We start from the raw sequence: 115343 nt of genomic DNA, 5'->3' as shown, positions 1-115343 counted from the left end.
TCGAGTCGGCGAGCAGGAGCTGGTCGGCCGTGTCGTAGTAGACGGCGTCCAGATCGACGACGCCTTTGTCGACGACGTTCGCGATCCCGGCGACGCCGGTCAGGTCGGGCAGCGCCGGGTGCGGCGCCGCGACGTCGTACTTCCGCTCGATCTCCCGCTTCGTCTGCCCCATAAACCGAATCTAGACGCGAAACGGAACCCTGGGCAGCCCCACGGCAGCGCTAGGCCGACAACGGTCGCTGCACCTTGATCGACTGGAGCAGCCCGACGGCCACCCAGACCGCGAACATCGATGACCCTCCGTACGAGACAAAGGGCAGGGGCAGACCGGCCACCGGCATGATGCCGAGCGTCATCCCGATGTTCTCGAAGGACTGGAAGGCGAACCAGGCGATGATCCCGGCGGCGACGATCGTGCCGTACAGCTCGGTCGTTTCGCGGGCGATGCGGCAGGCCCGCCAGAGCAGGACGCCGAGCAGGGCCAGGATGAGACCCGCGCCCGCGAAGCCGAGCTCCTCGCCCGCGACGGTGAAGACGAAGTCCGTCTGCTGTTCGGGGACGAACTGGCCGGTGGTCTGCGAGCCCTTGAACAGGCCGGTGCCGGTCAGGCCGCCGGAGCCGATCGCGATGCGTGCCTGGTTGGTGTTGTAGCCGACGCCCGCCGGGTCGAGCGCGGGGTTGGCGAAGGCCGCGAAGCGGGCGATCTGGTAGTCGTCGAGGACGCCGAGCTGCCAGACGGCGATCGCGCCCGCCGCGCCCGTGCCGAGGAGCCCGAAGACCCAGCGGTTGGAGGCACCGGAGGCGAGCAGCACGCCGAGCACGATCATCGCCATCACCATGACCGACCCGAGGTCGGGCATGAGGAGCACGATCAGTATCGGTACGGCGGCCAGACCGAGGGCCTGGACGACCGTGCGGTGGTCGGGGTGCAGCCGGTCGCCCGCGTCGACCCGCGCCGCGAGCAGCATCGCCATGCCCAGGATGATCGTGACCTTCACGAACTCGGATGGCTGCAGCGAGAAGCCGCCGCCGATCACGATCCACGCGTGCGCGCCGTTGATGGTCGCGCCGAGCGGGGTCAGCACGAGCAGCACCAGGAAGACGGAGATGCCGTAGAGGATCGGCACGGCCGTGCGCAGGGTGCGGTGGCCGAGCCAGATCGTGCCGGCCATCAGGACGAGCCCTATGCCGATGTTCATGAGGTGCTTGAGCACGAAGGCGTACGGGTCGTCGCCGACCAGCTCGGTGCGGTTGCGGGTGGCCGAGTAGACGAGCGCGGAGCCGATCGCGGAGAGCGCGAGCGCCGACAGCAGTATCGGCCAGTCGAGCCTGCGCACCAGCGAGTCGCGGGCGAACAGTCGGGAGATCGACATCTTCGAGCGCTCGGGCCCGTAACCGGGGACGGAGAAGCCACTGTTGCCGGCCACTAGTCACGCCTCCAGTTCGCGGGCGGGCCCGCCAGTTCCTGCTGTTCCTTCGGCTCCTTGGGGGCCTCCGGCTTGTACGGCTTGATCTTCGGAGGGTCGATCGAACCGTCCTTCTCGATCTTCGGCAGCTTCTTCTGCGGCTGCGGAAGCAGGGCCTTCTTGAGGTCCTGCTTGCCGTCCTCGTCCAGGCCGTAGATGCCGTCGTAGATCTTGCGGACGGCGGGTCCCGAGGCTCCGGAACCCGTACCGCCCTGGGAGATCGTCATCACGATCGTGTAGTCCTTGGTGTACGTCGCGAACCACGAGGTGGTCTGCTTGCCGTAGACCTCCGCCGTACCCGTCTTGGCGTGCATCGGGATCTTGTCCTGCGGCCAGCCGCCGAACCGCCAGGCGGCGGTGCCCTTGGTGGCGACGTCGGCGAGGGCACCGTCTATGTCGACGCGCGTCTTCTCGTCCATGGGCAGCTTGCCGTGCGACTTCGGCCTGATCTCCTCGACCTGCTTGCCGTCGGCGCTGATGATCGCCTTGCCGACGGTGGGGTCGTAGAGGGTGCCGCCGTTGGCGATGGCGGAGTAGATCGTCGCCATCTGTATCGGCGTGACGAGGGTGTCGCCCTGTCCGATGGCGTAGTTGACCGAGTCACCGGCGCGCATCTTCATGCCTTCGAGGCAGTTCTCGTACGCGATCTTCTGGACGTAGTCGCCGTCCTTCTTGCCCTGCTTGCACCAGCCGTCCTTGTTGTCCCTCCAGTAGTCCTTCTTCCACTGGCGGTCCGGGACACGGCCTGTGACCTCGTTCGGCAGGTCGATGCCGGTCTCCTTGCCGAGGCCGAACTGGTGGGCGGTCTTGTAGAACCAGTCCTTGGCGTCCTTCTTCGGCTTGATGCCGCCGTCCTTGATCCACTGGTCGTGCCCGAGCTTGTAGAAGACGGTGTCGCAGGAGACCTCCAGGGCCTGGCCGAGCGTGATGCTGCCGTGGCCCTTGGACTCGAAGTTCTTGAAGACCTGGCCCCCGACGGAGTACGAGCTGGGGCAGGGGTAGCTCCCGTTGAAGTCGTAGCCCGCGTTGACCGCGGCGGTGGTCGGGATGACCTTGAAGATCGAGCCGGGGGCCGCCTGGCCCTGGATGGCGCGGTTCAGGAGCGGGTAGTTGGACTGCTTGCCCGTCATGCGCGTGTAGTCCTTGCCGGAGATGCCGCCGACCCAGGCGTTCGGGTCGTAGTCCGGGTTGGACGCCATGGAGACGATGCGTCCGGTCTTGTTCTCCATGACGACGACGGCGCCCGCGTCGGCCTTGTAGTTTTCGTTGGTGTTCCTGTCGATCTCCTTGCGGGCCTTCTTCATCGCGTCGTTGAGCCAGTACTCGGACAGCGCCTGGACGCGGGCGTCGATGCTGGTGACGACGTTCGCTCCGGGCTCGGTCGGGTCGTCCTTGGCCTTGCCGAGGACGCGGCCGAGCTTGTCGACCTCGTAGCGGGTGACGCCCGCCTTGCCGCGCAGCTGCGCGTCGTACGTCCGCTCGAGGCCGGAGCGGCCGACCTGGTCGGAGCGGAGGAACGGCGAGTCGGTGTTCTCGGCCTTCTTGATCTCCTCGTCGGTGACGGGCGAGAGGTAGCCGAGCACCTGCGCGGTGTTGGACTTGCCGGGGGCGGCGTAGCGGCGGACGGCCGTGGGCTCTGCGGTGATGCCGGGGAAGTCCTCGGAGCGCTCGCGGATCTGCATGGCCTGCTTGGGCGTCGCCTCGTCGGTGATCGGGATCGGCTGGTAGGGCGAGCCGTTCCAGCAGGGCTGCGGGGTCTTGGAGTCGCAGAGGCGGACCTTCTCGCCGACGTCCTTCGCGCTCATGCCGAGGACGTCCGCGAGCTTGGCGAGGACCGCCTTGCCGTCGTCCTTCATCTTCATCAGGTCGGTGCGGGACGCGGAGACGACCAGACGGGTCTCGTTGTCGGCGATCGGGACGCCGCGGGCGTCGAGGATCGAGCCGCGTACGGCGGGCTGGACGACCTGCTGAACGTGGTTGCCGGAGGCTTCCTTGGCGTACTCCTCGCCGTTGCGGATCTGGATGTACCAGAGGCGGCCGCCGAGGGTGAGCAGAAGGGAGAGTACGAGGATCTGGATGACGACGAGGCGGATCTGGACCCGTGGGGTCCGTCCGGTCTCCGGGATGTTGGTCACTTCTCCCCTCCCCTGAGGCTGAAGCCGGGCGTGAAGTTCCGTGCGCTCACAGGCGCTTGACCCCCTTGATCCGTCCGGCGCGAGCAACGCGGGCCTTGGCCGCCTTCATCCGCAGGCCGCCGCCGCGCTGCTTGCCGATGCGCAGACCGGTGCCGGAGGAGAGCCAGCCGGCGGATACGTCGGTGGCCTTGGTGCCGGAGGAGGTCTCCCCCAGCGGATCGTTATCGGCGCGCCGGGCGAGCGCGATGATCAGCGGCACCGTGAACGGCGCGATCAGCAGGTCGTACAGGGCGGCCGTGAAGAGCAGCCCGCCCAGGCCCACATGGCGGGCGGCGGTGTCCCCGACGAGGGCGCCAACGCCCGCGTAAAGGAGGGTCGATCCAATAGCCGCTCCCACGACCACGACCAGCGGCCCGGAGGCGGACCTGAGCCGTCCGGTCTCCGGCTTGGCCAGACCCGCGAGATAGCCGACGACGCAGAGCACCAGGGCGTACCGCCCTGCGGCGTGGTCGGCGGGCGGCGCGAGGTCGCAGAGCAGTCCGGCGCCGAAGCCGATGAGGGCGCCGCCCACATGGCCGTAGACCAGGGCGAGGCCGAGCACCGTGAGCAGCACCAGGTCCGGGACCGCGCCCGGCAGTTGGAGCCGGGCGAGGACGCTGACCTGGATGACCAGGGCGACGACGACCAGGGCGGTGGAGAGCAGGATTCGGTTGAAGCGCATGGGTCCGGTGCTCCTACTGCTCGTTGCCGTTGTCGACGCCGTCTGCCGGGGGCTGTCCTGACGGGGTGGCCGTCACGGTCACCGTCGGGGTCGGCTTCGGCTTGGCGGGCTTCTTCGGCAGAACCGTGTCGCGCGGGTCCTCGCGGGGCGCTTCGACGACGACGCCGACGATGTCCAGCTTGGTGAAGCCGACGTACGGCTTGATGAAGATGTTGCGCGTCAGGTCGCCGCCCGACGGGTCGACACGGACGACCTCGCCGACCGGGACGCCCGGCACGAACGGCTTGTCGCCCTGCGAGCCGAAGGTGACAAGACGGTCGCCCTTCTTCACCTTGGCCTTGCCGTTGAGCATCTGCACCGAGAGCGGGCGGTCGCCCTGTCCGGTGGCGAAGCCGAGCTCGTCGGTCTTCTCCATACGGGTGCCGACGGTGAAGTCGGGGTCGTTGGCGAGCAGCACGGTGGCGGTGCTCGGGCCGACGGTGGTGACGCGGCCGACCAGGCCGTCGCCGTTCAGGACGGTCATGTCCCGCTTGACCCCGTCGTTGGCGCCCGCGTCGATCGTCACGGTCCAGGAGAAGCCCTGGGCCGCTCCTATGCCGATGACCTCGGCGCCCTTGATGCCGTACTGGCCCGCGCCGGCCTTCTTCAGCATGCTGTCCAGCTGTCTGACCCTGCTGCGGTTGCGGTCGTCGCTGCCGAGCTTCGCCTTCAACGCGGCGTTCTGACGCTCGAGTTCGGCGATCCGGTCATGCCGGTCGCCGGAGTCCCGGACCGCGCCGATGGCGTTGCCGATCGGGTCGACGGCGTAGGAGACCCCGTCCTCGACCGGGCCGAAGACCGTGGCGGCGGCCTGGCGGGCACCGCCGACCGGCGAGTCCTCGCCACCGCGGATGTCCACCGTGATCAAAGCGAACGCGATGGCGATCAGCAGCACCAGGAGCAGCCGGCTCTCTCGTGTGTCCCTCACGTGCGGCGGCCGTGCCTTCCTCAGTTGGAAATCCTTGGCATTCTGAGCAACTGTGCGTAACTCTGCACAAATCTAAGCAATCGGAATCCGCGGCGTCTGCGGACGCCGCGGAATTGTTATGCCTTGCCTCTATATCAACGATCCGCCGCACGAGATGGCAGGCACTCGTACGGCGGACCTTTTCGCGTCACATCATCTGCGCGGCTGGGCGTCCAGAACCTGCTGGAGCGCCTCGAACTCCTCGACGCACTTGCCGGAGCCGAGCGCCACGCTGTCCAGCGGGTCCTCGGCGATGTGGATCGGCATGCCCGTCTCGCGACGGAGCCGCTCGTCGAGGCCGCGCAGCAGGGCGCCGCCACCGGTGAGAACGATGCCTCGGTCCATGACGTCACCGGAGAGCTCCGGCGGGCACTTGTCGAGGGTCGTCTTGACCGCGTCGACGATCGCGTTGACCGGCTCCTCGATGGCCTTGCGGACCTCGGCGGCGGAGATGACGACGGTCTTGGGCAGCCCGGAGACCAGGTCCCGGCCGCGGATCTCGGTGTGCTCGTCGGCGTCCATGTCGTACGCCGAACCGATGGTGATCTTGATCTGCTCGGCCGTGCGCTCGCCGAGGAGGAGGGAGTACTCCTTCTTGATGTGCTGGATGATCGCGTTGTCCAGCTCGTCGCCCGCGACACGGATGGACTGTGCCGTGACGATTCCGCCGAGCGAGATGACGGCGACCTCGGTGGTGCCGCCGCCGATGTCCACCACCATGTTGCCGGTGGCCTCGTGGACCGGCAGACCGGAACCGATGGCCGCGGCCATGGGCTCCTCGATGATGTGCACCTGGCGCGCGCCTGCCTGCGAGGAGGCCTCGATGACGGCGCGGCGCTCGACTCCGGTGATGCCGGAGGGCACACAGACGACGACCCGCGGGCGGGCGAGGTAACGCCGCTTGTGGATCTTCAGGATGAAGTAGCGGAGCATCCGCTCGGTGATCTCGAAGTCGGCGATGACGCCGTCCTTCAGTGGCCGCACGGCGACGATGTTGCCGGGCGTGCGACCGATCATCTTCTTGGCTTCGGCGCCGACAGCGAGGATGCCACCGGTGTTGGTGTTGATCGCGACGACGGACGGCTCGTTGAGTACGATCCCCCGACCCCTGACGTACACCAGCGTGTTGGCGGTCCCGAGGTCGACAGCCATGTCACGGCCGATGAACGACATGTTGTTCCCCATGAGGATGCGTCTGGCCTTCCCAAGTGGAGCGTGTGATGGCTTTTTAGGTAGGCGAGGTGGGTGCTGTGTGGCGTGGAGGCTTACATCGTAGTCTCGCCTGCACGAACACGGCGCTAAGGTCTTCGCCATTGTCAGCAGATGATGAGCCGTCCCGCTTCTGGAGACGTGCCATCGGAGGCACGGGTTCCCCCAATGGGGGTGCATATGCCAAGGGGCGGCCGATTTTTCCTCGGCCACCCCTGGTCAGGGCGGGCACCCTGCTGACGATGCGTCAGAAGTATTTACGCGATTCTTTACGCAACGCGGGCTAGGCGACACCCGGGAAGAAGATCTTCAGCTCGCGCTCGGCGGAGTCCTCGGAGTCCGACGCGTGGATCAGGTTCTCCCGGACGATGGTGCCGAAGTCACCGCGGATGGAGCCGGGGGCCGCGGCGATCGGGTCGGTCGGACCCGCCAGGGCACGCACACCCTCGATGACGCGCTCACCCTCGACGACGAGCGCGACGACCGGTCCCGATGACATGAAGTCGACCAGCGGCTCGTAGAACGGCTTGCCCTTGTGCTCGCCGTAGTGCTGCTCCAGCGTCTCCTGGTCGAGCGAGCGCAGCTCGAGCGCGGAGATCGTCCAGCCCGCCTTGCGCTCGATACGGCCGATGATCTCGCCGATCAGTCCGCGCCGGACGGCGTCGGGCTTGAGCAGGACGAGAGTGCGCTGGGTCATGTGCGGCTCCAAGCAGTTAACTACGACGTGGGATGCCCGGCACGATACCGGGACCCACTACGCCGCGTTACCTCAGGCCCCGGCCTCGGCCCCGGCTTCCGCCTCGGCCTGCGCGGCGAACCTGGCCTTCGCCTCGTCGATCTTCTTGCCGAAGTGGATCGACGCCCACCACAGCACGGCGAACACCGCGCCCATGAAGAACATCGTCGGCACGACGAACCCGCTCGCGATGAGCGCGATCTGCAGGGCCCAGCCGAGCTGCAGCCCGCCGGGCCGGGTGATCATTCCGCACAGCAGCACGCACAGCAGCATCGCGATGCCGCTGACCGTCCAGACCGTGCCCATGGACAGATCCGGGTCCTTCATCGCGACCAGACCGGCGAAACCGATGACGAAGAACTCGCCGATCAGCGTCGAAGCACAGAGCGTACGCACAGGAGTCAGCCCCTCCCCAGGAGCAGTCGGGCCTCGCCGACCGTGATGACGGAGCCGGTGACCAGGACGCCACCGCCCGCGTACTCGCCCTCTTCCTCGGCGAGGGTGATCGCGGCTTCCAGCGCGTCCGGCAGACGCGGCTCGACCTGGACGCGGTCGTCGCCGAAGACCTCGACGGCGATACCGGCCAACTCGTCCGCGTCCATCGCGCGTTGGCTTGAGTTCTGCGTGACGACGACCTCCGCGAAGATCGGCTCGAAGGCTTCGAGCAGCTCCCGCACGTTCTTGTCGCCGCTCGCGCCGACCACACCGATCAGGCGGCTGAAGTCGAACACCTCGCTGATCGCCTCGGTGGTGGCGCGGGCGCCCGCCGGGTTGTGCGCGGCGTCCAGGACGATGGTCGGCGAGGTGCGCACGACCTCCAGGCGGCCCGGTGACGAGACCGAGGCGAAGGCCTTGCGGATGGTGTCGTTGTCGAGCGGGCGCGCGTGCTGCGAGCCGATGCCGAAGAACGCCTCCACCGCGGCGAGCGCGACGGCGGCGTTGTGCGCTTGATACGCGCCGTGCAGGGGCAGGAAGACCTCTTCGTACTCCCCGCCGAGCCCACGCAGCGTCAGGAGCTGGCCGCCGACCGCCACCTGACGGGAGACCACGCCGAACTCCAGGCCCTCGCGGGCGACCGTCGCGTCGACCTCGACGGCCTTCTTCAGGAGCACCTGCGCCGCGTCCACCGGCTGCTGGGCCAGGATCACCGTCGCGTCCGGCTTGATGATGCCGGCCTTCTCCTTGGCGATCTCGCCCGGCGTGGTGCCCAGGCGGTCCGTGTGGTCCAGGTCGATGGGCGTGACGACGGCGACCGAGCCGTCGATCACGTTCGTCGCGTCCCAGCTGCCGCCCATGCCGACCTCGACGACGGCCACGTCCACCGGGGCGTCCGCGAAGGCCGCGTACGCCATGCCGGTGAGGACCTCGAAGAACGAGAGGCGGTACTCCTGCTGGGCGTCGACCATCTCGACGTACGGCTTGATGTCGTTGTACGTCTCCACGAAGCGCTCGGCCTCGATGGGGGCGCCGTCCAGGCTGATCCGCTCGGTGATCGACTGGACGTGGGGCGAGGTGTAACGCCCGGTGCGCAGCTCGAAGGCTGAGAACAGGGCCTCGATCATGCGGGCCGTGGACGTCTTGCCGTTCGTGCCGGTGATGTGGATCGAGGGGTACGCGCGCTGGGGCTCGCCCAGGACGTCCATCAGGGCGGAGATGCGGCTGACGGAGGGCTCGAGCTTCGTCTCTCCCCAGCGGCTCGCGAGCTCCGTCTCGACCTCGCGCAGCGCCTTGTCCACCTCCGGGTCGGTGGGGCGGGCCGGGATGTCGCTCTGCGGCGGGCCCGACTGGGCGCGCAGGGTGCGGCTGCCGGCCTCGATCACCGCGAGGTCGGGGTCGCGGTCGGTCTCGGCGGCGACGATCTCATCAAAACCGTCGTTGTCGTCGTTGTCTTGCGGGCCGTCGTGCTGGGGGAGGTCACTCACGTACCTCAGTCTACGGAGCGCCACCGACAGCCGCCGTCGGGACCTGCCCGGGCGCCGCACGGGACCTGTCGGGACTTTGGTCCCGGTCGATTCAGGACCAAGGCCCCGCCCATCCCGCCGATCGCCGGGCAAACTTGGCGATCATGGACATAGGCATCGACCTCGGCACAGCGAACACCCTCCTCTACGTCCGCGGGCAGGGCATCGTGCTCAACGAACCGTCCGTGGTCGCCGTCAAGGAGGGGGCGCGGACGGCCCTCGCGGTCGGCACGGAGGCCAAGGAGACGATCGGCCGTACGCCGGGGTCCATCACCGCGATCCGCCCCCTGCGGGACGGCGTGATCAGCGACTACGAAGCCGCCGAGGAGATGATCAGGCACTTCGTGCGCAAGGCGGTGCCGGGGCGCCGTCCCCGTACGCGGATGGTGGTGTGCGTGCCGAGCGGGGTCACTCCTGTCGAGCGGCGGGCGATCGTGCACGCGGCGCAGCGGGCGGGGGCCCGGGCCGTACATCTGGTGGAGGAGCCGATGGCGGCGGCGATCGGGGCGGGTCTTCCGGTCGCGGAGCCGCGGGGCTCGATGGTGGTCGACATCGGGGGCGGGACCACGGAGGTGGCCGTCATCTCCCTGGGCGGGATCGTCACGGCGCAGTCGCTGCGGGTCGGGGGCGACCGGCTCGACGCGGCCATCACGGACTACGTCCGCAAGGAGCATGTCCTGCTCATCGGCGAACGGACCGCGGAGGACATCAAGGTCGCGATCGGCTCGGCGTGGCCCGTGCCGGGCGAGGACGCCTTCGAATCGCGGACCTTCACGGTACGAGGGCGCGAGAAGGTGGGCGGGCTGCCGAAGACGGTGGAGCTGACGGTGCGGGAGGTGCGGGCGGCCCTCGACGAGCCGGTGGAGGCGATCATCTCCGCGGTTCGGGCGACCCTTGAGGAGTGCCCGCCGGAGCTGTCCGGCGACGTCATGGAACACGGCATCGTCCTGACCGGCGGCGGCGCCCTCCTCCCCGGCCTCGACCTCCGCATGGCCTCGGCCACCGGAATCCCGGTGTTCACCGCGGACGACCCCCTGGACAGCGTGGCACTGGGCTGCGGAAAGTGCGTGGAGGACTTCGACGGGTTGGAGCGGGTGATGACGGCGGCGTAGTCCCCACCCACCGGGCCGCCCTCGCTGCGGGCAGGCGCTCCGCACCCCCACCCCACCCGACCGTCCTTGCTACGGGCAGGCGTCCCACACCCTCACCCCACCCGGCCGCCCTTGCTGCGGGCAGGCGCCCCACACCCCCACCCACCCGACCGTCCTTGCTGTGGGCAGGCGTTCCGCAAGGCGGAACGGGTGGGCACAGCCCCAGCTGCCGGGGAGCGGTGAAGCAGGGCGGCGGGGCTAGGCGCCGGCCGGGAGGGCGGCCAGGACCTCGTACATCGCGCCGCTCGGCCCCGCCGAGAAACTGCCGCCCACCGTATGCACCCGCTCAGCCATCCCCGCCGTCCCCGTCCCGGAGGACACCGGCGCGACCGGCACGGCGACGGGCAGGGCGTTGCGTACGCGGACCTGCAACTCGCCCTCCGCGAGCCGCACGCGGACATCCACCCGCTCCCCGGGAGCATGCTTCGCGGCATTGGTCAGACACTCCTGCACCACCCGGTGCACAGCCGCCTGCCGGATCGGAGAGAGCCGGTACGCCGCGGCATCGACCAGCAGGTCGACCGGACTCCCGGCCCGCTCACTCGCCGCGACCAACGCCGGCAGCGCGTCGAGCCCGGGCGTGGGCGCACCGTCCACACCCCGCTGGACGATGATCTCGTTCAGCATCCGATGCGCCGACCGGGCCGTGTCGGAGAGCTCCTCGAAGCCGTCCTCGAAGTCCCCGCCCGCGGCCCGCCGCGCAAGCACCTGCGAGCGCACGCTCAGCAGCGTCAGCTCACGCCCCACGAAGTCGTGCACATCCCGTGCGATACGGGACCGCTCCCGCTGCACGGCCTGCAGCACGTCCGTCTCCGCGCGCTGCGCCTGCAGCGCCCTGACGAGGTCCTGCCGGTTGGCCGCGACACCGACACCCGCCGCGAGGACGCCGATCGGGACGACGAGGCTCAGGAAGGAGCTCAGGCTGTCGCCCCGGTGCACCGGCCAGCCGGGGAGGCTGAACATGACGTACGCGAACGCCACATAGCCGAGCACACCGACCGCACCGGCGAGCCGCCCCCGGTACCGGCCCAGGGAGTACAGCGCGAACTGCGCAAGGGTCAGCTCGTGCAGCCAGGAGAGCAGGACGAACGCGACCGCGTACGTCACCCACGGCGCCGACCGGCGCACCATCAGGGAAGCGGCGCCGAGCGCGAGGACCAGCGCGGCGAGCGGGCCGTTGAGCGAGTTGTCCGCCTCGGCGAGGCCGGGGATGTCCAGGCTCATCAGGGCCAGGCAGCTCAGCGCGGTGAGCGCGTCCTGGGCCCGGGGGGCCTGCGCCCAGCGCGCCGTGAGACGGCGGCCCGTGGCCGTCGCCTGGCGGATCGCCTGGGCGGCGGACAGGTCGTGCATGCTCTCCATCATCCAAGGTCCTTGGGCCCGATCCGTCAGCCGTATGTCATGAATTCAGTGATTTCGCGCACGTTGCGACGATATTTGCTTCATCGCTCACATGGCAGACCGAGACGGTCGAGGGGGGCCGCACTCGACCGTCTCGGCGACGCCGACCCCCCAACCCGGCGCGGCTACCCGCGTGTTCCGCGCGCCAAGGGTCGAATCGGACCATGTGGTATGCCCAGAATTACGGCCTCCGGGCCCGCCAGATCGCCGGCGACGGCGCGATCCTGCTCTGGATCGCGTTCTGGTCCACCGCCGCTGTCGTCGCGTACCGGCTGGCCTGCAAGATCGCCTTCCCAGCGGCCGGATCGGCCGCCTCCCCGCCCGTCTCCGGCTTCCCCGGCTCCCCCGGCTCCCCCGCCGCCCGGCTGCCCCTGGTCGGCCACCGCGTCGACTCCGCGCTGCGGGGCGTCGCGGACGCCGCCGACACCGGCGACCCGGTGATCGTCCGCACCGCGGTGACCGCGGGCGCCGTCGCCGTCTTCCTCGTACCCGTCGGCCTCGTCCTCGGCAGCTGGCTCCCCCGCCGGCTGCGCTGGACCCGGCAGGCGGGAGCCGCCCACGAGCTGGCCGCGAGCGACGACGGCCGCGAACTCCTCGCCCTGCGCTCGCTGCTCCGCCCCCTGGACGAGGTGGCCGCCACCGCCGACGCCATCCCCGACGCGACTCCGGGCAGCCTCGCCGAGGGCTGGCGCAACGCCGACCCGGCAACCTTGGACGCCCTCGCGGAGGCGGAGCTGGAACGGCTCGGGCTGCGTACGGCGTAACGGGCAAAGGGAGGCCCCGGACCGTACGTATGGTCCGGGGCCTCCCTTTCGCATGACTCCTCGTACGACTACGCCTGCGGCAGACCGTCCAGCTGGGCCTGCAGACGGGCGATGTCGGCGTCCGCCTTGGTGAGGCGGCCGCGGATCTTGTCGACCACGTTGTCCGGCGCCTTCGCCAGGAACGCCTCATTGCCGAGCTTCGCCGTGGCCTGCGCCTTCTCCTTCTCCGCGGACGCGAGGTCCTTGGCGAGGCGCTTGCGCTCCGCCGCCACGTCGATCGTGCCGGACAGGTCGAGCGCGACCGTGGCGCCCGAGACCGGCAGGGTCGCCGTCGCCGTGAAGGCGTCGCCCTCCGGCTGGAGGCGAAGCAGCTGACGGATGGCCGCCTCGTGCGGGGCGAGCGCGGTGCCGTCCAGAGTGAGGCGGGCCGGGACCTTCTGGCCCGGCTGCAGGCCCTGGTCGGCGCGGAAGCGGCGGACCTCCGTGATGACCTGCTGGAGCGTCTCGATCTCCCGCTCGGCGGTGGCGTCGCGGAAGCCGCTGTCGACCGGCCAGTCGGCGATGACGATCGACTCGCGGCCGGTCAGCGCCGTCCAGAGGGTCTCCGTGACGAACGGGACGATCGGGTGGAGCAGGCGCAGGGTGACGTCGAGGACCTCACCCAGGACACGGCCGGAGACCTTCGCCGCCTCGCCGCCGCCCATGAACGTGGTCTTGGACAGCTCGACGTACCAGTCGAAGACCTCGTCCCACGCGAAGTGGAAGAGGGCGTCCGACAGCTTGGCGAACTGGTAGTCGTCGTAGAACGCGTCGACCTCGGCGACCGTCGCGTTCAGCCGCGAGAGCACCCAGCGGTCGGTGGCCGACAGCTGTTCCGCGGGCGGGAGTTCGCCCTCGGTGGTGGCGCCGTTCATCAGCGCGAAGCGCGTGGCGTTCCAGATCTTGTTGGCGAAGTTGCGCGAGCCCTGGACCCAGTCCTCGCCGATCGGCACGTCCGTGCCGGGGTTGGCGCCGCGGGCCAGCGTGAAGCGCAGGGCGTCCGAGCCGTACTTGTCCATCCAGTCGAGCGGGTTGACCGCGTTGCCGAAGGACTTCGACATCTTCTTGCCGAACTGGTCGCGGACCATGCCGTGCAGCACGATCGTGTGGAACGGCGGGGTGCCGTCCATCGCGTAGAGGCCGAACATCATCATCCGGGCGACCCAGAAGAAGAGGATGTCGTAGCCGGTGACCAGGACCGAGTTCGGATAGAACTTCTCGAGGCTCTCGGTCTGCTCGGGCCAGCCGAGCGTGGAGAACGGCCACAGGCCGGAGGAGAACCAGGTGTCCAGGACGTCCGTGTCCTGCGTCCAGCCCTCGCCGGTGGGCGCCTCGTCGTCAGGTCCGACGCAGACGACTTCACCATTCGGCCCGTACCAGACCGGAATCCGGTGGCCCCACCACAGCTGGCGCGAGATGCACCAGTCGTGGAGGTTGTCGACCCAGTCGAAGTAGCGCTTCTCCATCTCCTGCGGGTGGATCTTGACCTGGCCGTCGCGGACCGCGTCACCGGCGGCCTTCGCGAGCGGGCCGACCTTGACCCACCACTGCATCGACAGGCGCGGCTCGATGGTGGTCTTGCAGCGCGAGCAGTGGCCGACCGAGTGCGCGTACGGACGCTTCTCGGCGACGATCCGCCCTTCGGCGCGCAGGGCACCGACGATGGCGCTGCGCGCCTCCAGCCTGTCGAGCCCCTGGAAGGGACCAGGGACCGTGATGACCGCGTGCTCGTCCATGACCGCGATGTTCGGCAGGTTGTGACGCTGGCCGATCTCGAAGTCGTTCGGGTCGTGCGCCGGCGTCACCTTGACGCAGCCGGTGCCGAACTCGGGGTCGACGTGCTCGTCCGCGACAACCGGGATGGAGCGGTCGGTCAGCGGCAGCTTGATGAGCTTGCCGACGAGGTGCTTGTACCGCTCGTCGTCCGGGTGGACGGCGATGGCGGTGTCACCGAGCATGGTCTCGGCGCGGGTGGTGGCGACGACGACGGTCTCGTCCCCGTCCCCGTACTTGAGGGAGACCAGCTCGCCGTCGTCGTCCTGATACTCGACCTCGATGTCCGAGATGGCCGTCAGACAGCGCGGGCACCAGTTGATGATGCGCTCGGCGCGGTAGATCAGCTCGTCGTCGTACAGCTTCTTGAAGATGGTCTGGACGGCCTGCGAGAGGCCCTCGTCCATGGTGAAGCGCTCACGCGACCAGTCGACGCCCTCACCGAGGCGCCGCTGCTGACCGCTGATCTGGCCGCCGGACTCGCCCTTCCACTGCCAGACGCGCTCGATGAACGCCTCGCGGCCCAGGTCGTGGCGGGACTTGCCCTCCTTGGCGAGCTCGCGCTCGACCACGTTCTGGGTGGCGATGCCGGCGTGGTCCATGCCCGGCTGCCACAGCGTCTCGAAGCCCTGCATCCGCTTGCGGCGGGTGAGGGCGTCGATGAGCGTGTGCTCGAAGGCGTGGCCCAGGTGCAGGGAGCCGGTGACGTTCGGCGGCGGGATGACGACGGTGTACGGCGGCTTCTCGCTCTTCTCGTCGGCGGCGAAGTAGCCCCGGTCTACCCAGCGCTCGTACAGCGTCCCCTCTACCTCGGCCGGCGCGTACTGGGTCGGCAGTTCGGTGGTGGGCGCTGGATTCTGCTGCTGAGTGTTCTCGGTCACGGGCTCAGTTTAGAGGTGTCACAGGCCCGTCCCGAAACCGGATTCTTCAGTAACGGTTGCCGCCCCGCGCCCCATGGCGCGTCTCCTTCGTACAGGATGTCGGGAACACATAAGCGTTCGGAGGGGAACCCACGCAATGAGCTACAACCAGCCGGGCCCGTACGGCGGGCAGCCGCAGCAGCCCGGACCGTACGGTCAGCAGCCGGGCCAGCCTGGCCCCTACGGCCAGCAGCCCCAGGCCCCGCAGCCCGGCTATGGCTACCCCCAGCAGGCGCCGCAGGGTGTTCCTCCGCAGCAGGGCGGATACAGCCAGCCTCAGCAGCCGGGCCCCTACGGTCAACAGCAGCAGGCTCCTTACGGGCAGGTTCCGCCTCCGCCGCCGCCCGCCGGTGGCGGCGGCAAGAAGACCGGCCTCATCATCGGCGCGATCGTCGCCCTCGTCGCGATCGGCGGCGGCGTGTGGTGGTTCACCGCCGGCAAGGACGACAGTTCCGGGGGCAATTCGGCGGTGGCGGACGACGGGGCGCACAAGCTCGTCACGCCCGAGACGGTGCTCTCCGAGTACAAGAAGCAGCCCTCGACCGGTGAGGGCTTCAACGACGAGGACATGGAGAAGGCCGAGAAGGACGGCGTCAAGAACGGGAAGCCCGTGGACGCCCAGTACCAGTCGGGCGACAAGAGCAACCCGCTGTCGCAGAAGATGATCAAGTTCATGGGCGTCTACGGCGAGATCGACAACCCGTCCAAGGTGGTCGACGGCATGTTCGCCAAGATGAAGGAGAACGCCGCGGAGGACGAGTCCGACACGGGTGCACCGGTCGGCAGTCCCAAGAGCTTCGACGCGGACGGCGCGGTCCTCAAGTGCCAGGAGATGAAGGTCGAGGGCGGTGGTGGCTCCGGCCCCAAGGAGCTCCGCATGCCGGTCTGCATCTGGGGCGACAAGAGCACCGTCGGTGTCGTGATCCCCGTCGACATGGCGAGCGCCATGACGGGCAAGAGCCCCTCGCTCGGTGACGCCGCCGACACAACGACGAAGTTCCGCAAGGAAGTCCGAGTCAAGGCCTGACGCCTCACGACATCGCGCGTCTCGCTCAGCAGCCCCGGTCGCATCGGCCGGGGCTGCTTCCGTCAGGATGTCTGATACGCATAAGCACGGAGGGAACCCAAGTAATGAGCTACAACCAGCCGGGCCCGTACGGTGGCCAGCAGCCCCAGCAGCCCGGACCGTACGGCGGTGGGCAGCCTCAGCAGCCCGGCCCCTACGGTCAGCAGCCCCAGGCCCCCCAGCCCGGCTACGGCTACCCGCAGCAGGCCCCGCAGCAGGGCAACTACAGCCAGCCCCAGCAGCCCGGCCCCTACGGGCAGCAGCCGCAGGCCCCCTACGGTCAGGTCCCGCCGCCTCCGCCCCCGCAGGGCGGCGGCAAGAAGGTCGGCCTGATCATCGCCGCGGCCGCCGTGGTCGTCGCTGCCGCTGTCGGCGGCTACTTCGTCTTCGCGGGCGGTGACGACGACAAGGGCAACGGCAAGGGCGGCTCATCGGACGTGGCGGACGGCGGTGGGTCCGGGGTCAAGGACGACGGCCCGCACAAGCTGATAACGCCGGCGACGGTCCTCACCGAGTACAAGAAGAACGATGAGGCCGGCAGCGAGGGCGGAGGCATGACCTCCGGCGATGCCGCGGAAGCCGAGAAGCACGGCGTGAAGAACGCCAAGGACGTCGCGGCCCAGTACCAGTCCGGAGACGAGAGCAACCCGCTGTCGCAGAAGATCCTGCAATTCAACGGCGTCTACGGCGACATCGCGGACCCCGAGAAGCTCGTCGACGCGATGTTCGACGAGGCGGACAAGAACGCCAAGGAGGGTGACAGCAGCGGCGAGTCGATGACGCTGGTCGGCACCCCCAAGTCGTACAGCCCCGCCGGGCTCGACGGCGCGGTGATGAAGTGCCAGGAGATGAAGTTCAACCTGGGCGGCGGCTCGGCAGGGACCGGCAGCACCGCGGGCCCGAGCGAGATGTCGATGGCGACCTGCATCTGGGGCGACAACAGCACGCTCGGCATTGTGATCACCACGGACATGGCGAGCGCGATGGCCGGCAAGGCCGCCGACCTCGACGAGGGCGCAGAGAACACGGCCAAGTTCCGCAAGGAAGTCCGCGTCAAGCTCTGATCGGCACCATCGAATTGCGCGGAGGAGAACCCACGTAATGAGCTACAACCAGCCGGGTCCGTACGGCGGTCAGCAGCCGCAGCAGCCAGGGCCGTACGGCCAGCAGCCGCAGGCCCCGCAGCCCGGCTACGGCTACCCCCAGCAGCCCCAGGCCCCGTACGGGCAGCAGCCCCAGGCTCCGTACGGGCAGCCGCCTCAGGCCCCGTACGGGCAGCACCCTCAGGGGCCGCCCGCCGGCGGTGGTGGGAAGAAGACCGGGCTCATCATCGGTGCCGTCGTCGCGCTCATCGCGATCGGCGGTGGCGTGTGGTGGTTCACCGCGGGCGGGGGCAGCGGCGATGTCGCCGACGACGGCAAGACGTACAAGCTGACGGCGCCTGCGACGGTCCTGAGCGAGTACAAGAAGCAGGAGGGCGCCGGCGGCGGCATGGAGGACGACGACCTCAAGGAACTGGAGAAGGCCGGCGTCAGCAACCCCAAGAACGTCAACGCCAACTACCAGGCCGGCTCCGACGCCTCCATGAAGGCCATCAACTTCGGCGGCGCCTACGGCGACATCGAGGACCCGGAGAAGGTCGTCGACGCCATGTTCGCCCAGATGAAGAAGAACGCCGAGACCGGGGACGAGGAGGGCATGCAACTCAAGGGCGAGCCCGAGGAGTTCACCCCCGACGGCTTCGAGAACGGCGTCATGAAGTGCCAGGAAGCCGAATTCCGCATGGGCGGTGCCGACTCCGCCGAGACCGAGGACGGCATCCCCAACAGCTTCCAGGTGCCGATGTGCGTGTGGGGCGACCACAGCACCGTCGCGTTCGTCGGCCGCAGTGACGCCGCCGCCACCGCGACCGGCCAGAAGCTGACCCTGGACGACACCGCCTCCATGGCCGCCAAGCTGCGCGACGAGGTCCGCGTCGAGGTCAAGTAGGCGAGCAGTTACGTGAAGAGGGGCGCCCGGCGATTCGATCGCCGGGCGCCCCTCTCAGGTACTCACGTACGTAACAGCTACGCGGACTTCTGCTCCCCCGCACCCGGACCCCGCGCATCGCGCGGCACCAGTGTCGGGTTCACGTTCGAGTGGACGACGTCCGCCGTGATGACCACGCGGGCCACGTCCTTGCGGGACGGGACCTCGTACATCACCGACTGGAGGACCTCCTCCATGATGGCGCGCAGGCCTCGCGCGCCGGTCTGGCGCAGGATCGCCTGGTCGGCGATCGCCTCGAGCGCCTCGCGCTCGAAGTCCAGCTCCACGCCGTCGAGTTCGAACAGGCGCTGGTACTGCTTGACGAGTGCGTTGCGCGGCTCCACCAGGATCTGGAGCAGGGCCTCGCGGTCCAGGTTGTGCACGGACGTGATGACCGGGAGGCGGCCGATGAACTCGGGGATCATCCCGAACTTCACCAGGTCCTCCGGCATGATGTCCTCGAACCGGTCCTTCTCCTGAAGCTCCCGCTTGGAGTGGATCGTGGCGCCGAAGCCGATGCCCTTCGCGCCCGCGCGGGATTCAATGATCTTCTCCAGGCCCGCGAAGGCACCGCCCACGATGAACAGGACGTTCGTCGTGTCGATCTGGATGAACTCCTGGTGCGGGTGCTTGCGACCGCCCTGGGGCGGCACAGAGGCTGTCGTGCCTTCCAGGATCTTCAGGAGAGCCTGCTGGACGCCTTCACCCGACACATCGCGCGTGATCGACGGGTTCTCGCTCTTGCGAGCCACCTTGTCGATCTCGTCGATGTAGATGATGCCGGTCTCGGCCTTCTTGACGTCGTAGTCAGCGGCCTGGATCAGCTTCAGGAGGATGTTCTCCACGTCCTCGCCGACATAGCCCGCCTCCGTCAGCGCCGTCGCGTCGGCGATGGCGAACGGGACGTTCAGCATGCGCGCGAGCGTCTGCGCGAGGAGGGTCTTGCCGGAGCCGGTCGGACCGAGCAACAGGATGTTGGACTTGGCGAGTTCGATCGCGTCGTCACGTCCCTGCGCCCCGCCGGTCTCGCCGGCCTGAACCCGCTTGTAGTGGTTGTACACCGCTACCGAGAGGGCCTTCTTCGCGGGCTCCTGGCCCACGACGTATCCCTCGAGGAATTCGTAGATCTCGCGAGGCTTGGGGAGTTCCTCCCACCGCACCTCGCTCGTCTCCGCGAGCTCTTCCTCGATGATCTCGTTACAGAGATCGATGCACTCATCGCAGATGTACACACCGGGGCCTGCGATGAGCTTCTTGACCTGCTTCTGACTCTTCCCGCAGAACGAGCACTTGAGCAGATCGCCGCCGTCACCGATGCGTGCCACGAGGTGCTTCCCCTTCGCCTGGGAGACGCCACGTTCAGCGGCTCCTGGTGCCTCATATCCGACGGTACCTTGCCGGGCCCCCCGTTCGGGCCCCCCTTGGCACGGTTCGCTTTGACGTGAACCGATCGCGATCGGTTCACGAACCATGCCAAGGAGCGGCAGATGCTACAGCGCTGCGTCAGACGACCGAGGAGTTGTTCATCTTCCGGGTGGAGATGATCTGGTCGATCAGGCCGTACGACAGCGCGTCCTCGGCAGTGAGGATCTTGTCGCGCTCGATGTCGTCGCGGATCTTCTCGATCGGCGTCGTGGAGTGCTTGGCCAGCATCTCCTCCAGCTGCGCACGCATCCGGAGGATCTCGTTGGCGGCGATCTCCAGGTCGGAGACCTGACCGCGGCCGGTCTCGCTGTACGGCTGGTGGATCAGGACGCGCGCGTTCGGCAGCGCCATGCGCTTGCCCGGCGTACCGGCCGCGAGGAGCACGGCGGCCGCGGAGGCGGCCTGGCCCATGCAGACCGTCTGCACGTCGGGCTTCACGAACTGCATCGTGTCGTAGATGGCCGTGAGCGCCGTGAAGGAGCCGCCGGGGCTGTTGATGTAGACCGAGATGTCGCGGTCCGGGTCCATCGACTCCAGGCACAGGAGCTGCGCCATGACGTCGTTGGCGGACGCGTCGTCGATCTGCACGCCGAGGAAGATCACGCGCTCCTCGAAGAGCTTCGCGTACGGGTCGTACTCACGCACGCCCTGCGAGGTGCGCTCGACGAAGCGCGGGATGACGTAGCGGGACTCGGCGCTCGGGCCCGTGTACTCGGCCTTGGTGCGCTCGTAGAGGCCGCTGCCGGGGAAATTGTTCATCTCTGTGGGTCTCCTGAGGAGCGTGGTCTTGGGGTCGGCTAGCGGGGCGCTGAGCGATGAGGCTCAGGCTCCGGTGCCGCCGCCGCCCGGCATGCTGGCCGCGTTGGGCATGATGTCGTCGATGAGGCCGTACGCCTTGGCCTCTTCCGGGTCGAACCAGCGGTCACGGTCCGAGTCGTGCGTGACCTGCTCGACGGTCTGACCGGTGTGGAACGCGGTGAGCTCAGCCATCTTCTTCTTGGTGAGAAGGAGCCGCTCGGCGTGGATCTTGATGTCCGACGCGGAGCCCGCGAGTCCGGCGGAGGGCTGGTGGATCAGGATCTCGGCGTTCGGCAGCGCGAAGCGCTTGCCGGGCGTGCCGGCGCTGAGCAGGAACTGGCCCATCGAGGCGGCCATGCCCATCGCGATCGTCACCACGTCGTTCTGGATGTACTGCATGGTGTCGTAGATCGCCATGCCGGCCGTGATGGATCCACCAGGGCTGTTGATGTAGAGGAAAATGTCCTTGTCCGGCTCTGCGGCGAGAAGCAGCAGCTGCGCGGTGATCTTGTTGGCGATGTCGTCGTCCACGGCCTGGCCGAGGAAGATGATCCGCTCGCCGAGCAGCCGGTTGTAGACCTGGTCGCCGAGGCCACCACCGATGGAGGGGTCGCCGGCGGCGGAGGGCATCAGATTCGTCACGTATCCACCTGCTCGTCTTACGACGGCGCCGGGCCGTCTCACGTCTTCTTCTGAGGCTAGGGACCCCGCGTGCGGGCCGCTCCGGGGCGGCTTCGGGGACTCCCCTGCCCTCGTATTCATGGACCCTAACGCGCGGGCCCCTCCGGGGAATCCCGCATCCGTAGCTGTTCGCTGTGAGCGCAGGTCCGACACCGCCCCGTAAGGGGCGCGGGGAACTGCGCGCTCAGCCCCCGCAGGGCCGCAGACGCGTCTGCCGCAGCAGGCTCTACGGCGAGTGCGGCTTGTACCTGGTTGCTCGCGCAGTTCCCCGCGCCCCTTACGGGGCACGACACGGGCCCCCGGGATGAATCCCGGGGGCCCGTGTCACAAGCGGTTCAGAGCGAGGCTGCTCAGGCCTCGGGCTTCTCCTCGGCGGCGTCAGCCGACTCGGTGACCTCGGCGACGACCTCCGCGGCCGTCTCCGTCTCGTCCTCGTCCTCGAGGTCGACGACCTCACCGTTGGTGTCCTTGACCGTGGCGGCCTCGACGACGACCGCAAGGGCCTTGCCGCGGGCGACCTCGCCGACCAGCATCGGGACCTGGCCACCCTCGACGACGGCCTGGGCGAACTGGTCGGGGGACATGCCGGAGGACTGCGCGCGACGCATGAGGTGCTCGGTGAGCTCCTCCTGGTTCACGTTCAGCTTCTCCTTGTTGACGAGCTCGTCGAGGACGAACTGCGTCTTGATGCCCTTCTCGGCCTGCTCCTTGGTCTCGGCGTCGAACTCTTCCTCGGTCTTGCCCTGGATCTCCAGGTACTTCGCGAGGTCGAGGCCCATCTGGCCGAGCTGGTGGTTCACCAGGTTGTGCTTGCGGGTCTCGATCTCGTCCGCGAGGAGCTTCTCGGGGACCGGGACCTCGACCAGCTCGAGCAGCTTCTCCAGGACACGCTCCTGGGCCTGCGTCGCCTGGTCGTACTGCTTCATGTTCTCGAGGCGCTTGCGGCTGTCGGCCTTGAGCTCGTCCAGGGTGTCGAACTCCGACGCGAGCTGCGCGAAGTCGTCGTCCAGGGAGGGCAGTTCACGGGCGGCGACCTGGGTGACCTTGACGGTGACCTCGGACTCCTTGCCCGCTGCCGAGCCGCCCTTGAGCTCGGAGGTGAAGGTGGCATCGCCACCGGCCTCCAGGCCCTTCACGGCGTCGTCGATGCCCTCGAGGAGCTCGCCGGAGCCGATCGTGTAGGAGACGCCGGACGCGACGCCGTCCTCCAGGACCTCTCCGTCGACCTTGGCCTCCAGGTCGATCGTCACGACGTCGCCGTCCTCGGCGGCACGCTCGACCGGCGAGGTGGACGCGAAGCGCTCACGGAGCTCCTCGACGGCCTTCTCGACGTCCTCGTCGCTGACCTCGACCGCGTCGACCTCGACCTCGATGCCGGAGTAGTCCGGGATCTCGATCGCGGGACGGATGTCGACCTCAGCGGTGAAGTTGAGGGTCTCGTTGTCCTTCAGCTCGGTGATGTCCACCTCGGGCTGGCCCAGGACGTTGAGCTCGGCCTCGTTGACCGCTTCGGTGTAGAACTTCGGGAGCGCGTCGTTGACGGCCTCTTCGAGGACGGCGCCGCGACCGAACCGCTGGTCGATGACGCGGGCCGGGATCTTGCCCTTGCGGAAGCCCTTCACCGTGACCTGCTGGTTGATCTTCTTGTACGCCGCGTCGAGGCTGTCCTTGAGCTCCTCGAAGGGCACCTCAACAGTGAGCCGAACCCGAGTCGGGTTCAGGGTCTCCACGGCGCTCTTCACGGTTCGGTCTCCTTGGGGCTGACTTCTTGGGATTCTGCCCGGCTCAGAGACACACGGGCACACAGCTTGCATAGTAACGGCAAGCGGGAGCCGACCCACAATGCGATCTTGAGAGGGCCTTCGAGCGGCTGATCAGCGGAGTGGCCCTGATCGACTTGATCGATCAGCCTGGTGGTCGGGGTGGCGGGATTTGAACCCACGGCCTTCCGCTCCCAAAGCGGACGCGCTACCAAGCTGCGCCACACCCCGTCGGTGCGACACGTAGGGTACATGCCCGCAGGCAGTGCGACCCCCGCTTAATCGGGAGTACGTACGGGGTGTGCGGGGAGTGCGTCCGACCCGCTACGATGCTTGCCGTGCCGCGGTCGCTGACCAGCGATTCCTGTGGCGCGATCTGTGCGGGCGTAGCTCAATGGTAGAGCCCTAGTCTTCCAAACTAGCTACGCGGGTTCGATTCCCGTCGCCCGCTCTGAAGACCTCAGGCCCGGTTCCTCGGAACCGGGCCTGAGGCGTTTCCGCAGCCTGAGGCGTTTCCGCAGGGGGTGCCGGGCCTGGCCGGCTCAGAAGCTGATCGAGTTGATGGTCTCCGCCACTTCGTTGAGGAAGCGGTTTATGGAGGGCGCCATTCCGGTTGAGGCGAGGAAGAACCCGAAGAGCACCGCGACGATCGCGGGCCCCGCCTTGATCGATCCCCCGCGGATCAGCACCACAAGGATGATCGCCAACAGCAACACCACTGACAGCGAAATGGCCACACTGATCACACCCTAGGTCGGTCTCTCCCCGGCCCGGGGGGTACGACCCCGCACACCCCCGCCAGAACCATCGTGCCACCAACGCGCCTTCCGTATGCGGCAGGTGACACATCGTCGGCCAACGCCGCACGTGCCGGGCGCGACCCCGGCGGTCGGGGGCGCCCATGGGGCGTATGAACACGGCGCCCCCACACGGCAATTCGAGCCCCGCGCACGTCCGCTAATTCGGCTTGATCGTTTCCATCGCCACACAAGTCGTTCGCGAGAAATTCGAATTGTCGCCGGGCCCACATCCCCGGCCCACATCAAGGGCTCCACAAAGAACCAATCAATCGGACATTTCACCAGAGTCGCCTGCGGGCGTTATGCGCCGTTTAAGCGGGATGAGTTGTGACGTTCTGGACATCTGAACGGCCTGTGGGCGGCCCGTAAGGAGGTGAATCACCATGTCGACTTTGATGATTCCTCGGGTACTCGCACCGTATTAGCCAGGTTCCGTCTGTGATTGAGATGACAGCTGTGTTGAGGGTTTTACGAAAACACTCGGGCGACGCTAGGGTGCCTCAGATGTTCCACGCTGCCACCATCCCCGCAAGCGCAGTGCGGTCCCAGATCGTCTCACCGATCTCATGGTGGGAGGGCCTGTGACGAACTCGGTTCAACCGCACGGCCGCCACCGGGCGCCGCTCCCCCCGGCCCAAGAGCCGGCGGCAGGAGTGCCTACTCCCCGCGCCCCCCATTCCCCCACGGCCGCGACCCCTTCCCCCGCTGCGGCCGGCAACACCGCCCGACCAGGCAAACCAGCTTCCACGGGCCAACCCGCCAAGCAGCGCGACGCGTTCTTCGACAACGCCAAGTATCTGGCGATCGTCCTGGTGGCCATGGCTCATTCCTGGGAGCCGCTGACGGATCACAGCCGCGCCGCAGAGGCGCTGTACATGACCGTCTACACCTTCCACATGCCGGCGTTCATCCTGATCTCCGGCTACTTCTCGCGCAGCTTCGACATGCGGGCCGACCGGCTCAAGCGTCTGGTGACCGGTGTCGCCGTGCCGTACGTCATCTTCGAAGTCGCGTACACCTTCTTCAAGCGTTACGCGGACGACGATCCGACCCAGCCGATCAGCCTGCTCGACCCCTGGTACCTCACGTGGTTCCTGGTCGCGCTCTTCGTCTGGCGTCTGACGACCCCGCTGTGGAAGATCGTGCGCTGGCCGGTGCCGCTCGCCATCGCCATCGCCGTACTCGCCACGATCTCGCCGGACATCGGTGACGATCTCGATCTGCAGCGGGTGCTGCAGTTCATGCCGTTCTTCGTGCTCGGCCTCTTCATGAAGCCCGAGTACTTCCAGCTGGTGCGGCGGCGCGAGGTGCGGCTGCTGTCCATCCCCATCTTCGCGAGCGCCGTGCTCATGGCGTACTGGGCCGCTCCCCGGATGAGTTCCGCGTGGTTCTACCGCCGGGACAGCGCACAGGAGTTGGGCGCGCCGTGGTGGGCCGGTGTCGTGATGACGCTGGCGCTGTTCGGCTGCTCCGCCGTTCTCACCGCGTGCTTCTTCGCGTGGGTGCCGCGCCGGAAGATGTGGTTCACGATTCTCGGCGCGGGCACGCTGTACGGCTACCTGCTGCACGGCTTCCTCGCCAAGGGCTCGCGCTTCTGGGGCTGGTTCGAGGACTACGAGTGGATGCACAAGCCGGCCGGTGAGGTCGTCGTGACGCTGGTGGCCGCTGCGGTGGTGACGCTGCTCTGTACGCCTCCGGTGCAGCGGATGTTCCGCTTCGCCATGGAGCCGAAGATGGAGTGGGCGTTCAAGCGGGACGCGGCGGCGTTGGCGCGGGAGCGGGCCAAGTCATCTTCCTAGCCTGGTGATTCCACGCCCAGCAGGGCGCGCATGTTGGCGTACTTCGCTGAGAGGCGGGTGCGGGTCGGCCCGTCTAGCTCCGCTAGGCGGGCCGGGTTCGCGTTGTGGGCCAGGTCCGCTTCCTTCACCAGGCGGGCGCCGGGGGTGGCGAGGATGCGGGTCGCGTAGGCCTCGGGGGTTTCTCCCTCACGCTTCGTGAGGGCTCGCACGATGTCCTTCGTACGTTGTGTGAGGGCCGCGTCCTGCAGCCACTGCTCGCTGAGCGCGTCGTCTTCCACGGCGTCGTGGAGCCAGGCGGCGGCGATCTGGTCCGGGGTGCCGCCGCGGGCACGGGTTCCCTCGGCCACGGCCTGCAGGTGCTCGGCGTAGGGCCGCCCCGCCTTGTCCTTCTGGTCGGCGTGGGCCGCTCGGGCTATGGCTTCTACCTCGGGGAGGGTGAGGTGGGGGCTGGGGTTCATACGGGGATTCTTTCCCCAACCCCGCCCCTTCCCGAAACCGGGGCTCCGCCCCGGACCCCGGCTCGTGGCTCGGTCTGTCACCGGCTCCGCCGAGTTCGTCCTCAAACTCCCCCAAGCTCTTAAAGAGCAGGGGGGACCCCCTCGACGGGCTGAAATGCCTGGCCGATCGGGGGTGGGTGGGCAGCTGCGGGGCAATCGGACGGGCGGGCAGGAATGCCCCGCCGCCAAGCGGCGCACTGAAGCTCACCAGACGGGCCGAAGAACCACGCCGAACGGGATGGGTGGGCAATCACGGGGCGATCGGGTGGGTGGGCGGGAAAGATCTGCCGCGAAGCGGCGGCCTGGTTCGGGGGCGTGGCCGACGACGGTGACGGGGCCGGACGGGATGCGTTGCGGGGTAATCGGTGCGGGAGATCCGTCGCGAAGCGGCGGGCTTGGGTGGGGGGGGGCGGGGCGGAGCCCCGGAATCAGTCCCGTAGGGCGAACCTCGCCGGGAGCAAGGTCGATGCCAGGCCCATGGCCAGTACCGCCGCTGCGAACGAGGAGTACACGACCGGGGGGATGTATGGGGACTCGCCGGTCAGGCCGTTGGTCATGGGGATCAGCGTTGCCAGGGCTATCGCCGAGCCGATCACTATGCCCGCGCAGGCGACCAGGAGCGCCTCCCAGCGGACCATCCGCATCACCTGGCGGCGCGTGGAGCCGATCAGCCGCAGCGTGGCCAGCTCGCGGCGGCGGTCAAGGACCGTCATCGCGAGGGTGTTCACCGCGGCCACCGCCGCGAAGCCGCCGAGGACCGCCGCCATCGTCGTGTTCGCCCAGGCGTTGAGCTCACGGTCCAGGGACTGGGCGGTGGCGTAGCCGTCGCGGTCCCGGAGCTCGCCGAGGGTCGTGAGGGCCTCGGGGGCCTTGCCCGTGGTCCAGATCTCGGTGTCGAAGGGCGACGTCACATGGCGCTTCACGTCCGTGGAGGGGAGCGTGACCTGGGAGAGGCCGAGGCCCCTGCCGTACGTCGCCACCACCCTCGGCGAGGCCTCCGTACCGTCCGGCATGCGGAGTTTCAGCCTGTCCCCCGTCTTCACGTGCGCGGTGTCGGCCAGCATCGCGTCGATGGCGACCTCCCCCTTGCCGAGGGAGGAAAGGGAACCGGTCTTCACGGCCAGGTCCTGCACCTTGGCCAGATTGCGCGGCGAACCCGTCACGCCCTGCGCCGACGCCGACTCCAGCCAGCGGTCGCCGCCGGAGCCCGCAGGGACGAGGACGGACGTCTTGAGCAGGCCCACCGCCGATGTGACCCCGGGCGCCCGCGCGGCCCGCGACACCGCGTCGGGGGCGAGGCCCGCGCCCGACGCCGTCACGATGTGGTCCGCCGTGATGCCGTCGCGCTGCTGGTCGTGGGCGACCCGGTCCTCGCTGGTGTGCATGAAGACGAGGGTGGAAGAGAACGCCATCGCGAGGACTATGGGGGTGATCGCCGACGCCAACCGCCTGGCGTTCGTGCGGGAGTTGGCGGCCGCGAGCGATGCGGAGGGGCCCGCGCCGCGCAGCGGGAGGCCGAACAGGGCGGCGCACGCGCGGGCGACCAGCGGGCCGAGCAGGGCCACGGCCAGCATGAACAGCATGACGACGCCGAGCGCCGCGTTCGCCGCGTCCGCACCGCTCGTCGACGATGCGACGCCCGCGAGCACACACCCGCCGACCGCTGCCGCGATCCCCAGCGGCGTACGGATCCAGCCGGGCCGCAGCCGTTCCACGGAGGACTCGCTCAGCGCCTGTCCCGGCTTGATGCGGGAGGGGCGGCGGGCCGCCATGTAACCGGCGAACAGCGCGGTGAGCAGGGCGATGCCGGCGGCGGAGACGAGCGGGATGAAGGAGATGGAGAGGTCGACCGCCTCGGGTATGGCGCCCTTCTCCTGCAGTTGGCCGAACCACCAGCTCGCCAGTGCGATGCCGGGCAGACAGCCGAGCGCGCCCGCGAGCGGAGCCACCAGGAGGGCCTCCGTGGCGATGGTGCGGCGGATCTGCCGCGGGGTCGTGCCGATCGCCCGCAGCAGCGCGTACTCACGCGCCCGCTGCCCGACGGAGAGCGCCACGGTGCCCGCGGCGGTGAAGACGGCGACCATGGTGGCGACGCCGCCGAAGGAGCCGCCGAGTCCGGCCAGGAGTTCCTTCGCGTTGTCGAGCGTGGCGTCGCCTGCGCTGCCGCGGTCGTCGCCCGTATACACCTTGGCCTTGCCGCCGACAGCGTGCGCCACCTGGGACTTGAGGGCGGCGTCCGTGACGCCCGCCTTCGGCAGTACGGCGATGGCGTCGACGCGGCCGGGGTGCCCTGAGATGCGTACGGCGTCGGAGTCGGCGAACCAGGCCGTGGGGGCGCCCTGTTGAGCCGTCAGGCCGGCCACGCGGAACTCCCGGGGGCCGTCCGCCGTGGTGAGCGTGACGCGGTCCCCCACGGACGCCTTGGCGCCGGAAACGCCGGAAAGGACCACTTCGCCGCTCCGGGGCGCCTTGCCCGCCGTGAGCTTCTCGCCGGTGAAGGCGGTGGAGCCCCAGCCGTGCGCCGTGACGTCCGCGCCGCGCGACTGCACCGGGAAGGTCACGTCGGCGACGGCCTTACGTGCTCCGGGGGCCGAACCCGCCTTGGCGACAAGGGAGTTGTCGAGCCGCGCACGGTCGGGCACCACCGAGGTCGAGTCGCTGTCGCCCACCTTGAAGTGGGCCATCTGGTCGGCGGCGGCCACCACGGAGGCGCCTGCGTACCGGGTGGGCGGCACCGACGCGCGCAGGCCCGTCTCCAGGAGGATGCCGCACGCGGACACGATCGTCGCGGCCATCATCAGCGCGACGAACGTACCGACGAAGGCGGCGGGCTTGAACCGGACCGCGGCACGCGCGAGCCCGTTCGGCATGAACTTCACGGCTGGTCTCCGGAGTCGAGGGGAACGAGCGCCCCGAAGGGGCGCGAGGAACTGCGCGACCAGCCACATCCGGCCCGCAGAAAGGACTCAGGCTGCGGCAGCCGCAAACGCCGGAGCAGCCAAGTCGGCCATGCGCGAGGCGATCTCCCCGGCGGAGCCCCGCTCCAACCGATCCACAATCACGCCATCGGCGAGAAACAGCACCCGGTCCGCATAGGCCGCAGCCGCCGGATCATGCGTGACCATGACGACGGTGGCGCCCATGCCGTCGACCGCCGAGCGGAGCAAGCCGAGGATCTCCGCGGCCGTCGTCGTATCCAGCGCGCCCGTCGGCTCATCGGCGAAAACCACATCCGGAGCGGTGACCAAGGCGCGGGCGATCGCCACGCGCTGCTGCTGACCGCCGGAGAGCTCACCGGGGCGGCGGCGCCGCTTGTCGCCGCCGAGCCCCACGCGGGCCAGCATGTCCGCGGCCGCCCGGCGGTCAGGGCGGCGTCCCGCCAGACGCATGGGCAGCACCACGTTCTGCTCGACGGTCAGCGAGGGCAGCAGGTTGAAGGCCTGGAAGACGAAGCCGAGGCGGGCCCGGCGCAGTTCGGTGAGCTTGTTCTCGCTCATGCCGGTGATCTCCGTGCCGCCCAGGCGCACCGTGCCGGCGCTCGGCCGGTCGAGCCCGGCGGCGCACTGCAGGAAGGTCGACTTGCCGGATCCGGAGGGGCCCATGACCGCGGTGAAGCTGCCGCGTTCGAGGGCGAGGTCGATGCCGCCGAGGGCGTGCACGGCAGAGGAGCCGCGGCCGTACCGGCGGCGCACGCCGCGCAGTTCGACGGCCCAGTCGCCGCCGGGAGCCGTGGCCGGCATCGGCGGCACCTCGGAACTGCCCTCGCCGGTCCGCTTCTTGCGCCGCAGCCCCATGATCCCGTCCGCCTTCCGTCCGTACGTCCTGATCGCCTGGTCGATACCTCGAACGTACGGATTCGGGGGTGCTGTGGACCATGAGGGCGCCCGGCGGATCGGGGGTGGGGGTAGCCCCAGGAAGGGTCGGATGTACGCCCTACATAGTTGCCACCTAAATCGTTTGGTAAGCTAACTATTGACGTGTTCTTGACGCTCTCTTTGCCATTGGTGCGCCGACTCGCACGGCTCGGGGGCGTCGCCGACTACCAGGAGGAACGGGCCCATCGGACACGCAGACACCCTGATAGCCATGGGCGGCGCCTTTCTCGCCGCCGCCGTGCTCGCCCGCGTGGGCGGCCGCATCGGACTCCCCACCATCCCCCTCTTCATCCTGGCCGGGATCCTCCTCGGCCCGCACACCCCCGGCGTGGTCCTGGTCTCCGACCCCCACGACCTGGAGATGCTCTCGGCGCTCGGCCTGGTCCTGCTGCTCTTCTATCTGGGCCTCGAGTTCCACATGGACGACCTCAAGACCGGCGGCCGCAAGATGGCCCTCGCCGGCGGGACGTATCTCGCGCTGAACGTCGGCGCGGGCCTGGGCTTCGGATTCGCGCTCGGCTGGGGCACCTCCGAAGCGCTGGTCCTCGCCGGAGTGCTCGGCATCTCCTCGTCGGCGATCGTCACCAAGGTGCTCGTCGACACCGGGCGGCTCGGCAACCCCGAGACCAAGCCGATCCTCGGCATCATCGTCGTCGAGGACATCTTCCTCGCCCTCTATCTGGCCGCCCTGCAGCCCATCCTGTCCGGCGCCGACAGCCTCGCGGCGGCCGTCATGGACGGCGGCAAGGCCTTCGGCTTCCTGCTGCTCCTCGCGCTCGCGGCCCGCTTCGGCACGAAGGTCGTCGGGCGGCTCATGGACACCGAGGACGACGAGCTGCTCGTCATCTCCTTCCTCGGGGCCGCCGTCTTCGTCGCCGGGGTCTCCGAGTGGTTCGGGGTCGCGGACGCGATCGGCGCGTTCATGGTCGGCCTGATGCTCGGCAGCACCGCGTCGGGCGAGCGCATCCGCAAGCTGGTGCATCCGCTGCGGGATGCGTTCGGGGCGATCTTCTTCTTCGCGTTCGGGCTCTCCATCGACCCGGGCGACCTGCCCGTGGTGATCTGGCCGGTGCTCGCCGCCGTGGCCCTGACGCTGCTCATGAACGTCCTCGCGGGCCTCGGTGCGGCGCGGGTGTACGGCTTCGGGGCGGGCCCCGCGGCGAACATCTCCACGACGCTCCTTGCCCGCGGCGAGTTCGCCCTGATCCTCGCGACGATGGCGGCCACCGCAGGACTCGACGAACGCCTCTCCCCCTTCATCGCGGGGTATGTGCTCGTCCTCGCGGTGCTCGGACCGCTGGCCGCGGGCCGGTCGAAGTGGCTGGCCAGGATCCTGCCGGGCAACGGCGAACGCCAGGACGCCCCCGATCTTTCAGGCGCCCGCTGACGCCTCCCGGCAGATCAGCAGCAGCGCACGGTCGTCGTTCACGTCCTTCGCGACCGCCTCGATCAGATGCCACGCGGCGCCGTGGAAGCCCCCTGCCACATACCGGTCGGCTTCCCCGGTGAGGCGGTCGATGCCCTCGCTGATGTCGCGGTCGGAGGCCTCGACGATGCCGTCGGTGAACAGCATCAGTACGTCACCGGGGCGCAGTGAGCCCTTCACCGGGTCGAACTGCGCCCCGTCGTAGACCCCGAGGAGCGGGCCGTCGGCGACCTTCTCCTCCCAGCGGCCGCTGCCCGCGCTGAGCTGGAGGCCCGGCGGGTGGCCCGCCGAGAAGAGTTCGTAGTCGCCCGTCTCAAGATCGAGGACCAAGTGGATAGACGTAGCGAAGCCCTCGTCCCAGTCCTGGCGCAGCAGATAGCCGTTGGCGGCGGGCAGGAACGCGTGCGGCGGCAGCGAGCCGAGCAGCCCGCCGAAGGCTCCCGAAAGGAGCAGGGCGCGCGAGCCCGCGTCCATGCCCTTGCCCGACACGTCGGTGAGGACGGCCTCCAGGGTGCGCCCGCCGTTCGTACGCGCCGCGACGACGAAGTCGCCGGAGAAGGACTGGCCGCCGGCCGGACGCAGCGCCATCTCGCGGTGCCAGCCGCGGGGCAGCTTCGGCAGTTTGCTCTGTACGCGGATACGTTCACGCAGATCGAAGAGCATCGTGCCGCCGCCGCGCCAGGGCACCCCGACGCGGGTGCGGAACTGCGCGATGAGCAGCCCGAAGAAGCCGCAGGCCGCGACGACAAGGACCACACCGGGCGTGACCCGTGACGGCCCTTCCGCGTACGGGCCGAGCTGGACGGACTCCACGATCAGGGCGGCAGCCGACGCCGCGTACAGGCCGAGCAGGCTGGAAGGGCGCAGGAGCAGGCCGCCGGCCACGATGGGCAGGACCAGGGCGGCGGGCGAGCACCAGACGTTGTTGATGATCGTGCAGAAGGTGATCACGGGGATGGTGAGCAGCAGTCCCGCCAGGGCGATCCAGTCCGAGCCGTCGCCTCTGAAGTAGTCGACCCCGGATTTGCGCAGCCCTATCCGAGCCCGGTGGATCCGCTTCTTCATCCGGGCTGTAAACGTCTCGGCTTCCGCTCGCCTGCCTGCCATTGCTCCCGGACCTTATCTACCGGGCAAGACACTTCGCACGGGAGGTGCCGGTTGTCCCCCGTCAGGGGCACGCCGTCAGCGCGCGTAAATCCTGTCGCTTCGCCCGCTTCCCCCTGGTAGGCATGGCATATGACGACGGAATTGCGGGAGTTGCGGCCTGAGGACTGGGACAAGTACTACGGAACGCTGGAGCTCGCCTTCGGCGGAGTCGCCGAGGCACCCGAGGAGCATGAGCTCTGGAACGCGCTGACCGAGTTCGACCGCTTCTTCGGGACGTGGGACGGCGACACCTGCGTCGGCACGACGGGAGCGTTCAGCTTCCGCCTGTCCGTGCCGGGCGGCGCCCTGGTGGACGCGGCGGGCGTGACGATGGTGAGCGTCGCGGCGACGCACCGCAGGCGCGGCATCCTGACGTCGATGATGCGCCGCCAGCTGGACGACGTACGCGCGAAGGGCGAGGCACTCGCCGTGCTCACCGCGTCCGAGCCCGTCATCTACGGCCGGTTCGGGTACGGCGCGGCGACGCAGGCGCTGAAGGCCGAGATCGACACGACGCGGGTACGGCTCTCGGTGCCGCCCGGCACCGATGACGTACGGCTTCGGTACGCCAAGCCCGCCGACGTCCACGCGGCGTGCGAGGAGCTCTACGCGCGCCGGGTGGGCGAGCGTCCGGGCATGCTGGCCCGGCAGCCCGGCTGGGAGCGGCTCGGTCTGCTCGACGTCGAGAGCGAGCGGCACGGCGCGTCACCGCTGCAGTGCGTGCTCGCCGAGCGGGACGGGGAACTCGTCGGGTACGCGCGGTTCCGCACGAAGCCGGACTGGGACGCGGCGGGCCCCAAGGGCACGGTCAAGCTGAGCGATCTGGAGGCCGACGACCCGGCGGCGTACGCGGCGCTGTGGCGGTTCCTCTTCGACATCGACCTGATGTCGAAGGTCGAGGCGCACAGCCGCCCCGTGGACGACGCGGTGCTCCAGCTCGTCACGGACCCGCGGCGCTGCAACATCCGGGTGCGGGACTCGCTCCACGTCCGGCTCGTGGAGGTCGGAGCCGCTCTTGAGGCGCGCACCTACCGGGCGCCCGTGAACCTGGTGTTCGACGTCGAGGACGCCTTCTGCCCCTGGAACCAAGGGCGTTGGCGGCTCACCGGCGATGTGAAGGGCGCGACCTGCGAGCGCACCGACGACGACGCCGATCTCGCCCTGTCCGTACGGGAGTTGGGCGCGGCCTATCTCGGCGGTCACTCCCTGACGTCACTCGCGGCGGCCGGGCGGGTGCGCGAGCTGCGTCCCGGCGCGCTCGCGGAGGCGGCGCTGGCCTTCGGGTCGGATGTCGCGCCGTGGCTGCCGCACGGGTTCTAGCCGGGGGCTTCAGAGGGGCTGGGGCATCGGGGTGGTCTTCGGCGTGCGGGTCGCCAGGTAGAGGGCGACCAGCCAGCCGATGATCGAGGCGCCGAAGGCGATGTTGATGATGAGGATCACCCAACGGAGCTCGGCGTCCCGGTTGAAGGCGATGAGGGACGGCAGCAGGTAGACGGCGACGAACAGCACGGCGAGCGCGATGGCGATCGGCCCGTCCATCCAGCTGACTTCGAACGTGAACATGGGACCCCCGTTGAACTGGTGTTTCGGTTGAGCTGGCGTTTCGGTCGAGTGATGATCTTATGCGAGCCGCCCGTGGGGGTTCAGGACGCCGTCCGCTGGCACTTCGGGCACCAGAACAGATTGCGGGCGGCGAGATCGGCGGTGCGGATCTCGCCGCCACAGATGTGGCAGGGCATGGTGGCCCTGCGGTACACGTACACCTCGCCGCCGTGGTCGTCCACGCGCGGCGGGCGGCCCATCGCCTCCGGCGTGTGCTCGGGCCTGACGGTGTCGATGCGGTTGAGGCGTACGCCCTCGCGCATGAGGCCGGCCAGATCGTCCCAGATCGCCTGCCACTGGGCGGCGGTGACGTCCTTGCCGGGTGTGTACGGGTCGATGCCGTGCCGGAAGAGGACCTCGGCGCGGTAGACGTTGCCGACGCCCGCGATGACCTTCTGGTCCATGAGGAGGGCGGCGATGGTCGTGCGGCTGCGCGAGATGCGGTGGTAGGCACGCTCGGGGTCGTCCGCGTCCCGGAGCGGGTCCGGGCCGAGGCGGTCGTGTATCGCCGCCTTCTCCCCGTCCGTGATGAGGGCGCAGGTGGTTGGTCCCCGGAGGTCCATGTGCGCGTCGTCGGTGGCCAGGCGGAGGCGGACGGTGTCCGTGGGCGGGTTCGCGGTGGCCGTCCCGCCGAAGTTGACCTTGCCGAACAGGCCGAGGTGGATGTGGATCCAGCCGTTTTCGGCGAAGCCGAGGAAGAGGTGCTTGCCGTGGGCCTCGGCGGTGTCCATCTCCTGCCCGTTGAGCAGGGCGGCACTGTCGGAGAACTTGCCCTGGGGGCTGGTGACGCGGAGGGGGCCGCGCCCTTCGAAGCGGGCGCGGTGATCCTCCGCGAGCCGGTGGATGGTGTGCCCCTCCGGCACGGGGTCCTCCCATGGAGATACGGAGGGCTGGAGAATCCAGCCCCTCGAGGGGGTCCCCCCTGCTCTTTAAGAGCTTGGGGGAGTTTGAGGAGCGGGGTCCGGGGCGGAGCCCCGTGGGCCTCGCTACTGCTGCGGGTGGTGTGCCGGGATGGCGGGCAGCTCGCCCGTCGTCTCGTATGTGGAGAGCATCTCGATGCGGCGCGTGTGGCGCTCCTCGCCCGAGTACGGGGTCGCGAGGAAGATCTCGACGAACTTCGTCGCCTCCTCCTGCGTGTGCATCCGGCCGCCGATCGAGACCACGTTCGCGTCGTTGTGCTCGCGGCCGAGCGCAGCGGTCTGCTCGCTCCAGGCAAGCGCCGCACGGACGCCCTTCACCTTGTTCGCCGCGATCTGCTCACCGTTGCCGGAGCCGCCGATCACGATGCCGAGGGACTCCGGGTCCGCCGCCGTCTTCTCCGCGGCGCGGAGGCAGAAGGGGGGGTAGTCGTCCTGGGCGTCATAGATGTGGGGCCCGCAGTCGACGGGCTCGTGGCCGTGGCTCTTGAGCCATTCGACCAGGTGGTTCTTGAGTTCGTAGCCGGCATGATCCGAGCCGAGGTACACGCGCATGGGTCCGAGTGTGGCACGTCGCGGGGCGGGTGGCCGTGACCGGGGCGGGACCTTGGTCACCAAGGTCTGGGCCATTGGGCCGGAATATCACGATCCGGAGTCAGGACTTCCGTCCCGGACACCCCTGCGTTTGAATGCGTGGGCTCGTGACCCGAGAACTTAAGGATTCGTCCATGACCTCGCAACCCTCCCTTGCGAAGGCAGACCGCAGCCCCATCGATCCTGGGGATCCGCAGTCTGGTGACACCGGTGACGGCCTCAAGGCCGGGCTGAAAAATCGCCATCTGTCCATGATCGCCATCGGTGGCGTCATCGGCGCCGGCCTCTTCGTCGGCTCCAGCTCCGGCATCGCCGCCGCCGGGCCCGCCATCCTCGTCTCGTACGCCCTCGTCGGCACGATGGTCGTTCTCGTGATGCGGATGCTCGGAGAGATGGCCGCCGCACGGCCGACCTCCGGCTCCTTCTCCACCTACGCGGACCAAGCCCTCGGCCGCTGGGCCGGCTTCTCCATCGGCTGGCTCTACTGGTTCTTCTGGGTCGTCGTGCTCGCGGTGGAAGCCACCGCCGGTGCCGTCATCCTCAACGGCTGGATACCCGCCGTACCGCAGTGGGGATGGGCGCTCATCGTCATGGTCGTGCTCACCGCGACGAACCTCGTCTCGGTCGGCTCCTACGGCGAGTTCGAGTTCTGGTTCGCCGGGATCAAGGTCGTCGCCATCGGCGGCTTCGTGATCATCGGCCTGCTCGCCGTCTTCGGCGTGCTGCCCGGCTCCGACAACCCCGGCGCGGGATTCGCGCACCTCACGGACGCGGGCGGATTCATGCCCAACGGCGCGGGCGCCATCCTCACGGGTGTGCTCATGGTCGTCTTCTCGTTCATGGGCTCCGAGATCGTCACGCTGGCCGCCGGCGAGTCCGAGGACCCGCAGCGCGCCGTCACCAAGGCGACGAACAGCGTCATCTGGCGTATCGGCGTCTTCTACCTGGGCTCGATCTTCGTCGTCGTCACGCTCCTGCCGTGGGACGACAAGTCGATCGTCGAGCACGGTTCGTACGTCGCCGCGCTCAACTCGATCGGCATCCCGCACGCCGGTCAGGTCATGAACGTGATCGTCCTGACGGCCGTACTCTCCTGCCTCAACTCCGGGCTCTACACCGCTTCCCGCATGGCCTTCTCGCTCGGCCAGCGCGGTGACGCGCCCAAGGCCTTCGCGCGCACCAACTCCCGCGGTGTGCCGCAGGCCGCGATCCTCGGCTCGGTCGTCTTCGGCTTCGTCGCCGTCTGGTTCAACTACCAGTGGAAGGACACCGTCTTCGACTTCCTGCTGAACTCGTCGGGCGCGGTGGCCCTCTTCGTCTGGCTGATGATCTGCTTCACGCAGCTGCGGATGCGCGGCATCATCCTGCGCGAGGAGCCGGAGAAGCTCGTCGTGAAGATGTGGCTCTTCCCGTATCTGACGTGGATCACCATCGCGATGATCTCGTTCGTCCTCGTCTACATGCTGACCGACGAGGCGGGCCGCAAGCAGGTGCTGCTCTCGCTGCTCGCCGCGGCGTTCGTGGTCGTCTTCTCGGTCGTACGGGAGAAGGTGCGGCCCCGTGTCGACACCCCCACCGACACCCCCACCGACACCGCAACCGACGCCGTGACCGACGCCGACCCGGTCGACGCCGGCGTCGACGCCTAGCCGGAGCCGCCGGACGGTGGCGTGGTCGATGTACCCGCCACCGTCGGTGGCCGTGAGCCCGGTCCGGGCGGTGGATCGCCACCGCCCGGATCGCGCGCGGTGAAGAACATGACGGCCGCCACCGCGGCCGTGACCAGCAGGACCAGGGCGGTCAGGACGCGCGGACGCCAGTCGGTGCCCGATGCCTCCTCCCCCGATGGTGGCCGCACCTGCGGCGCCGTGAGCGCCGCCCGCAGGGCCGCCTCCGTCTCGTCGAGGCCCGGCCGCGCCTCCGGCCCCTTGGCCAGGAGCGCCGCGAGCAGGGGACGTAACCCGCTTGATTCCGGCGGCAGTTCAGGGTCCTCGTGGAGGACCGCCACCAAGGTCGTCAGCGCCGATTCACGGGCGAAGGGCGAGCTGCCGCGCAGAGCCGCGCAGAGCGTCGCGCCGAGGGACCAGAGGTCGGACGGCGGGCCCTGCGGCGCCCCGGAGACCCGCTCGGGCGCCATGTACTCGGGCGAACCCACCAGCAGGCCCACCTGTGTCAGACGGCCCGCGTCCTGGATCGCGGCGATGCCGAAATCGGTGAGGACGACCCGGTCGCCGGGGCCGATGAGCACGTTCTCCGGCTTGATGTCACGGTGCAGCACGCCCGCCGCGTGCACCCGGCGCAGCGCCGCCACCAGGGCGAGACCGACGCGGGCCACCTCCCGCTCGGCCAGCGGCCCCTCATCGGCGACGTACCGGGCGAGCGAGCGGGCGTCGACCAGCTCCATGACGATCCACAGGCGGCCGTCCTCCTCGGCGACGTCATAGACGCGTACGACACCGGGGTGGTCGATCCGCGCACTGGCCCGCGCCTCGCGCAGTGCGCGCTCCCTGCGTACGCGGGTGTCCTCCGGGTCGGGGCCGCCGTCGGCCGCGTCGATCCGCATCTCCTTCACGGCGACAGCGCGGTCGAGCAGCTCGTCGGCCGCGCGCCACACACGGCCCATGCCGCCGCGGCCGATGACTTCGAGAAGGCGGTAGCGGCCCGCCACCCGACGCTCCGGCATGGGCGTCACCCCCAACTCTCCTTTCATGACAGCACAGTTCACGAAGATCGGAAAAGACCGGAAAACTTGACGGCGGGTGTCAGGTTTTCCGTGGAGGCTCTGTCTCGTCAGACAGCGCTTCTTGGAGGATCACCGTGGACTTCACCGCACAGCGACTCGTGTTCCGGGCCGGGGACGAGGGGTACGAGGAGGAGATCGCCGGGTTCCAGACCGGCTTCGCCCAGCGGCCGGAGATCGTGTTCGGGGCGTCGAGCGCCGATGACGTCGTCGCCGCCGTCTCGTACGCCGCCGACGCGGGGCTGCCCGTGGGCGTGCAGGCCACCGGGCACGGGCTTCCGGGGGCCTCGGAGGGCGGTGTGCTGATCAGCACCCGGCGGATGGACTCCGTCAGCGTCGACGCCGCCGCGCGCACCGTCACCGTGGGCGCGGGCGTCCGCTGGGGCCAGGTCATCGAGGCCGCGGCGGAGCACGGGCTCGCCCCGCTGAACGGTTCGGCGCCGAGCGTGGGCGCCGTGTCGTACACGCTGGGCGGCGGACTCGGCGTCCTGGCAAGGGAGTTCGGGTACGCGGCCGACCACGTCCGGTGGCTCGATGTCGTCACGGCGGACGGCGCGCTGCGGCACGTCACGGCGGAGAGCGAGCCCGAGCTCTTCTGGGGGCTGCTCGGCGGCGGCGCGAACCTCGGGGTCGTGACGGCCCTGGAGATCGGATTGGTGCCGGTGGCGCGGGTGTACGGCGGGGCGATCGAGTTCGACGGGCGCGAGGTGGACCCGGCGGCCGTGCTGCGGGCGTACGAGGCGTGGACGCGGACGGTGCCGGACGAGGTGACTTCATCGGTGGCGGCCCTTGTCTACCCGGACCTGCCGCAGCTGCCCCCGCAGCTGCGGGGGCGCTATCTCGTGACGGTCCGGGTCGCCTACACCGGCTCCGAGGCGGCGGGCGAGCGTCTGGTGGCACCGCTGCGGGAGATCGGGCCCACGGTGTCGGACTCGCTGCGGGAGATGCCGTACATCGAAAGCCACACGATCCACAGCGACCCCGACTTCCCGCATTCCTACTACGGGGACAGCGTGGTGGTGGGCGAGCTGGATGTCGCGGCGGCGTGCGAGCTGTTCGCGATGACCGGTCCTGCCGCCGAGAAGATGCACGTCGTCCAGATCAACCAGCTGGGCGGGGCGCTGGCGAAGCCCGCGGGGCCCGCAGAGAACGCTGTGCCGTACCGGGACGCGGGGTGGCTGGTGCGGGTCCTTTCGCCGTTGGACGGCACGGACCTCGATGCGGTGCGGGCCGTGCAGGCGCGGGCGTTCGGTCTTTTCGCGGCTGAGGGGCGGCTGCTCAACTTCGCCTTCGCCGCCGGGGATCGGCCCGACGGCCTGTACGACCCGGAAACGCGGAAGAGGCTCGCCGAGCTGAAGGCCACGTACGACCCGGCGAACCTCTTCAGGCGGAACTACGGCGTGACCGCTACCGGTTGAGGAACTTCCACGCCGTGGGCAGCGCGCCCATCGCGAGCGCGGCCTTGAGGGCGTCGCCGATCAGGAAGGGCGTGAGCCCGGCGGCGACGGCCTGGGTCAGCGACATGCCGGTGGCGGCGGCCAGGTACGGGACGCCGACCGCGTAGATGATCGCGGAGCCGAGCAGCATCGTGCCCGCGGTGCGCCACACGGAGCGATCGGCGCCGCGGCGGGCGAGGGCGCCCACCACGGTGGCGGCGAGCAGCATGCCGAGGACGTAGCCGAGGGACGGCGCGGCGACGCCGGAGCCCGCCTCGGCGAACCACGGCATGCCGGCCATGCCGACCAGGGCGTACACCGCGAGGGAGAGGAAGCCGCGGCGGGCGCCGAGGGCGGTACCGACGAGGAGCGCCGCGAAGGTCTGTCCAGTCACCGGCACGGGGGAGCCCGGGACGGGCACGGCGATCTGGGCCGCGATGCCGGTGAGGGCGGCGCCGCCGATGACGAGGGCCGCGTCCTTCGCGCGGGACGCGGGGAGCAGGTCCGCGAGGACCTGGCCGGGACGGGAAGAGACGGCGGCGATGCTCATCGGGACTCCGCGGGTTCTGGGACGGGCAGGTGGGACCCCGCGACGCTATCTCAGGCGTGGGCGCCTCTCACCGGCGGTGGGCGACAAGGTGCCGGGTCCTCTGGTGGTGGGCTCTGTACAAAAGCTGGGGTCCACCCCTGCGGGGAGCGTGATGCTTGTCACTGAGGTGGGCGGCTTGTAGGGACCGTTTTGCGTACGGGGGCGCGCTCCAGGGAGACTGTAGGTTCCCGCCAAGTCTTTGTTAGCCCGAGAGAGCACCATGCACGACGCACCCCCCGATCAATCGGCACCCGGCACTGGGGGTTGTGCCCACCCGTCCCGCCGTGCGGGACGCCTGCCCACAACGGGAACCGAACCTGAGCCGCTCGGTGGCGGATTGAAGCAGCGGCACCTCACCATGCTCGGGCTCGGCGGTGTCATCGGGGCCGGGCTCTTCGTCGGGTCCGGGGCCGGGATCGCTGTTGCCGGGCCCGGGATCGTCGTCTCGTATCTGATCGCGGGGGCGCTCGCGATGTGTGTGATGCGGATGCTCGGCGAGATGTCGGCCGCGATGCCCGCATCGGGGTCCTTCTCCGTGCACGCCGAGCGTGCCCTCGGGCGCTGGGCGGGATTCAGCGTCGGGTGGCTCTACTGGTTCCTGCTCGTCGTCGTGCTCGCCGTGGAGGCGACCGGTGCCGCGCAGATCGCCAACAGTTGGGCGCCGGGCGTACCGCAGTGGGCCTGGGTGCTCATCTTCATGCTGGTGTTCACGGGGGCCAATCTCGCCGCCGTGAAGAACTTCGGCGAGTTCGAGTTCTGGTTCGCCGCCCTGAAGGTCTTCGCGATCGTCGCGTTCCTGGTGCTGGGGCTGCTCGCGATCTTCGGGGTGCTGCCGGACACCGATCCGGTGGGCCTCACGAACCTCACCGGGCACGGCGGGTTTCTGCCCAACGGCTGGGACGGCGTGATCTCCGGGGTGCTCGCTGTCGTCTTCGCCTTCGGCGGGCTCGAGGTCGTGACGATCGCGGCGGCCGAGTCCGACGACCCGGTGCGCTCGGTGGCCCGGGCCGTGCGCAGCGCCGTCTACCGCATCCTCTTCTTCTACGTCGGTTCGATGCTGGTCATCGTGACGGTGCTGCCGTGGACGGCGGAAAAGGCGGGCGTCAGTCCGTATGTGACGGTCCTCGACTCGATCGGGGTGCCGTCCGCGGGCACGATCATGAACATCGTGGTGTTCGTGGCGCTGCTCTCCGCGCTGAACGCCAACCTCTATGGCTCGTCCCGGATGATCTTCTCGCTTGCCGAGCGGGGCGAGGCTCCGAAGGCGTTGTTGAAGGTGTCCGGCGGCGGTGTCCCGCGCCGCGCGGTGCTCGCGTCCGTCGCCTTCGGCTTCGTATCCGTCGTACTCAATCTGAAGTGGCCGGACTCGGTCTTCCTCTACATGCTCAACTCGGTCGGCGCGGTGCTGCTGTTCGTGTGGGCGCTGATCGCCGTGTCGCAGCTGCGCCTTCGCCGGCGCATCGAGCGCGAGGCGCCGGAGCGTCTTGTGCTGCGGATGTGGGCCTTCCCCTATCTGACGTGGGCGGCGCTCGCGGCGATGGCCGCCGTGCTCGGGCTGATGCTGACGGACGACGCGGCGCGGCCGCAGTTGCTGTGGTCGGCGGGAGCGACGGGCGTGGTCCTTGCCGTGGCGGGGCTGCGGGAGTGGCGCGAGGCACGCACGAGGCGCAGGTGAAGCAGACGTGAACTTTTCGTGGCCATTCCTTCACAACGTGTGAGCGTCGTGTCCGTATAGCGGTCAGGTGTTCCCTGTCAGCGGTACCGGACTTCAGACTGTGGGCCGCTCGCTCCCCCGTCTCAGCTACTGAACAGGGCACGCCCATGTCACGGACGTCCACCCCCCAGGACACAGCACCCGACGCGGCCCCCAAGGTCGATTCACCGCTCGTCCATGGCCTCAAGCAGCGGCATCTCTCCATGATCGCCCTCGGCGGCGTGATCGGCGCCGGCCTCTTCGTGGGCTCCGGAGCCGGTATCGCCGCGGCCGGGCCCTCGATCGTGCTCGCCTATGCGATATCCGGCGCGCTGGTCATGCTCGTGATGCGCATGCTCGGCGAGATGTCGGCCGCGAACCCGGCCTCCGGCTCCTTCTCGGTCCACGCCGAGCGCGCGATCGGCCCCTGGGCGGGCTTCACCGCGGGCTGGGGCTTCTGGTTCCTGCTCTGCGTCGCCGTCGGCCTCGAAGGGATCGGCGCCGCGAAGATCATGGTGGGCTGGTTCCCCGACAGCCCCGAGTGGGCCTGGGTCGCCCTCTTCATGCTGGTGTTCTGCGGGGCCAACCTGACGGCCGTGAAGAACTTCGGCGAGTTCGAGTTCTGGTTCGCCGCCCTGAAGGTCGGCGCGATCACGCTCTTCCTCGGCATCGGCGTCCTGGCGATCCTCGGCATCCTGCCCGGCTCGGACGCGCCCGCGCCCGGCACCGCGAACCTCACCGGCGAGGGCGGGTTCATGCCGAACGGCACGGACGGCCTGATCATCGGCCTCCTCGCATCCGTCTTCGCGTACGGCGGCCTGGAAACGGTCACGATCGCGGCAGCGGAGTCCGAGAACCCGGTCCAGTCCGTCGCCAAGGCCGTGCGCACGGCGATGTGGCGCATCGCCCTCTTCTACGTCGGCTCGATGATGATCGTCGTCACGCTGCTCCCCTGGGACAACAAGGACGTCGTGGCGAAGGGCCCGTACGTCGCCACGCTCGACCACCTGGGCATCCCCGGCGCCGGCCAGATCATGAACGTCATCGTCCTGGTCGCCCTGCTCTCCGCGATGAACGCCAACATCTACGGCGCCTCGCGCATGTCGTACTCCCTGATCGCGCGCGGCCAGGGTCCCAAGGTGCTCGGCCGTGTCTACAGCGGCGTCCCGCGCCTCGCGGTCCTCGCATCCTCGGTCTTCGGCTTCGTCTGCGTCCTGCTCAGCTACTGGCGTCCCGACGACGTCTTCCCCTGGCTGCTCAACATGATCGGCGCGATGATCCTGGTCGTCTGGATCTTCATCGCCGTCTCGCAGCTGATCCTGCGCCGCAGGACGGAGCGCGACGAACCGGCGAAGCTGGTCGTGAAGATGTGGGCCTACCCGTTCCTGACGTGGGTCGCGCTGGCCGCGATGGCGTACATCTTCTACCTGATGACGGAGCAGCCGGACACCCGCAAGCAGCTCCTGGCCACGGGCACGCTGACGCTGGTCCTTGCGGCGATCGGGTTCGCGCGGCAGAAGGCGGCGGAGAAGCGGGCGGCGGCGGTGGCCGCCGAGTAACCGTCACACGTTCCAGAGGGCCCCGAGTCTTTCGACTCGGGGCCCTCTGGCGTGTTCGGACCTAGGACGAAGGGCTGATCGACTCCGACTCAACTCCACCCCACTCCTGCTGCTAGCCTGCACTTGCACATTGATTGCAATAAGCCTTGCACCACAGCAGAGCACAGCAGAGCAGCAGTCGGAGGGCTCGGACCATGGCCATTTACACGCTTCCAGAACTTCCGTACGACTACGCGGCGCTCGAACCGGTCATCAACCCGCAGATCATCGAGCTGCACCACGACAAGCACCACGCGGCGTACGTGAAGGGCGCGAACGACACCCTCGAGCAGCTGGAGGAGGCGCGCGACAAAGAGACGTGGGGTGCCATCAACGGCCTGGAGAAGAACCTGGCCTTCCACCTCTCCGGCCACATCCTGCACAGCATCTACTGGCACAACATGAACAGCCCGAAGGACGGTGGCGGCGGCGAGCCGCTGGCCGTGGACGGCGTCGGCGAGCTCGCGGACGCGATCGCCGAGTCCTTCGGCTCCTTCGCCAAGTTCAAGGCCCAGCTGACCAAGGCCTCGGCGACCACGCAGGGTTCGGGCTGGGGCGTGCTCGCCTACGAGCCGCTCAGCAACCGCCTCATCGTCGAGCAGGTCTACGACCACCAGGGCAATGTCGGCCAGGGCTCGACGCCGATCCTGGTCTTCGACGCCTGGGAGCACGCCTTCTACCTGCAGTACAAGAACCAGAAGGTCGACTTCATCGAGGCCATGTGGCAGGTCGTCAACTGGCAGGACGTGGCGAAGCGTTACGAGGCCGCGAAGCAGCGCGTGAACAGCCTGCTGCTGGCCCCGTAACGCCCTGAAGCGCCCCGCCTCGTGATCGTCTTCTCAACCTTCGCGCGGGCGGGCGGAAAGAGGAAAGGCCCCCGTGAGGACGTGACTCACGGGGGCCTTTCTGTATGCGGGGTCGGTCGATATGCGGGCTCAGTCGAAGATCGGTCCCTGCGTCCGCGTCCGCTTGATCTCGTAGAAGCCGGGGACCGAGGCCACCATGAGCGTGCCGTCCCAGAGCTTGGCCGCCTCCTCGCCCTTGGGGGCGGGGGTCACCACGGGGCCGAAGAAGGCGATCTGTTCGCCGTCGGCGCCGGGGACGGCGATGACCGGGGTGCCCACGTCCTGGCCGACCTTGTCTATGCCCTCCTTGTGGGAGGCGCGCAGTTCGGTGTCGTACGTGTCCTTCGTGGCATACGCGATGAGGTCGGCCGGCAGGCCCGCGTCGGCGAGGGCTCCGGCGATGCTCTCGTCGGTAACGCCCTGGCCCTTGTTGTGAATGCGCGTGCCGAGCGCGGTGTACAGCTTCCCGAGCACCTCGTCACCGTGCAGCTGCTGTGCGGCGATCGCGACGCGGACCGGGCCCCAGGACTTGCCGCCGGGGCGCATGTTCTCGCGGTACTCCTCCGGGATCTCGTCGAGCTTGTCCTCGTTCAGGACGGCGAGGCTCATCACGTGCCAGCGGACCTCGATGTCCCGGACCTTCTCGACTTCGAGGACCCAGCGGGACGTCATCCAGGCCCAGGGGCACAGCGGGTCGAACCAGAAGTCGACGGGGGTCTTGGTGCCGTTCTCGGACATGTCTCTCCCTAAGGAATCCGTTCGCATCTGGCCGGGGAAACGTCGGTGACGCACCAGGGCATTCCCGGATACCGGGCGCCGACCGCACATGCGAGGATCGTGACATTCGTACGAGACCTGCGTACGAGTCGTGCGATCCACGGCTTCAGACATGCGAGTCACAAGGGAGTGCCGCCCGTGCCCGGTGAGAATCTGTCCCGCGACGAGGCCCAGGAAAGGGCCGCGCTGTTGTCCGTCGACGGGTACGAGGTCTTTCTCGACCTGCGCTCCGCGATCGGCGAGAGCGACCAGGAGCCGCGCACGTTCCGCTCCGTCACCACGATCCGCTTCCGCTCGGCGGAGCCCGGCGCCACCAGCTTCGCCGATCTGATCGCCCCGAGCGTCACGGCCGTGTCCCTCAACGGCAAGGATCTCGACCCCTCCGAGGTCTTCGACGGCTCACGCATCACCCTGGAGGACCTGACCGCGGAGAACGAACTGGTGGTGGACGCCCAGTGCGCCTACAGCCGCACCGGCGAGGGCATGCACCGCTTCGTCGACCCGGAGGACGGCGAGGTCTATCTCTATACGCAGTACGAGCCTGCCGACTCCCGCCGTGTCTTCGCCAACTTCGAGCAGCCCGACCTGAAGGCACCCTTCCGGTTCGAGGTGCAGACCCCGGAGGGTTGGACGGCGTGGTCCAACGGCTCGGGTGAACTGGCCGACGGGGTATGGAAGTTCGCCGAGACCAGGCCGATCTCGACGTACATCACGGCCGTGGTCGCCGGTCCGTATCACTACGTGACGGACTCCTACAGCCGCACCTTCGACGACGGCACGACCCTCGAGATCCCGCTCGGCGCGCTCTGCCGCAAGGGCCTCGCCAAACACTTCGACGCCGACGACGTCTTCCTGGTGACGAAGCAGGGCCTCGACTTCTTCCACGACAACTTCGACTATCCCTACCCGTTCGGGAAGTACGACCAGGCGTTCGTGCCGGAGTACAACCTGGGCGCGATGGAGAACCCGGGCTGTGTGACCTTCCGCGAGGAGTTCATCTTCCGCGGCAAGGTGACCCAGGCGTCGTACGAGCGCCGGGCCAATGTGATCCTGCACGAGATGGCGCACATGTGGTTCGGCGACCTCGTCACCATGCGCTGGTGGGACGACCTGTGGCTCAAGGAGTCCTTCGCCGACTTCATGGGCTCTTTCTCCATGGTCGAGGCGACCCGCTTCACCAACGGCTGGATCACCTTCGCCAACAACCGCAAGGCGTGGGCGTACCGCGCCGACCAGCTCCCCTCCACCCACCCGGTCACGGCCGACATCCACGACCTGCAGGCCGCCAAGCTCAACTTCGACGGGATCACGTACGCGAAGGGCGCTTCGGTACTGAAGCAGCTGGTGGCGTACGTCGGGCGGGACGCGTTCCTCGAGGGCGCGCGGCGCTACTTCAAACGGCACGCGTACGGCAACACCCGCCTCGGCGACCTCCTCTCGGTCCTGGAGGAGACGTCCGGGCGCGACATGGCGTCCTGGTCGCGGTCCTGGCTGCAGACGGCGGGCGTCAACTCCCTCACCCCGCAGGTGATCCTGAACGCGGAGGGCCGGATCACGGAGCTCGCCGTGGTCCAGGAGGCAGCGGAGTCGCACCCCGAAGTGCGGCCGCACCGCGTGGCGGTGGGCCTGTACCGCCGCACCGTCGAGGGCGAGCTGACGCGGTACGCACGCGCGGAGCTGGACGTCGACGGGCCGCGCACGGTCGTCACCGAGCTGGCCGGCGAGGAGGCTCCCGAGCTGATCCTGGTCAACGACGACGACCTGACGTACTGCAAGATCCGCTTCGACGAGAACTCCCTCGCCACGCTGCGGGAGCACCTCGGCGACATCACCGATCCCCTCGCCCGCGCCCTGTGCTGGTCGGCGCTGTGGAGCCTGACCCGGGACGGTCTGATGCCCGCGCGGGACTTCATCGGGCTCGTGCTGCGGTTCGCGGGGCGCGAGAGCGACATCGGGGTGCTGCAGATGCTGCACGCGTGGGCGGACTCCGCGCTCACGCACTACGCGGCGCCCGCGTGGCGCGAGGAGGGCGGGCGTGCGCTCGCCGAGGGTGCGCTGCGGGAGCTGCGGATCGCGGAGCCGGGCAGCCAGCACCAGTTGACGTGGGCGCGGTTCTTCGCGGTGGTGGCCTCCGCGGGCGCCGATCTGCAGTTGCTGCAGGGTCTCCTCGACGGCACGGCGAAGATCGACGGGCTCGATGTCGACCAGGAGCTGCGGTGGGCCTTCCTCGGGCCGCTGGCCGCGCACGGCGTCGCCGACGAGAAGGTCCTCGGCGCGGAGCTGGCGCGGGACGACACCGCTTCGGGCAAGCGGCATCAGGTGCGGTGCCTGGCCTCCAGGCCTTCTGCGGCGGTGAAGGCGCAGGCGTGGGCGGCCGTGGTGGAGTCCGACGCGTTGTCCAACGCGCTGGTCGGGGCGACCATCGCGGGGTTCTCGCAGGCCTCGCAGAGGGAGTTGACCGCGCCGTACGCGGAGAAGTACTTCGCTGCGATTGAGCGGGTGTGGGAGGAGCGGTCCATCCAGATCGGGATGGATGTCGTCAAGGGGCTGTTCCCTCATCTACAGGACAGCCAGGGGACGGTGGACGCGACGGACGCGTGGCTCGCGGCGCATGCGGGGGCGGCTCCTGCCCTGCGGCGGCTGGTTGTCGAGGCCCGGGACGACTTGGCCCGCTCCCTGCGCGCGCAGGCTTGCGATGCGGCTGCCGCCTAGGGCCTGTCCGATGGGTCAGGCCGGTCTTCGCGCCGGGTGCCGATTCAGCAGGGCCGAGCGGGCCCTGGTGCGTGCAGCTGCAAGGCGGAGGAGGGCGTCAACGCGAATGGGGTCTCCCCTGCTCGAGCGGAGTCGAGAGCTTGGGGAAGTTGGCAACCGACGACAACGCGGGAGGGGGCACCTCCCTGCTCGAGCGAAGTCGAGAGCTTGGGGGAGGGCGTGCCAGGGCCCGCGACCCCGGCAGGACCCATCGGACAGGCCCTAGTCCGGCGGGGGCGCGCGGTGGTCTGGCGCGCCCCCGCCGGACGTACCCAGTGCAAACGGACCTTTTCGGCAGTCGAACGTCTGCACTTTAGTGCGGGGTTGTCCGGTTATGTCGACGGGCGTGTAACAGCGGTTAGAGGGGTGAGCGGGGGCGGGAATGGCCCGGTCATGAACCACAACACCCCGCTCTCCCCCCGCCCCCAGAAGCACGTCGCCGACGTCCAGCGCCGCGTCATGAGCACCGCCCAGCTGCGCGCCCACGGAATCTCCGCCGCCGACACGGCCGCCCACTGCCGTCCGGAAGGGCCCTGGCAGCAGCTGCTCCCCGGGGTGTGCCTGCTGCATCCGGGGCCGCCGACCCCTGAAGAGCGGCTGCACGGCGCCCTGTTGTACGCGGGGCGGCCGCCGGCCAAGCGGGCGAAGACCGTGCCCGCGCAGCCCGGCCCGGGCGAAGCCCACGCCCCGTACGCCGACGCGCTGATCACGGGCCTCGCGGCGCTCGCCCTGCACCGCTTCTCGTCCGCTCCCCCGCTGCTCTCGCTCGACCGCATCGACATCCTGGTGCCCCGCACCCGGCGGCTGCGGTCCACCGGATTCGCGCGGCTCGTGCGGACCCCCGCGCTGCCGACCGCCGTACAGATCACGGGAGTTCCGGTGGCGCCGGTGCCGCGTGCGCTCGCCGACGCGGTGGCGGGGCTCTCCGAGGCCGCTGCGGTGCGCAGGCTGCTCACCGAGGCGGTGCGCGGCGGACACTGCGAACCGGCCTCCATCGTCCGGGAGTTGAACCAGGCGCGGCTGCTCAACCGCCCCCACGTGGTGAACGCCGTCGACTCGCTGCTCGCCGAGGGGCGAGCCATCGCCGAGGACCGGCTCTACCAGATGGTCACCGAGCACGGGCTGCCCGATCCGCTGTGGAACGTCGATCTGCGATTGCCCGGCGGGCCGCATCTGGGGGGCGTCGACGCCTACTGGCCCGATCTGGCCGTCGCGGTCGAACTCGACACACGGGCACCGCGCCACGGCTTCCGTCAGGACGACGACGCCCTGTGGTCCGAGTACGCCCGTAAGCGCGAGCACCTGGAGCGGCTCGGCATCACCGTCGTCCATCTGACGCCCAAGAAGCTGCGGGATTCGCTCGAACAGCAGGCGACCGTCGTACGGACCGCACTGATGGCCGCGACCGACCGTGACCCGGCGGCGTATGTGGTGGTGCTGCCCAGATGACACGGGGCGGCGCTGCCCGATAGGAGGGGAGCGAAAGGGGGCGGGACCCGGACGGCGGGCCCCGCCCCCTTTCGCGTACGCGTTACGCGCCTGTTCCACGGCCCTACTTGCCGCAGAACTCCGCCTCCAGGATCGAAGGGCCGTCCCCCGCAGGCCCGTTGAAGTTGAACGCCAGCGCATGGCGGCCGTCCTCCGTGGCGCCCGCCATGGACGACGAGCCGTGGATGTCGCCGCCGTGACCCCAGACGACCTTGCCGCAGGAGGTCTTGACCGCTTCGAGGGCGAGACCGTAGCGGCGGCCCTCGTCGCCCGCCGGGACGGTCGTCTTCATCTCGGCGAGCTGCTTCTTCGGCAGGAGCTTGCCCCGCAGCAGCGCGGTGTAGAAGCGGTTCAGGTCGGCCGAGTCGGAGATCATCGCGCCCGCCGCGCCCCCCACGGACGGGTTGAACTCCGTCACGTCGTGGTTCTTGGCGTCCGGGGCGTCGGACAGCTTCGTGTACGCGCGTGAACTCGGCCGCGGCATCGACGCGTCCGTGCCGGGCAGGCTGGTGTGGTGCAGGCCGAGCGGTTCGATGACCCGTCGGCGGATCTCGTCCGCGTACGACTCGCCCGTCACCTTCTCGACGATCATTCCGGCCAGGACGTAGTTGGTGTTGGAGTAGTTCCAGCCCTTCCCGGGCTTGAAGTCCGGCTTGTGGCGCATGGCGATGGCGACCTCCTCCTCGGGGGTCCAGGTGTCATAGCGGTGTTCGAGGAACTTCTCCGTGAACACCTTCTCCTGGAAGCCCGCGTCGGCCGACACGTTGAAGACGCCGCTCGTGTGGTTGAGGAGTTGGCGCACCGTGATCCTGTCGCCGTCGTGGCCGTTGCCCTCGACGACGCCCGGCAGCCACCGCCCGACCTTGTCGTCCAGGTCGAGCTCCCCCTCTGCCTCCAGCTGGAGCAGCACGGTGGCGACGAAAGTCTTGGTGATGCTGCCGACGCGGTAGTGGTCGTGGGCCCCGCGCGGGCTCTGGTCGTCGAGGTTGCCGACGCCGGCGGCGGAGTTCCAGGCGCCGCGCCGGTCCTTGGCCTGGACGGTCACGCCGGGGGCGTCCTCGTTGACGGCGGCCTCCATCGCCTTCTGGGTCGCCCGGTGCCGGTCCCCCTGTCCTGGCGCCGAGGCGAGCGCGGGCGCCGCGAACGCACCCGCCGCCAGCGCCCCGGCCACGACCGCCGCCACTCCCGTGATCCCCGTACGCATCGACATCCGCTGTCCCTTCGTCATCGAACGTGGTCGACTCAGGGGACTCGCGGCCCGGCGCGGAGGTTGACCGGCCCGCGCGGGTTGAGCGGGATTCGGCCGATCCGCGGGGGCGGCCTCGCAGGGGGTCAGCGCTTGCGGAGGATCAGCTCCGTGTTCCGGTCCCCCGGCTCGCCGCCCAACGTGGGCTTCGCGCCCGGGGCGTTGAAGGAGAGCTCGCGGTAGAGCGCGGCGAGGCCGGTCTGCGAGAGGTCGGCGTAATCCGTGCGGTGCGGGGCCGACGACTCGATCAGGGTGGTGAAGAGGGAGATCGTGCCGTCGTGGTTGTCGGTCAGCTCCACGACGCGGGCCAGCTGCGGGAAGTCGATGTGCGAGGCCGTGGAGACCTCCCAGAAGGAGCCGTGCGGGGTCTGGTGCGGGGTGATGTCGTTCTTGTGGCTGTGGCCGTTGACCCAGGCCAGGACGGAGCGGTGACGGCCGAGCAGGGCGACGATCTCGTCGCCGCCGTGCCGGGTCTCGCGCGGGCGTCGCGGGTCCTGGCGGAGGTTCCGCATGGTCCTGCTGGTGTGGTGGCTGAAGACGATGACGTGGGAGCCGCCGCCGTTCGTCTTCTCGTTGGCCTTCAACTCCCGTTCGAGCCATTTCAGTTGGGCGGCGCCGAGGGAGCCTTCGTAGTGGCCGCCGGGGTCCGTCGTGTCCAGGCTGATGCCGAGTACGTCGTCGCTGATGCGGAAGGAGTAGTACTGGGTGCCCGCGTCGAGGTTCTCCTGCGTGTAGCCGTGGCCGACCGGTCCGTTGCCCTTGTACGCGGGGTCCAGGTGCGCCTGGACGTACTCGGCGGGCGTGAAGGGCGCCCGGCTCTCGTCCGGGGTGACCGAGCGCATCCGCCGCGACTCGCTCTTCAGGAGCTCCTTGAACTGCGCGCCCTTGGGGTCTCGGCCCTTCTTGACCGCCTTCCACAGGGCGGCGCCGCGCGACTCGTCCAGGGACATCAACTTCCGCCCGCCGACGGCGAATTCGGTGAAGTACGAGTCTCCGGGGCCCCAGCAGCCGCCGGGCAGCGCGTCGTGGTTGCCGACGGTCGAGTACCAAGGGAGCCCGAGGCCGGGGCTGTTGACCTCGCGGAGAGCGGCGTCGAGGAAGCCGTCGACCTGCGGGAAGCCGAGGGCCCTGTCGGTGTCGCGGAGGTCGCCGTCCGGATGCCAGTAGAGCTTGAGCCCGCTGTCCTGCACGCCTTCGTAGCGGCGCGGGTCACCGGTGTTGGGGGTGATGCGGCCGCCGCTCATCGTCTTGAGGAACCAGTCGAGTTCGGCGTGGGAGTTGTTGTCGGTGTTGTCGCCCGTCGTCACCACGCAGTGCAGCGGCGATCCGGTGGCGGGCGCGCCGCGCAGCGCGTTCACCCGCTCGACAAGGGCGACCGCACCCGCCACCGACAGGGCCTCCTGCGGGCGCCACGCGCTCGCGGTCTGGGCGCGCAGATACTCGTACCGAAGCGGGTGCTGTACGTCGACCAGATGCAGGTCGGTGAACTGGACGAACGCGGCGAGCGCGGTACGCCGCCCCTCGCGGCCGGGCTTGGCGGCGGCCAGGTCGCCGCGGACCACCCGCTCCCAGGCGGGCCCGTCGCCGAGCCGCCGGTATCCGGAGCTGCCGCGCGGGGCGGCGACGGCGGCCAGCGTGGTGCCACCCCGGTAGGGCATCAGGGGCGCGGCGGGTGCGGGCCGGGAGAGCGCGACGGGGGCGGGGCGGCTCGGTGCGGCATGGCTGGTGCCCGGCCTCAGGGCGTATCCCACACCCGCGGAGAGGGAGACCGCTCCGGTGGCCGCGAGGAAGGCCCGGCGGTCCACTGCCGATGCGGCGGAGGCGACGGAGTGGGTGGCGGTCTTGGCGGCGGTGGCGACAGAGCGTATGCGCGGCATGGCGCGGTCTCCCCGATTGCGAACGCGTCGGCAGTGGTCGCGGGGAATCCGGCGTACTGCGCCTACCGAATTTCCCGCTCGTACTGGATCGTTGGCATCCGGGATGACCTGCACGTTAACGAGACCGCAACGGGCAGCACCGATCACCGTACGTGGATCATCGGGCACCCTGCGCGGCCATGAACCCCTCTCCCGACGGAGAGGAGGCGGTCACTCCATGTTCACCTTTCGGGGAAGAGAAGGTGCACCGGAGCCTCAGGTCGCCAGGTGGCCGTCGGCAGGACGCTCCCGCCAGAGGCCCAGGCCGATGTCGACGAGCCCGACCCGGTCGAGGTCGGGGACGGCGTCCAGCGGGTGCCATGCAGCGAGGTCGGTCGAGCCGTCCGTCTCGTGGCGCAGCTCGCCGCCGGTGATCCCGGCCTCGTAGATGATGCGCAGGCCGTGGAAGTCGGCGACGGCGCCGAGCCTGCGGGGGTAGCGGCGGCGCAGGGAGTCCATGCCGAGCAGCGTGACCGGCTGGATGACGTAGCCCGTCTCCTCGTCCGCCTCGCGGATCACCGTGTCGTACGGATCCTCCCCGTGGTCCATGCCGCCGCCGGGCAGCGTCCAGCGTTTGCTGCCGTCGCCCGCCACCCAGCGGGCCAGCAACACCTGCCCGTCGCGTACGCATACGGCGTAGGCCGCCACCCGAAGCTCTTTGTGCACAGGCTGACGCTAGACCTAATAGCTCCCTTAATACGGTCCTTCTACGGTCCTCCTATTGCGGGTTCGCCGGTGAGTATTCGGGCGGCGACCACGCATAGGGGCTCGCTCCCAGGGTTTCCGCCGTCCTCTCGACGGTGAAGCGGACCGTGCGGGAACCGTCCGCCGCGTACTCGGTGCGTGCCGTGCCGGAGAGCTGGAGGGTGGTGCCGGTCGCCCAGTCGAGGAAGAGGAGCCCGGCACGGGGGTCGGTGGCGAGGTTGCCGAGGGTCAGGAACATGGAGTTGCCCGGGTAGTCCCGCCAGACCAGCTCGTAGGGGGACGGCACCTCGACGAATCCCGGATTGCCGCCCCGGTGGCTGGCGTCGGCGCCGTGCTCGTGGACGGTGGCGAGGAAGAAGGTGTCGGCGGCGGCGATGAACGCGCGCTGGTCGCCGGTGAGTTTCACTCCGTGGCGGGGCGAGGCGGGGCGGCCCGGCGCCTTTCCCTCCAGGAGGTCGCGCTTCTGGAGGTACTTGGGGCAGTTCGAGAAGACCTGGTCGGCCTCGATCGCCAGGCCGCGCGGGGTGGGGCGCGCCCTGCCGTTGAGGCGCATGCGGCGGCGGGTGCGGGGGTCGAGGGCGATGGTTCCGACGGGGGTGCCTTCGCGGGCGAGGCTCCGGGCCAGCGGGTCTCCGGCGTGCGGGCCTCCCCGGATCGATATCTGCTGCGGCCCCGTGGCCCGCACGAACCCGGGTGCGCCGGTGAGCAGCGAGGCCCAGACGGCGCCCTCGGTGTCCGCGCCGCCGAGCACCAGCATGGGCTGGAGTTCGAGGAAGGCGGCGGCCACCGGGCGGATGCCCTGGCCTATGGAGCGGCCCACGTGATCGGCCATATCGCGTACGCCGACGAGATCTTGGACGGTGCGGGAGCCGTGGTGGTAGGGCCCTTCGGGTGCGTGCGAGGCCATGGGGTTCATCGCGTCCTTCCGGGATTGCGGGCTTACGGGCTTAGAAGAAGCCGCAGGTGGGTGCCGACTCCACCGGTGCGGCGGCCGTATCGGCCCCGGTCGGAGAATAGATCTCCAGGCGCGTGCCGTCCGGGTCGCGGAAGAAGATGCCGCCGGACGGTGTCGACCTCGATCGCCAGGTGGTGCAGGCCTGCGCTTCCGGCGGCGTACGCGGTGTCGGCCTGCTGCCAGAGCGTGAGGACGGGCCTGGCGCCATCGCCCAGGAAGGCGAACCTGCGGCCCTCCTCCTTGCCCTCACCGATCACGCCGTAGCCGATGACGTCTCGATAGAAGGCCAGTGAGCGCTCGATGTCCGTGACGTTCAGGCCGATGTGGCCGGTGCGGAGTGCGCTCGGCGTGCTGGTCGCGGTCATGACTCTCCCCTTGTCAGCAGTGGCCGCCCGCTCGACGCGGACTAACCGTTGATATTGAGGTTAGAGGTTAGAGACCGCGAGCGTCAACCGGTCACGTACTCTTTACTGGTTAGCCGTGAAGGGAGCCCCCATGTCCGCCGACGCCGCTCGCGACCCTCGCCCCCTCGTGGGCGAGCCGCTCTCCCTCGACCTGCTCAATACGCGGTGGATGCTGGACGGCGTACGCCAGGATCTGCTGACCGACGCCGAGGGCCTCGGCATCTGGCTCGCGGCCAACGGCATCGCTGATCGCTTCGAGGCGGACGGGCGGACGCTGGAGCACGTCCTGCTGGCGCGGGACGCGCTGGCCTCCGTGGTGGACGCGCCGGGCGAGGCGGCGGGGGTCGCACGGGTCAACAAGATCCTCGGGCACGGGCGGATCCGGGCGACGCTGAGTCCTGAAGGTCCGGGCGAGGAGCTCGAGTTCAAGGACGCGAGCTGGGGTCCGGGCTGGCTGGCGACGCGGGACTACCTGGGGCTGCTGGCCGCGGCGCCGGATCGGATCCGGCGGTGCGCCCACGAGGCGTGCATCCTGCACTTCTTCGATACGTCGCGGAACGGCACCCGGCGGTGGTGCTCGATGGCCGCGTGCGGCAACAGGGCGAAGGCGTCCCGCCATTACGCCAGGTCTCGCGAGGATTAGGGCGTCCCTGCGGAGCTGAATCTTTCAGCCCCGGGGGCGAATAGTCCGCAATGCCGCCGGTGGCACATGGCGGAATTACGCCACCGCCCGATCCGCCCCGGGCAACTCTCCCCAAACAGCAGTCACTTACGTGAAGCTAAGCGGTCATCCGGTACCGAATTCCGGACCCTTTCGACCTTACGTACAGGGATGCTGATGACCCCCGAAGCCACACCCTCCACACCCATATCGCCGGCGAGACGCCCAAGACGGGCGGCCCGGCTCGCGATAGCCGTCGGCCTGACCGCCGCACTCTCCGCCGCCGGGCCCATACCCATGGCCCTCGCGGCCGACGAAGACCCCGGCGCCCCCGCCGCCCCCGCACCCAAGGACGCCGCCGGCAAGCTCGGTTCGGCCGACGCCGACCTGCTCGCGGAGGCGAAGGCGGACGGTGAGAAGACCGTCACGATGATGGTCGCCACCGCGCCCGGCGCCACCGAGAAGGTCGCCGGCCAGCTCGACGCCGTCAAGGGCGGCTCCGTCGGCCGGACCGACGACAAGCTCGGCTACGTCCGCGCCTCCGTGCCCACCGCGAAGGCCGACGCCGCGATCGAGGCGGCCGGCAAGCTGTCCTCCGTACACGGCATCGATCTGCGGCACGAGATCGAGCTCGACGATCCGACGCCCGCCGCCGACCACGCCAAGGGCGCGGACGTGGCGGCGCAGGGAACGTACGCCGGGCCGGACAAGAACACCCCGGCGAAGAACCCGTACAACCCCTCCTTCGAGACCGGCGCCGTCGACTTCGTGAAGAAGAACCCGAAGGCGGACGGCCGCGGCACCACCATCGGCATCCTCGACTCCGGCATCGACCTGGGTCACCCCGCGCTGCAGAAGACCACCACCGGCGAGCGGAAGATCACCGACTGGGTCACCGCCACCGACCCGATCGTCGACGCCGACGCGACCTGGCGGCGGATGACCAACCCCGTCACCGGCCCCGTCTTCACGTGGGACGGCCAGACCTGGAAGTCCGCCGCGGGCTCGTACCAGATCAGCCGGTTCAGCGAGAAGGCCACCACCGGCGGCGACGCCAAGGGCGACCTGAACCGCGACGGCGACACCACCGACACCTGGGGCGTGCTCTACGACCCGGCCGCCGGGACGGTCCGCATCGACCTGAACGACAACAAGGACTTCACCGACGACGACACGATGAAGCCGTACAAGGACGGCCACCAGGTCGCCTACTTCGGCAAGGACGACCCGGCGACCGACGTCGTCGAGCGCGTCCCGTTCGTCGTCGAGATCCGCAAGGACGTGCCGACCGACCCGTACGGCGGCGACTGGGTCGGCAAGAAGGCCGACTTCGTCAACATCGGCCTCATCGAGTCCGAGCACGGCACGCACGTCGCGGGCATCACCGCGGCCAACGGCCTGTTCGGCGGCAAGATGAACGGCGCGGCGCCCGGCGCCAAGCTGGTCTCGTCCCGCGCCTGCACCTGGACCGGCGGCTGCACCAACGTCGCGCTCACCGAGGGCATGATCGACCTCGTGACGAAGCGCGGCGTCGACATCGTCAACATGTCGATCGGCGGCCTCCCGGCCCTCAACGACGGCAACAACGCGCGCGCCGAGCTCTACAAGCGGCTCATCGACGAGTACGGCGTGCAGTTGGTGATCTCGGCCGGCAACTCCGGCCCCGGTGCCAACACCATCGGCGACCCTGGTCTCGCCGACAAGGTCATCTCCGTCGGCGCGTCCATCTCCAAGGACACCTGGGCCGCCAACTACGGCTCCGTCGTGCGGAAGCCGTACGCGATGCTGAACTTCTCCTCGCGCGGCCCGCGCGAGGACGGCGGCTTCGCGCCGATCATCTCGGCGCCGGGCTCTTCCATCAACACCACGCAGACCTGGCTGCCGGGCTCCCCGGTCGCCGAGGCGGGCTACAAACTCCCCGCCGGATACTCGATGTTGCAGGGTACGTCGATGGCGTCCCCGCAGGCCGCGGGCGCCTCCGCGCTGCTCCTCTCCGCCGCCAAGCAGAAGAACATCGACCTCACTCCGGCCAAGCTGCGCACCGCGCTCACGTCGACCGCGGACCACATCCGCGGCGAGCAGGCGTACGCGCAGGGCACCGGCCTGATCGACATCGTGGGCGCCTGGGGTGCCATCAAGTCCGGTGCGAACGCGCACAGTTACACGGTGAAGGCGCCGGTCGACACCGCCCTGGAGCAGGAGCTGAAGAAGCCCGGCACCGGCATCTACGACCGTGAGGGCGGCCTGAAGGTCGGCCAGAAGCGGACGTACGACGTCACCATCACGCGGACGTCGGGCCCGGACCGCGCCGTGCGCCACGAGCTGGACCTGAAGAACAACCACGGCGGTACGTTCCGCGTGCTGGGCGATGACGAGATCTCGCTGGGCCTGAACAAGCCGGTGACGGTCAAGGTCCAGGCGAAGGCCGGGTCCGCCGGGCTGCACAGCGCGGTCCTCACCGTGAACGACGAGCGCACCAAGGGCGTCGACCAGCAGATCATGTCGACGGTCGTCGTCTCGGCGCCGCTCGCCAAGCCGTCGTACACCTTCTCGGCGGCCGGTTCGGTGCAGCGCAACAGCACCAAGTCGTACTTCGTGACGGTGCCCAAGGGCGCCAAGTCCCTCGAAGTCGCCCTCGGCGGCCTGAAGGGCAAGAGCCAGACGCGGTTCATCGCGGTGCACCCGTACGGCGTCCCGGTCGACTCGACCTCGTCGCTCGTCTGCTACCCGAACTACGAGAACCCGGCCAACACCTGCCGCCCCGACCTGCGTTCGTACGCGGACCCGCAGCCGGGCGTCTGGGAGATCGAGATCGAGTCGCGCCGGACGTCGCCGCTGCTCGACAACCCGTACAAGCTGGACGTCGCCGCGCTGGGCGTCGCCTTCGACCCGGCCGTGCAGACGGTGCCCGAGGCCAAGGTCGGCACGCCCGCCCCGGTCTCCTGGAAGGTCACGAACGATTTTGCCGCGGTCGACGGCAAGCTCCAGGGCGGCCCGCTCGGCTCGTCGAAGGCCGCGAAGCCTTCCATCAAGCAGGGCGAGACGCAGACCACGACCGTGGTCGTGCCGGAGGGCGCGGAGCGGCTCGACGTCGCGATCGGCTCGACGTCCGACTCGGCCGCCGACCTCGACCTCTCGGTCCTGAAGGACGGAAAGGTGGTCGGCTCGTCGGCGGACGGCGACTCCGAGGAGTCCGTCAGCCTGCCGAAGCCCGCCGCGGGTACGTACGAGATCGAGGTCGTCGGATACTCCATCCCGGCGGGCACGACCGAGTACTCCTACCTGGACGTCTTCTTCTCGGCGGCGCTCGGCACGGTCAAGGTCGACCAATCGGCGCCGGTGAACTTGCCCAACGGCGCTTCGGCGGACGTGAAGGCGGAGGTCGTCGCCGACGCACCGGCCGCGGAGGGGCGTGAACTGTTCGGCGAGGTGTCGCTCCTGAACGGGCGCGGCACGGTGTCCGGGACGGGCAGCGTGAAGATCACTAAGGTCGTTCCGTAGCCGGTCGGCTAGTGGGCGATGCAAAAAAGTCCCGCCGAATGTCCCCTTTGGGGGCATTCTGGCGGGACTTTTCTGCGTTCGCCGAGCGGGCTAGTCGCACTGGATCTGGCGGGAGCCGGGGAGGGCGTTCGTGATCGTCGTGCGGAGGCGGTCGCGCTTCTTTCCCATGGCCCAGTTGTCCGGTTCGGTCTCCCCCTTCGTCATGGTGATCAGGACTCGGTCGCCCACCTTCAGGCGCGGGTCGACGTCATGGTCCATGGGGAAGGTGACCGTCCCGGGGCCGGACTCCGGTTTGATGTAGTGGTCGGCGTCGAGCGTGATCCGGTCCCGCGCCGCACCCGGCACCGCGTCGACCGCCGTCACCGTGCCCTCCACGATGAGCCGCGAGCACGCCACGAAGCCCTCCGGAGTGAGATCCGCGTCCTGCTGCTTCCCGCCGCCCGGCGCCGCCGCCTTTTCGTCACCGGACGTGGCGGCGTCCTCGCTCCCCATGCCGCCGCCGGATGCCAGTACGGCCCAGGTCATGACACTGGCCACGGCGAGACCGCCCGCCGCCGCGAGGGCGCCGAAGGCGAGCCGCAACGGGCGCCGGTTCCGTACGGGAGGCCGTGCCACCGTCTCCGGCACCGGCTCCGGCACCGGCACCGGCTCCGGCGCAGGCCGCGCCCCCAATGCGTCGCCCGCCGCTGCCAACCCCTCCCGCAGCAGGGCGACATCCGCCACGGCCGCCGCGTGCTCGGCGCGGAACTCGGGATCACCGCGCACCTCGTCCGGCACGGGGTCGCCCGTGACCGCAAGCATCAACGCCTCGTAGGCCTCGTCGTACGTCCCAGGCACCCTCACACCACCTCGCCCTCGTGCAGCCGCGTCCGCAGCACCCGTACCGCGGAGTGCAGCCTGCTCTTGACCGTGCCCTCCGGGATGCCGAGCTCGTCGGCGATGGCACGGACCGGCAGATCCGCGTAGAACCGCAGGACCACGACCTGCCGCTGGGCATCCGGCAGCTCGCCAAGACCCTGCGTGACGGCGAGGGACAGCGCCCGCGCCTCCGCGCCGTCCTCGTCGGTGGTCTCCCGCCACAGCACGGCGAGCCGCTCCCCGAGCCGCTCCTGCCTGCGGCGCGCCCGGTGCCAGTCCATGGCGAGGTTCGACGCGACCACCGCCGCCCACGCGGACACGTCACGCGGCGCCTCGCGCCCGTCCGCCGCCCGCTCCAGGAGCTTCAGCCTGACCTGCTGGACGCCGTCGGGCAGATCGGCGTGCGGCACCCCGCCGAGCGCGAGCACCGCCCGCACCCGGTCCTCCTGTGCCGCGTCGAGCGGATCCGCCTTCTCCTGCCTCTCGGCGGCCCGGCGCGTTTTTCTCCGCAGCAAGGCACCCCTCCCATCCCCGCGTTTCCCCTAGGACGCCGGGACGGCCCGAAACGTTCGCCGACGGTCGCCGCGATGTGACATCCGGTACTCGGGGATGTGACATCCCGTACTTCGGACAATGGATTGGACAAGGCGACGGTGGACAGACGCATCATGGAACGCACCCCGAGCGCCAGGTCAGCTGGCCACGCGCATGCACATACGGAGGAACTCCCTGTGAAGGTCGGAATCGTCGGAGCCACCGGTCAGGTCGGCACGGTCATGCGCAAGATCCTCGCCGAGCGGAAGTTCCCGCTGGACGAGCTGCGCCTGTTCGCCTCGGCCCGCAGCGCCGGGACGGTCCTGGACGGCGTGACGGTGGAGGACGCCTCCACGGCCGACTACACGGGCCTGGACATCGTGCTCTTCTCCGCCGGTGGCGCCACCTCCAAGGCCCTCGCCGAGAAGGTCGCATCGCAGGGCGCCGTAGTGATCGACAACTCCTCGGCCTGGCGCCGCGACCCCGACGTACCGCTGGTCGTCTCCGAGGTGAACCCGCACGCGATCGCCGACCGCCCCAAGGGCATCATCGCCAACCCGAACTGCACGACGATGGCCGCGATGCCGGTCCTGAAGCCGCTGCACCAGGAGGCCGGCCTCACCGCGCTGGTCGTGGCGACGTACCAGGCCGTCTCCGGTTCCGGCCTCGCCGGTGTCGATGAGCTCTTCGAGCAGGTCAAGAAGGTCGGCGAGGACGCCCCGAAGCTCACGCACGACGGCTCGGCCGCCGAGTTCCCCGAGCCGGACAAGTACGTCGCGCCGATCGCGTACAACGTGCTTCCGCTCGCCGGCTCCATCGTCGACGACGGCCTGAACGAGACCGACGAGGAGCAGAAGCTCCGCCACGAGTCGCGGAAGATCCTGGAGATCCCGGGCCTGAAGGTCTCCGGCACCTGCGTCCGCGTCCCGGTCTTCACCGGTCACTCCCTCCAGGTCAACGCCCGCTTCGAGCGTCCGCTGAGCCCCGAGCGCGCCACCGAGATCCTCGCCTCCGCCGAGGGCGTCGTCCTCACCGACGTGCCGACCCCGCTGGTCGCGGCGGGCAAGGACGACGCCTTCGTGGGCCGTATCCGGGGCGACGAGACGGTGGAGAACGGCCTGGCCTTCTTCATCTCCGACGACAACCTCCGCAAGGGCGCCGCGCTGAACGCGGTGCAGATCGCGGAGCTTGTGGCGGCCGAGCTCAAGGGCTGACGTCCTGCTTCTCCGTACGCCTTTCCGTACGCTTTTCCGTACGCCGCCGGGGGCGGGCACCGCTGTGCGGTGACCGCCCCTTCCGCGCGTCCTGGGCCGCCACGACGAGCAGCGCGAGCACCGCGAGGCCACCGCCGAGCCACAACACGTCCGTGACTCCGCGGCCGTCCGCGACCAGGCCGCCGGTCAGCGCGCCCAGGGCGATCGCCGCGTTGAACACCCCTGCGAAGAGCGCCGACGCCGCCTCGCGGGCCCCCGGCGCCGCGGCCATCACCCACTGCTGGGTGGAGACCGAGACCCCGCCGTACGTCAGTCCCCAGGCGATGAGCAGCGCCACCGACGCGAGCAGCGAGCCGCCCGCGGGCCCCATGAGGAGCACCACGGCGCCGAGCCCTGCGCTGATCGCGAGCAGCGCACGGCGCGGCTCGCGGGCCGCGAAGGCGCCGCCCACGAAGTTCCCCGCGATGCCCGCGACGCCGTACGCGAGAAGCAGCCCGCTGATCAGCCCGGCGCCGAGGTCGGGCACCCGCTCCAGGACCGGGCGCACGTAGGTGTACGCGGCGAAGTGTCCTGTCACCAGGAGCAGCACCACCAGGAGCGCGGCCCGCAGCGGCGCCGTCCGCAGCAGCCGCGGGAACGCGCCGAGCCGCACCGCATCGGACGAGGGCAGCTTCGGCAGGACCGCGGCGAGCAGTCCCGCGACGGCGAGGGCAAAACCCCCCATGGCCACGAACGCCCAGCGCCAGCCCGCCAGTTCACCCAGGAACGTACCGGCGGGGACGCCGAGCACGGACGCCACCGCGATCCCACTGAAGATCACCGTGGTGGCCCGCCCTGCCGCATCCTCGCGCACGAGACGTACGCCGATACCGGCCGCGATCGCCCACACGCCCCCGATGCAGACGCCCACAAGGACCCGTGCGGCGAGCAGCACCCCGAAGGTGGGCGCGAGCGCGGAGAGCAGATTCGCGGCGGCGAGCAGCCCGGTGAGCGTGCAGAGCACCGTCCGCCGGTCGGCGCTCCGCACGGCGACGGGCAGCAGCAGGGCGGCGAGCGCCGCGACCATGCCGGGCAGCGTGACGGTCAGGCCCGCGGTGCCGTCGGAGACACCGAGTCCGGAGGAGAGGGAGGTGAGGAGTCCGACGGGCAGCATCTCCGTGGTGACGACGGAGAAGGTGGTGGCGGCGACGGCGAGGACGGAGAGGGGCAGGGTGGTGTTGTTCTTCATGGACTCCAGCCTTCGTGGGGCGCCCACCGGGAACAACGCCGAAGATCTCATCCTTGAATGAGCGAGGCTCATCGATGAGGCGAGGCTCGCGGACGAGACGGGCTCATGGAGGAAAGGCGGACCCGGGTGAGCGGGCTTGAGATACGGGAGCTCGAGTGCTTCATCGCGCTCGCCGACGAGCTGCACTTCGGCCGCGCGGGCGAGCGTCTGTATGTCTCGCAGAGCCGCGTCAGCCAGCTGCTGCGGGATCTGGAGCGGCGGATCGGCACACGGCTCGTCGAACGGTCAAGCCGCCGGGTGCGGCTGACCGCGTCGGGTGAGCGTTTCCTTGCCGAACTGCGCCCGGCGTACGAGGCGTTGAGCGCCACGGTGGACTCGGCGCGCGAGGCGGCGCGAGGGGTTTCGGGGCGGCTGCGGATCGGTTTCCAGGGGACGGCGGACGCCCGGCTGATGGAGGCGATCACGGACTTCCAGGAGCAGCATCCGGCGTGCGTGACGGAGATCGTGGAGATCCCCTTCGCGGATCCCTTCGGGGCGGTTCGGCACGGTGCGGTGGACACGGCGATCGTGCTCCTTCCGGTCGCGGAACCGGACCTGGTCCTCGGCCCGCTCTTCTCCCGCCAACCGCAGAACGTCGCGGTGTCGGTACGCCACCCCTTCGCGGGCCGGACATCGCTGAGCGCGGCCGAACTGACGGACACTCCGCTGATCTCGGCGGCGGCTCCGGCACCCGCGTACTGGCGCGAGGCACACGCCCCTTCCGCCACGCCCGCGCCGGAGGTGCGCACCCTCCAGGAGGGGCTGACGCTGGTCGCGGCCGGGCGGGGCGCGATGCTCCTGTGCAGCCCCACGGCGGATTACCACGGCCGCCGTGACGTCACGTTCGTGCCGGTGGAGGGTCTTCCGGACTCGGTGCTCGGGATGGTGTGGCACCGGGACGCGGAGACGGAGCGGGTACGGGCGTTCGCACGGGCGGTCGCCACGTCGAGCGTCAGGGCCGCCGCACCTCGAAGTGGAAGCAGCCGTACTCGACGGCCCTGACGTGTACGAGGGCGACCTCGGGGTCGGCGAAGGCCTCCGCGAGTGCGGTGTCGAAGCCGGCGGTGGTGTCCTCGGGGATCTCGAAGAGGCGGCCGCCGATGATGCGGCCTTCGGCGTTGTAGCGGCGGAGGGTGCGGAGGGCTGCGGGGCGGGCGAAGGGATAACCCTCCCCGTCCGGGGCGGGTCCCGCGCAGTCCTCGTCCTCCGCGTGGATGAAGACGGGCCCCTGCTCGTCGTAGGCACCGGGGGTGGCGCCGGTGTCCGCGGCCCAGCGCCGCAGCGGCGCGTACGAGACGAGGGCGACGTGCTCGCCGGGGGCGATGGGGCGGAGGCAGCAGCGGAGGGGGTCGCCGCCTTCCGGGTCCGTGTACGGGGCGGGGGGACGGCCTGCGTCGTCGGTGTCGCGGAGTTCCTTGAGGGCTACAGGGTCGATTGGGCGGGGGTGGTACGCGATGGTGGCCATGGGTCGAGGGTCGCGCGTGCGGGTGGGTGGGGGCTGGCGGCTTTCAGACGTTGCTTTCCCCAACCCCGCCCCTTCCCGGCTATGACATTTTGCGGCTCCGCCGCGGGCCGCTGCGCGGGGGCTTTGCTCTTGAGCGGGCCGCCCTCACCAAGCCCCCCGCATCCGCCGATACCCCTCCCCCAGCTCCGCAAGCTCCTCCCCCGTCAGCACATCCTCGACCCGCACGAATCCCTCCGGCGCCCTCTCCGCGACCGTCCGAAGGACCCGCTCATGCGGCATCGCCCGGTTCGCAAGGACCACCGCGTTCGCGGACGCCCACCGCTCGGCCTCGTAGGCCCGCAGTCCCCCCACCCGGTCCGGCGCGGCAAGCGCCAGGCAACGGGCGAGGACCCGTGCGTCGAGCACGGCCTCGGAGCCCCCGCTCGACCCCACGGGGTACATGGGGTGCGCCGCGTCCCCGAGGAGCGTCACGGGGCCCTGCCCCCACCACGGCAGCGGGTCCCGGTCCACCATCGGGTACTCCAGGATCCGCGGCGTCGAGGCGAGCAGCGCCGGCACGTCCAGGTCCCCGATGCGCCACCCGGCGAAGTGCGGAAGCACGTCGGAAAGCCGCCCCGAGCGGTTCCAGTCGACAGGTCCTGCCACCCCGTGGTGGTGGACCGGAAACCGCACCTCCGCCACCCAGTTGAGCAGCGCCCGCCCCCGCGTCTCCGCCTCGCGGGAGATCGGATAGACGACCAGCTTCACGCTCGCGTTGCTGCCGGCGACGACCATCGTGCGGCCGCCGAGCACCGGCTGCCATTCGGTGACGCCCCGCCACATCCGGATGCCGTTCCACAGCGGCGGCCCCTCCCCGGGGTGCAGCCGCGCCCGCACCGCCGAGTACAGGCCGTCGGCGCCGACCAGGGCCCGCACCGGCACCGCGTACTCCCGCCCGCGCGCCATGTCCCGCAGCGTCACGAGCACCGACCGGGACCCCTCGGTCTCGGCGTACCGCACGAACGCCGTACCCGTGCGCACGGCATGCTCGCCGAGCCGGTCGCGCACGGCGTCGAGAAGCAGCATCTGCAGGGCGCCCCGGTGCAGCGAGTACTGCGGCCAGTGGTGGCCGCGCGCGACGCCCCGCGGCTCGCTCCAGATGTGGTTGCCGTGCCGGTCGAAGTGGCTCATCTCGGCGGTCGGCACGGCCGTGGCGGCCAGCTCCGGGCCCAGGCCGAGTTCCGTCAACTCCCGTACCGCGTGCGGGAGGAGGTTGATGCCGACGCCGACGGGGCGCAGCGCGTCCACCGCGTCCACCACCCGCACCTCGATGCCCGCGGCGTGCAGACCGAGCGCGGTGGTCAGACCGCCGATGCCTGCTCCCGCGACGAGTACGTCGATCATGGCTGGGACACCGCCCGCCCCGTGCCGCGTAATCGTGGCCGTAACCGTGGTCGTAATCGTGAACGTGACCGTGCCCGTCTCATGAGCGCTCCCCCCGGGGCGTTCCTCGCCGCGCGGATGCTAGCGGCACGGCGGGCGGCGAACAATGGCGCACGGCGGCCGCCGGACAGTGCCCCGGCACGCTCCCGTACCCACGTGGAAGGATGGCCGGAAACGCCACAAGTCGCACCTGACGTACCTGAGGAGATGACCGCGTGCCCGGCACCAATCTGACCCGCGAAGAGGCGCAGCGGCGGGCAAAGCTGCTCACCGTTGATTCGTACGAGATCGATCTCGACCTCTCCGGCGCGCAAGAGGGCGGCACCTACCGGTCCGTGACCACGGTGCGCTTCGACTCCGCGGAGGCGAACGCCGAGACCTTCATCGACCTGGTGGCCCCGGCGGTCCACGAGGCCGTCCTGAACGGCCATGCGCTGGACGTGGCGGCTGTCTTCCGTGACTCGCGCATCGCGCTCAAGCACCTGGAGGCCGGGCCGAACGAGCTGAAGGTCGTCGCCGACTGCGACTACACCAACACAGGTGAGGGCCTGCACCGTTTCGTCGACCCGGTCGACCAACAGGCCTATCTCTACACGCAGTTCGAGGTCCCGGACGCACGCCGCGTCTTCGCCTCTTTCGAACAGCCCGACCTCAAGGCGACGTTCCAGTTCACCGTGAAGGCGCCGACGGGCTGGACGGTGATCTCCAACTCCCCGACTCCCGAGCCGAGCGGTGACGTCTGGGTGTTCGAGCCGACGCCGCGCATGTCGACGTACGTCACGGCGCTCATCGTCGGTCCGTATCACTCGGTCCACAGTTCGTACGAGGGTCCTGGCGGCCAGTCGGTTCCGCTCGGCATCTACTGCCGGCCCTCGCTGGCCGAGTTCCTCGACTCGGACGCGATCTTCGAGGTGACGCGGCAGGGCTTCGACTGGTTCCAGGAGAAGTTCGACTACGCGTACCCCTTCGCCAAGTACGACCAGCTCTTCGTGCCGGAGTTCAACGCGGGCGCGATGGAGAACGCGGGCGCGGTGACCATCCGCGACCAGTACGTGTTCCGTTCGAAGGTGACGGACGCCGCGTACGAGACGCGTGCGGAAACCATCCTCCACGAGCTGGCCCACATGTGGTTCGGCGACCTCGTGACGATGGAGTGGTGGAACGACCTGTGGCTGAACGAGTCGTTCGCCACGTACACGTCGATCGCCTGCCAGGCGTACGCGGAGAACTCGCGCTGGCCGCACTCCTGGACGACGTTCGCCAACTCCATGAAGACGTGGGCGTACCACCAGGACCAGCTCCCCTCCACGCACCCGATCATGGCGGAGATCCGCGACCTCGACGACGTCCTGGTCAACTTCGACGGCATCACGTACGCCAAGGGCGCGAGCGTCCTCAAGCAGCTCGTCGCGTACGTCGGCATGGACGAGTTCTTCCGGGGCGTGCAGGCGTACTTCAAGGCGCACGCGTTCGGCAACACGCGCCTTTCGGATCTGCTGGGTGCCCTTGAGGAGACCAGCGGGCGCGACCTCAAGACGTGGTCGAACAAGTGGCTGGAAACGGCGGGCATCAACGTCCTGCGACCGGTGGTCGACGTCGACACGTCGGGAACCATCACCTCCTTCGCGGTCAAGCAGGAGGCCCCCGCGCTCCCGGCGGGTGCGAAGGGCGAGCCGACCCTTCGCCCGCACCGCATCGCGATCGGCCTGTACGACATGGACGACGAGAGCGGCAAGCTGCTGCGCACGGACCGCGTGGAACTGGACGTGGACGGCGAACTGACGGCGGTGGACGAGCTGGTGGGCCGCGCGCGCCCGGCGGTGATCCTCCTGAACGACGACGACCTGTCGTACGCGAAGGTCCGCATGGACGCCGATTCCCTCGCCTTCGTCACCGACCACATCGGCGACTTCGAGGCGTCGCTGCCGCGTGCCCTTTCGTGGGCGTCGGCGTGGGACATGACGCGGGACGCGGAGCTGCCGACGCGGGAGTACCTGTCCCTTGTCCTGTCCGGCATCGCCAAGGAGTCGGACATCGGCGTCGTCCAGTCCCTGCACCGGCAGGTGAAGCTGGCACTCGACCTGTACGCGGCCCCGTCCGGACGCGAGGAGGCGCTGGCCCGCTGGACCGAGGCAACGCTCTCCCACCTCCGCTCGGCGGAGCCGGGCAGCGACCACCAGCTGGCGTGGGCGCGGGCGTTCGCGGCGACGGCACGTACGGAGGAGCAGCTGGCCCTGCTTGAGGAGCTGCTGTCCGGCAAGCAGTCGGTCGAGGGTCTGGCCGTGGACACGGAGCTGCGCTGGGCGTTCGTGCACCGGCTCGCGGCGACGGGCCGGCTCGACGAGGCCGGAATCGCGGCGGAGCTGGACCGCGACAAGACGGCGGCGGGTGAGCGGCACGCGGCGTCGGCGCGGGCGGCGCGGCCGACGGCTGCCGCGAAGGCGGAGGCGTGGGCCTCGGTCGTCGAGTCGGACAAGCTGCCGAACGCGATCCAGGAGGCGGTGATCGGCGGCTTCGTCCAGACGGACCAGCGGGATCTCCTTGCCCCCTACACGGAGAAGTTCTTCGCGGCGGTCAAGGACGCGTGGGACTCTCGTTCGCACGAGATGGCGCAGCAGATCGCGGTGGGCCTGTACCCGTCGATCCAGGTCTCCCAGGCAACCCTGGACGCCACGGACACCTGGCTGGCCTCGGCATCCCCCTCAGCGGCCCTGCGCCGCCTGATCACGGAATCCCGAGCGGGCGTGGAGCGCGCCCTGCGGGCCCGGTCCGCCGACGCGTAGCCCTCTGGCCGGGCGGTCCTGCAGCTGCTCGGCGAGGGCTTTGGCGGCCCGGCGTCGAGTTGACGCCGGGCCGCCCGCGTCGAAGGGCCCGGAACGGACGGGTCACTCCTTCGTCAGCGGCGTCACGATGGACTTCACCTTCGACTCGGCGATGGGGCCGATGTACGACGCGGCTATGCGGCCCTTGCGGTCGAAGAAGAGGGTGAAGGGGTAATTCGTGGGATTGGCAAGGCCCTTGGGCATGTCGAGGAGCTTGCGGCCGGACGGGTCGTACAGGCTCGGGTAGGACAGTTTCTTGTCCTGCTCGAAGGAGCGGGCGTTGGACACGGACGCGTCCACGTTCATGCCGACCACGGCGACGCCCTCGCTCTTCATCTCCTTGTTCACCCGTGACAGGCCGGGGGCCTCCAGACGGCAGGGACCGCACGACGCCGCCCACGCGTTGACCACCACGACCTTGCCCCGGTAGTCGGCGAGATCGATCTTCTTGCCGTCCACCGTCTCGCCCGACCATGCCGGGGCCTGCTTCCGCTCGGCGGGCGCATAGGACTTCAGAGGGCCCTCGCGCTTCCCGCCCTCTGCGACAGGGCCCGAGGAGCAACCGCAAGCAAGGGCCAGTAAGGAGACAGCGGCAGCCGTACGGAGCGTCAGGGTCTTCATGATCGGAGAGTCTGCCAGGGCGAGAAAGAGGACCCGCAGCCCGCGTACCGACCCCTGCTGCTACTTCGAAAGATTCGGCGGCGGTGCGATCGGTGAAGCCGCCAGGGACTGGGGGGACGTCGAGGACGCGTACGCGGAGGGGGCCGCGACGCCTGCCGAGGGGTCGGGGGCCGATTCCTCCGTCGCCTGCAGGGGGAGGCCACCGACGATGCGGATGCCCGCCGCGTCGAACGCCAGCTTGATGCGCCAGCGCAGCTCCCGCTCCACCCCGAGGGACTTGCCCGGCATCGTCTTCGCCGAGACGCGCACCACCATCTGGTCAAGGAGCACGCTGTCCAGGCCCAGGACCTCCACCGGGCCCCACAGCCGCTCGTTCCACGGCTCGTCCTTCGCCATGGTCTCGCCGACCTCCGTCAGCGTGGCCTTCACCTTCTCCAGGTCCTCGTCCGGACGGACCGTCACGTCCACGCCGGCCGTCGACCAGCCCTGGCTGAGGTTGCCGATGCGCTTGACCTCGCCGTTGCGGACGTACCAGATCTCGCCGTTGTCGCCCCGCAGTTTGGTCACGCGCAGGCCGACCTCGATCACCTCTCCGGAGGCGACACCCGCGTCGATCTGGTCCCCGACTCCGTACTGGTCCTCCAGGATCATGAAGACGCCGGAGAGGAAGTCGGTGACGAGGTTGCGCGCGCCGAAGCCGATCGCGACGCCCGCCACACCGGCGGAGGCGAGCAGCGGGGCCAGGTTGATCTGGAACGTGCCGAGGATCATCAGGGCCGCCGTGCCCAGGATCACGAACGACGCCACCGAGCGGAGGACCGAGCCGATCGCCTGCGAACGCTGACGGCGGCGCTCCACGTTCACCAGAAGCCCACCGAGCGCCGTGCCGTCGACGGCCTGCGCCGTGCGGTTCATGCGGTCTATCAGCTTGGTGATGGCGCGGCGGATCAGGACCCGCAGGACGACCGCTATGGCGACGATCAGCAGGATGCGGAGCCCGATGCTGAGCCAGGTCGACCAGTTCTGCTCCACCCAGCTCGCGGCGTTCGTCGCCCTCTCCTGGGCGTCTTCCAGGGTCGGGGGCTTCGTCGACTTGTCGTCCGGGTCCGATCCGGCCGCCGACAGGACGGACAAGAGCACGGCAGGTACCTCCAGGCATAGCGGTCTGCCCAGAAGATGCGCCGGGCAGAGACACCACACTAACGGGGCATTGTGTGTGGATCGTTGTCATGTTCGAGGGAGAGACTGTGCTCACCTGGGGAAGATGAGGGTGACGCACAGGTGTGGTCGAAAACACTCCGAGCCCGTTACCGGCACATGGTGGCGCTTGGACCAGGCATGAGGGGAGACTGGCTACAGATCGTCCCGGCGCGAGCCACGCGCCGCCGGCGTACAAGGAGGCATCCGTGCCGCACGTCCTGGTCCTCAATGCGTCGTACGAGCCACTGGGTGTCGTACCGCTCCGCCGCGCGCTCGTCCTCGTCCTGGAGAACAAGGCTCTCTGCCTCGAGGAATCCGGCGCCTTCATGCACAGCGCAACGCGCACTGTCCCCGCACCCAGCGTGGTCCGCCTCAAGCGGTTCGTCCGGGTCCCTTACAGGGGGCCCGTTCCTCTGACCAGGCGGGCGCTCTTCGCCCGCGACGGCGGTCGGTGCATGTACTGCGGTGGCGTCGCAACCAGCGTCGACCACGTCATTCCGAAAAGCCGTGGCGGTCAGCACGCCTGGGAAAATGTGGTGGCGTCATGCCGCCGCTGCAATCACGTCAAGGCCGACCGGCACCTACTGGAGCTGGGGTGGCGCCTGCGTCACAAGCCCGCGCCGCCCTCGGGGCTCGCGTGGCGCATCATCGGGACCGGGCATAGGGATCCGCGCTGGCTGCCGTACTTGCAGCCGTTCGGCGCGGACGACGCGATGGCTCGGATCGATGGCATTTCTGCCTAGCAAACGATCCGGGCCTTTGTTGTACGTGTACGTGTCGTGTCGTGTCGCGTACGCGGTCGTCAGTCGCCGGCGACCGCGTACGCCTCCACCGACCACAGCGAGTAACCGAACCGCGTCGCCCGCTTGTCGCCCTGCACCCGGATGTAACGAGTGTCACGCGCGTCCATGCGGACCGCCTCACGGCCGCCCTTGCCGTCCTTCACCGTCGCCGCCGTGCGCCATGTCCTGCCGTCGGCCGACGTCTGCACGCGGTAGCCCGCCGCGTACGCGTCCTGCCAGCGAAGGACCACCTGGCCGAGCCTGACCGGCTCCGCGAGCTCCAGCTGCCACCAGGCGTTGTCCTCGGCCGGGGACGACCAGCGGGTCCGGGGATCGCCGTCGTTGGCGCCGGACGCCGGGAAGTCCTTCGTCTCGTCGCCGGACGACGACGCCTTCGCGCCGCGCGCCAGGTCCCGGCCTTCGGTGCGTGGGAAAGCGCGGATCGAGACCGTCCTGGTCTGGCCTTCGAACGTGACGGGAATCTCGTACGTCCCCGAGCGCGTGCCCGCGGGAACGGTCACATCCACCGGGACGTCGACCTCGGTGCCGCGCGGCAGCGTCGACCGTTGCGGGGTGCGGACCTCGATGCCCTTGGGGGCCTTGGCCGTGACCTCGCCCCGCACGTCCCCGGGCCGCAGCGAGAGCAGCCTGGCCGTGACGCGCTGCGGGCGGCCGCCGATCTCCGCGTCGGCCTCCGTGCGGGCCAGCGAGAACTTGGCGGCGGGGGTGTCGGCGTACCAGGGGACGACATGGCGGACGGTGCCCTCGGTGACGGTGACCCGCACCGCGTCGGCGCGCTCGTCCTTGGCCTCGGCCTCCGTGAAACCGCTGCCGGACAGGGCGCCGATGCGGCGCCAGCCCTCGCCGGGGACGTGCGCCTCGACGCTGCCCTTGGTGCCGGGATCGGTCAGCGCCGTCACCGCCGTGAGGGGGCGGGCCCGGGGCACGCGGACCGTCGCGCGGTCCGACGCCCGGTCGCTGTCAAGACCCACCCAGGTGCCGTACGCCTTCTGCGCTCGCGCCAGGAAGGGGTCGAGTACGCCCTTGCCGACCGTCACCTGCGCGGCCTTCAGGTCCTTCTGGAGTCCGGCCAGGGTGCGCGAGGCGTGCCAGGCGGCGGCGCCGTCGCCCCTGGACTGCGCGCGCAGCATGTCGACCGCCGTCTCGCCCGCCTCGCCGTAGCGGGCCAACTGCTCGATCCAGGGCCCGACTTCGGCGTCCAGAGCGCTGCCGGCGAGCCGCCGCGGCGCCTCCTTCATGACGGTGAACGCGTCACGCAGCGCCTGCCCGGACTTCTCGATGCGGGCCTTGTCGGTCGTCGTACGGGCGCGCCAGAGGTCGTCCATGAGCGGCCGCAGATACGCCGACTCGTCCGCCCCGAGCACGGACGACGCGTCATTGCCCGCGAGGGCGCGCAGGGCGCCCCGCGCCTTCGCGTCGCCGCCCGAGAGGTCGTCGATCGCGGCGAGCCACGACGCGTGCGGGCGGTAGGCGCGGGGGTTCCACGCGTAGTCGGCGGCGGTGAACAGCGGGATGCGGGACGCCGAAGGCTGCTCCATCGCGTTGCCGAGCAGGGCCGCCGAGCCGGTGGCCACGGCGGGCTCGCGGCCGGTGTAGGGGCCGAGGAAGATCCGGTCCTGCGCGAAGTCGTTGACCGGGTAGTTGTCCATCGTTACGAGGGGGTGCGAGCCGAACGCCTTGCGGGCGCCGGCCAGTTCACGCCCGGTGATGGTCTTGGGGACGACGCCCACGCCGGTCCAGGCGACCTCGATGCCACGGTCCAGTTCTTCCGCGACGGCGTCGCGGTACTCGGTCGAGCCGTCCTGGAAGTACTCGGTCGGCATGAGGGAGAGCGGCTTGGCGTCCGGGTGGCGCTCGGCGAGATGCGCGGCGACGGCGTTCGCGACCCGGGCCTGCGCCTTCGCGGCGGCCTTCGGGCCCGAACCGAAGGTCTCGGCGTCCTCGTCGCAGTGCCACTCGCTGTAGCTGACGTCCTGGAACTGCAGCTGGAAGGCGCGCACACCGAGCGCCCACATCGCGTCGATCTTGCGGTTGAGGGCCTTGACGTCCTTGTCGGACGACATGCACATGGCCTGGCCGGGCGCGACGGCCCAGGCGAGCGTCACGTGGTTGCGCTTCGCGCGGTCGGCGAGGGCGCGGAAGTCGGCGCGCTGGTCCGCGGGGTACGGCTCGCGCCAGCGGGCCTGGCGGTAGAGGTCGTCGCCGGGCGCGTAGAGGAACCGGTTCTGCTTGGTGCGGCCCATGAAGTCCAGCTGGTCCAGGCGCTGTTCGCGGGTCCAGGGGGTGCCGTAGAAGCCCTCCGTCATGCCGCGCACCGCGGTGCCGGGCCAGTCGCGGATGTTCACGCCGGGGACGGTCTTCCCGGTGCGCAGTTGCTTCAGGGTCTGCACGCCGTGGAAGAGGCCGTCGTCGCCCGCTCCGGAGAGCGCGATGGTGTCCTGCCCTGCGACGCGGCCCACCGCGAGGCGGTAGCCGCCGGAGGGGAGGTCGCGGCGGTCGCGGGCGCGGAGGGCGCGCAGGGCCTGGTCGGCGCCGGTGCCGTCGACACGGACGATCAGGCGGCCGCCGCCGGCGGGCAGCCGCTCCCCGTCCTTCACCTCGGTGATCTCGCGGGCGCCCGCGTCGCGCAGGAGGGCGCGGAGGGCTTCGACGGCGTACGGGTCCGGGGCGTGGCCGCCGGTCGCTCCCGCGACGAGGACGACCTCGTCGGTGACGGTGACCGGGGCTCCTGCGGCGGTCATCGACTGGGGGCGGGGCCAGACCGGGGGGAGGGCGCCGTCGGACTCCCGGTCGTCGTCCGGGGTGGTGGCGGGGGCGCCGGGCTGTCGGGGGATGCCAGGGGCCGCGATGGCGCCGGGGGCGCCGGTGAGTGTGCCTGCGATGACGGCGACGGCGATGGCGGCCGCGCCCTTCCTGCGCCGCAGCTGCACGGCCCTCTCCTTGTTGTCCCTTGTGGTCGTCACGGGTGAGGTGATGATCACGTGTGGTGCGTCGGTTGTCTCAGGGTGTCACTGAGCCCACCACTCGGGTGGTGGGGGTGTCAACGGCGGTGGGGGTTGTGGGGGGTTTCTCCCCCCTCCGGCCCGCAGCTGCGGGCTGAGCCCCGGAAAGGAAGATCTTGCGAGGGGCGTGCCCTTGGGGAAACGAATGTGAGCACGAGCACGTTCATACAACGGATATGTCTGCGAACCCGCGCACTGGGTAGGGCTGCGATGACCTGCCCCCTGAAAAGGAGCTCCCACGTGGCCGCTTCCGCGAACCTCCTCCTCTCCGCCCTCTCCAAACAGGTCTCGGACCCCGACTCGGGACTCGACGGATCCTGCTCCTGCGGCTGCCTCGAACCGCCCCTGACCAGCGAGCCGCCGCTCGCCGACGCCGCCCCCCTCACCAGCGAGCCCCCGCTCGCCGACGCCGCCCCGCTGACCAGCGAGCCGACCTCCACGGGCACGGCTTCGGGCCTGGACTACATGGGGGTCTAGATGCCCCCACCCGGAGCTGCCACCGGCGAACCATCCGGGCTTTCACGCCTCGCCGCCTGCCATGGCGTGGCGACTTCCTACTCCCCGTCCCCGGACCGCACGGTCCCGGCCGCGGACACCGCCGTCGTCGCGGCCCTGGCCGCCCTCGACGTGGACGCGACCACCCCCGAGGCGATCCGCGACGCCCTCACGGCGCACGAGACCGAGCAGCGGGCACGGCTGCTGCCGCCGACGGTGGTGATGTGGCAGGGCGGACCCGAGCGGGGCGCGCCCGAGCAAGGCGGTTGCGACCAGGGCGGTCGCGAGCAGGGCGGTCCCGGGCAGGGCGGTCCCGGGCAGGGCGGTCCCGAGCGGGCCGGTCCCGAGCGGGCCGGTCCCGGGCAGGCCGCGCCCGACCAAGGCAGTCGCGACCAGGGCGGTCGCGAGCAGGGCGGACCCGGGCAAGGCGGTCCCGGGCAGGCCGCGCCCGAGCGGGGTGCGCCCGAGCAGGGCGGGCCCGAGCAGGGCGGGCCCGAGCAGGGCGGGCCCGAGCAAGGCGGTCGCGAGCAGGGCGGGCCCCAGCGAGCCGTGCCCTGGGCAGGTCTGCCGGTCGGTACACGTATGGCGGTCCGCACCGAGCAGGGCGAGCGGCTGGAGTGGGAGATGCCCGGTGAGCCGCCGGCGCCGCTGCCGCACGGCGTGCACCGGATCCGGGCCACCGTCCCCGGCGGGCGGAGTGTTGGAGCGCACCTCATTGTCGCCCCCTACCGTCTCCCCGCCCCGCCCGAGCGGAACCACGGCCTGCTGGTCCAGCTCTACTCGCTGCTCTCCGCCCGCTGCTGGGGCATGGGCGACCTCGGCGACCTGGCCGAGCTCGTGGCCTGGTCAGGGCGGGCCTTCGGTGCCGGGTTCGTACAGGTCAACCCCTTGCACGCCGCGGTACCCAAACCACCGGACGGGCCGTCGGACCCCTCCCCGTACCGCCCCTCGTCGCGCCGCTTCCCCGACCCCGTACATCTGCGCATCGAGGAGATCCCCGAGTACGCGTACCTGCGGGGCGAGGCCCGCGACCGGGTCGACGCGCTCTCCCGCCGTGCCGGGCGGCTGCGCGAATCGGTCCTCCACGAGGGTGAGTTGATCGACCGTGACGCGGTCTGGGCGCTGAAGCTCGAAGCCCTGGAACTGATCGCGGAGGTCCCGCTCGGCCCCGGACGGAGGGCCGCCTACAACGCGTTCCTCGCCGAGCACGGCGAGGACCTCGAGGACCACGCCACCTGGTACGCGCTCGCCGAGCGGCACGGCCCCGACTGGCACGCCTGGCCCGCCCCGCTGCGGGACCCGGTCTCGTCACCGACCGCCCACGCCCGCCGCGACGCGATGGACCGCGTGGACTTCCACAGCCGCCTCGCCTGGCTCACCGACACCCAGCTCGCCACCGCGCAGCGCACCGCGCGCGACGCGGGCATGGACATCGGCCTCGTGCACGACCTCGCGGTCGGCGTGCACCCGGGTGGCGCCGACGCGTGGGCACAGCAACGGCACTTCGCCGCCCGCATGTCGGTCGGCGCCCCGCCGGACGCGTTCAACGCACGCGGCCAGGACTGGGGCCTGCCGCCCTGGCGCCCCGACCGCCTCGCCGAGTCCGGATACGCCCCCTACCGCGCCCTGTTGCGCGGACTGCTCCGGCACGCGGGCGCGCTCCGCGTCGACCACGTGATGGGGCTCTTCCGCCTCTGGTGGGTCCCCGAAGGCCACGCGCCCACGGACGGGACGTACGTCCACTACGACGCGGAGGCGATGCTCGCGGTCCTCTCCCTGGAGGCGCACCGCGCGGGCGCCCTCGTCATCGGCGAGGACCTCGGCACCGTGGCGCCCGGTGTCCGCGAGACCCTGCGCGGGCACGGCGTGCTCGGCACCTCCGTGCTCTGGTTCGAGCGGGACTGGGAGGGCACGGGGCGGCCGCTGCCGCCCGAGCGATGGCGCGCCGACTGCCTGGCCACCGCCACCACCCACGATCTGCCGTCCACCGCGGCCCGCATCACCGGCGAGCACGTCCAACTCCGGTACCGCCTTGGCCTGTTGACCCGCCCGGTGGAGGTGGAGGGGGTCGAGGCGGGGGCCGACGTGCGGGAGTGGCTCGGGCTCCTTGCCCGGCTCGGCATGCTGCCGGGCGGCGGCGGCCAGGAGGAGGACGAGATCCGTGCCGTCCACCGCTTCCTGCTGGCCACCCCGGCCCGCATGGTGGGCGTCTGGCTGCCGGACGCGGTCGGCGACCGGCGCCCGCAGAACCTGCCCGGCACCCTGGACGAGTATCCGAACTGGCGACTGCCGATCGCGGACGCCGCAGGACGCCCCGTCACCCTGGAGGAACTGGTCGCGTCACCCCGGCTGCACGCGTTCATGGATGTCTTCCGCGGCCGCGGCGCGGGCCGCGATCGCACTCGTACGGCACCCCCGGGCGCGCGCCCCGTTTAGCCGTTCGCTACGTTGGCACCGTGGACAAGAAGAACGCCCTGCGCGCCGGCGCCCTGGCTTCCGGTACGACGCTGATGATGCTGCTCATGTCGTCCCCCGCGCTCGCGCTCACGCGCGACGACGGTGACGACCCGGGTCCGGGCCTGAGCGTGATCGACACGCTCGGCCTCTATGTCGTGGCGCCCATCGTGCTGTTCCTGGTGATCGCGGGCCTCGTGATGGTCGGTGACAAGTCCCGCAAGCAGGAGAAGCAGGGCTGACGCCGCACTTCACTTACTGAGTTCTCCGTAGGGGGCGCTCTTCATCGACGTACGTACGCGACTGATGCGTACGTACGTCGCGAAGAGCGCCCCCTACGCGTTTTTCAGGGCCGCTTCAGGCCCGCCTCAGGGCTGCTCCGCCGTCAGATAGCGCTGCACCGTGGGGCCGAGCCAGTCCGCCATCTCCTCGCGGGTCAGCTCGACGGCCGGCGGGAACCGCAGCACGTAACGGGTCAGGGCCATGCCGAGGATCTGTGAGGCGACGAGCCCGGCCCGGGTCGGGGCGGCGGCGGGATCGGGGCAGACGCTCAGGGCCACCGGCAGCAGCTGCTGCCGGAAGATGGCCTGCGTGCGCTCGGCCCCCGCCGTGTTGGTGATCCCCGCGCGGAGCAGCGCGGTGAGCACGTCGACCTCGTCCCAGATGTCGATGAAGTGCGTGACGAGCACCCGCCCGATGTCCTCGCGCGGCGTGCGCGCGAGGTCGGGGAGGCGCAGGTCGACGGTCATGGCCGCCTCGAAGAGGCCTTCCTTGCTGCCGTAGTAGCGCATCACCATCGACGGGTCGATCTTCGCGTCCTTGGCGATGGCGCGGATGGTCGCGCGCTCGTACCCGTCGGCGGCGAACCGCTCGCGGGCCGCGGCGACGATGGCGGCGCGGGTGCTGTCGGAACGGCGGGCGGCCGGGGGCGTCGATGGCATGCCAACAAGCGTAGGCCAACACCTGTTGACAGTCCAGGGCGGCGGCTCTACGTTGGCCAACAAGCGTTGACCAACAAGCGTTGGCACCAGGAGGCAGCCATGAGCGGCACAACGGAGAACCTGGGCACCACCGAGAACAACGGCACCACCGAGAACAGCAGCACCAGCGCCGAGGGTGGCCGCACCGCCGACCCCGCCGACCCCGCCGACCCCGCCGTCATAGTCGTCGGTTCCGGACCCACCGGCCTGCTGCTCGCGGGCGACCTCGCCGTCGCGGGCGTACCGGTGACGGTCATCGAGAGGCGCGCCCCCGGGATCAGCAATCTGTCCCGCGCGATGGTGCTGCACGCCCGCACCCTGGAGCAGCTCGACGCCCGGGGCCTCGCCGACGAGGTCGAGGCCAAGGGGGAGGCGCTCGGTGCGCTGCGCGTCTTCCGGCACCTCTCCCTCGACCTCGAAGAGCTGCCCTCCCGCTTCCGCCACGTCCTCGTCCTGCCGCAGTACGAGGTGGAGAAGGTCCTGAAGCGGCGGGCGGACGACGCGGGCGTGCGCTTCGAGTACGACACCGAGGTCACCGGCCTGACCCAGGACGCGGACGGGGTGCGCCTTGAAGTCCGCGGCCCTGATGGGGAGTTGAGCACGCGCCGGGCCGCCTACGTCGTCGGCGCGGACGGGCTGCACAGCGGGGTGCGCGAGGCGATCGGCCTGCCCTTCCCCGGCAAGTCCGTGATCCGCTCGCTGGTCCTCGCCGACGTCAGGCTCGCCGAGAAGCCCGCCTCGATCCTCACGGTGAACGCCGCCGGTGACGCCTTCGCCTTCATCGCGCCCTTCGCCGACGGCTACTACCGCGTCATCGGCTGGAATCGCGCCCGCAACGTCCCCGACAGCGAGCCGCTCGACCTCGAAGAGGTCAAGGAGATCACCCGCAGCGCGCTCGGCCGCGACTACGGCATGCACGACGCCCGCTGGATGTCCCGCTTCCACAGCGACGAGCGGCAGGCGCCCGCCTACCGGGTCGGCCGGGTCTTCCTCGCCGGTGACGCCGCGCACGTCCACAGCCCGGCCGGCGGCCAGGGCATGAACACCGGCCTCCAGGACGCCGCGAACCTCAGCTGGAAGCTGGTCGCTGCGGTCGAAGGGCGGGCCCCGGAAGGGCTGTTGGACAGCTACCAGACCGAGCGGCACCCCGTCGGCAAGGCGGTCCTGCGCAGCAGCGGCGGCATGGTCAGGCTCGCGATGGCCAAGCGCCCGTGGACGCTGGCCGCCCGCGCCGCGGTCGCCGCCTTCGTCAACCGCGTCCCGCGGGCCCGCGCCAAGGTGCTCGGCCAGATCACGGGCGTCGGCTACACCTACCCGGCCCCCAAGGGCGCCCACGGCCTCACCGGTCACCGGGCCCCGGACGTCGCACTCAAGGAGGGGCGGCTCTACGAGGCGCTGCGCGAGGGCGAGTTCGTACTGATCGCTCCGGAGGGCGCGGAGTTCGAGCCGGCCTCGCGCGGCCGGGCCGTGGTGGCGCACTGGGCCGGCGACCGGCGCACGACGGTCCTGGTCCGCCCCGACGGATACGTCGCGTGGGCGTCGGATGAGGCGGACGCGGGGGCGGTGGGGGCGGCGCTCACGGAATGGGGAACGAACTAGAACCAAACTAAACCATCATTCAATTTACCTTAACGGAAAGGTCGAAAAGTTTCGATGGACCTGACTGGTCGGGAGGTGCGACGGTAGTCCCGCAACCGACCCCCGGGGCCGCCCGGGAGAGAGACAAGGGATACAACGTGACCGTCCTGGACCGGACCCCCCTCACCACCGCGTCGACCGCGACGACGAGCGAGCCGAAGCGGGTGCCGCGCGCCGCCCGCCCGATCGGCGTCGGCCTCGCCCTCGCGGCGCTCGCCACGGTCGTCTGGTCGGGCAGCTTCGTCACCTCCCGGGCCCTGCACGACAGCGTGCCGCCCATCCAGCACGCCTTCTGGCGCTGGATCATCGCCATCGCGGCCGTGGCACCGTTCGCGGCACGGCAGACCTGGCGGCAACGGGCCCTGCTCCGCAGGCACTTCCGCTTTCTGCTCCTGGCGTCCTTCCTGGGCATCACCGTCTACAACACCCTGGTGAACCAGGCGGCGATGACCACCACCGCGGGCAACATGGGCATGATCATGGCTGCTTCGCCGGTCCTGATGGCGGTGTACGAACGCGTCGGCGGCACCCGGCTCGGGGCGCGCCGCGTGACGGGCATGCTGATCGCCTGCGCGGGTGTCCTGATCCTCGTCTCCGGGGGCTCCCTCTCCATGGACTTCGCGGTCGGCGACCTGTGGGTGATCGCGGGGGCGATCGCCTTCGGTTCGTACAGCGCGCTGCTCAAGCGCAAGCCCGCCGAGATCGGTGGACTGCCGTTCCTCTTCGCGGCGTTCGTGCTCGGCGCGCTGCTGCTGCTTCCGGTGTTCGTGGCCAGCTATGTCGTCCAGGGCGGCTTCGAGCCGACGGTCGGCACGGTCTCCCCGCTCCTGTACGTGGGTGTGGTGTCGTCCGCGGTCGCCTTCTTCGCCTGGAACAAGGCGATCTCGATCATCGGCGCGGCCCGTGCCGGGGTCGTCTACTACCTCCAGCCGGTGTGCGTGGCGCTGCTGTCCTTCGCGGTGCTCGGCGAGGCGATGGGGTGGCTGCAGGTCATGTGCATGGGGCTGATCCTGGGCGGGGTCGTGCTGGGGTCCGCGGGGCGGGCGAAGTGACGGTTCGCGGGGGCGGGCGATAAAGGGGGCGACGCCGATGGGCGTCGCCCTTACGCTCACGCGCATGACGACAACGATCAGCGAATCGGCCCGGCGGATCCTCGACGCGACGAACCCGGCGGTCCTCGGGACGGTCAGCCCCGACGGCAGCCCGCAGACCTCCGTGGTGTGGGCGGGGTGGGACGGCGACGACCTCGTCATCTCCTCCCAGGAGGGGCGCCGCAAGGTGCTGAACGCACGGAGCGAGCCGCGGGTGAGCCTGACGGTGTACGACAGGGCGGACCCGTTGCGGTACGTGGAGGTGCGGGGGACGGCCACGGTGAGCGTGGACGCGGACCGGAAGGTGGCGGCCGGACTCGCCGAGGCGTACGAGGGGGCCGGGGCGGGACAGGAGTACCTCGACCTGCCCCCGGAGGTCGTCAGGGTCGTCATCCGCATCACCCCGCGGAAGGTGCTCGGCAGTGCGGCGCGCTGACCCGCTCGACCCGGTCGGTACGTTGGCCCCATGAGCGAGTGGGACATCAAGAAACTGCAGATCCTGCGTACGTTGAGCGAGCGGGGCACGGTGACCGCGACGGCGCAGGCGCTGCGGATGACGCCGTCGGCGGTGTCGCAGCAGCTGTCCAACCTCGCGAAGCAGCTGGGGGTGCCGCTCCTTGAGGCGCACGGGCGCCGGGTGCGCCTGACGGACGCAGCGCACCTGGTGCTCCGGCACGCGGAGGCGGTCTTCGCTCAACTGGAGCGTGCGGACGCCGAGTTGGCGGCGTACGCGCACGGGGAGGCCGGGGAGGTGCGGGTCGGGGCCTTCTCGACCGCTGTGCCCGCGCTCGTCGTGCCGGCGGTGCGGGCGCTGCGGGCGGCGGCGCCGGGGATCTCGGTACGGGTGCGGGAGGCCGAGGCGGCGGAGGCGTACGAGCTCCTCGCGGCGGGGGAGGTGGACGTGGCGCTGTCCCTCGCCGTCCAGGCACCGGCCTCGCCCGACGCGGACACGCGCTTCACCCGGGAGTCCCTGCTCGCCGACCCGCTGGACGTGGCGCTGCCCGGGGATCATCCGCTGGCGTCGGCGGAGGGGCTGCGGCTCGCCGATCTCGCGGGTGAGCCGTGGATCTTCGGGGGAAGCGGGCCGTGGTCCGAGATCACGCGGGCGGCGTGCGAGGGGGCGGGCTTCTCGCCGGAACAGGCGCACTCCGCCTCCGGCTGGACGGCGATCCTCGCCATGGTGGAGGCGGGAATGGGGGTGGCGCTGGTCCCGAGGATGGCGGCGGCAAGACGTGACGGCGTGACGATGCGAGAACTCTCCGCCGACAGGCCTCGCCGCCATGTGGTGGCAGCGGTCCGCCGAGGCGCGGCGGCAGGCGCGGCGATCTCCCGAGTCCTGACCGCCCTCCGCGAGGCGGTCCCGGAGCGGGGCGAAGTCAAGCCACCCACCCCGCCCAGGTAACGACTTGGTGGCCGCCGACGCCCTCGCTATTGACGCCCCCGTCACGCCGGAATTACCTTCCTCACACCCAATAGGAAAGTTTCCTAACAGTGCGGCGCCGGTACGGTCCGTACAGCACTAGTACGGCATGTACGGGACGGCGCAAGGGCGAGGAGCAGCTCATGGGTGGGTCGACCGGGGGTTCGCCCCGAGGCGCGGCGGACGGAACGACCCGCGGTGCGACCGGCGGCGGCTCCACACCAGGCACCCCCCGGGTCCTGCGCGCGATGAACGACCGCGCCGCCCTCGACCTGCTGCTCGCGCACGGACCTCTGTCGCGAACGAAGATCGGCAAGCTCACCGGGCTCTCGAAGCCCACGGCTTCACAGCTTCTCGCCCGGCTCGAAGCGGCGGGGTTGGTGAAGGCCACAGGGACGACCGAGGGCCGGCCAGGGCCCAACGCCCAGTTGTACGGCGTCAATCCGAGCGCCGCCTACGCCGCAGGGCTCGACGTCAACCCCGACCGCATCCGCGCCGCCGTCGCCGACGTCACGGGAAAGACCGTCGGCGAGTTCCGGCTCCCGACGCCCGGCCGCCGCGCCGAACCCGTCGTACGCCAGGTGACCGAGGCGCTCGACGGCGCGGTGAAGGCCGCCGGGCTCGCCCGTTCCGACGTCCACCGGCTGGTCATCGGCACCCCCGGCGCCTTCGACCCCAACACCGGCCGCCTCCGGTACGCCTCGCACCTGCCCGGCTGGCACTTCGCCACCCTCCTCGACGAACTCGCGGCCGCGCTCCCGATGCCCGTCGAGTACGAGAACGACGTGAACCTCGCCGCGATCGCCGAGCAGCGGCTCGGTGCGGCGAGAGAGCATGAAGACTTCGTGCTGCTGTGGAATCAGGAAGGGCTCGGCGCCGCCCTCGTCATCGGGGGACGGCTGCACCGCGGCTGGACCGGCGGCGCGGGCGAGATCGGGTTCCTGCCCGTCCCCGGCGCCCCTCTCGTACGGCAGGTCACCAAGGCCAATAGTGGTGGTTATCAAGAGCTTGCCGGGTCGCAGGTCATTCCGAAGCTCGCGCGTGATCTCGGGATCTCGCCCATTCCCCACGGGCCGTACGCCGAAGTCGCCGCCGCCCTCGTCGCGCAGGCCGCCGCCGTCGACGAGGGGCCCCACCGGCAGCTCCTGGAGACGTACGCGACCGGCCTCGCCACCGGTCTCGCCTCGCTCATCGCCGTATTCGATCCCGAACTCGTCGTCCTCAGCGGCTCATTGCACACCGCGGGCGGCGAGCCGCTGCGTCAGCTGATCCAGGCCGAGCTCGACGAGCTGGCCGTCTCACGTCCCCGTCTCGTGGTCGGCGATGTCGCCGAACACCCCGTGCTGCGCGGCGCGTTGGAGAGCGCGCTGGCAGCCACCCGTGACGAGGTCTTCGACACCTCGCGCTGAATCCCGTCCCCGCACCCCTGACGTAACCCCTCGTCCGAGCCCGTCCTGCCCAGGGAGTACTCCGTCATGCCCGAAAACAGCCGCGCGACCGCCGTCGCGCTCGCCGCGACCGCCTCCATAGTCCTGCTCGCGACCACCGCCTGTACGGGGCAGAGCGGTTCGGGTGCGGACGACGACGCGTCCAAAGAGACGACGATCAACTTCTGGCACGGCTGGAGCGCGCCGTCCGAGGTGAAGGCCGTACAGGCGAATGTCGACGCCTTCGAGAAGGCGCACCCCAATATTCACGTCAAGGTCGTCGGGAACATGAACGACGACAAGATCAATCAGGCGTTGCGTGCGGGTGGTTCGAAGGCCCCGGACGTCGTCTCCTCCTTCACCACCAACAACGTCGGCAAGTTCTGCTCTTCGGGCGCGTGGGTCGACCTCGACCCGTTCTTCAAGAAGGACGGGATCGATCCGGAGAAGACCTTCCCGAAGACCATGAACGAGTACACGCAGTTCGAGGGCAACCGCTGCGCCGCCCCGCTCCTCAGCGACGCGTACGGCCTCTACTACAACAAGGACGAGTTCAAGAAGGCCGGCATCAAGAGCCCGCCGAAGACCTGGTCCGAATTCACCTCCGTCGCCAAGAAGTTGACCAAGGCGAAGGGTGACTCCTACGAGCAGCTCGGGTTCATGCCGAACTATCACGGCTATGAGTCGAAGACCGAGCACTACTTCGCCCAGTGGTCCCCCACGTACTTCGACAAGGACGGCAAGTCGAACGTCGCCAAGGATCCGGCCTTCGTCGACGGATTCACGTATCAGAAGAAGCTTGTCGATGAACTCGGCGGCTATCAGCAGCTGGAGAAGTACCGGTCGACGTTCGGTGACGAGTGGGGTGCCAAGCATCCCTTCCACACCGGCCAGGTCGCGATGCAGATGGACGGCGAGTGGCGGCTCGGCATGGCGAAGGAGGCCAAGGTCGGATTCGACATCGGCGTCGCCCCGCTGCCCGTTCCCGATGACCAGAAGGAGACGTATGGCAAGGGCTATGTCATCGGCACCATCGCCGGTATCGCCGCCACGAGCAAGAAGCAGAACGCCTCGTGGGAGCTGGTCAAATACATGACCACGAACACGGACGCCGTCGTGGACTTCGCCAACGCCATCCACAATGTGCCGTCCACACACGCCGCCCTGAAGTCGCCGAAGCTGAAGTACGACCCGCGCTTCAAGACGTTCCTGGACATCGCCGAGAACCCGGACTCGACGACGACTCCCGCTTCGATCAACGGAGGTCCCTACCTCGTCTCCCTCCAGAACCTCGGATTCGACTTCGAGAAGGGCAAGCAGAAGGATCTGAAGGCCGGTCTGGAGAAGACCGCCGACGAGATCGACACAGACATCGAGCAGGCGAAGTAGCCGTCGTCCGATGAGTACGTATACGTTGCGCTCGAAGCGGCGGCGCTCGGCGCTGCGGACCGCCGCCTTCATGTCTCCCTGGCTGATCGGCTTCGCGGTCTTCTTCGCCTATCCGCTGATCTCGACCGTCTATTTCTCGTTCATGCACTACGACGGCTTCAAGCCGCCGACCTGGACGGGAACGGACAACTGGTCCTACGTCTTCGCGGACTACCCGCTGTTCTGGCCAGCGCTGCGCAACACGCTGTGGCTGGTCGTCGTCATGGTCTCCTGCCGGGTCGTCTTCGGCATCGGGATCGGGCTTCTCATCACCAAGATCAAGACTGGTGCGGGTGTCTTCCGGACTCTCTTCTATCTGCCCTATCTTGCGCCGCCTGTCGCCGCGACCATGGCCTTTGCCTTCCTACTCAACCCCGGTACGGGGCCCGTCAATTCGCTGCTCGGCGATCTCGGTCTTCCCACCCCGGGCTGGTTCAACGACGCCGCCTGGTCCAAGCCCGCCCTCACGATGCTCGCCCTCTGGGGCATCGGCGACCTCATGGTCATCTTCATGGCAGCGCTGCTCGACGTACCGAAGGAGCAGTACGAGGCCGCCGAACTGGACGGCGCGTCCTCATGGCAGCGGTTCCGCTTCGTGACGCTGCCGAACATCTCGCCGATCGTGATGTTCGCGGTGGTCACGGGCGTGATCCAGACCATGCAGTACTACACACAACCCCTGGTCGCGGGGAAGGTCGCGTCCGGCGTGATCGGCGGCTCCGGGCAGCAGTTCGAGCCCGGCTACCCGGACAAGTCGACGCTGACCCTGCCGCAGCTCGTCTACAACCTCGGCTTCCAGCGCTTCGACTACGGCTCCGCCTGTGTGATCGCGCTCGTGCTCTTCGCCCTGGCCATGGCGTTCACCGCGCTTCTCATGCGGCGGCGCGGCGGCCTCATCCAGGCAGGTGACTGACCATCATGGTCCAACTACTGGAACGTAAGCCTGAGTTGAGCGGGGGCGTCATCACTCCCGCCGCCCGCACCGCACGCCGCAAGGCCCTCCTGAACTGGATCGCCGTGCACACGCTCGGCGTCGCCGTGGCGCTGTTCTTCGTGCTGCCGTTCGTCTTCGTCCTCCTCACCTCGCTGATGAGCGACCAGCAGGCCCTCACCCGGGATCTGACCCCGGACACCTGGGAGTGGTCGAACTACAGCAAGGTCTTCGACACCCCGGGCTTCCTGACCTGGTGGCGAAACACCTTGCTGTACGCGGGACTTGGCACCCTCCTGACGGTGGTGTCCTCGCTGCCCGTGGCGTACGCGCTCGCCAAGTTCCGCTTCAAGGGCCGCAATCTCTCCCTGATGCTGGTCATCTCGATGATGATGCTGCCGCCGCAGGTCATCGTCATCCCGATGTACCTGTTCTGGGCCAAGCAACTCGATCTGTCCGGCACGCTCTGGCCGCTGATCATCCCGATGGCGTTCGGCGACGCGTTCTCCATCTTCCTGCTGCGGCAGTTCCTGATGACCATCCCGAACGAGTACATCGACGCCGCGAAGGTCGACGGCTGCGGCGAGCTCAGGACCCTGCTCAGGGTCGTCCTGCCGATGGCCAAGCCCGGCATCGCCGCCGTCGCCCTTTTCCAGTTCTTCTACGCCTGGAACGACTACTTCGGGCCGCAGATCTACGCGTCCGAGAACCCGGGCGCCTGGACCCTTTCGTACGGCCTGGAGTCGTTCAAGGGCGCGCACCACACCGACTGGAATCTGACCATGGCCGCGACCCTGCTGGTCATGGCCCCTGTGATCCTCGTGTTCTTCTTCGCACAGAAGGCGTTCGTCGAGGGTGTCACGCTGACCGGAGTGAAGGGCTGACCATGAAACTCGCCGTGGTGGGCGGAGGATCCACCTACACCCCCGAACTCATCGACGGATTCGCCCGGTTGAGGGACACGCTCCCCATCGAGGAGCTGGTCCTCGTCGACCCGGCGGCCGACCGCCTCGACCTGGTCGGCGGCCTTGCCCGGCGGATCTTCGCCAAGCAGGGCCACCCGGGCCGGATCGTCACCACCGCCGACCTGGACGCGGGCGTGGAGGGCGCCGACGCGGTCCTGCTCCAGCTGCGCGTCGGCGGTCAGGCCGCGCGCGGCCAGGACGAGACCTGGCCGCTGGAGTGCGGCTGCGTCGGCCAGGAGACGACGGGCGCGGGCGGCCTCGCCAAGGCGCTGCGGACGGTCCCGGTGGTCCTGGACATCGCCGAACGCGTACGGCGTACGAATCCTCACGCCTGGATCATCGACTTCACCAACCCGGTGGGTATCGTCACCCGCGCCCTCCTCCAGGCCGGACACAGGGCGGTCGGCCTCTGCAACGTGGCGATCGGCTTCCAGCGGAAGTTCGCGAAGCTCCTCGACGTGACCCCCGCCGACGTCCACCTCGACCACGTGGGCCTGAACCACCTCACCTGGGAGACGGCGGTACGCCTCGGCGGCCCCGAAGGCGAGAACGTACTCCCCAGGCTGCTCGCCGAGCACGGCGACGCGATCGCGGCGGACCTGCGCCTGCCGCGCCACGTCCTCGACCGCCTCGGTGTCGTCCCCTCCTACTACCTGCGCTACTTCTACGCCCACGACGAGGTCGTACGCGAACTGCGTACGAAGCCGTCGCGGGCCTCCGAAGTCGCCGCGATGGAGAGTGAATTGCTGAGGATGTACGGCGATCCGGCCCTCGACGAGAAGCCGGAACTGCTCGCCGAGCGGGGCGGGGCCTTCTACTCGGAGGCCGCGGTGGACCTGGCGGCGGCGCTGCTCGCCGGCGGAGGCAGCCCGTACCAGGTGGTGAACACCTACAACGGCGGCACGCTGCCGTTCCTGCCGGACGACGCGGTCATCGAGGTGCAGGCCGCTGTCGGCACGAAGGGCGCGACGCCGCTCGCCGTGCCCGAACTCGACCCGTTGTACGCCGGGTTGATCGCCAACGTCACCGCGTACGAGGACCTGGCCCTGGAGGCGGCGCTGCGCGGCGGCCGTGACCGTGTCTACCGCGCGCTTCTCGCCCACCCCCTGATCGGCCAGTTCGAGTACGCCGAGCAGCTCACCGATCAGCTGGTCGCGCACAACCGGGAGCACCTCGCGTGGGCATGAGCGGTTCCGTATCCGGGTCGGTTCTCGCGATCGACGCGGGCAACAGCAAGACCGACGTCGCGTTGGTCGCAGCGAGCGGCACGGTCGTCGCGGCGGCGCGCGGCGGCGGGTTCCAGCCGCCGGTGGTGGGCGTCGAGACCGCGGTGGACGTCCTGGAGTCGGCGGTGCGCGAGGTGTTCGCGAGCGCCGGGGCCTCCGGCGCCGACCATGTCTCGGCGTGCCTGGCGAACGCCGATCTCCCGGTGGAGGAGGAGCAGTTGGCGGCCGCGCTCGACGCGCGCGGCTGGGGCGCGAGTGTGACCGTACGCAACGACACCTTCGCGATCCTGCGGGCGGGGGTCGCCGAGCCGCGCGGGGTCGCCGTGGTGTGCGGCGCGGGCATCAACTGCGTGGGCATGCGCCCGGACGGCCGCACGGCCCGCTTCCCCGCGATCGGGCGGATCTCCGGTGACTGGGGCGGCGGCTGGGGCCTCGCGGAGGAGGCCCTGTGGCACGCGGCCCGCGCGGAGGACGGACGCGGCGGCCCCACGTCGCTCGCGCGCACCCTTCCGGCGCACTTCGGACTGCCGTCCATGTACGCCTTGATCGAGGCTCTGCACCTGTCCCGGATAGACGAGCTGCGGCGGCACGAGCTGACGCCGGTCCTCTTCGCCACGGCGGTGGAGGGGGACACGGTGGCACGGGCCATTGTGGACCGGCTCGCGGAGGAGGTGGTGGCGATGGCGAGCGTCGCCCTGACCCGCCTCGACCTCCTGGAGGAGGAGACGCCGGTGCTCCTCGGCGGCAGCGTGCTGGCTGCGGGGCATGCCCAACTGGACGACGGCATCAGCTCATTGCTGGCCTCACGCGCCCCGAAGGCGGTCCCCCGTGTGGTGTCCGTACGCCCCGTACTGGGGGCGGCGCTGCTGGGGCTTGACCATGTGGGGGCGCCGGCGGGGGCGTTGGAGCGGGTGCGGCGGTTCTACGAACCCGGGGGAACGAATCGCAGCCCCGCCTCCTCCGCAAGGTGACCGTCGCCCAGCTCTCCCTGCGCGCGCTCGCCGATGAGGAGACAGCCCGCCTGGTCCGCGCCGCGCAACGTGGCGACACCCTCGCCCTGGCGAGAGCACATTGGCAGGGCAGGGAACCGAACCGTCCTGAATCGCGTATTCAAGGGCAGGGGTGGTGCGCGATCTTCGCGTCGATCGAGGGACGGTCGTCCGGGCAGGCTGATCCGAACAAGATCCAGTCAATGCCTGTGCGGATGTCAGTCCCTGCGGCAATACTTGCGGCCGTGCACTTCCTCCCGCGCCGCGCACGGCGGGCGGAGGTGACCGTCCGATGACCGAGGGGGAGGTCGAGGTCAAGGTGACATACCCGCCGAACGGCAGCGCCGCGCCGCCAGGACAGGCAGCGCCGACGATGCCCGCCGTCCCGCCTCAAACGGGCTCCGCGCACGCTGCGCCGGCCGCGCAGCCGACGGCTCCCGCACCCCCGCGCAGGCCCGCGTGGATCGAGGGCCGGGACCGGCTGCGCGCGGCCGCGACGACGGAGCCGGGCAAGCTGCGCATCATCGGCGCCGTGCTCGCGCTGCTCGTCGTGGCGTTCGGCGCGGTCACCACCTGGCAGATGACCAGCCGTTCGGACGCCGCGAACAGCGTGCTGAACCGCAGCCAGCCGCTGAGCGCCGACGCCGCGGCCATCTACCGCTCCCTCGCGGACGCCAACACGGCGGCCTCCAGCGGCTTCCTGGCGGGCGGCCAGGAACCGGCCGACGTGCGCGACCGGTACAAGCGCGACATCAAGACCGCTTCGGAGAAGCTGGCGAACGCCGCGTCGAACGCGGGCTCCGGCTCTTCGGCGGCGACGTCCGTGGCCAAGCTGAACAAGCTGCTTCCGGAGTACACCGGCCTGATCGAGCGCGCCCGCGCGAGCAACCGCCAGGGCCTCCCGCTCGGCGGCGCCTATCTGCGCTACGCCAACGACAAGATGCAGAAGCAGATGCTCCCGGCCGCGGAGAAGCTCTACACCGCGGAGAACCAGCGGCTGAGCGCCGACTACGACGACGCGAAGCCGTACCCGTGGTTCGCCATCGCCCTCGGTCTCCTCGCGCTCGCCGCACTCGTCTTGGCCCAGCGGCGCAACTACCAGCGGACGAACCGCGTGTTCAACCACGGCCTGGTCGCCGCGACGACCGCATCCGCGGTCGTGCTGCTCTGGCTCCTCGCCGGGCACACCTTCGCGCGGTCGGGGCTCAGCGATTCGTACGACCACGGCGTGAAGTCCCTGAACGTCCTGAACGACGCCCGCATCGACTCGCTCAAGGCCCGCGGCAACGAGAACCTGACACTGGTCAGCCGGGGCGCCGAGACCGTCGAGGTCGGCACGGGCGACGACGCGGAGATCAAGGACAAGTTCGACGTCGACTACCAGGCGTCGATGAAGCGGCTCGGCAGCGCCGACACCGGGCTGCTCGGCAAGGCCGTGGCCATCGCCGACGACGACGCGGGCAAGAACCCCGTCAAGGACGCCGCGAAGAACGTGTCGGTCTGGAAGGACCGCCACAAGACCGCGCGGGACATCGATGACGCGGGCAACTACAAGGGCGCGCTCGACAAGATCGTCGGCGACAAGAAGGACGAGCCGACCGGCGAGTGCTTCGACAACGTCGACGACGCCCTTGAGGTCGCGCTCGCCCACGAGCAGCGCGAGTTCAAGCAGGCGGCCGATGACGGCAGGAGCGCGATGGCGGGCCTTCCGGTCGGTGCCGCCGTACTCGCGGTGCTCGCCGCCGCCGGTGCCGTGCTCGGCATCGGGCGCAGGCTGTCGGAGTACCGGTGAGAGGGGGCGAGCGGACGATGCGTACGCGAGGACGTGCGAGGCTGCGCGGCTGGGGCGGAGCTGCCGCCATGGCGGTGGCCTGTGCCCTCACGGGCTCCCTCGTGCTCGTGCTGCCGGAGGCGGGTGGCGCGGCCGGTGACGGCGACGACGGTGCGCGCCGCGCGGGCCAGGGCTCATCGGCTGCCGCTCCCGCGCGCGTCGAGGAGTGCGAGAAGCCGGAGGCCAGCCTGTCGCCGGACGACGAGGACGGCCCGACGATCGACGCGATCCGGGCCCGCAAGGTCAAGAAGCTGATCATCGGCGTCGACCAGAACAGCTACCGCTGGGGCTATCGCGACCCGAACAAGAAGACGGCGACGCTCGAAGGCTTCGACATCGACCTGGCGCACAAGATCGCCGAGGAGATCCTCGGCGACCGCGACGCCGTGCTCTTCCGCGCCATCCCGACCAACCAGCGTGTCAAGGCGATCCAGAGCGGCCAGGTCGACATGGTCGTACGGACGATGACGATCACCTGCGAGCGCGAGAAGGAAGTGGCGTTCTCCACCGCCTACTTCAAGACCGGTCAGCAGGTCCTCGCCCCCAAGTCGTCGGACATCACCGGGTTCGACGACTCGCTCGACGGCAAGAGGGTCTGCTCCGCGAAGGGTTCGACCGCGCTCACCAAGCTCGAGGAACTCAAGAAGAAGGGCCTCGATGCCGACATCGGGACTACGGTTCCGAACCAACTCGACTGCCTGGTAAGGCTCCAGCTCGGTGAGGTGGACGCCGTCGTGACGGACAGCGCGCTCGCCGCGAGCCAGGCCGCCCAGGACCCGACGGTCGAGCTGAAGGGCGACGCGCCGCTCAACACGGAGTACTACGGCGTGGCGATGAAGAAGCCGGAGAAAGGCGCGGACGATCTGGTGCGGCGGGTCAACCAAGTCCTTGAGGACTACCGCAAGGACAAGGACAACGGCTGGCAGAAGTCGTACGACGACTGGCTCGAGCCCGCCCTCGGCACATCGGCGGGACCGCCCGCACCTACGTACACCGACTGACCCCAAGTGCACGGCAACGCAGAGCGGAGAGGTGATCGATGAGCGTCGCGGGACCCCCCGGTCCTGTGATGGACCGGGACGAGGTGGACCGTGCGCTGGCGCGGCTCGACGCCGAGCACGAGGCGATCGAGACCTCGCTCCTCGCCCTGCAGGATCACGCGGGCCGCCGGCTCCTGGAGGGTGCGGGCCTGACCGGCACCACCCAGGAGCGCTGGACGGCCACAGAGCGGCAGATCACCCTGCTCTGGGCGTACTTCGACGCGTACGCGGGTGCGCTGCGCACCGCCCGCGACATCCGGGCCCGCAGACGCTGGCCCAACCGTGACGACCTGACGGAGCTCACCGAGCTGCTGCGCGGGGAGAGCGTCACGGTCGCCGGCGGCGCCGCCCCCGCGCCGTCGTCGTCGATCACCGGCCCCGCCAAGCTCACCGAACGCTTCACGCTCGCCGACCTCGTCGCGCGGATGAACGACCTGTACGCGCACTCGCTCGACATGGTCGTCGCCGCCGACGCGGTGTGGTCGGCGCTGCCCGCCCGGATCGACCTCCTGGCGGCGGAGCTGCAGCGCACCCGCCAGCTCGCGCACTCCGTGGGCGTGCGGCCCGGCGAGCATCCGGCGGGCGACGACCTGGAGCGGATCACCGCGGAGCTGACGCTGCTTCGCGAGCAGGTGGTGACCGATCCGCTGGCCTTCTGGCAGCCCGCGACGGGCAGTTCGGCCCCCGGCGGCGGCCGCCCGCACACCGAGCGGTACGACCGCGAGGCGCGCGCCCTGGAGGACGTACGCCGGGAGATCGACGCGGTGCTCACCGTCCGGCAGGACGCGGAGCTGCGGCTCGGCAGGCTGCGCGACGTGCTCTCCCGCGCGGACCGCACGCTCGCCGAGGCGCGGTCCGCGCGCGGGGAGGTCCTCGCCAAGATCGCCGCCTCCGAGGTGCCCGCGGTGAGCGGCCCGCCGACGGTGCTGCAGGAGCAGCTGGCCATGGCGTCCGACTACCGCAGGCACGCCCAGTGGCACCGCCTCTCCCCGCTCCTGGAGTCCCTGGAGCAGAAGGCCGAGGACGAACTCCTTCGCGCCCGCGAGTCGTTGACGGCCGTCACCCAGCCCCTCGCGGTCCGCGCCGAGCTGCGCGGCCGCCTCGACGCCTACAAGGCGAAGGTCGCCCGGCTCGGCCACGCGGAGGACCCGCTCCTGGTCGAGCGGTACGACGCGGCGCGCCGGATGCTGTGGAGCGCGCCCTGTGACCTGCGCGTCGCCGAGCAGGCGGTCCTGCGCTATCAGCAGGCGGCCGCCGAAGTCCTTGCACCGAGGGTGCCGCAACAGGGCGGTCCCACCGACCGGAGGGGGGAAGCATGAGTGAGCAGCGGAAGTGCCAGCGACCCGGATGCGCGGGGTCGTACGAGGACATGGGCGGCGGCGAGCTGTACTGCGACACCTGTGGCCTGGCCCCGGTCGTCTCGCCGAACGGCATGGTGTCATCGCCCCCGACCGGCATCACGGGCGGCGGCAAGGGTTCCAACAGCAGCAGCTCCAGGTCGAGTTCGCGTGCCTCGTCGCGTTCGTCGCGCTCCCAGTCCTCACGCCGCTCGGTGTCGGGGCGGCTCTCGCGTTCCCTGTCCGGCAGTACTGCGTCGTCGCGTTCGGTCTCGGTGCGCAGCTCGGGCTCTGCGGCCGGTTCGTCCGGGCGCGGCAGGCTGGGAGTCGGCCTGGTGCAGGTGCCGGAGGTGCCGCGCCCCGACCCGCGCCAGGCGGTGCAGGAGAACCCGGAGGTGCCCGAGCGGAAGCGGTTCTGCTCGCGCTCGGACTGCGGGGCGCCGGTGGGCCGCGCCCGCGGTGACCGGCCGGGTCGCACGGAGGGCTTCTGCACCAAGTGCGGTCACCCGTACTCGTTCGTGCCGAAGCTGAACCAGGGCGACATCGTGCACGGTCAGTACGAGGTCGTGGGCTGTCTGGCGCACGGCGGCCTCGGCTGGGTCTATCTGGCCATCGACCGTGCGGTGTCCGACCGTTGGGTGGTCCTCAAGGGCCTGCTCGACACGGGCGACCAGGACGCGATGGCCGCGGCGATCTCCGAGCGCCGCTTCCTCGCCGAGATCGAGCACAGCAACATCGTCCGCATCTACAACTTCGTCGAGCACCTCGACCAGCGCACGGGCTCCATGGACGGCTACATCGTCATGGAGTACGTCGGCGGAAAGTCCCTGAAGGAGATCGCCAACGGCCGCCGCACCGCGGAGGGGAAGCGCGATCCGCTGCCGGTGGAGCAGGCCTGTGCGTTCGGCATCGAGGCGCTCGAGGCGCTCGGGCATCTGCACAGCCGCAATCTTCTGTACTGCGACTTCAAGGTCGACAACGCGATCCAGACCGAGGACCAGCTCAAGCTGATCGACATGGGCGCGGTCCGCCGGATGGACGACGAGGAATCGGCGATCTACGGCACGGTCGGCTATCAGGGCCCCGAAGTCGCCGAGGCGGGCCCTTCGGTGGCCTCGGACCTCTACACGGTGGCGCGCACCCTCGCGGTGCTCACCTTCGACTTCCAGGGCTATACGAACGTGTTCGTGGACTCCCTGCCGGACCCCGACAACATCGAGGTCTTCCGCAAGTACGAGTCGTTCTACCGGCTGTTGGTGCGCGCCACCGACCCGGACCCGGCCCGCAGGTTCGCCTCCGCACAGGAGATGGCGGAGCAGCTCACGGGCGTCCTGCGGGAGGTCGTCGCGTTGCAGACGGGGCGGCCGAGGCCCGCGCTCTCCACGCTGTTCGGGCCCGAAGTGAAGGTCACGGACACGGAGTTGTTCACCGAGCTCACCGGGGACGTATCGAGCCTCGGGGCGCGTGCGCTGCCCGTGCAGCGGCGCGGTGGCCGACCCGAGCTGACCGCGGGCAACGGCGGTCCACCGCCGCCGGTCCCGGCCGCACCGCCCGCCCGGATCGTCCGCCACCTCGACGCGCCGGCGACGTCGCTCGCCCTTCCGGTGCCCCGCGTCGACCCGAACGACCCGAACGCGGGCTTCCTCGCCGGGCTCATGGCCTCAGCGCCCGCCGAGCTGATCACCGCGCTGCGGGCCGCGCCCGCCGAATCGGTGGAGCTGCGGCTGCGCGGCCTTCGCGCCCGGCTGTCCATGGGTGAACTGGACTCGGCAGCCCAGGCGTTGGCGGAGCTCGAAGTGCAGCATCCGGACGACTGGCGGGTGGTCTGGTACCGGGGCATCGCCTCACTGGCGACCGGTGACCACGAGACGGCGGCGCTGTCCTTCGACGCCGTGTACGACGCGTTCCCCGGCGAGCCCGCGCCCAAGCTGGCCCTCGGTGTCTGCGCGGAGGTCCTGGGGCAGCTGGACAACGCGGCCGAGTACTACCGCCTGGTGTGGACCACCGACCCGAGCTATGTCAGCGCGGCGTTCGGCCTGGCCCGCGTGCAGCTGGCGGCGGGCGACCGGCGGGGCGCCGTGAGCACCCTGGAGTCGGTGCCGGAGGCCTCGATCCACTACACGGCGGCCCGGGTGGCCGCGGTCCGGGCGAGGCTGCGGCAACGTCTGGCGCAGGACACCGCGCCGCCGCCCGGCGGCGCTCTGCCCGACTTCCTCGGCGATCTGACGGCGGCCGCGGGGCAGGTGGAGGCCCTTGCGGGCTTCGGTCTCGACGCGGTGCGCCGGGAGCGTCTGTCGACCGAGGTCCTCGGCACGGCGCTGGACTGGGTACTCTCCGGTAGTCACTCTGGTCACGCCGCCGCGCCGCCTACGGCGTCGTCCGGCTCGCGGACCGTGCTCCTTGGCAGCGACCTCGACGAGCGCGGACTCCGCTTCGGCCTCGAGCGCTCGTACCGAACGCTTGCCCGGCTCGCCCAGGGTGGCGAGGAGAGGATCGAACTGGTGGAACGGGCCAACCGATTCCGCCCCCGGACGTGGGTGTGAAGATGTCGCAGATGCACCAGCAGACTGCCGGGGCCGCCGGTTCCACGTGCCCCGGCTGCGAAGAGCCGCTGGAGGCGGGTGACCTTTTCTGTGGCGCCTGCGGGTACGACCTGTCGGCGCAGCCGGTGGGCGCCGCCGACGCGGGCGACCATCCCACGATCGCCATCAACGGCGCGGGCCCCGCGGCGGCCCAGGCGTCGCCCGCACCTCAGGCGTCCCCCTCGCCCCAGGCGTCCGACGCCTCGTCCGCCGACTGGCCCGTCGCCCCGGACGTGGACAGCTCGGACATGCCGGTGCCGGCGCATCTGCCGACCGACCTGCCGGGCACGGACTCGGCGGGTGCGGAGCTCTCGGTGGACGCGCGGGTCGCCCGCGCCGAGGGCCCCGCCGAGCCGGACGAGTACCCCCTGCCGGCCCCGGGCGCTCGCCCCGAGCCCGCCGATCCCCGTACGGCGCTGCCGGAGCCGACACCGCCTGCCGGCACCAAGCTCTGCGTGGCCTGCCGCTCGGGCCGCGTCGACCCGGACGGCTACTGCGAGAACTGCGGGCACGCCCAGCCCCGCGAGCGCGACCACATGGAGCAGGAGCTCGACGCGGTGGCCGCGGTCAGCGACCGGGGTCTGCGCCACCACCGCAACGAGGACGCGTTCGCGATCTCCTCTGCCGCGCTGCCGGACGGTTCGCCCGCCGTCGTCGCGATCGTCTGCGACGGCGTCTCCTCGGCGACCCGCCCCGACGAGGCCTCCCTCGCCGCGTCACGCGCGGCCAACGAGTCGCTGCTCGACGCACTGCCGCGCGGCACGCATCCGCAGCAGGCCATGCACGACGCGATCCTCTCGGCGTCCGACGCGGTCAACGCCCTTGCGGCGGAGCCCACTCAGGCCAGGGAGCACTCCCCGCACCAGAACGCGCCCGCGTGCACGCTCGTCGGCTCGATCGTCGCCGGTGGCCTGCTCGTCGTCGGCTGGGTCGGCGACAGCCGTGCCTACTGGGTGCCCGACGACCGCAGTGGTCCGACGGTCCGGCTCACCGAGGACGACTCCTGGGCGGCCCAGATGGTGGCCGCGGGTCTGATGAACGAGGCGGAGGCGTACGCGGACGAGCGCGCGCACGCCATCACGGGCTGGCTCGGCGCCGACGCGTACGAACTGGAGCCGCACACCGCTTCCTTCAAGCCGGACCGTGCGGGTGTAGTGGTGGTGTGCACGGACGGACTGTGGAACTACGCGGAGGCGGTGGAGGAGATGGCACGCGCCGTACCCGCCGATTCCGCCGAACGGCCGCTGCACAGCGCCCAGGTCCTGGTCGGTCACGCACTGGACGGCGGGGGCCACGACAACGTAACAGTGGCCATTCTGCCGTTCCGTGTCATGCCGCAAGGGGCAGGATCGGCCTAGCGAAGGCCCCGGCAACGGGCCTCGGGGCACACGCACTTGTCACCCACCGGCTTGGGGAAGCGGGTGGGACGTCTAGGGGGAGCAGGGATCCATGGCCAACTTCTCGAAGTCGAACGTGCCGCAGTTCTCGGTCGACGTGTATCAGAACGAGTACCTCCCGGAGGGCGGCCGCGAGGTCAACGCGATCGCCACGGTGACCTCGACCGGCGGTGGCACGGTCGGGTCGGCGGTCAGCGCCCCGCACCTGTACTCGGCGGGGCAGACCCCGGACGCGGCCGTGGCGATCATGGTCGACTGCTCGGGGTCGATGGACTACCCGCCGACGAAGATGCGCGGTGCCCGGGACGCCACGTCCGCCGCGATCGACGCCGTACGTGACGGAGTCCACTTCGCGGTGATCGGCGGCACGCATGTCGCCAAGGAGGTCTACCCGGGGGACGGCCGTCTCGCGGTGGCGAGCTCGGCGACCCGGGGGCAGGCCAAGCAGGCGCTTCGCAAGCTCAGCGCGGGCGGCGGCACGGCGATCGGCACCTGGCTGCGCCTGGCCGACCGGCTGCTCGCATCGGCCGACGTATCGATCCGGCACGGAATCCTGCTGACCGACGGCCGCAATGAACACGAGTCACCCGGGGACCTGAAGGCCGCGCTCGACTCCTGCGCGGGCCGCTTCACCTGCGACGCCCGCGGCGTCGGCACGGACTGGGAGGTGAAGGAGGTCACGGGCATCGCCTCCGCGCTGCTCGGCACGGCCGACATCGTCGCCGACCCCTCGGGCCTGTCCGCCGACTTCACGCAGATGATGGAGGCGGCGATGGGCAAGGAGGTCGCCGACGTCAGTCTGCGACTGTGGACGCCGATGGGCGTGGAGATCAAGTTCGTCAAGCAAGTGGCGCCCACGGTCGAGGAGTTGACCGACCGCCGCACGGAGGCCGGACCGCGCGCCGGGGACTATCCCACCGGGTCCTGGGGCGACGAGTCCCGCGACTACCACATCTGTGTCGAGGTGCCGAACGCCGAGCTGGGACAGGAGATGCTCGCCGCCCGCGTCTCGCTGATCGTGCCGCAGCCGGACGGCAGCGCGCAGACGCTCTCGCAGGGCCTGGTGCGGGCTGTGTGGACGGACGACATGGCCGCGTCGACGTCGATCAATCCGCAGGTGGCGCACTACACGGGCCAGGCGGAACTGGCACAAGTGATCCAGCAGGGCCTCGATGCGCGCAAATCGGGAGATGTCGACGGAGCAACGGCCAAACTGGGCCGCGCCGTTCAGCTCGCGAGCGCCTCGGGGAACGAGGACACCGCGAAGCTGCTTTCGAAGGTGGTCGACGTGGTGGATGCCGTGGCAGGTACTGTTCGATTGAAGGCGAGGGTCGCCGAGGCCGACGAGATGACTCTCGAGACGCGGTCCACGAAGACCGTTCGCGTGAAGAAGTAGCAGCATCAGCTCTTAGCCATCAGCCCCACCAACAGCACGTACGGCCCTTGGGCCGGAGAAGGAGAGGGGGAAGCGCCGACATGCCGACCTGCCCGAACGGACACCAGTCGGGTTCCGACGACTGGTGCGAGGTCTGCGGTCACCGCATGGCCGGTGCCGTACCGCCGCCTCCCCCGCCGCCGCCCCCGGCCGCTCCCGGCTACGGCTATCCGCCGCCGGGCCCCGGCCAGGACGCCGGCTATCCGCCAGGACCCGGCCAGGACCCCGGCTTCCCGCAGCCCGGCCCCGGACGCCCGCATCTGGCCGCCGTGCCGGACCAGGGTGCCGAGGCCGAGCTGTGCCCGCAGTGCCGCACGCCCCGCGAGGCGATGGCGCCGTTCTGCGAGGAGTGCCGCTGGAACTTCCTGACGAACACGGCGACCTCGTACACCCCGGCCGCCCCGCACCCGCCGGTGAACCCGGCCCAGCAGTTCCAGCAGCAGGGCCCGCCGGCGCCGCCCGCGGGAACCCAGCCGGGCCAGGACCCCTTCGGGTACCAGGGCTCGCGGCCCTCGCAGATGAACCGCCCCGCCGAGCCGATCCCGCCGTTCGGCAACGGCAACGGCGGCGCTCCCGGTCAGGTCCCCCCGCCGTACAGCGGCGACCCCTCCGGCCAGCCCCCGCAGCCGTTCCAGCAGCAGGGTCCGCCCGCGCCGCCCGCGTTCCCGCAGGAGACCGGCACTCCGCCGCCTCCGCCGGGACCCGGTGCTCCCGGCCCGTCGTTCGGCGACGACTGGGTGCTCTCGCCGCCCTCGTCGGCGGCCCCCGGCCCCGGCGCTCCGGCCGCACCGCAGGCCCCGGAGCAGGGCGACTGGGGTCAGCAGCAGCCGGGCCACGGCCAGCAGGCTCCCCAGACGCAGGCGCCGCAGCCGCCGCAGGGTTTCCAGTCGGTCCCCGGGCCCGGTGTCGGCACCGTCTCCTGGACGGCGACGATCGGCCCCGACCGCGAGTACTTCATGGCGATGATGCACCGCAGCGGCCCCGAGGCATCGGGCCTGAACCTGCCCGCGTACTCGCCCGAGCAGCAGCGTCCGCTGGTCGGCAACCAGATCACGATCGGCCGCCGCCGCCACTCCACGGGCGACACCCCGGACATCGACCTGTCGGTGCCGCCGGAGGACCCGGGCGTTTCGCACCAGCACGCGGTCCTGGTCCAGCAGCCGGACGGCACCTGGGCGGTCGTCGACCAGAACTCGACCAACGGCACGACGGTCAACAACGGCGAGGAGCCCATCCAGCCGTTCGTCCCCGTGCAGCTCCAGGACGGCGACCAGGTGCATGTCGGCGCCTGGACGACGATCACGATCAGGCACGGCTGAGTCCCGGCTCGGGGCTTACGCGAGTGGCCAGGCGTACGGCCCTTCGGGGTCGTCGAGCCAGGCCCACTCGTGCGGCCCGCTGACGCTGACCCCGAACCGCTCGCGCACCGGCCGGTCCTCGCGCTTCCACAGGGCGAGGGCCTCGTAGGGGTCGAGAGTTCCCGCGGTCAGCTCGAGCAAGAAGCGGAACAGCTCGTTCTGCAGGGCCCTGCGGGGCAGCCCTCCCAGCGGCTGCTCCCGCGGGGCCCTTGTGCTGCCGCCCCGCAGCGGCACGAAGTACGCGGGAGTGTGCAGGAAGCGCCCCTCGGCGTGCTCGGCGTCCCGCACCGTCAGCATGATCAGGCCGGTGGCGAGGGGCGCGAGGATCCTGGCTCCGGGACGGCACTGGGCGAGCCAGGCGCGCGGCACCGAGGCCAGGGTGCAGGTCGCGATGATCCGGTCGTACGGGGCGTGCTCGGGGCAGCCCGCGGCGCCGTCGCCGGTGACCACGGCCGGGTGGTAGCCGGCGGCCGCCAGATGCCGCCGTGCGGACTCGGTGATCTCCGGGTCGAGGTCGACGGTGGTGATGTGCTCCTCGCCGAGCCGGTGGGCGAGCAGGGCGGCGTTGTAGCCGGTGCCGGCGCCGATCTCCAGGACGTCGCAGCCGTCCGGCGGCAGCTCCAGCTCCTCCAGCATCTTCGCCATCAGGGACGGCTGGCTGCTGGACGAGAGCAGCTCTCCGTCGCGTACGCGGGTGGCGAGCGGTGAGTCCGCGTACGCGCCGTCCAGCCAGCGCGCCCTGCGCACGGGGTCGGGGTCCTCGCCCCAGAGGCGTTCATAGCCGCCGCCCGTTGCCGCCACGTAGTAGTACGGCACGAACAGATGGCGCGGGACCTGCCGGAACGCCGTCAGCAGGGCCGGATCCCTCACGCAGGCACCGCTCGCCTCGATCTCGCGCACCAGGGCGGCCCTGGCCCGCGCGGCGAGCGGGGGCTCGGCGTCGGATCCCATACAGCCACTGTGCTGCCGTACGGCCCGCGATGCGAGCGGCAGGCCCCCCCTGTGCGGGGCCCTGTGCGGGGCCCTGTGCGGGGCAGGACCTAAGTCTTCCGTACTCGGCCGCCCCGTCTGAGAGCATGGACCATGTGAATGAGATCCCGCGCGGCACGCTTCAGGAGCAGACCTTCTACGAACAGGTCGGCGGCGAGGAGACCTTCAGGCGCCTGGTGCACCTCTTCTACCAGGGGGTTTCGGAGGACCCGCTGCTGCGGCCGATGTACCCGGAGGAGGATCTGGGCCCGGCCGAGGAGCGCCTCGCGCTGTTCCTGATGCAGTACTGGGGCGGCCCGCGCACCTACAGCGACAATCGCGGCCACCCCCGGCTGCGGATGCGGCACGCCCCGTTCACCGTCGACCGGGCCGCGCACGACGCCTGGCTGAAGCACATGCGGGCCGCCGTGGAGGAGCTGAAGCTCTCCGAGGAGCACGAGCGGACGCTGTGGAACTACCTGACGTACGCGGCGGCGTCCATGGTCAACTCCGAGGGCTGACGCCCCCCGCACCCCTTCCCCAAGTGTCTGCACTCTGAAAGTATCCCTGCAGACTTCGGGGGACGTACGGCGTACAGCGCGGGGCACGGGGGGCGGCGGGCGTGACGGGGTTCATATTTCTGCGCGTGCGCGCGCACCGGCTGCTGCTCGCCGCCGCGCTGCTCGCCGTGCTTCTCACCACGGCGGTCCTGGCCACCCTCACCGCGTTCTCCGGCTCGATCGGCGACGCGGCGCTGCGGCACAGTCTCCGCACCCGCTCCGCGGCGCAGGCCTCGCTCGCCGTGGGGGCCCAAGTGGCGCCCGGCGCACGCGAGTCGGCGGAACGGGCGGTGCGCGAGGGCGCGCGGCGCACCTTCGACGGGCTGCCGGTGGGTATTCGCTCGCTGGCCCGTTCGGGGCCGTACGCGCTGCCGGGCGCGCTGTCGGGCGCGCGGAAGGGGGCGCGGAAGGGCGGCGACCCCGATCTCACACACTTCGCGGCGCTCGACCGCTCCAGGATCCGTCTGACGAAGGGGAGTTGGCCCTCCTCGTACGACAAAGGCCCCATCGAGGTGGCGCTCCCCGAGGCGGCCGCCGCCCGGCTGAAGCTCGGCCCGGACTCCGCCCCGCTCCCCCTCACCGACCGGCTCACCGGGCCGAAGGTGACCGTCAAGGTGACCGGCGTGTACCGCCCCGCCGATCCCACGGACCCGTACTGGCAGTTGGACGAGCTGGGCGGCCGCGGGGTGCGCGAGAGCGTCTTCCTGACGTACGGGCCGCTGCTCGCCGATCCGAAGGACCTGGGGCACGTCTCGGCGGGCCGTACGCAGTGGCTGGCGACGGCCGACTTCGACGCGGTGACCACGGACCGGGTCGGCGCGCTGCGCTCGGCGGCGCAGGACGGTCCTGGCGCACTCGCCAAGTCGGCGTCCCTGGGCGGCAGTCCGAGCGCGAGCACGTCGCTGCCCGAGGTGCTCGACCGGGCCGAGCGGGCGCTTCTGGTGTCCCGTTCGACGCTCCTGATCGTCGCCCTTCAGCTGATCATGCTCGCCGGGTACGCGCTGCTGCTCGTGGCCCGGCTGCTCGGCACGGAACGCGGCGGTGAGACGGCGCTGCTCCTCGCGCGCGGCGGCTCGCGCGGCAAGGTCGCCCGGCTCGCGACGGTCGAGGCCCTGCTGCTCGCCCTGCCCGCCGCGCTGCTCGCGCCGCTGCTCGCGGGCCCGCTGACCGGGCTGCTCGCGGGCCACGGCGCACTGGCGAGGACGGGGGTGCGGCTCGACACGTCGACGGGGACATCGACGGGTACGGAGGTGTGGCTGATCGGCGTGGCCACGGCCCTGGGCTGTGCGCTCGCGGTGGTCGCGCCCGCCCTCTCCTCCGGCGTCGGGCCGCTGCGGGGCGGCCGGTCCGCCGCGCTGCCCGCCCCGCTGCGGGCGGGCGCCGACGTGGGGCTCCTGGTCATCGCGGCGGTGGCGTACTGGCAACTGGACAGCAGGACGTCCGGTGCGGGCGCGCTGAGCGGTGACGGGGCGGGCGGCCTCGGCATCGACCCGCTCCTTGTGGCCGCGCCCGCCCTCGCGCTCCTGGCCGGCACGGTCGTGACGCTGCGGCTGCTGCCGCCCGCCGCGCGACTTGCCGAGCGCAGGGCGGCGCGGGGGCGCGGCCTTCCGGGTGCGCTGGCCGGCTGGCAGCTGAGCCGCAGACCGCTGCGCGGCGCTGGACCCGTGCTGCTCCTGGTGCTCGCGGTGGCGCTCGGCCTCCTCGCGATCGGCCAGGGCGCCTCCTGGGACCGCTCGCAGGAGGACCAGGCGGACTTCCGGGCCGGTACGCAGCTCAGGGTGCTCGGCAGTCGCGTACCGGAGGAGCGGCAGGCCGAGGTGTACGGGTCGCTTCCGGGTGTCCGGGATGCCGCTCCCGCCGTGCGCTCCACGATGGACCTCGCCGACGACCGGCAGGCGACGGTGCTCGCCCTCGACGGTGCGCGGGCGCTGCCGGAGCTGCTGATCAGGGAGGACCGCGCCGACCGTGCGGCACTGAGCGACGCCCTGCGGTCCCGGCAGACGGGGGCGGTCGCCACCGAGCAGTTCCTGCGTTCCAGCGGGGCGGCCGTTGGCTCCCGGATCGATGTGCCGGTGACCGGCAGCTCGTTGCGCGTGACCATCGTCGAGGCGGTCCCGGAGCTGCCGACGACCGGCGCGCAGAAGGAGACGGCCGATACCGGGACCGACGGCGGCGCGCTCCTCCTCGACCTGCCGGGCGTGAACGCCGCGCTCCGGGCGAACGGCGGGCGGCCGCCGGCACCCACTGAGTGGTGGCTCACCACCCGCCCCGGAGCCTCCGCCGATGCGGCCGCCGCCCTGCGCGCCCGCCCCGACATCGACCCCGAACAGGTCCTGGTCCGCGACGAGATCGCCGCGGAGCTGCGCGACGACCCGCTGGGCGCGGGCCCGCAGTCGGCGCTGCTCGCCGTGGCGGTGGCGGCGGCCCTGCTCGCGGCGGTGGGCTTCGCGGTGAGCGCGGCGGGGTCGCTGCGCGAGCGCTCGGCGGAGTTCGCGGTCCTGCGCGCGCTGGGCGCACCACGCCGTCAACTGGCCCGCATGATCGCCGCGGAGCAGGGCTTCCTGCTCGCCGTCGCCCTGCTGGTCGGCGTGGCCATAGGCGCGTTCCTGACGCGGGCCGTGGTCCCTCTGATAGTCCTCACCGGAGACGCGGGCCGTCCCGTACCGCCGGTCCTGGTGGAACTGCCGCTCCCCCAGGCGGCCACGCTCCTCGCAGGCATCGCGGCCGTCCCCTTCGCGATCACCGCCGCCCTGTCCCTGAGCCGCGGCGACCCGACGGTGTCGCTGCGGCACGAGGGAGGGAACTGACGTGCGTCGTAAAGGCCTGCCCGCGCGCCCCGTGCCCCCCGTCGCCCCCTGGACCCGCACCCGGCTCCGCGCCGCCCCCGCGCCCGCCGTCGCGCTCGCCCTGCTGGTGTTCGCCACCGCGTTCCTCGCCGCCGTCTTTCCGCGCGCGGTCGACGCGTACGAGAGCGAAGGGGTACGGAGTGCGATCGCCGACGCCGGGGCCGCGCGGAGCGGCATCGAGCTCACCGCGCCCGCGCCCGGCCTCGAATGGGATCAGCCCGAGCGGAAGGATGCGATGCGGGACTCGGTCCTGCGCGGGCAGTACCGCAAGGTCGTGGCGGCCATGCCCCGGCCGATCCGGGTGGACGGCGGGCAGTCCACGTACGGCGTCAGAACCGTCAAGCCGCCCGCGGGACTTGACCGTACCCTGCCCCAACCGGACGAGATCCCACCGCAGTTCACGCTGGCCGCGCAGTCCGGTGTCGACGTCCACGCGCGTGTGCGTGACGGCAGGCTGCCGAAGGCGGACGTGACGGCGGACAGCCGCCGGGTCGAGGCCGCCGTGACCGCCCGGACCGCCCGCGTCATGAAGCTCGGGCCGGGCTCGACCGTCCGCATCGACTCCCTGACCGGCGAGCGCGTGACCGTACGGATCACCGGGATCATCGAGCCGCGGCACCCCGAGTCCGCCTACTGGTCCTACGATCCGGTGCTTCGCACCCCGTCCCTGATCGACGTGCCGGGCAACAACTCCCAGGAGCCGAAGAAGCGTTGGCACGCCGCCCTGCTCCTCGCGCCCGGCGCGGGCGCCTTCCTGCCCGCCGTCGACCAGGTCCCGCAGCAGTACTGGCGGGTCGCCCCGGACTTCACCGCCCTGACCGCCCGCGACCTGCCGGCCCTGAAGGCGCGCGTCGCCTCGCTCGAAGCGGGGCCGCTCCGCACCGAACTGCGCCGCTCCACCGGCCCGGACGCCCTGGTCTCCACCGAGCTCGACAAGGTCCTCACCGGGTACGACGGGCTGCGCGACGCCGTGTCGCCGATCGTCGCGGTGGCCGCGTACGGAGTCGGCGGGGTCGCCGCCGTCGTCCTCCTGATGACCTGCTCCCTGGCCGCCGTACGACGCCACGACGAGCTCGACCTGCTTCGCTCCCGCGGCGGCTCCGTACGCGGCGTCGCGGGGCGGCTGCTCGCCGAGACCTCGGTGGTCGCGGTGCCCGCCGCCGCGCTCGGGCTGCTGCTCGCGGTGCTCGTCGTGCCGGACGCGCGCGCCTTGCCTTCGGTGGCCGGGGCCGCCGGGGTGTGCGTGCTCGGCTGTGCCGCGCTGCCGGTGCGTGCGGCGTTCACGCACCGCAGGCCGCGGGCGCACGAGGGCCGCGTCGATCTCCTGACGGCCCGGCCGTCGCGCCGCCGCACGGTGGCTGAACTGGTGCTGCTCGTCCTGGCCGTGGGCGCGGTGGTGACGCTGCGGCGATCCGGTACCGACGGCGCATCGGGCGGCGGTCTGGTGAGCGCGGCACCGCTGCTGGTCGGCGGCATCGCCGCACTGCTTCTCGTACGGCTCTATCCGCTGCCCCTGCGCCTCTTCGCGCGCCCCCTTGCCCGCCGCCGCGGCGCGCTCGGCTTCCTGTCGATGGCGAGCGCGGGCCGCGCGTCCGCCACCCAGGCGCTGCCGCTGCTCGGCCTGTTGCTCGCCCTGACGACGGCGGCGTTCGGCGGCTCCGTCCTGACCGGGGTCGCCGACGCCCGCGACCGCACGGCGCTGCTCGAGGTCGGCGCGGACGTCCGCGTGGACCGCGGCGACGGCACGCTGCCCGCCTCCCTCGCCGCCGAGATACGCCGGACGCCGGGCATCGGCGATGTGACCTCCGTCCACATCGACTGGTATCTGCGGCTGCCGGACCAGTCGACCGCGCCCCTGGTCGCGGTCGACCCTGCGGCCTACTCCCGGCTGACCCGCTCGACGGGCCTCGGGCCGGTCGGCGAGGCCGAGTTGGCGGCGGGCGGCGACCCCCGCGCCGTACTTCCCGCCGTCGCGTCGCCCGAGGTCGCCCGGCGGCTCGGCAAGGGCCCGCACTCCTTCCGTACGCCCACCGGATCCTTCCGGGCGGCGGTCGGTGCCGTCCGGGACAGCACTCCGGCGCTCCCATCGGGCAGCGCGTTCCTGCTGATCGACCGGCGGCATCTCGAACGGCCGCCGAGCACCGCGCTCCTGGCGACCGGCGCCCCGGGGCAGCGGATCGACGCGGCGGCGCTCGCCAGGTCGGCGCGGGCCGCGGGCGACGGCCTCGAGGCGCACTTCCGCACCGCCGAACGGGCCGAACTCACCGACTCTCCCCTCCAGTCGGGCGCCGAGCGCATCTACACGGCGGCGGTCGCGGCGGGCGCCGGATACGCCGTACTCGCCGTACTGCTGTCCCTGCTGCACTCCGCGCCGCGGCGCGCGGCCCTCCTCGCCAGGCTGCGCACGATGGGCCTGAGCACGGGGCAGGGGCGCCGGCTACTGGTCCTGGAGTCCCTGCCGCAGGCGCTGCTCGCGGCGTGCGGCGGTGCGCTGGTGGGCCTGGCTGCGATCGGCCTCCTGGCGCCGGGCATCGACCTGGCCCGAGTCGCCCTCGCGGCAGGCGGCCCGCGTTCCGGCCTCGGCGAGGTGACACTGCAAGCCGATCCCTGGTCGCTGCTGCTGCCCGCCGCGAGCGTGGTGGTTCTGACGGCGGGCGTCGCCTTCGTACAGGCCTGGTGGACGTCGCGGCACACGACCGCCGCCGAACTGAGAACGGGAGACACCCGATGACGACCAACACATCCCCCGCGTCGCTCGCGGACCTGGAGGCGCGGGCCACCGCCCACCGCGACCGGCCCGCGTACGGCCATGACGCGCTGATCACCTGCGACCGCCTGGTCCGCGTCTTCTCCACGGACGGCGTCGAGGTGCAGGCGCTACAGGGGCTCGATCTCCTGGTCCGCGAGGGCGAGTTGATGGCCCTGGTAGGCGCTTCGGGCAGCGGAAAATCAACACTGATGAACATCCTCGCCGGACTCGACGAGCCGACCGCGGGCGCGGCGCGGGTCGCGGGCCGCGACCTCCTCACGATGGGCGCAAAGGAACGCCTCGGCTACCGCAGGGACGTGGTCGGCTTCGTATGGCAGCAGACGGGACGCAATCTGCTGCCGTACCTGACGGCGGCTCAGAACGTGGCGCTGCCGATGCAGTTGCGGGGCGGCGGTCGCTTCCGTCGAACCCAGAAATCTCAACGGGCCACGGAACTCCTGGAGTTGCTGGACGTGGCGGACTGCCGAGACCGGCACCCACGGCAGTTGTCCGGCGGCCAGCAGCAGCGCGTGGCAATCGCGGTGGCCCTCGCCAACAACCCCTCGGTCCTCCTCGCCGACGAACCCACCGGCGAACTGGACTCGCACACCGCGGAGCAGATATTCGCGGCCTTCCGCACGGCGAACGAACGCCTCGGCACCACGATCGTCATCGTCACCCACGACCAGGCGGTGGCCTCCGAGGTCCGCCGCACGGTCGCCATCCGGGACGGCCGCACATCGACGGAGGTCCTGCGCCGCACAGAGGTGGACGAGACCACGGGCCAGGAATCAGTGATCTCCCGCGAGTACGCGATGCTGGACCGCGCGGGCCGCCTACAGCTCCCGGCGGATTACACGCAGGCCTTGGGAATGCGGGACAGGGTGGCCCTTGAGCTGGAACGGGACCACATCGGGGTATGGCCGGACGACAACGAGACCTGAGCCGAACAGACCCGTCCGCGCCGCACGCGATCAGGCCGCCCGCGTTGTGCCCAGTACCGCCTACACAGGGGAGACGGAAAGCCCCCCAACACCCGCCCGCCGCACAGCAACAGACCCATAAGACGTACGCAACCGAAGCCAGGCCCCGCTGGACAGCAGGTCCAGTGACTCCCCCCGCAAAAAGCCCAAGGCTTGCGCCGCATGCGCAGCGCGCACGGGAAGCCCCGTATCCCCGATGGACCGGGACCAGATCTCCCGCCCCACCTGATCCAGCTCGGCCCGGACCCGCCGCTCCGCCGGCAACTCCTCCACCCGAGCCTTGAATTCGGCAACGGCAGCCGCCACGAGCCCCCGCACGGCATCCATCCCCGGAAGCCCCGCCTCCGGCTGCCAGCCGCCCCGCGGCGGAAGCACTCCGGCCCACGGCGGCCCCGTCACGGCCTGCGGCACGGCCGCCGAGCCCTCGGGATCCACGGACTCCAGAAGCTCACCCGCCGAGACGGTGACGTCCAGCGAGGTGTCGAGCCCGTACTCGTACGGCTTCGCAAGCCGCGCCGTACGAATCGCGAGCACCTCGAACGACGGCGGCCGCCCGAACACGGCGAGGGCATCCCCCGCCGCCTGCAGCCGCACCGCCGCGGCCTTGTCGTAGTGGATGAGCCGCGCCAGGAAGGCGGCGAGGTCCGCCGCCTCCCCGGCGTCGGCGAAGTGCAGCTGCGCCGTCATGCGACGAGCGCCTCCGCACCACCGGCGCTGTCGTCCATGTACCCCTCGAGCACCGCACGCTCCTCGGCGGTGATCCGCCGCGGCCGCTGCGCCTCCAGGTTGAACGGGACGACGATCGTCGACGCCCGCACATACACCTGCTCGGGGTCCTTGACCTCGTACGCGATGGTGAGCGAGGCAGCGCCTATCTTCGTCACCCACGACTCGATGGTGACCGGCGAGTGCCGGTGGACCAACGGCCGTACGTAGTCGATCTCATGACGGGCCACGACGGACCCGCCCGAGAACGACGGGCTGCCGTCCCCCGGTGCGAGCCGGAACATGAAGTCGATCCGCGCCTCTTCCAAGTACCGCACGAAGACAGCGTTGTTGACGTGCCCGAAGGCATCCATGTCCGACCACCGGAGGGGGCAACTGTAGATATGCCGACTCATGTCAGTCTCAGCCTCAGTCTCAGCCTCGGGTGAGCTTCTTATAGGTGGCACGGTGCGGACGCACGGCGTCGGCACCCAAGCGGTCGATCTTGTTCTTCTCGTACGACTCGAAGTTGCCCTCGAACCAGTACCACTTGGAGTCACCCTCGTAGGCCAGGATGTGCGTGGCCACTCGGTCCAGGAACCACCGGTCGTGGGAGATCACGACCGCGGCACCCGGGAAGTCCAGAAGCGCGTTCTCCAGCGACGACAGGGTCTCGACGTCCAGGTCGTTCGTCGGCTCGTCGAGGAGGAGCAGGTTGCCGCCCTCCTTGAGGGTCAGCGCCAGGTTGAGGCGGTTGCGCTCACCACCGGAGAGCACCCCGGCAGGCTTCTGCTGGTCCGGCCCCTTGAACCCGAACGCACTCACATACGCCCGCGAGGGCATCTCGACCTGCCCGACATTGATGTAGTCGAGCTCGTCGCTCACGACGGCCCAGAGCGTCTTCTTCGGGTCGATGTTGGCGCGGCCCTGGTCGACGTACGACACCTTGACCGTGTCGCCGACCTTGATACTGCCGGAGTCCGGCGTCTCCAGGCCCTGGATCATCTTGAACAGCGTGGTCTTGCCCGCACCGTTCGGACCGATGATGCCGACGATGCCGTTGCGCGGCAGCGAGAAGCTCAGATCATCGACGAGGACCTTGTCACCAAAGGCCTTCGACAGATTCTCGACCTCGACGACAATCGAGCCGAGCCGCGGCCCCGGCGGAATCTGGATCTCCTCGAAGTCCAGCTTCCGCATCTTGTCCGCCTCGGCGGCCATCTCCTCGTAGCGCGCCAGACGCGCCTTGGACTTGGCCTGACGCCCCTTGGCGTTGGACCGCACCCACTCAAGCTCTTCCTTGAGCCGCTTGGCGCGCTTCTCGTCCTTGCGGCCCTCGACCTTGAGACGCGCGGCCTTCTTCTCCAGGTACGTGGAGTAGTTGCCCTCGTAGGGGTGGGCGCGGCCGCGGTCGAGCTCGAGGATCCACTCGGCGACGTTGTCGAGGAAGTACCGGTCGTGGGTGACCGCGACGACGGCACCGGCGTACTTCGCGAGGTGCTGCTCCAGCCAGTTCACCGACTCGGCGTCGAGGTGGTTGGTGGGCTCGTCGAGGAGCAGCAGGTCGGGCGCCTCGATGAGCAGCTTGCAGAGCGCGACGCGGCGCTTCTCGCCACCGGAGAGGTTGGTGACGGGCCAGTCGCCGGGCGGGCAGCCGAGCGCGTCCATGGCCTGCTCGAGCTGGGCATCAAGATCCCACGCATTGGCGTGATCGAGATCCTCCTGAAGCTTGCCCATCTCTTCCATGAGCGCGTCGGAGTAGTCGGTCGCCATGAGCTCGGCGACCTCGTTGAAGCGCTTGAGCTTGCCCATGATCTCGGCGGCGCCGTCCTGGACGTTCTCCAGAACGGTCTTCGACTCGTCCAGGTGCGGCTCCTGCATGAGGATGCCGACGCTGTAACCGGGCGAGAGGAAGGCGTCACCGTTGGACGGCTGCTCAAGACCGGCCATGATCTTCAGCACCGTGGACTTACCGGCGCCGTTGGGGCCCACGACACCGATCTTCGCGCCAGGAAGGAAGCTCAAGGTGACGTCATCGAGGATCACCTTGTCGCCGTGCGCCTTGCGCGTCTTGCGCATGGTGTAGATGTACTCAGCCAAGAGAAACCGTCCGGCAATCAGTGAGTGGGCAGATACACCCCATCTTGCCTGACGGCTACCTACCGGGGGAAACCAGTACTGGGCGGGGGCCGTGACCTGGACGTTCCTGGCACCCGACGGTAAGTGAACTGTCACCGTCTGTCGTTGTCGGTCCGTCCAGTCCCGGCCCGCCCGTTCCCGTCACGCGGCGTCGATGGCTGCGGTGATCTTGTGGCTCATGTCGGTCATGGTGGGGCTGGGGCCGCCCTTGCGGGCCTGGGCTGCGGTTTCGAGGGCGATGGTGATGATGCCGCGGAAGTTGTCGGCCTGGACCGGGTCCTGCTTCTTGAGGAGGGTCGCGGCGGCCGTCAGCGCGGGCAGGACCGTGTCTGCGAGTTCGGCGACCGACTTGCCGCCGAGGTCGCCGATCTTGGAGTTCTCGGCGAGGACGTAGCCGACGGGGCCCGTCGCGGAGGCCAGGGCGATGGAGCCCTGGGTGGCGATCTTGTGGGGTGAGCCGGCGGCGTCGGCGGCGGCCAGCAGGGAGATGGCGCCGTAGGCGGCGGTGCGGAGGGCGAGCTTGTCCTGGTCGGTGAAGGTGACGGACATGGTGTGTGTGCTCCTTGGTGTGAGCGGCCCCTGCCGGGCTTTCCCGGCGGGTACTTGCCGTTCGTTGATGAGCAAGACTCTGCCGGGCGGTCCTGACACCACACCCACAGCGCACTGACAGCGCCTGACAGCGGAACCCGACCCCTGTCAGCCAGCGCAGAGGGCGCGCCGCAACCCTCGCGACGCGCCCCAACTACCGCGCGCCTACTGCTCGTCGGTCGGCGCCTGTGCCGGGTCCTTCTTCTTGCGCAGGAGGAACATCGCCGCGCCGCCAAGGACCACCATGACCACCGCTATCCCGGCGATCATCGGCGTCGCGCTGGAGCCGCCGGTCGCCGCGAGGTCGTCGCCACCGGTGCCGCCGCCCGCCGACGCCGGGCTCGGGTCGGGGAGGGGCTGGGTCTTGTTGCCGATCGTGCTGCCCTCGGTGCGGCAGTCGAGTACGCCCTTGAAGCGCTTCTCGAAGCCGTTCGGCCCCTTGATCGTGAAGTCGTAGGGCTGGTCCTCCTGCAACGGGATCGTCACCGTCCGCGACGTACCCGCCTCGATGGTGTGCTTGAAGCCCATCAGGCGGAAAGTGAAGGGCTGGTCGCCCTTGTTGCTCGCCGTGATGTCCACGCCGCTCTTGGCGCAGTTCTTCTCCGCCGACAGGGCGGGTATCGCGCCCTTCTTCGCCCAGGACGCGTTCGCCGTCGCGGAGACCGTGGACTCGCTGGAGCCCGCGAGGATCTGCGTCTGGCTCCTGGTCTCGGACGCGAAGGCCCGGCCGACCGGCACCGTCGTCGACGCCTGGACGGTGAGCGCCGCCGAGCCGTCCGGGGTGTCCTTGGGGACGTCGAAGAACAGCTGGCTGCCATTGGCGGCGGACGTGACGGGCTTGCCGTTCTTGCCGACGATCTTGACGCCGCTGACCGCGGAGTCGGCGGGCGGCGTGACAGACACGGCGTCCGCGTCGGTGCGCACGGTGACCGGGCCGAGCCGCTCCCCCGCGCGTCCGGAGACCGCGGGCGGGTCGAGCGTCAGGGACGCCTTGGGCTCCGCCGCGGCGCGGGCGCTCTTGTGGAGGTAGTCCGCGAGCTTCTCGGCCTGCGGGTCGACCGCGTCCACGTCGGCGCCGTCCGAGTAGCGCCAGATCGCCACCTGAGTGCCGGCCGCCGCTTCCTGCTCGGTGAGCGTGCGCGCGCCGGCCTTCTGCGCGAGCGCGGCCAGGTCGTTCACCTGCGGGTAGGAGTTCTGCAGGATCCAGCGGATCCGGCCCGCGTCCTTGTTGCCGTTCAGCGAAGTGCCGCTCCAGGGGGTCTCCTGGTACTTGGCGTCCTTCTGCGTCGGGTTGTGGATGTCGATGCAGTAGCTCTGCAGGGTGCCGCCGCCGTCCACCGACATCTCGAAGAGTCCGGCGGGGACCTGCTGGCTCGTGCCGCCGTCACGGATGACGGCCTGGTCGTACGTCTGGAGCCCGCCCAGCGTCGCGGTGGCGCCACCCTGGTGCTGCGGAACCTCGTCGGCCGCGGCCGCACCCGCGCCGGCTATCGCGCCCGCCGCCAGGAGGCCGGTCGCCAAGGTCAGCGCGGCGACGCGGGACGTGCCCCGTCTGCGCGAGGACGGCTCGGTGCACGCGGAGCCCGCAGAGAAAACAGAACGCGCAAAAGACACAGAATTCCCCTCCGGACGGGACCCGTTCACATCGAGGGGGGTGGTCCCGCCAGCAGATTGAAAGGGGCAGAATCACCTGCCACCTGCGTGGCATCCACTGCCAACTGCCCCGTGAGCTACGTCCGGCATCCTAGGTACGCGGCGGACCACGATCCCCAGTAGTGCCATTCGATAACCGATCCGACTCGGAATCGTTATCGCCAACACCCCTACTGGGCTGGGCTTATCGACAAATCAACGGCACCCATTCGCCGATAAGCCGCACATCGGTCGCCCCCGCGCTGACGGACCATCACCCCACCGGTTCGGGCTCCGCCTCGCGCGTCGACGCCGGATTCGTGAGCGCGGCGTTCGCCTTGAGCACGCGCCGGAACGCCGCCGTGCCGCGCGAGAGATCGTGGCCGACGGTCGTCGCGTCGATGTCCGCCGACGTCCAGTGCTGACCGCCCCGCTCCTCGTCGCGCACCTTCAACCGCCCCTGCACGATGACCGGTTCACCGATCGTCAGGGACGCCTGCACATTCGTCCCGAGCGCTCGGTTCGCCCACACCGTGAAGAAGTTGGTGTGCCCGTCGACCCAGACCTTCTGGACCCCGTCGTAGTACCGCGTGGTCACCGCGAGCCGGAACCGTGACACCGGCCCGGAGGCCAGCTCCCGGAACACGGGCGTCGTCGCGACGTTCCCCACCACCGTCACCAAGGTCTCGTTCATGATCCGAACCCCTCCCTCGTCCACTCCGCCCGCGCGGCTGCTCCGCCTGCGCGGCTGTGATCTCAGAGTGCACGCGTCGGGAGCAGCTCGCTGAGCCCTGTGGTCTACCCGCCAGTTGTGGATAACTCCCTCACCCCACGGCCGCCCCCATGACCCGCACGTACTGCTCCCGCACCTCCCGGTACCGCAGCAGCTCCGCCGCCACCGGATCGAGCACCCGCGCCCGCCCGCACCCGGCGGCCGCCTCCCGCAGTCTTCGTTCCGCGTCCAGGCCGTAGCGCCGCGCCGGTCCCCGCGCCGCCATCCGGCTCGCCCACTCCACGCCGGGGCCGCCCGCGATGCCGGCCAGCATCAGCAGCACCGGCACCCCCAGGTTCGGCGAGGCGACCCCGATGATCTGTGCCACCAGCCAGAGCCCGCCGAGGACTTGGAGCATCGTCATTGCCGCCTGCGCGAACACCGCGACCGGCCACCAGCCGGGCCGCGGCGGCCGCCCCCTCGGCACCCCGGCCTTCGCGGTCAGCTCGTCCAGCGCCTCCGGCAACCCCTCCGCCCCGCGCACGGCCGCCTCCCGCACGGCCTGCCCCCAGGGCGTGGGCAGCCCCGACGCCGCCTCGTCGGCCACCGTGCGCACGGCGTGCTCGACCCGTTGGCGGGCCGTGGCCTCCTCGTCCGGCGGGGGGTCCGGCACCGGCCAGCCGACGTACCGCGGCGAGCGATGCGCCTCGTACCAACGCCAGAGCCGCAGCCACGGCGTGCCGCACGCCTTGCCCGCGTTGCGCCGCCAGGCCCGTTCGGCCGCCTGCCCGGCGGCCGCCGCGCCCACCGCGTCCGCGAGCCGGTCGGTGAACTCGTCGCGCGCCTCTTCGCTGAGCCCGACGCGCCGCGCGCCCCGCCCTCCGGATGAACCGACGTACACCGGCCACAGCCGGTCGGCCGCGGCGTTCAGGTCGGCCTCGATCCGCCGGGCGGCGGCGGTCCGCTCCTGGGTGAACTGGCCGAGGGACTCGCGCAGTTCACCGATTCCTTCGCCGGTCAGGGCGGACAGCGCGAGCACGGTGGCGCCGGGTTCGCCGTGCTCGCCGAGTGCGATGCCGTCCTCGTCGAGCAGTCGCCGCAGATCGTCGAGCACCTGGTCGGCGGCGTCGCCGGGCAGCCGGTCCACCTGGTTGAGCACGACGAAGGTGACCTCGGCGTGGCCCGCCATGGGCCGCAGATAGCGCTCGTGCAGCATGGCGTCGGCGTACT

At 70.4% G+C, this 115343-nt stretch carries 91 protein-coding genes, 2 tRNA genes and 2 pseudogenes (2 of these 95 running past the window's edge); 46 read left to right on the top strand and 49 right to left on the bottom strand.

Annotated features, from left to right (window positions below; all coding sequences use genetic code 11):
- The 9 genes from AB0O76_RS02595 to AB0O76_RS02555 all read right to left on the bottom strand — a co-directional run.
- Positions 1-172 carry the 5' portion of a CYTH and CHAD domain-containing protein gene (locus AB0O76_RS02595; protein WP_365484343.1) on the bottom strand. It extends 1385 nt beyond the left edge of the window, so only the first 172 of its 1557 coding nucleotides appear in the window; its start codon is at positions 170-172; the stop codon falls past the left edge of the window.
- Between the two features lie 49 nt (positions 173-221).
- Entirely contained in the window at positions 222-1427 is a 1206-nt protein-coding gene (gene rodA, locus AB0O76_RS02590) for a rod shape-determining protein RodA (RefSeq protein ID WP_365484340.1), read from the bottom strand.
- Positions 1427-3601 carry a penicillin-binding protein 2 gene (gene mrdA / locus AB0O76_RS02585; protein ID WP_365484338.1) on the bottom strand — a complete coding sequence of 725 codons (2175 nt, stop codon included), beginning with the start codon at positions 3599-3601 and terminating at the stop codon, positions 1427-1429. The genes rodA and mrdA overlap by 1 nt, the downstream gene beginning before the upstream one ends.
- A gap of 46 nt (positions 3602-3647) precedes the next feature.
- Complete coding sequence (gene mreD, locus AB0O76_RS02580; RefSeq protein WP_365484335.1) at positions 3648-4322, bottom strand: rod shape-determining protein MreD; 675 nt, start codon at positions 4320-4322, stop codon at positions 3648-3650.
- A 13-nt stretch (positions 4323-4335) separates the two neighbouring features.
- Positions 4336-5289, bottom strand: coding sequence for a rod shape-determining protein MreC (gene mreC, locus AB0O76_RS02575; protein WP_365484332.1), 954 nt, complete (start codon positions 5287-5289; stop codon positions 4336-4338).
- A 192-nt stretch (positions 5290-5481) separates the two neighbouring features.
- The gene (locus AB0O76_RS02570) at positions 5482-6501 is read right to left on the bottom strand and encodes a rod shape-determining protein (protein ID WP_030362602.1); all 1020 of its coding nucleotides are present in this window, start codon (positions 6499-6501) and stop codon (positions 5482-5484) included.
- Between the two features lie 319 nt (positions 6502-6820).
- Positions 6821-7234 carry a nucleoside-diphosphate kinase gene (ndk, locus tag AB0O76_RS02565; protein WP_365484329.1) on the bottom strand — a complete coding sequence of 138 codons (414 nt, stop codon included), beginning with the start codon at positions 7232-7234 and terminating at the stop codon, positions 6821-6823.
- Between the two features lie 72 nt (positions 7235-7306).
- Positions 7307-7669 carry a DUF4233 domain-containing protein gene (locus tag AB0O76_RS02560; RefSeq protein ID WP_365484326.1) on the bottom strand — a complete coding sequence of 121 codons (363 nt, stop codon included), beginning with the start codon at positions 7667-7669 and terminating at the stop codon, positions 7307-7309.
- A 5-nt stretch (positions 7670-7674) separates the two neighbouring features.
- Complete coding sequence (locus tag AB0O76_RS02555) at positions 7675-9195, bottom strand: folylpolyglutamate synthase/dihydrofolate synthase family protein (protein ID WP_365484323.1); 1521 nt, start codon at positions 9193-9195, stop codon at positions 7675-7677.
- Between the two features lie 143 nt (positions 9196-9338).
- Between AB0O76_RS02555 and AB0O76_RS02550 the strand changes: the two genes are divergently transcribed.
- Complete coding sequence (locus AB0O76_RS02550; RefSeq protein ID WP_365484320.1) at positions 9339-10346, top strand: rod shape-determining protein; 1008 nt, start codon at positions 9339-9341, stop codon at positions 10344-10346.
- Between the two features lie 237 nt (positions 10347-10583).
- Here the strand turns inward: AB0O76_RS02550 and AB0O76_RS02545 are convergent, their stop codons facing one another.
- Positions 10584-11747, bottom strand: a complete 1164-nt coding sequence (locus tag AB0O76_RS02545) for a histidine kinase (protein WP_365484317.1) — start codon at positions 11745-11747, stop codon at positions 10584-10586.
- Positions 11748-11947: 200 nt separating this feature from the next.
- On the opposite strand from AB0O76_RS02545, the gene AB0O76_RS02540 reads away from it, so the two are divergent.
- Positions 11948-12547, top strand: coding sequence for a hypothetical protein (locus tag AB0O76_RS02540; RefSeq protein ID WP_365484314.1), 600 nt, complete (start codon positions 11948-11950; stop codon positions 12545-12547).
- A 68-nt stretch (positions 12548-12615) separates the two neighbouring features.
- Here the strand turns inward: AB0O76_RS02540 and AB0O76_RS02535 are convergent, their stop codons facing one another.
- Positions 12616-15240 (bottom strand): valine--tRNA ligase, encoded by a 2625-nt coding sequence (locus AB0O76_RS02535; protein ID WP_365484311.1) that lies wholly within the window; start codon positions 15238-15240, stop codon positions 12616-12618.
- A 136-nt stretch (positions 15241-15376) separates the two neighbouring features.
- Here AB0O76_RS02535 and AB0O76_RS02530 point away from each other — a divergent pair, with 136 nt between their 5' ends.
- From AB0O76_RS02530 to AB0O76_RS02520, 3 genes are all read left to right on the top strand, one after another.
- A complete protein-coding gene (locus AB0O76_RS02530; protein WP_365484308.1) occupies positions 15377-16306 on the top strand; it encodes a DUF1720 domain-containing protein in 930 nt (309 codons plus the stop codon).
- Between the two features lie 104 nt (positions 16307-16410).
- Positions 16411-17409 (top strand): hypothetical protein, encoded by a 999-nt coding sequence (locus tag AB0O76_RS02525; protein ID WP_365484305.1) that lies wholly within the window; start codon positions 16411-16413, stop codon positions 17407-17409.
- 37 nt (positions 17410-17446) lie between these two features.
- Positions 17447-18334, top strand: coding sequence for a hypothetical protein (locus tag AB0O76_RS02520; RefSeq protein ID WP_365484302.1), 888 nt, complete (start codon positions 17447-17449; stop codon positions 18332-18334).
- Positions 18335-18411: 77 nt separating this feature from the next.
- Here the strand turns inward: AB0O76_RS02520 and clpX are convergent, their stop codons facing one another.
- The 5 genes from clpX to AB0O76_RS02495 all read right to left on the bottom strand — a co-directional run bounded on the left by clpX (position 18412) and on the right by AB0O76_RS02495 (position 23268).
- On the bottom strand, positions 18412-19698 hold the full coding sequence (gene clpX / locus AB0O76_RS02515) for an ATP-dependent Clp protease ATP-binding subunit ClpX (RefSeq protein WP_160505024.1): 1287 nt from the start codon (positions 19696-19698) through the stop codon (positions 18412-18414).
- 178 nt (positions 19699-19876) lie between these two features.
- Positions 19877-20557 (bottom strand): ATP-dependent Clp protease proteolytic subunit, encoded by a 681-nt coding sequence (locus AB0O76_RS02510; RefSeq protein WP_363273306.1) that lies wholly within the window; start codon positions 20555-20557, stop codon positions 19877-19879.
- 63 nt (positions 20558-20620) lie between these two features.
- The gene (locus AB0O76_RS02505; RefSeq protein WP_167829019.1) at positions 20621-21226 is read right to left on the bottom strand and encodes an ATP-dependent Clp protease proteolytic subunit; all 606 of its coding nucleotides are present in this window, start codon (positions 21224-21226) and stop codon (positions 20621-20623) included.
- A 401-nt stretch (positions 21227-21627) separates the two neighbouring features.
- On the bottom strand, positions 21628-23019 hold the full coding sequence (gene tig, locus AB0O76_RS02500; protein ID WP_365484298.1) for a trigger factor: 1392 nt from the start codon (positions 23017-23019) through the stop codon (positions 21628-21630).
- Positions 23020-23191: 172 nt separating this feature from the next.
- Positions 23192-23268: transfer RNA gene (locus AB0O76_RS02495), tRNA-Pro, on the bottom strand.
- Between the two features lie 149 nt (positions 23269-23417).
- Here AB0O76_RS02495 and AB0O76_RS02490 point away from each other — a divergent pair.
- Positions 23418-23488, top strand: a tRNA-Gly gene (locus tag AB0O76_RS02490).
- A gap of 91 nt (positions 23489-23579) precedes the next feature.
- On the opposite strand, the gene AB0O76_RS02485 is transcribed toward AB0O76_RS02490, so the two are convergent.
- Positions 23580-23774, bottom strand: a complete 195-nt coding sequence (locus tag AB0O76_RS02485; RefSeq protein ID WP_135335839.1) for a hypothetical protein — start codon at positions 23772-23774, stop codon at positions 23580-23582.
- Positions 23775-24418: 644 nt separating this feature from the next.
- Here AB0O76_RS02485 and AB0O76_RS02480 point away from each other — a divergent pair.
- A complete protein-coding gene (locus AB0O76_RS02480) occupies positions 24419-25636 on the top strand; it encodes an acyltransferase family protein (RefSeq protein ID WP_365484294.1) in 1218 nt (405 codons plus the stop codon).
- On the opposite strand, the gene AB0O76_RS02475 is transcribed toward AB0O76_RS02480, so the two are convergent.
- From AB0O76_RS02475 to AB0O76_RS02465, 3 genes are all read right to left on the bottom strand, one after another.
- Complete coding sequence (locus tag AB0O76_RS02475; RefSeq protein WP_365484291.1) at positions 25633-26094, bottom strand: HD domain-containing protein; 462 nt, start codon at positions 26092-26094, stop codon at positions 25633-25635. The genes AB0O76_RS02480 and AB0O76_RS02475 overlap by 4 nt on opposite strands.
- A 467-nt stretch (positions 26095-26561) precedes the next feature.
- On the bottom strand, positions 26562-29003 hold the full coding sequence (locus AB0O76_RS02470) for an FtsX-like permease family protein (protein ID WP_365484450.1): 2442 nt from the start codon (positions 29001-29003) through the stop codon (positions 26562-26564).
- A 96-nt stretch (positions 29004-29099) separates the two neighbouring features.
- On the bottom strand, positions 29100-29927 hold the full coding sequence (locus tag AB0O76_RS02465) for an ABC transporter ATP-binding protein (RefSeq protein WP_365484288.1): 828 nt from the start codon (positions 29925-29927) through the stop codon (positions 29100-29102).
- Between the two features lie 292 nt (positions 29928-30219).
- On the opposite strand from AB0O76_RS02465, the gene AB0O76_RS02460 reads away from it, so the two are divergent.
- Positions 30220-31395 (top strand): cation:proton antiporter, encoded by a 1176-nt coding sequence (locus AB0O76_RS02460; RefSeq protein ID WP_365484285.1) that lies wholly within the window; start codon positions 30220-30222, stop codon positions 31393-31395.
- On the opposite strand, the gene AB0O76_RS02455 is transcribed toward AB0O76_RS02460, so the two are convergent.
- Positions 31381-32541 carry a PP2C family protein-serine/threonine phosphatase gene (locus AB0O76_RS02455; protein WP_365484282.1) on the bottom strand — a complete coding sequence of 387 codons (1161 nt, stop codon included), beginning with the start codon at positions 32539-32541 and terminating at the stop codon, positions 31381-31383. The two genes, AB0O76_RS02460 and AB0O76_RS02455, sit on opposite strands and share 15 nt — an antisense overlap.
- Positions 32542-32670: 129 nt before the next feature.
- Here AB0O76_RS02455 and AB0O76_RS02450 point away from each other — a divergent pair, with 129 nt between their 5' ends.
- Complete coding sequence (locus tag AB0O76_RS02450) at positions 32671-33900, top strand: GNAT family N-acetyltransferase (RefSeq protein ID WP_365484279.1); 1230 nt, start codon at positions 32671-32673, stop codon at positions 33898-33900.
- Positions 33901-33909: 9 nt separating this feature from the next.
- Here AB0O76_RS02450 and AB0O76_RS02445 read toward each other — a convergent pair whose 3' ends face one another.
- The 3 genes from AB0O76_RS02445 to AB0O76_RS02435 form a co-directional block, all read right to left on the bottom strand.
- Complete coding sequence (locus AB0O76_RS02445) at positions 33910-34143, bottom strand: superinfection immunity protein (RefSeq protein WP_365484277.1); 234 nt, start codon at positions 34141-34143, stop codon at positions 33910-33912.
- A gap of 80 nt (positions 34144-34223) precedes the next feature.
- Positions 34224-35045: a DNA-formamidopyrimidine glycosylase family protein gene (locus AB0O76_RS02440; protein ID WP_365484274.1), complete on the bottom strand. Its 822-nt coding sequence runs from the start codon at positions 35043-35045 to the stop codon at positions 34224-34226.
- Between the two features lie 123 nt (positions 35046-35168).
- Complete coding sequence (locus AB0O76_RS02435) at positions 35169-35654, bottom strand: ribose-5-phosphate isomerase (protein WP_365484271.1); 486 nt, start codon at positions 35652-35654, stop codon at positions 35169-35171.
- Between the two features lie 173 nt (positions 35655-35827).
- Between AB0O76_RS02435 and AB0O76_RS02430 the strand changes: the two genes are divergently transcribed.
- On the top strand, positions 35828-37342 hold the full coding sequence (locus AB0O76_RS02430; RefSeq protein WP_365484268.1) for an amino acid permease: 1515 nt from the start codon (positions 35828-35830) through the stop codon (positions 37340-37342).
- 233 nt (positions 37343-37575) lie between these two features.
- Here the strand turns inward: AB0O76_RS02430 and AB0O76_RS02425 are convergent.
- Positions 37576-38376 (bottom strand): annotated as a pseudogene (locus tag AB0O76_RS02425) (serine/threonine-protein kinase); the annotation flags it as partial.
- Between the two features lie 134 nt (positions 38377-38510).
- Between AB0O76_RS02425 and AB0O76_RS02420 the strand changes: the two are divergent.
- A complete protein-coding gene (locus AB0O76_RS02420; RefSeq protein ID WP_365484265.1) occupies positions 38511-39851 on the top strand; it encodes an FAD-binding oxidoreductase in 1341 nt (446 codons plus the stop codon).
- Here AB0O76_RS02420 and AB0O76_RS02415 read toward each other — a convergent pair.
- Positions 39841-40419: a biotin transporter BioY gene (locus tag AB0O76_RS02415; RefSeq protein WP_365484262.1), complete on the bottom strand. Its 579-nt coding sequence runs from the start codon at positions 40417-40419 to the stop codon at positions 39841-39843. The two genes, AB0O76_RS02420 and AB0O76_RS02415, sit on opposite strands and share 11 nt — an antisense overlap.
- A 397-nt stretch (positions 40420-40816) precedes the next feature.
- On the opposite strand from AB0O76_RS02415, the gene AB0O76_RS02410 reads away from it, so the two are divergent.
- The 3 genes from AB0O76_RS02410 to AB0O76_RS02400 all read left to right on the top strand — a co-directional run bounded on the left by AB0O76_RS02410 (position 40817) and on the right by AB0O76_RS02400 (position 44555).
- Positions 40817-42133 carry an amino acid permease gene (locus AB0O76_RS02410; protein WP_365484447.1) on the top strand — a complete coding sequence of 439 codons (1317 nt, stop codon included), beginning with the start codon at positions 40817-40819 and terminating at the stop codon, positions 42131-42133.
- Positions 42134-42279: 146 nt separating this feature from the next.
- A complete protein-coding gene (locus tag AB0O76_RS02405) occupies positions 42280-43710 on the top strand; it encodes an amino acid permease (RefSeq protein ID WP_365484259.1) in 1431 nt (476 codons plus the stop codon).
- 194 nt (positions 43711-43904) lie between these two features.
- A complete protein-coding gene (locus AB0O76_RS02400) occupies positions 43905-44555 on the top strand; it encodes a superoxide dismutase (protein ID WP_363273290.1) in 651 nt (216 codons plus the stop codon).
- Between the two features lie 129 nt (positions 44556-44684).
- Here the strand turns inward: AB0O76_RS02400 and AB0O76_RS02395 are convergent, their stop codons facing one another.
- Positions 44685-45332, bottom strand: coding sequence for a DsbA family protein (locus AB0O76_RS02395; protein ID WP_365484256.1), 648 nt, complete (start codon positions 45330-45332; stop codon positions 44685-44687).
- Positions 45333-45509: 177 nt separating this feature from the next.
- On the opposite strand from AB0O76_RS02395, the gene pepN (AB0O76_RS02390) reads away from it, so the two are divergent.
- The gene (pepN, locus tag AB0O76_RS02390) at positions 45510-48083 is read left to right on the top strand and encodes an aminopeptidase N (RefSeq protein ID WP_365484254.1); all 2574 of its coding nucleotides are present in this window, start codon (positions 45510-45512) and stop codon (positions 48081-48083) included.
- A 432-nt stretch (positions 48084-48515) separates the two neighbouring features.
- On the top strand, positions 48516-49571 hold the full coding sequence (locus tag AB0O76_RS02385; RefSeq protein ID WP_365484251.1) for a hypothetical protein: 1056 nt from the start codon (positions 48516-48518) through the stop codon (positions 49569-49571).
- 103 nt (positions 49572-49674) lie between these two features.
- Here AB0O76_RS02385 and AB0O76_RS02380 read toward each other — a convergent pair whose 3' ends face one another.
- The 5 genes and pseudogenes from AB0O76_RS02380 to AB0O76_RS02360 all read right to left on the bottom strand — a co-directional run bounded on the left by AB0O76_RS02380 (position 49675) and on the right by AB0O76_RS02360 (position 54797).
- Positions 49675-50838 (bottom strand): serine hydrolase domain-containing protein, encoded by a 1164-nt coding sequence (locus tag AB0O76_RS02380; RefSeq protein WP_365484248.1) that lies wholly within the window; start codon positions 50836-50838, stop codon positions 49675-49677.
- A gap of 104 nt (positions 50839-50942) precedes the next feature.
- Positions 50943-52733: a TIGR03767 family metallophosphoesterase gene (locus tag AB0O76_RS02375; protein WP_365484245.1), complete on the bottom strand. Its 1791-nt coding sequence runs from the start codon at positions 52731-52733 to the stop codon at positions 50943-50945.
- 255 nt (positions 52734-52988) lie between these two features.
- On the bottom strand, positions 52989-53438 hold the full coding sequence (locus tag AB0O76_RS02370; RefSeq protein WP_365484242.1) for an NUDIX hydrolase: 450 nt from the start codon (positions 53436-53438) through the stop codon (positions 52989-52991).
- A 52-nt stretch (positions 53439-53490) separates the two neighbouring features.
- A complete protein-coding gene (locus AB0O76_RS02365; protein WP_365484239.1) occupies positions 53491-54384 on the bottom strand; it encodes a pyridoxamine 5'-phosphate oxidase family protein in 894 nt (297 codons plus the stop codon).
- 40 nt (positions 54385-54424) lie between these two features.
- Positions 54425-54797: pseudogene (locus tag AB0O76_RS02360) on the bottom strand (VOC family protein).
- Positions 54798-54927: 130 nt separating this feature from the next.
- Here AB0O76_RS02360 and AB0O76_RS02355 point away from each other — a divergent pair.
- The gene (locus AB0O76_RS02355; RefSeq protein WP_365484236.1) at positions 54928-55479 is read left to right on the top strand and encodes a CGNR zinc finger domain-containing protein; all 552 of its coding nucleotides are present in this window, start codon (positions 54928-54930) and stop codon (positions 55477-55479) included.
- Positions 55480-55674: 195 nt separating this feature from the next.
- The gene (locus AB0O76_RS02350; protein WP_365484233.1) at positions 55675-58998 is read left to right on the top strand and encodes a S8 family serine peptidase; all 3324 of its coding nucleotides are present in this window, start codon (positions 55675-55677) and stop codon (positions 58996-58998) included.
- 90 nt (positions 58999-59088) lie between these two features.
- On the opposite strand, the gene AB0O76_RS02345 is transcribed toward AB0O76_RS02350, so the two are convergent.
- Together AB0O76_RS02345 and AB0O76_RS02340 are read right to left on the bottom strand one after the other, a co-directional pair.
- Positions 59089-59835 carry a hypothetical protein gene (locus AB0O76_RS02345; protein ID WP_365484231.1) on the bottom strand — a complete coding sequence of 249 codons (747 nt, stop codon included), beginning with the start codon at positions 59833-59835 and terminating at the stop codon, positions 59089-59091.
- A 2-nt stretch (positions 59836-59837) separates the two neighbouring features.
- Positions 59838-60371: a sigma-70 family RNA polymerase sigma factor gene (locus AB0O76_RS02340; RefSeq protein WP_365484228.1), complete on the bottom strand. Its 534-nt coding sequence runs from the start codon at positions 60369-60371 to the stop codon at positions 59838-59840.
- A gap of 216 nt (positions 60372-60587) precedes the next feature.
- Between AB0O76_RS02340 and AB0O76_RS02335 the strand changes: the two genes are divergently transcribed.
- The gene (locus tag AB0O76_RS02335) at positions 60588-61604 is read left to right on the top strand and encodes an aspartate-semialdehyde dehydrogenase (protein ID WP_365484225.1); all 1017 of its coding nucleotides are present in this window, start codon (positions 60588-60590) and stop codon (positions 61602-61604) included.
- Here the strand turns inward: AB0O76_RS02335 and AB0O76_RS02330 are convergent.
- Entirely contained in the window at positions 61594-62832 is a 1239-nt protein-coding gene (locus AB0O76_RS02330; RefSeq protein ID WP_365484222.1) for an MFS transporter, read from the bottom strand. The genes AB0O76_RS02335 and AB0O76_RS02330 overlap by 11 nt on opposite strands.
- Positions 62833-62937: 105 nt before the next feature.
- Between AB0O76_RS02330 and AB0O76_RS02325 the strand changes: the two genes are divergently transcribed.
- Positions 62938-63873 carry a LysR family transcriptional regulator gene (locus AB0O76_RS02325; protein ID WP_365484220.1) on the top strand — a complete coding sequence of 312 codons (936 nt, stop codon included), beginning with the start codon at positions 62938-62940 and terminating at the stop codon, positions 63871-63873.
- Here AB0O76_RS02325 and AB0O76_RS02320 read toward each other — a convergent pair.
- Both AB0O76_RS02320 and AB0O76_RS02315 read right to left on the bottom strand, forming a co-directional pair.
- Positions 63824-64336 (bottom strand): DUF1203 domain-containing protein, encoded by a 513-nt coding sequence (locus AB0O76_RS02320; RefSeq protein ID WP_365484217.1) that lies wholly within the window; start codon positions 64334-64336, stop codon positions 63824-63826. The genes AB0O76_RS02325 and AB0O76_RS02320 overlap by 50 nt on opposite strands.
- Before the next feature lie 144 nt (positions 64337-64480).
- A complete protein-coding gene (locus AB0O76_RS02315; RefSeq protein WP_365484214.1) occupies positions 64481-65719 on the bottom strand; it encodes a flavin-dependent oxidoreductase in 1239 nt (412 codons plus the stop codon).
- Between the two features lie 254 nt (positions 65720-65973).
- On the opposite strand from AB0O76_RS02315, the gene pepN (AB0O76_RS02310) reads away from it, so the two are divergent.
- Positions 65974-68541: an aminopeptidase N gene (gene pepN / locus AB0O76_RS02310; protein ID WP_365484211.1), complete on the top strand. Its 2568-nt coding sequence runs from the start codon at positions 65974-65976 to the stop codon at positions 68539-68541.
- 102 nt (positions 68542-68643) lie between these two features.
- Here pepN (AB0O76_RS02310) and AB0O76_RS02305 read toward each other — a convergent pair whose 3' ends face one another.
- Together AB0O76_RS02305 and AB0O76_RS02300 are read right to left on the bottom strand one after the other, a co-directional pair.
- Positions 68644-69201 (bottom strand): TlpA disulfide reductase family protein, encoded by a 558-nt coding sequence (locus AB0O76_RS02305; protein WP_365484208.1) that lies wholly within the window; start codon positions 69199-69201, stop codon positions 68644-68646.
- 60 nt (positions 69202-69261) lie between these two features.
- Positions 69262-70341 carry a mechanosensitive ion channel family protein gene (locus AB0O76_RS02300; protein ID WP_365484205.1) on the bottom strand — a complete coding sequence of 360 codons (1080 nt, stop codon included), beginning with the start codon at positions 70339-70341 and terminating at the stop codon, positions 69262-69264.
- A gap of 266 nt (positions 70342-70607) precedes the next feature.
- Between AB0O76_RS02300 and AB0O76_RS02295 the strand changes: the two genes are divergently transcribed.
- Positions 70608-71144: an HNH endonuclease gene (locus AB0O76_RS02295; RefSeq protein ID WP_360765489.1), complete on the top strand. Its 537-nt coding sequence runs from the start codon at positions 70608-70610 to the stop codon at positions 71142-71144.
- 59 nt (positions 71145-71203) lie between these two features.
- Here the strand turns inward: AB0O76_RS02295 and AB0O76_RS02290 are convergent, their stop codons facing one another.
- Positions 71204-74134, bottom strand: coding sequence for a beta-N-acetylglucosaminidase domain-containing protein (locus AB0O76_RS02290; protein ID WP_365484444.1), 2931 nt, complete (start codon positions 74132-74134; stop codon positions 71204-71206).
- A gap of 312 nt (positions 74135-74446) precedes the next feature.
- On the opposite strand from AB0O76_RS02290, the gene AB0O76_RS02285 reads away from it, so the two are divergent.
- The 3 genes from AB0O76_RS02285 to AB0O76_RS02275 are packed head-to-tail and all read left to right on the top strand — an operon-like array spanning position 74447 to position 77397.
- Complete coding sequence (locus AB0O76_RS02285; RefSeq protein WP_266866893.1) at positions 74447-74683, top strand: hypothetical protein; 237 nt, start codon at positions 74447-74449, stop codon at positions 74681-74683.
- The gene (malQ, locus tag AB0O76_RS02280; RefSeq protein WP_365484201.1) at positions 74684-77137 is read left to right on the top strand and encodes a 4-alpha-glucanotransferase; all 2454 of its coding nucleotides are present in this window, start codon (positions 74684-74686) and stop codon (positions 77135-77137) included.
- A gap of 20 nt (positions 77138-77157) precedes the next feature.
- Positions 77158-77397 carry a hypothetical protein gene (locus AB0O76_RS02275; protein WP_160505069.1) on the top strand — a complete coding sequence of 80 codons (240 nt, stop codon included), beginning with the start codon at positions 77158-77160 and terminating at the stop codon, positions 77395-77397.
- 126 nt (positions 77398-77523) lie between these two features.
- Here the strand turns inward: AB0O76_RS02275 and AB0O76_RS02270 are convergent, their stop codons facing one another.
- Positions 77524-78096 (bottom strand): TetR family transcriptional regulator, encoded by a 573-nt coding sequence (locus tag AB0O76_RS02270; protein ID WP_365484198.1) that lies wholly within the window; start codon positions 78094-78096, stop codon positions 77524-77526.
- Positions 78097-78195: 99 nt separating this feature from the next.
- Here AB0O76_RS02270 and AB0O76_RS02265 point away from each other — a divergent pair, with 99 nt between their 5' ends.
- From AB0O76_RS02265 to AB0O76_RS02185, 17 genes are all read left to right on the top strand, one after another.
- On the top strand, positions 78196-79734 hold the full coding sequence (locus AB0O76_RS02265) for an FAD-dependent monooxygenase (protein ID WP_365484195.1): 1539 nt from the start codon (positions 78196-78198) through the stop codon (positions 79732-79734).
- A gap of 203 nt (positions 79735-79937) precedes the next feature.
- Positions 79938-80825: a DMT family transporter gene (locus AB0O76_RS02260; protein ID WP_365484441.1), complete on the top strand. Its 888-nt coding sequence runs from the start codon at positions 79938-79940 to the stop codon at positions 80823-80825.
- Positions 80826-80889: 64 nt separating this feature from the next.
- On the top strand, positions 80890-81300 hold the full coding sequence (locus AB0O76_RS02255; RefSeq protein ID WP_365484192.1) for a PPOX class F420-dependent oxidoreductase: 411 nt from the start codon (positions 80890-80892) through the stop codon (positions 81298-81300).
- 30 nt (positions 81301-81330) lie between these two features.
- Entirely contained in the window at positions 81331-82266 is a 936-nt protein-coding gene (locus tag AB0O76_RS02250; RefSeq protein ID WP_365484189.1) for a LysR family transcriptional regulator, read from the top strand.
- Positions 82267-82532: 266 nt separating this feature from the next.
- Positions 82533-83693, top strand: a complete 1161-nt coding sequence (locus tag AB0O76_RS02245; RefSeq protein WP_365484438.1) for an ROK family transcriptional regulator — start codon at positions 82533-82535, stop codon at positions 83691-83693.
- A gap of 66 nt (positions 83694-83759) precedes the next feature.
- Positions 83760-85100: an ABC transporter substrate-binding protein gene (locus AB0O76_RS02240; protein ID WP_365484186.1), complete on the top strand. Its 1341-nt coding sequence runs from the start codon at positions 83760-83762 to the stop codon at positions 85098-85100.
- A gap of 10 nt (positions 85101-85110) precedes the next feature.
- Positions 85111-86052, top strand: coding sequence for a sugar ABC transporter permease (locus AB0O76_RS02235; protein ID WP_365484183.1), 942 nt, complete (start codon positions 85111-85113; stop codon positions 86050-86052).
- A 5-nt stretch (positions 86053-86057) separates the two neighbouring features.
- Positions 86058-86954: a carbohydrate ABC transporter permease gene (locus AB0O76_RS02230; RefSeq protein ID WP_365484180.1), complete on the top strand. Its 897-nt coding sequence runs from the start codon at positions 86058-86060 to the stop codon at positions 86952-86954.
- Between the two features lie 2 nt (positions 86955-86956).
- Complete coding sequence (locus AB0O76_RS02225; RefSeq protein ID WP_365484178.1) at positions 86957-88222, top strand: 6-phospho-beta-glucosidase; 1266 nt, start codon at positions 86957-86959, stop codon at positions 88220-88222.
- Complete coding sequence (locus AB0O76_RS02220) at positions 88219-89232, top strand: BadF/BadG/BcrA/BcrD ATPase family protein (protein ID WP_365484176.1); 1014 nt, start codon at positions 88219-88221, stop codon at positions 89230-89232. The genes AB0O76_RS02225 and AB0O76_RS02220 overlap by 4 nt, the downstream gene beginning before the upstream one ends.
- Before the next feature lie 337 nt (positions 89233-89569).
- Positions 89570-91042: a hypothetical protein gene (locus tag AB0O76_RS02215; protein ID WP_365484435.1), complete on the top strand. Its 1473-nt coding sequence runs from the start codon at positions 89570-89572 to the stop codon at positions 91040-91042.
- A gap of 17 nt (positions 91043-91059) precedes the next feature.
- Positions 91060-92082 carry a glutamate ABC transporter substrate-binding protein gene (locus AB0O76_RS02210; protein WP_365484173.1) on the top strand — a complete coding sequence of 341 codons (1023 nt, stop codon included), beginning with the start codon at positions 91060-91062 and terminating at the stop codon, positions 92080-92082.
- Between the two features lie 38 nt (positions 92083-92120).
- Positions 92121-93440 carry a hypothetical protein gene (locus AB0O76_RS02205; protein WP_365484171.1) on the top strand — a complete coding sequence of 440 codons (1320 nt, stop codon included), beginning with the start codon at positions 92121-92123 and terminating at the stop codon, positions 93438-93440.
- Complete coding sequence (locus tag AB0O76_RS02200; RefSeq protein WP_365484168.1) at positions 93437-96001, top strand: tetratricopeptide repeat protein; 2565 nt, start codon at positions 93437-93439, stop codon at positions 95999-96001. Before AB0O76_RS02205 ends, AB0O76_RS02200 begins: the two co-directional genes overlap by 4 nt.
- 2 nt (positions 96002-96003) lie before the next feature.
- On the top strand, positions 96004-97398 hold the full coding sequence (locus AB0O76_RS02195; protein WP_365484165.1) for a PP2C family serine/threonine-protein phosphatase: 1395 nt from the start codon (positions 96004-96006) through the stop codon (positions 97396-97398).
- Between the two features lie 91 nt (positions 97399-97489).
- Positions 97490-98833 (top strand): VWA domain-containing protein, encoded by a 1344-nt coding sequence (locus AB0O76_RS02190; RefSeq protein WP_365484162.1) that lies wholly within the window; start codon positions 97490-97492, stop codon positions 98831-98833.
- 80 nt (positions 98834-98913) lie between these two features.
- Positions 98914-100191, top strand: coding sequence for an FHA domain-containing protein (locus tag AB0O76_RS02185; protein WP_365484159.1), 1278 nt, complete (start codon positions 98914-98916; stop codon positions 100189-100191).
- Between the two features lie 15 nt (positions 100192-100206).
- On the opposite strand, the gene AB0O76_RS02180 is transcribed toward AB0O76_RS02185, so the two are convergent.
- Positions 100207-101181, bottom strand: coding sequence for a methyltransferase domain-containing protein (locus AB0O76_RS02180; RefSeq protein ID WP_365484156.1), 975 nt, complete (start codon positions 101179-101181; stop codon positions 100207-100209).
- A 125-nt stretch (positions 101182-101306) separates the two neighbouring features.
- Here AB0O76_RS02180 and AB0O76_RS02175 point away from each other — a divergent pair, with 125 nt between their 5' ends.
- From AB0O76_RS02175 to AB0O76_RS02160, 4 genes are all read left to right on the top strand, one after another.
- Positions 101307-101720 carry a globin gene (locus AB0O76_RS02175; RefSeq protein ID WP_266866860.1) on the top strand — a complete coding sequence of 138 codons (414 nt, stop codon included), beginning with the start codon at positions 101307-101309 and terminating at the stop codon, positions 101718-101720.
- Positions 101721-101821: 101 nt separating this feature from the next.
- On the top strand, positions 101822-104566 hold the full coding sequence (locus tag AB0O76_RS02170; RefSeq protein WP_365484153.1) for an ABC transporter permease: 2745 nt from the start codon (positions 101822-101824) through the stop codon (positions 104564-104566).
- A 1-nt stretch (position 104567) separates the two neighbouring features.
- Complete coding sequence (locus tag AB0O76_RS02165; protein ID WP_365484150.1) at positions 104568-107336, top strand: FtsX-like permease family protein; 2769 nt, start codon at positions 104568-104570, stop codon at positions 107334-107336.
- Complete coding sequence (locus AB0O76_RS02160) at positions 107333-108298, top strand: ABC transporter ATP-binding protein (protein WP_365484147.1); 966 nt, start codon at positions 107333-107335, stop codon at positions 108296-108298. The genes AB0O76_RS02165 and AB0O76_RS02160 overlap by 4 nt, the downstream gene beginning before the upstream one ends.
- A gap of 60 nt (positions 108299-108358) precedes the next feature.
- On the opposite strand, the gene AB0O76_RS02155 is transcribed toward AB0O76_RS02160, so the two are convergent.
- The 7 genes from AB0O76_RS02155 to AB0O76_RS02125 form a co-directional block, all read right to left on the bottom strand.
- Positions 108359-109024: a hypothetical protein gene (locus tag AB0O76_RS02155; protein WP_365484144.1), complete on the bottom strand. Its 666-nt coding sequence runs from the start codon at positions 109022-109024 to the stop codon at positions 108359-108361.
- On the bottom strand, positions 109021-109458 hold the full coding sequence (locus tag AB0O76_RS02150; RefSeq protein ID WP_365484141.1) for a thioesterase family protein: 438 nt from the start codon (positions 109456-109458) through the stop codon (positions 109021-109023). Before AB0O76_RS02150 ends, AB0O76_RS02155 begins: the two co-directional genes overlap by 4 nt.
- A gap of 19 nt (positions 109459-109477) precedes the next feature.
- A complete protein-coding gene (ettA, locus tag AB0O76_RS02145) occupies positions 109478-111142 on the bottom strand; it encodes an energy-dependent translational throttle protein EttA (protein ID WP_365484138.1) in 1665 nt (554 codons plus the stop codon).
- A 180-nt stretch (positions 111143-111322) separates the two neighbouring features.
- Complete coding sequence (locus tag AB0O76_RS02140) at positions 111323-111730, bottom strand: hypothetical protein (protein WP_365484135.1); 408 nt, start codon at positions 111728-111730, stop codon at positions 111323-111325.
- 204 nt (positions 111731-111934) lie between these two features.
- A complete protein-coding gene (locus AB0O76_RS02135; RefSeq protein WP_365484432.1) occupies positions 111935-113296 on the bottom strand; it encodes a Cys-Gln thioester bond-forming surface protein in 1362 nt (453 codons plus the stop codon).
- A 379-nt stretch (positions 113297-113675) separates the two neighbouring features.
- Positions 113676-114095: a single-stranded DNA-binding protein gene (locus tag AB0O76_RS02130; RefSeq protein WP_365484133.1), complete on the bottom strand. Its 420-nt coding sequence runs from the start codon at positions 114093-114095 to the stop codon at positions 113676-113678.
- A gap of 130 nt (positions 114096-114225) precedes the next feature.
- Positions 114226-115343, bottom strand: partial view of a YfjP family GTPase gene (locus tag AB0O76_RS02125; protein ID WP_365484429.1) — the 3' portion only. The gene runs 757 nt beyond the window's last position; the window shows 1118 of its 1875 coding nt (coding positions 758-1875); its start codon lies beyond the right edge, outside the window; the stop codon is at positions 114226-114228.

This window comes from Streptomyces sp. NPDC086554 (genome assembly GCF_040686095.1).
Taxonomy (GTDB): Bacteria; Actinomycetota; Actinomycetes; order Streptomycetales; family Streptomycetaceae; genus Streptomyces.
The sequence above is the reverse complement of the archived record's forward strand: the minus strand, read 5'-3'. Positions and strand labels throughout refer to the sequence as shown.

Excerpts from the sequence above, each read along its gene's own strand:
- mreD (WP_365484335.1), bottom strand. The coding sequence starts at position 4,322 with ATGCGCTTCAACCGAATCCTGCTCTCCACCGCCCTGGTCGTCGTCGCC.
- AB0O76_RS02570 (WP_030362602.1), bottom strand. The coding sequence starts at position 6,501 with ATGTCGTTCATCGGCCGTGACATGGCTGTCGACCTCGGGACCGCCAAC.
- ndk (WP_365484329.1), bottom strand. The coding sequence starts at position 7,234 with ATGACCCAGCGCACTCTCGTCCTGCTCAAGCCCGACGCCGTCCGGCGC.
- AB0O76_RS02550 (WP_365484320.1), top strand. The coding sequence starts at position 9,339 with ATGGACATAGGCATCGACCTCGGCACAGCGAACACCCTCCTCTACGTC.
- AB0O76_RS02545 (WP_365484317.1), bottom strand. The coding sequence starts at position 11,747 with ATGATGGAGAGCATGCACGACCTGTCCGCCGCCCAGGCGATCCGCCAG.
- AB0O76_RS02540 (WP_365484314.1), top strand. The coding sequence starts at position 11,948 with ATGTGGTATGCCCAGAATTACGGCCTCCGGGCCCGCCAGATCGCCGGC.
- AB0O76_RS02530 (WP_365484308.1), top strand. The coding sequence starts at position 15,377 with ATGAGCTACAACCAGCCGGGCCCGTACGGCGGGCAGCCGCAGCAGCCC.
- AB0O76_RS02525 (WP_365484305.1), top strand. The coding sequence starts at position 16,411 with ATGAGCTACAACCAGCCGGGCCCGTACGGTGGCCAGCAGCCCCAGCAG.
- AB0O76_RS02520 (WP_365484302.1), top strand. The coding sequence starts at position 17,447 with ATGAGCTACAACCAGCCGGGTCCGTACGGCGGTCAGCAGCCGCAGCAG.
- AB0O76_RS02510 (WP_363273306.1), bottom strand. The coding sequence starts at position 20,557 with ATGAACAATTTCCCCGGCAGCGGCCTCTACGAGCGCACCAAGGCCGAG.
- AB0O76_RS02505 (WP_167829019.1), bottom strand. The coding sequence starts at position 21,226 with ATGCCCTCCGCCGCCGGCGACCCCTCCATCGGTGGTGGCCTCGGCGAC.
- AB0O76_RS02475 (WP_365484291.1), bottom strand. The coding sequence starts at position 26,094 with ATGAACCCCAGCCCCCACCTCACCCTCCCCGAGGTAGAAGCCATAGCC.
- AB0O76_RS02470 (WP_365484450.1), bottom strand. The coding sequence starts at position 29,003 with ATGCCGAACGGGCTCGCGCGTGCCGCGGTCCGGTTCAAGCCCGCCGCC.
- AB0O76_RS02465 (WP_365484288.1), bottom strand. The coding sequence starts at position 29,927 with ATGGGGCTGCGGCGCAAGAAGCGGACCGGCGAGGGCAGTTCCGAGGTG.
- AB0O76_RS02460 (WP_365484285.1), top strand. The coding sequence starts at position 30,220 with ATGGGCGGCGCCTTTCTCGCCGCCGCCGTGCTCGCCCGCGTGGGCGGC.
- AB0O76_RS02455 (WP_365484282.1), bottom strand. The coding sequence starts at position 32,541 with ATGGCAGGCAGGCGAGCGGAAGCCGAGACGTTTACAGCCCGGATGAAG.
- AB0O76_RS02450 (WP_365484279.1), top strand. The coding sequence starts at position 32,671 with ATGACGACGGAATTGCGGGAGTTGCGGCCTGAGGACTGGGACAAGTAC.
- AB0O76_RS02445 (WP_365484277.1), bottom strand. The coding sequence starts at position 34,143 with ATGTTCACGTTCGAAGTCAGCTGGATGGACGGGCCGATCGCCATCGCG.
- AB0O76_RS02435 (WP_365484271.1), bottom strand. The coding sequence starts at position 35,654 with ATGCGCGTGTACCTCGGCTCGGATCATGCCGGCTACGAACTCAAGAAC.
- AB0O76_RS02430 (WP_365484268.1), top strand. The coding sequence starts at position 35,828 with ATGACCTCGCAACCCTCCCTTGCGAAGGCAGACCGCAGCCCCATCGAT.
- AB0O76_RS02415 (WP_365484262.1), bottom strand. The coding sequence starts at position 40,419 with ATGAGCATCGCCGCCGTCTCTTCCCGTCCCGGCCAGGTCCTCGCGGAC.
- AB0O76_RS02410 (WP_365484447.1), top strand. The coding sequence starts at position 40,817 with ATGCTCGGGCTCGGCGGTGTCATCGGGGCCGGGCTCTTCGTCGGGTCC.
- AB0O76_RS02405 (WP_365484259.1), top strand. The coding sequence starts at position 42,280 with ATGTCACGGACGTCCACCCCCCAGGACACAGCACCCGACGCGGCCCCC.
- AB0O76_RS02400 (WP_363273290.1), top strand. The coding sequence starts at position 43,905 with ATGGCCATTTACACGCTTCCAGAACTTCCGTACGACTACGCGGCGCTC.
- AB0O76_RS02395 (WP_365484256.1), bottom strand. The coding sequence starts at position 45,332 with ATGTCCGAGAACGGCACCAAGACCCCCGTCGACTTCTGGTTCGACCCG.
- AB0O76_RS02385 (WP_365484251.1), top strand. The coding sequence starts at position 48,516 with ATGAACCACAACACCCCGCTCTCCCCCCGCCCCCAGAAGCACGTCGCC.
- AB0O76_RS02380 (WP_365484248.1), bottom strand. The coding sequence starts at position 50,838 with ATGACGAAGGGACAGCGGATGTCGATGCGTACGGGGATCACGGGAGTG.
- AB0O76_RS02375 (WP_365484245.1), bottom strand. The coding sequence starts at position 52,733 with ATGCCGCGCATACGCTCTGTCGCCACCGCCGCCAAGACCGCCACCCAC.
- AB0O76_RS02365 (WP_365484239.1), bottom strand. The coding sequence starts at position 54,384 with ATGGCCTCGCACGCACCCGAAGGGCCCTACCACCACGGCTCCCGCACC.
- AB0O76_RS02355 (WP_365484236.1), top strand. The coding sequence starts at position 54,928 with ATGTCCGCCGACGCCGCTCGCGACCCTCGCCCCCTCGTGGGCGAGCCG.
- AB0O76_RS02350 (WP_365484233.1), top strand. The coding sequence starts at position 55,675 with ATGACCCCCGAAGCCACACCCTCCACACCCATATCGCCGGCGAGACGC.
- AB0O76_RS02330 (WP_365484222.1), bottom strand. The coding sequence starts at position 62,832 with ATGAAGAACAACACCACCCTGCCCCTCTCCGTCCTCGCCGTCGCCGCC.
- AB0O76_RS02325 (WP_365484220.1), top strand. The coding sequence starts at position 62,938 with ATGGAGGAAAGGCGGACCCGGGTGAGCGGGCTTGAGATACGGGAGCTC.
- AB0O76_RS02320 (WP_365484217.1), bottom strand. The coding sequence starts at position 64,336 with ATGGCCACCATCGCGTACCACCCCCGCCCAATCGACCCTGTAGCCCTC.
- AB0O76_RS02315 (WP_365484214.1), bottom strand. The coding sequence starts at position 65,719 with ATGATCGACGTACTCGTCGCGGGAGCAGGCATCGGCGGTCTGACCACC.
- AB0O76_RS02305 (WP_365484208.1), bottom strand. The coding sequence starts at position 69,201 with ATGAAGACCCTGACGCTCCGTACGGCTGCCGCTGTCTCCTTACTGGCC.
- malQ (WP_365484201.1), top strand. The coding sequence starts at position 74,684 with ATGCCCCCACCCGGAGCTGCCACCGGCGAACCATCCGGGCTTTCACGC.
- AB0O76_RS02270 (WP_365484198.1), bottom strand. The coding sequence starts at position 78,096 with ATGCCATCGACGCCCCCGGCCGCCCGCCGTTCCGACAGCACCCGCGCC.
- AB0O76_RS02265 (WP_365484195.1), top strand. The coding sequence starts at position 78,196 with ATGAGCGGCACAACGGAGAACCTGGGCACCACCGAGAACAACGGCACC.
- AB0O76_RS02255 (WP_365484192.1), top strand. The coding sequence starts at position 80,890 with ATGACGACAACGATCAGCGAATCGGCCCGGCGGATCCTCGACGCGACG.
- AB0O76_RS02250 (WP_365484189.1), top strand. The coding sequence starts at position 81,331 with ATGAGCGAGTGGGACATCAAGAAACTGCAGATCCTGCGTACGTTGAGC.
- AB0O76_RS02245 (WP_365484438.1), top strand. The coding sequence starts at position 82,533 with ATGAACGACCGCGCCGCCCTCGACCTGCTGCTCGCGCACGGACCTCTG.
- AB0O76_RS02240 (WP_365484186.1), top strand. The coding sequence starts at position 83,760 with ATGCCCGAAAACAGCCGCGCGACCGCCGTCGCGCTCGCCGCGACCGCC.
- AB0O76_RS02235 (WP_365484183.1), top strand. The coding sequence starts at position 85,111 with ATGAGTACGTATACGTTGCGCTCGAAGCGGCGGCGCTCGGCGCTGCGG.
- AB0O76_RS02230 (WP_365484180.1), top strand. The coding sequence starts at position 86,058 with ATGGTCCAACTACTGGAACGTAAGCCTGAGTTGAGCGGGGGCGTCATC.
- AB0O76_RS02225 (WP_365484178.1), top strand. The coding sequence starts at position 86,957 with ATGAAACTCGCCGTGGTGGGCGGAGGATCCACCTACACCCCCGAACTC.
- AB0O76_RS02220 (WP_365484176.1), top strand. The coding sequence starts at position 88,219 with ATGAGCGGTTCCGTATCCGGGTCGGTTCTCGCGATCGACGCGGGCAAC.
- AB0O76_RS02210 (WP_365484173.1), top strand. The coding sequence starts at position 91,060 with ATGCGTACGCGAGGACGTGCGAGGCTGCGCGGCTGGGGCGGAGCTGCC.
- AB0O76_RS02205 (WP_365484171.1), top strand. The coding sequence starts at position 92,121 with ATGAGCGTCGCGGGACCCCCCGGTCCTGTGATGGACCGGGACGAGGTG.
- AB0O76_RS02200 (WP_365484168.1), top strand. The coding sequence starts at position 93,437 with ATGAGTGAGCAGCGGAAGTGCCAGCGACCCGGATGCGCGGGGTCGTAC.
- AB0O76_RS02195 (WP_365484165.1), top strand. The coding sequence starts at position 96,004 with ATGTCGCAGATGCACCAGCAGACTGCCGGGGCCGCCGGTTCCACGTGC.
- AB0O76_RS02190 (WP_365484162.1), top strand. The coding sequence starts at position 97,490 with ATGGCCAACTTCTCGAAGTCGAACGTGCCGCAGTTCTCGGTCGACGTG.
- AB0O76_RS02185 (WP_365484159.1), top strand. The coding sequence starts at position 98,914 with ATGCCGACCTGCCCGAACGGACACCAGTCGGGTTCCGACGACTGGTGC.
- AB0O76_RS02180 (WP_365484156.1), bottom strand. The coding sequence starts at position 101,181 with ATGGGATCCGACGCCGAGCCCCCGCTCGCCGCGCGGGCCAGGGCCGCC.
- AB0O76_RS02175 (WP_266866860.1), top strand. The coding sequence starts at position 101,307 with ATGGACCATGTGAATGAGATCCCGCGCGGCACGCTTCAGGAGCAGACC.
- AB0O76_RS02160 (WP_365484147.1), top strand. The coding sequence starts at position 107,333 with ATGACGACCAACACATCCCCCGCGTCGCTCGCGGACCTGGAGGCGCGG.
- AB0O76_RS02155 (WP_365484144.1), bottom strand. The coding sequence starts at position 109,024 with ATGACGGCGCAGCTGCACTTCGCCGACGCCGGGGAGGCGGCGGACCTC.
- AB0O76_RS02150 (WP_365484141.1), bottom strand. The coding sequence starts at position 109,458 with ATGAGTCGGCATATCTACAGTTGCCCCCTCCGGTGGTCGGACATGGAT.
- AB0O76_RS02140 (WP_365484135.1), bottom strand. The coding sequence starts at position 111,730 with ATGTCCGTCACCTTCACCGACCAGGACAAGCTCGCCCTCCGCACCGCC.
- AB0O76_RS02130 (WP_365484133.1), bottom strand. The coding sequence starts at position 114,095 with ATGAACGAGACCTTGGTGACGGTGGTGGGGAACGTCGCGACGACGCCC.